108 protein-coding genes, 1 tRNA gene, 1 pseudogene and 1 riboswitch (2 of these 111 cut by a window edge) are annotated in these 110994 nt (G+C 64.3%); of the genes and pseudogenes, 39 read left to right on the top strand and 71 right to left on the bottom strand.

The genetic code is table 11. From position 1 onward, the window contains the following. Positions 1-319: the 3' portion of a zinc-dependent alcohol dehydrogenase family protein gene (locus ACX1DW_RS17610; RefSeq protein WP_458992005.1), read on the top strand. Its footprint begins 665 nt before the window's first position; 319 of the gene's 984 nt are visible here — the last part of the coding sequence; its start codon lies off the left edge, out of view; the stop codon is at positions 317-319. A 112-nt stretch (positions 320-431) separates the two neighbouring features. Continuing rightward, positions 432-605: a hypothetical protein gene (locus tag ACX1DW_RS17615; RefSeq protein WP_458992006.1), complete on the top strand. Its 174-nt coding sequence runs from the start codon at positions 432-434 to the stop codon at positions 603-605. A gap of 21 nt (positions 606-626) precedes the next feature. Here ACX1DW_RS17615 and pgm read toward each other — a convergent pair whose 3' ends face one another. Next, positions 627-2291: a phosphoglucomutase (alpha-D-glucose-1,6-bisphosphate-dependent) gene (gene pgm, locus ACX1DW_RS17620; RefSeq protein WP_458992007.1), complete on the bottom strand. Its 1665-nt coding sequence runs from the start codon at positions 2289-2291 to the stop codon at positions 627-629. A gap of 251 nt (positions 2292-2542) precedes the next feature. Between pgm and ACX1DW_RS17625 the strand changes: the two genes are divergently transcribed. Next, the gene (locus ACX1DW_RS17625) at positions 2543-2740 is read left to right on the top strand and encodes a DUF2934 domain-containing protein (RefSeq protein ID WP_011915152.1); all 198 of its coding nucleotides are present in this window, start codon (positions 2543-2545) and stop codon (positions 2738-2740) included. A 184-nt stretch (positions 2741-2924) separates the two neighbouring features. Further along, a complete protein-coding gene (locus tag ACX1DW_RS17630) occupies positions 2925-4406 on the top strand; it encodes a YdgA family protein (RefSeq protein WP_458992008.1) in 1482 nt (493 codons plus the stop codon). Between the two features lie 122 nt (positions 4407-4528). On the opposite strand, the gene ACX1DW_RS17635 is transcribed toward ACX1DW_RS17630, so the two are convergent. Both ACX1DW_RS17635 and ACX1DW_RS17640 read right to left on the bottom strand, forming a co-directional pair. Continuing rightward, entirely contained in the window at positions 4529-5431 is a 903-nt protein-coding gene (locus ACX1DW_RS17635; RefSeq protein WP_458992009.1) for a LysR substrate-binding domain-containing protein, read from the bottom strand. Between the two features lie 126 nt (positions 5432-5557). Then, positions 5558-6097, bottom strand: coding sequence for a DUF421 domain-containing protein (locus tag ACX1DW_RS17640; RefSeq protein WP_313473228.1), 540 nt, complete (start codon positions 6095-6097; stop codon positions 5558-5560). Between the two features lie 654 nt (positions 6098-6751). On the opposite strand from ACX1DW_RS17640, the gene ACX1DW_RS17645 reads away from it, so the two are divergent. From ACX1DW_RS17645 to ACX1DW_RS17665, 5 genes are all read left to right on the top strand, one after another. Continuing rightward, positions 6752-7066: a hypothetical protein gene (locus ACX1DW_RS17645; RefSeq protein WP_279641587.1), complete on the top strand. Its 315-nt coding sequence runs from the start codon at positions 6752-6754 to the stop codon at positions 7064-7066. Positions 7067-7183: 117 nt separating this feature from the next. Further along, the gene (locus tag ACX1DW_RS17650; protein ID WP_458992010.1) at positions 7184-7627 is read left to right on the top strand and encodes an ATP-binding protein; all 444 of its coding nucleotides are present in this window, start codon (positions 7184-7186) and stop codon (positions 7625-7627) included. A 22-nt stretch (positions 7628-7649) separates the two neighbouring features. Beyond that, on the top strand, positions 7650-8645 hold the full coding sequence (locus ACX1DW_RS17655) for an IS5-like element ISPsp6 family transposase (protein ID WP_003282265.1): 996 nt from the start codon (positions 7650-7652) through the stop codon (positions 8643-8645). A 130-nt stretch (positions 8646-8775) separates the two neighbouring features. After that, entirely contained in the window at positions 8776-10008 is a 1233-nt protein-coding gene (locus ACX1DW_RS17660) for an AAA family ATPase (RefSeq protein ID WP_458992011.1), read from the top strand. A gap of 150 nt (positions 10009-10158) precedes the next feature. Beyond that, complete coding sequence (locus ACX1DW_RS17665; RefSeq protein WP_279641585.1) at positions 10159-10725, top strand: DUF1993 domain-containing protein; 567 nt, start codon at positions 10159-10161, stop codon at positions 10723-10725. Positions 10726-10770: 45 nt separating this feature from the next. Here ACX1DW_RS17665 and ACX1DW_RS17670 read toward each other — a convergent pair whose 3' ends face one another. Next, positions 10771-11181, bottom strand: coding sequence for a hypothetical protein (locus tag ACX1DW_RS17670; protein ID WP_458992012.1), 411 nt, complete (start codon positions 11179-11181; stop codon positions 10771-10773). Between the two features lie 391 nt (positions 11182-11572). Between ACX1DW_RS17670 and ACX1DW_RS17675 the strand changes: the two genes are divergently transcribed. The 5 genes from ACX1DW_RS17675 (at position 11573) to ACX1DW_RS17695 (ending at position 15779) form a co-directional block, all read left to right on the top strand. Further along, entirely contained in the window at positions 11573-13408 is a 1836-nt protein-coding gene (locus ACX1DW_RS17675; protein ID WP_458992013.1) for an ABC transporter ATP-binding protein, read from the top strand. A gap of 149 nt (positions 13409-13557) precedes the next feature. Further along, the gene (locus ACX1DW_RS17680; RefSeq protein WP_458992014.1) at positions 13558-14178 is read left to right on the top strand and encodes a Type 1 glutamine amidotransferase-like domain-containing protein; all 621 of its coding nucleotides are present in this window, start codon (positions 13558-13560) and stop codon (positions 14176-14178) included. Positions 14179-14321: 143 nt separating this feature from the next. Continuing rightward, positions 14322-14615, top strand: coding sequence for a GNAT family N-acetyltransferase (locus tag ACX1DW_RS17685; RefSeq protein WP_013984482.1), 294 nt, complete (start codon positions 14322-14324; stop codon positions 14613-14615). Positions 14616-14710: 95 nt separating this feature from the next. After that, a complete protein-coding gene (locus ACX1DW_RS17690; RefSeq protein ID WP_458992015.1) occupies positions 14711-15115 on the top strand; it encodes a hypothetical protein in 405 nt (134 codons plus the stop codon). 160 nt (positions 15116-15275) lie between these two features. Continuing rightward, entirely contained in the window at positions 15276-15779 is a 504-nt protein-coding gene (locus ACX1DW_RS17695; protein WP_458992016.1) for a DUF4126 domain-containing protein, read from the top strand. A gap of 148 nt (positions 15780-15927) precedes the next feature. Here the strand turns inward: ACX1DW_RS17695 and ACX1DW_RS17700 are convergent, their stop codons facing one another. The 4 genes from ACX1DW_RS17700 to wrbA all read right to left on the bottom strand — a co-directional run bounded on the left by ACX1DW_RS17700 (position 15928) and on the right by wrbA (position 20075). Next, positions 15928-16704 carry a hypothetical protein gene (locus ACX1DW_RS17700; protein WP_458992017.1) on the bottom strand — a complete coding sequence of 259 codons (777 nt, stop codon included), beginning with the start codon at positions 16702-16704 and terminating at the stop codon, positions 15928-15930. A 228-nt stretch (positions 16705-16932) separates the two neighbouring features. After that, positions 16933-17775 carry a glutathione-dependent disulfide-bond oxidoreductase gene (yghU, locus tag ACX1DW_RS17705; protein ID WP_458992018.1) on the bottom strand — a complete coding sequence of 281 codons (843 nt, stop codon included), beginning with the start codon at positions 17773-17775 and terminating at the stop codon, positions 16933-16935. A 468-nt stretch (positions 17776-18243) separates the two neighbouring features. Then, positions 18244-19452: an MFS transporter gene (locus ACX1DW_RS17710; RefSeq protein WP_458992019.1), complete on the bottom strand. Its 1209-nt coding sequence runs from the start codon at positions 19450-19452 to the stop codon at positions 18244-18246. Then, the gene (gene wrbA / locus ACX1DW_RS17715; RefSeq protein ID WP_458992020.1) at positions 19449-20075 is read right to left on the bottom strand and encodes an NAD(P)H:quinone oxidoreductase; all 627 of its coding nucleotides are present in this window, start codon (positions 20073-20075) and stop codon (positions 19449-19451) included. Before wrbA ends, ACX1DW_RS17710 begins: the two co-directional genes overlap by 4 nt. 104 nt (positions 20076-20179) lie before the next feature. Between wrbA and ACX1DW_RS17720 the strand changes: the two genes are divergently transcribed. Further along, entirely contained in the window at positions 20180-21079 is a 900-nt protein-coding gene (locus ACX1DW_RS17720) for a LysR family transcriptional regulator (protein WP_458992021.1), read from the top strand. A 74-nt stretch (positions 21080-21153) separates the two neighbouring features. On the opposite strand, the gene trpA is transcribed toward ACX1DW_RS17720, so the two are convergent. Next, positions 21154-21972, bottom strand: a complete 819-nt coding sequence (gene trpA, locus ACX1DW_RS17725; protein ID WP_458992022.1) for a tryptophan synthase subunit alpha — start codon at positions 21970-21972, stop codon at positions 21154-21156. Next, a complete protein-coding gene (gene trpB, locus ACX1DW_RS17730) occupies positions 21969-23180 on the bottom strand; it encodes a tryptophan synthase subunit beta (RefSeq protein WP_102839059.1) in 1212 nt (403 codons plus the stop codon). Before trpB ends, trpA begins: the two co-directional genes overlap by 4 nt. 209 nt (positions 23181-23389) lie before the next feature. On the opposite strand from trpB, the gene ACX1DW_RS17735 reads away from it, so the two are divergent. Continuing rightward, positions 23390-24274, top strand: a complete 885-nt coding sequence (locus ACX1DW_RS17735; protein ID WP_458992023.1) for a LysR family transcriptional regulator — start codon at positions 23390-23392, stop codon at positions 24272-24274. A 290-nt stretch (positions 24275-24564) separates the two neighbouring features. Beyond that, complete coding sequence (locus ACX1DW_RS17740; protein WP_458992024.1) at positions 24565-25953, top strand: S8 family peptidase; 1389 nt, start codon at positions 24565-24567, stop codon at positions 25951-25953. Positions 25954-26014: 61 nt separating this feature from the next. Here the strand turns inward: ACX1DW_RS17740 and galE are convergent, their stop codons facing one another. Then, complete coding sequence (galE, locus tag ACX1DW_RS17745; protein ID WP_458992025.1) at positions 26015-27076, bottom strand: UDP-glucose 4-epimerase GalE; 1062 nt, start codon at positions 27074-27076, stop codon at positions 26015-26017. Positions 27077-27491: 415 nt separating this feature from the next. Between galE and ACX1DW_RS17750 the strand changes: the two genes are divergently transcribed. From ACX1DW_RS17750 to ACX1DW_RS17775, 6 genes are all read left to right on the top strand, one after another. Then, entirely contained in the window at positions 27492-28676 is a 1185-nt protein-coding gene (locus ACX1DW_RS17750; RefSeq protein WP_458992026.1) for a glycosyltransferase family 1 protein, read from the top strand. Then, complete coding sequence (gene glf, locus ACX1DW_RS17755; protein WP_267931545.1) at positions 28664-29884, top strand: UDP-galactopyranose mutase; 1221 nt, start codon at positions 28664-28666, stop codon at positions 29882-29884. Before ACX1DW_RS17750 ends, glf begins: the two co-directional genes overlap by 13 nt. 98 nt (positions 29885-29982) lie before the next feature. After that, entirely contained in the window at positions 29983-31137 is a 1155-nt protein-coding gene (locus ACX1DW_RS17760; protein WP_458992027.1) for a glycoside hydrolase family 1 protein, read from the top strand. Then, positions 31134-32939, top strand: coding sequence for an ABC transporter ATP-binding protein (locus ACX1DW_RS17765; RefSeq protein WP_458992028.1), 1806 nt, complete (start codon positions 31134-31136; stop codon positions 32937-32939). Before ACX1DW_RS17760 ends, ACX1DW_RS17765 begins: the two co-directional genes overlap by 4 nt. Beyond that, the gene (locus ACX1DW_RS17770) at positions 32936-33151 is read left to right on the top strand and encodes a KTSC domain-containing protein (RefSeq protein ID WP_458992029.1); all 216 of its coding nucleotides are present in this window, start codon (positions 32936-32938) and stop codon (positions 33149-33151) included. Before ACX1DW_RS17765 ends, ACX1DW_RS17770 begins: the two co-directional genes overlap by 4 nt. 179 nt (positions 33152-33330) lie before the next feature. After that, complete coding sequence (locus ACX1DW_RS17775) at positions 33331-33546, top strand: dodecin (RefSeq protein ID WP_458992030.1); 216 nt, start codon at positions 33331-33333, stop codon at positions 33544-33546. A 22-nt stretch (positions 33547-33568) separates the two neighbouring features. On the opposite strand, the gene ACX1DW_RS17780 is transcribed toward ACX1DW_RS17775, so the two are convergent. From ACX1DW_RS17780 to ACX1DW_RS17795, 4 genes are all read right to left on the bottom strand, one after another. After that, a complete protein-coding gene (locus ACX1DW_RS17780; protein WP_458992031.1) occupies positions 33569-34921 on the bottom strand; it encodes a cation:proton antiporter in 1353 nt (450 codons plus the stop codon). A 125-nt stretch (positions 34922-35046) separates the two neighbouring features. Then, positions 35047-36045 (bottom strand): LLM class flavin-dependent oxidoreductase, encoded by a 999-nt coding sequence (locus ACX1DW_RS17785; protein WP_458992032.1) that lies wholly within the window; start codon positions 36043-36045, stop codon positions 35047-35049. A gap of 40 nt (positions 36046-36085) precedes the next feature. Further along, positions 36086-36502 carry a PA0061/PA0062 family lipoprotein gene (locus ACX1DW_RS17790; RefSeq protein ID WP_458992033.1) on the bottom strand — a complete coding sequence of 139 codons (417 nt, stop codon included), beginning with the start codon at positions 36500-36502 and terminating at the stop codon, positions 36086-36088. Between the two features lie 92 nt (positions 36503-36594). After that, positions 36595-37020: a PA0061/PA0062 family lipoprotein gene (locus tag ACX1DW_RS17795; protein ID WP_019405990.1), complete on the bottom strand. Its 426-nt coding sequence runs from the start codon at positions 37018-37020 to the stop codon at positions 36595-36597. A 143-nt stretch (positions 37021-37163) separates the two neighbouring features. Between ACX1DW_RS17795 and ACX1DW_RS17800 the strand changes: the two genes are divergently transcribed. The 3 genes from ACX1DW_RS17800 (at position 37164) to ACX1DW_RS17810 (ending at position 40338) form a co-directional block, all read left to right on the top strand. After that, positions 37164-38222 carry an aminopeptidase gene (locus ACX1DW_RS17800; RefSeq protein WP_458992034.1) on the top strand — a complete coding sequence of 353 codons (1059 nt, stop codon included), beginning with the start codon at positions 37164-37166 and terminating at the stop codon, positions 38220-38222. Positions 38223-38435: 213 nt separating this feature from the next. Beyond that, a complete protein-coding gene (locus ACX1DW_RS17805; protein ID WP_267931541.1) occupies positions 38436-39605 on the top strand; it encodes a hypothetical protein in 1170 nt (389 codons plus the stop codon). 10 nt (positions 39606-39615) lie between these two features. Further along, the gene (locus tag ACX1DW_RS17810; RefSeq protein ID WP_267931540.1) at positions 39616-40338 is read left to right on the top strand and encodes a ferritin-like domain-containing protein; all 723 of its coding nucleotides are present in this window, start codon (positions 39616-39618) and stop codon (positions 40336-40338) included. Between the two features lie 947 nt (positions 40339-41285). On the opposite strand, the gene ACX1DW_RS17815 is transcribed toward ACX1DW_RS17810, so the two are convergent. The 3 genes from ACX1DW_RS17815 to ACX1DW_RS17825 form a co-directional block, all read right to left on the bottom strand. Then, a complete protein-coding gene (locus ACX1DW_RS17815) occupies positions 41286-41693 on the bottom strand; it encodes a DUF1850 domain-containing protein (RefSeq protein ID WP_267931539.1) in 408 nt (135 codons plus the stop codon). Then, positions 41690-43717 (bottom strand): TRAP transporter permease, encoded by a 2028-nt coding sequence (locus ACX1DW_RS17820; protein ID WP_267931538.1) that lies wholly within the window; start codon positions 43715-43717, stop codon positions 41690-41692. Before ACX1DW_RS17820 ends, ACX1DW_RS17815 begins: the two co-directional genes overlap by 4 nt. Positions 43718-43854: 137 nt before the next feature. After that, on the bottom strand, positions 43855-44808 hold the full coding sequence (locus ACX1DW_RS17825) for a TAXI family TRAP transporter solute-binding subunit (protein WP_011915125.1): 954 nt from the start codon (positions 44806-44808) through the stop codon (positions 43855-43857). A 371-nt stretch (positions 44809-45179) separates the two neighbouring features. Between ACX1DW_RS17825 and ACX1DW_RS17830 the strand changes: the two genes are divergently transcribed. Both ACX1DW_RS17830 and ACX1DW_RS17835 read left to right on the top strand, forming a co-directional pair. Then, complete coding sequence (locus ACX1DW_RS17830) at positions 45180-45608, top strand: DNA methylase (RefSeq protein ID WP_017244205.1); 429 nt, start codon at positions 45180-45182, stop codon at positions 45606-45608. Between the two features lie 71 nt (positions 45609-45679). Beyond that, the gene (locus tag ACX1DW_RS17835; protein WP_063540180.1) at positions 45680-45922 is read left to right on the top strand and encodes a hypothetical protein; all 243 of its coding nucleotides are present in this window, start codon (positions 45680-45682) and stop codon (positions 45920-45922) included. 286 nt (positions 45923-46208) lie between these two features. Here ACX1DW_RS17835 and phnP read toward each other — a convergent pair whose 3' ends face one another. From phnP to phnC, 13 genes are all read right to left on the bottom strand, one after another. Next, on the bottom strand, positions 46209-46958 hold the full coding sequence (phnP, locus tag ACX1DW_RS17840; RefSeq protein ID WP_458992035.1) for a phosphonate metabolism protein PhnP: 750 nt from the start codon (positions 46956-46958) through the stop codon (positions 46209-46211). Continuing rightward, positions 46949-47503 (bottom strand): phosphonate metabolism protein/1,5-bisphosphokinase (PRPP-forming) PhnN, encoded by a 555-nt coding sequence (gene phnN, locus ACX1DW_RS17845; protein WP_458992036.1) that lies wholly within the window; start codon positions 47501-47503, stop codon positions 46949-46951. Before phnN ends, phnP begins: the two co-directional genes overlap by 10 nt. Positions 47504-47601: 98 nt before the next feature. After that, on the bottom strand, positions 47602-48747 hold the full coding sequence (locus ACX1DW_RS17850; RefSeq protein ID WP_458992037.1) for an alpha-D-ribose 1-methylphosphonate 5-triphosphate diphosphatase: 1146 nt from the start codon (positions 48745-48747) through the stop codon (positions 47602-47604). After that, a complete protein-coding gene (gene phnL, locus ACX1DW_RS17855) occupies positions 48737-49441 on the bottom strand; it encodes a phosphonate C-P lyase system protein PhnL (RefSeq protein WP_458992038.1) in 705 nt (234 codons plus the stop codon). Before phnL ends, ACX1DW_RS17850 begins: the two co-directional genes overlap by 11 nt. 11 nt (positions 49442-49452) lie before the next feature. After that, positions 49453-50265 (bottom strand): phosphonate C-P lyase system protein PhnK, encoded by an 813-nt coding sequence (gene phnK, locus ACX1DW_RS17860; RefSeq protein ID WP_090520658.1) that lies wholly within the window; start codon positions 50263-50265, stop codon positions 49453-49455. Further along, positions 50262-51131 carry an alpha-D-ribose 1-methylphosphonate 5-phosphate C-P-lyase PhnJ gene (locus tag ACX1DW_RS17865; protein WP_458992039.1) on the bottom strand — a complete coding sequence of 290 codons (870 nt, stop codon included), beginning with the start codon at positions 51129-51131 and terminating at the stop codon, positions 50262-50264. Before ACX1DW_RS17865 ends, phnK begins: the two co-directional genes overlap by 4 nt. Then, on the bottom strand, positions 51128-52237 hold the full coding sequence (locus ACX1DW_RS17870; RefSeq protein WP_458992040.1) for a carbon-phosphorus lyase complex subunit: 1110 nt from the start codon (positions 52235-52237) through the stop codon (positions 51128-51130). Before ACX1DW_RS17870 ends, ACX1DW_RS17865 begins: the two co-directional genes overlap by 4 nt. Continuing rightward, the gene (gene phnH, locus ACX1DW_RS17875) at positions 52237-52845 is read right to left on the bottom strand and encodes a phosphonate C-P lyase system protein PhnH (protein WP_458992041.1); all 609 of its coding nucleotides are present in this window, start codon (positions 52843-52845) and stop codon (positions 52237-52239) included. The genes ACX1DW_RS17870 and phnH overlap by 1 nt, the downstream gene beginning before the upstream one ends. Next, positions 52845-53291, bottom strand: a complete 447-nt coding sequence (phnG, locus tag ACX1DW_RS17880) for a phosphonate C-P lyase system protein PhnG (RefSeq protein ID WP_458992042.1) — start codon at positions 53289-53291, stop codon at positions 52845-52847. The genes phnH and phnG overlap by 1 nt, the downstream gene beginning before the upstream one ends. Positions 53292-53302: 11 nt before the next feature. Then, positions 53303-54010 carry a phosphonate metabolism transcriptional regulator PhnF gene (gene phnF / locus ACX1DW_RS17885; protein WP_458992043.1) on the bottom strand — a complete coding sequence of 236 codons (708 nt, stop codon included), beginning with the start codon at positions 54008-54010 and terminating at the stop codon, positions 53303-53305. 34 nt (positions 54011-54044) lie between these two features. After that, entirely contained in the window at positions 54045-54839 is a 795-nt protein-coding gene (gene phnE, locus ACX1DW_RS17890; protein WP_458992044.1) for a phosphonate ABC transporter, permease protein PhnE, read from the bottom strand. A 62-nt stretch (positions 54840-54901) separates the two neighbouring features. Beyond that, positions 54902-55906 carry a phosphonate ABC transporter substrate-binding protein gene (gene phnD, locus ACX1DW_RS17895; protein WP_458992045.1) on the bottom strand — a complete coding sequence of 335 codons (1005 nt, stop codon included), beginning with the start codon at positions 55904-55906 and terminating at the stop codon, positions 54902-54904. 47 nt (positions 55907-55953) lie between these two features. Continuing rightward, the gene (gene phnC / locus ACX1DW_RS17900; RefSeq protein WP_125867426.1) at positions 55954-56784 is read right to left on the bottom strand and encodes a phosphonate ABC transporter ATP-binding protein; all 831 of its coding nucleotides are present in this window, start codon (positions 56782-56784) and stop codon (positions 55954-55956) included. 250 nt (positions 56785-57034) lie between these two features. On the opposite strand from phnC, the gene ACX1DW_RS17905 reads away from it, so the two are divergent. From ACX1DW_RS17905 to ACX1DW_RS17955, 11 genes are all read left to right on the top strand, one after another. Then, a complete protein-coding gene (locus ACX1DW_RS17905) occupies positions 57035-57799 on the top strand; it encodes an SDR family oxidoreductase (RefSeq protein WP_458992046.1) in 765 nt (254 codons plus the stop codon). 173 nt (positions 57800-57972) lie between these two features. After that, the gene (gene mdcA, locus ACX1DW_RS17910; protein ID WP_011915121.1) at positions 57973-59640 is read left to right on the top strand and encodes a malonate decarboxylase subunit alpha; all 1668 of its coding nucleotides are present in this window, start codon (positions 57973-57975) and stop codon (positions 59638-59640) included. After that, positions 59640-60512: a triphosphoribosyl-dephospho-CoA synthase gene (locus ACX1DW_RS17915; protein ID WP_458992047.1), complete on the top strand. Its 873-nt coding sequence runs from the start codon at positions 59640-59642 to the stop codon at positions 60510-60512. The genes mdcA and ACX1DW_RS17915 overlap by 1 nt, the downstream gene beginning before the upstream one ends. A gap of 2 nt (positions 60513-60514) precedes the next feature. Continuing rightward, a complete protein-coding gene (locus ACX1DW_RS17920; RefSeq protein ID WP_003281886.1) occupies positions 60515-60814 on the top strand; it encodes a malonate decarboxylase subunit delta in 300 nt (99 codons plus the stop codon). Further along, on the top strand, positions 60807-61673 hold the full coding sequence (locus ACX1DW_RS17925; RefSeq protein ID WP_458992048.1) for a biotin-independent malonate decarboxylase subunit beta: 867 nt from the start codon (positions 60807-60809) through the stop codon (positions 61671-61673). Before ACX1DW_RS17920 ends, ACX1DW_RS17925 begins: the two co-directional genes overlap by 8 nt. Beyond that, the gene (gene mdcE, locus ACX1DW_RS17930) at positions 61670-62455 is read left to right on the top strand and encodes a biotin-independent malonate decarboxylase subunit gamma (protein ID WP_458992049.1); all 786 of its coding nucleotides are present in this window, start codon (positions 61670-61672) and stop codon (positions 62453-62455) included. The genes ACX1DW_RS17925 and mdcE overlap by 4 nt, the downstream gene beginning before the upstream one ends. A gap of 72 nt (positions 62456-62527) precedes the next feature. Next, complete coding sequence (locus ACX1DW_RS17935; protein WP_458992050.1) at positions 62528-63145, top strand: malonate decarboxylase holo-ACP synthase; 618 nt, start codon at positions 62528-62530, stop codon at positions 63143-63145. Next, positions 63142-64068 carry a malonate decarboxylase subunit epsilon gene (gene mdcH / locus ACX1DW_RS17940; protein WP_458992051.1) on the top strand — a complete coding sequence of 309 codons (927 nt, stop codon included), beginning with the start codon at positions 63142-63144 and terminating at the stop codon, positions 64066-64068. Before ACX1DW_RS17935 ends, mdcH begins: the two co-directional genes overlap by 4 nt. A 120-nt stretch (positions 64069-64188) precedes the next feature. Then, positions 64189-64587, top strand: coding sequence for a malonate transporter subunit MadL (gene madL, locus ACX1DW_RS17945; protein ID WP_312915086.1), 399 nt, complete (start codon positions 64189-64191; stop codon positions 64585-64587). 3 nt (positions 64588-64590) lie between these two features. Beyond that, positions 64591-65355, top strand: coding sequence for a malonate transporter subunit MadM (gene madM / locus ACX1DW_RS17950; protein WP_014818590.1), 765 nt, complete (start codon positions 64591-64593; stop codon positions 65353-65355). 300 nt (positions 65356-65655) lie between these two features. Continuing rightward, a riboswitch (glycine riboswitch) is annotated at positions 65656-65743 on the top strand. 160 nt (positions 65744-65903) lie between these two features. Then, positions 65904-67163: a D-amino acid dehydrogenase gene (locus ACX1DW_RS17955; RefSeq protein ID WP_458992052.1), complete on the top strand. Its 1260-nt coding sequence runs from the start codon at positions 65904-65906 to the stop codon at positions 67161-67163. Between the two features lie 116 nt (positions 67164-67279). Here the strand turns inward: ACX1DW_RS17955 and ACX1DW_RS17960 are convergent, their stop codons facing one another. The 40 genes and pseudogenes from ACX1DW_RS17960 to ntrB form a co-directional block, all read right to left on the bottom strand. Beyond that, a complete protein-coding gene (locus ACX1DW_RS17960) occupies positions 67280-68227 on the bottom strand; it encodes a LysR family transcriptional regulator (protein ID WP_458992053.1) in 948 nt (315 codons plus the stop codon). Positions 68228-68307: 80 nt separating this feature from the next. Then, entirely contained in the window at positions 68308-68514 is a 207-nt protein-coding gene (locus tag ACX1DW_RS17965; RefSeq protein ID WP_013984451.1) for a hypothetical protein, read from the bottom strand. A 292-nt stretch (positions 68515-68806) separates the two neighbouring features. Further along, positions 68807-69151 (bottom strand): hypothetical protein, encoded by a 345-nt coding sequence (locus ACX1DW_RS17970; RefSeq protein ID WP_458992054.1) that lies wholly within the window; start codon positions 69149-69151, stop codon positions 68807-68809. Positions 69152-69658: 507 nt separating this feature from the next. Beyond that, the gene (locus ACX1DW_RS17975) at positions 69659-71800 is read right to left on the bottom strand and encodes a lipase family protein (RefSeq protein WP_458992055.1); all 2142 of its coding nucleotides are present in this window, start codon (positions 71798-71800) and stop codon (positions 69659-69661) included. 751 nt (positions 71801-72551) lie between these two features. Further along, positions 72552-73400 (bottom strand): DUF4123 domain-containing protein, encoded by an 849-nt coding sequence (locus tag ACX1DW_RS17980; protein WP_458992056.1) that lies wholly within the window; start codon positions 73398-73400, stop codon positions 72552-72554. Further along, entirely contained in the window at positions 73397-75475 is a 2079-nt protein-coding gene (locus ACX1DW_RS17985; RefSeq protein ID WP_458992057.1) for a type VI secretion system Vgr family protein, read from the bottom strand. Before ACX1DW_RS17985 ends, ACX1DW_RS17980 begins: the two co-directional genes overlap by 4 nt. A 15-nt stretch (positions 75476-75490) precedes the next feature. Then, positions 75491-76999 carry a sigma-54 interaction domain-containing protein gene (locus tag ACX1DW_RS17990; protein ID WP_270054273.1) on the bottom strand — a complete coding sequence of 503 codons (1509 nt, stop codon included), beginning with the start codon at positions 76997-76999 and terminating at the stop codon, positions 75491-75493. 10 nt (positions 77000-77009) lie between these two features. Next, positions 77010-79607, bottom strand: a complete 2598-nt coding sequence (gene tssH, locus ACX1DW_RS17995) for a type VI secretion system ATPase TssH (RefSeq protein ID WP_458992058.1) — start codon at positions 79605-79607, stop codon at positions 77010-77012. A 5-nt stretch (positions 79608-79612) separates the two neighbouring features. Next, positions 79613-80620, bottom strand: coding sequence for a type VI secretion system baseplate subunit TssG (gene tssG, locus ACX1DW_RS18000; protein WP_458992059.1), 1008 nt, complete (start codon positions 80618-80620; stop codon positions 79613-79615). Beyond that, positions 80584-82374 carry a type VI secretion system baseplate subunit TssF gene (gene tssF, locus ACX1DW_RS18005; protein WP_458992060.1) on the bottom strand — a complete coding sequence of 597 codons (1791 nt, stop codon included), beginning with the start codon at positions 82372-82374 and terminating at the stop codon, positions 80584-80586. The genes tssG and tssF overlap by 37 nt, the downstream gene beginning before the upstream one ends. A 55-nt stretch (positions 82375-82429) precedes the next feature. Next, on the bottom strand, positions 82430-82792 hold the full coding sequence (locus ACX1DW_RS18010) for a hypothetical protein (RefSeq protein ID WP_265661968.1): 363 nt from the start codon (positions 82790-82792) through the stop codon (positions 82430-82432). Further along, a complete protein-coding gene (locus ACX1DW_RS18015) occupies positions 82779-83417 on the bottom strand; it encodes a DUF2931 family protein (protein WP_458992061.1) in 639 nt (212 codons plus the stop codon). Before ACX1DW_RS18015 ends, ACX1DW_RS18010 begins: the two co-directional genes overlap by 14 nt. Beyond that, the gene (locus ACX1DW_RS18020) at positions 83414-85336 is read right to left on the bottom strand and encodes a PAAR domain-containing protein (protein ID WP_458992062.1); all 1923 of its coding nucleotides are present in this window, start codon (positions 85334-85336) and stop codon (positions 83414-83416) included. Before ACX1DW_RS18020 ends, ACX1DW_RS18015 begins: the two co-directional genes overlap by 4 nt. An 11-nt stretch (positions 85337-85347) precedes the next feature. Continuing rightward, positions 85348-85755 carry a type VI secretion system baseplate subunit TssE gene (tssE, locus tag ACX1DW_RS18025; RefSeq protein WP_003303358.1) on the bottom strand — a complete coding sequence of 136 codons (408 nt, stop codon included), beginning with the start codon at positions 85753-85755 and terminating at the stop codon, positions 85348-85350. Positions 85756-85759: 4 nt separating this feature from the next. Continuing rightward, positions 85760-87238 carry a type VI secretion system contractile sheath large subunit gene (gene tssC / locus ACX1DW_RS18030; RefSeq protein ID WP_003303357.1) on the bottom strand — a complete coding sequence of 493 codons (1479 nt, stop codon included), beginning with the start codon at positions 87236-87238 and terminating at the stop codon, positions 85760-85762. Between the two features lie 26 nt (positions 87239-87264). After that, positions 87265-87771 carry a type VI secretion system contractile sheath small subunit gene (gene tssB, locus ACX1DW_RS18035; RefSeq protein WP_008567243.1) on the bottom strand — a complete coding sequence of 169 codons (507 nt, stop codon included), beginning with the start codon at positions 87769-87771 and terminating at the stop codon, positions 87265-87267. Between the two features lie 17 nt (positions 87772-87788). Next, the gene (gene tssA / locus ACX1DW_RS18040) at positions 87789-89351 is read right to left on the bottom strand and encodes a type VI secretion system protein TssA (protein WP_458992063.1); all 1563 of its coding nucleotides are present in this window, start codon (positions 89349-89351) and stop codon (positions 87789-87791) included. Between the two features lie 380 nt (positions 89352-89731). After that, a complete protein-coding gene (locus tag ACX1DW_RS18045; RefSeq protein ID WP_458992064.1) occupies positions 89732-90634 on the bottom strand; it encodes a D-hexose-6-phosphate mutarotase in 903 nt (300 codons plus the stop codon). Positions 90635-90748: 114 nt separating this feature from the next. After that, the gene (locus tag ACX1DW_RS18050) at positions 90749-91438 is read right to left on the bottom strand and encodes an ABC transporter permease (RefSeq protein WP_063540141.1); all 690 of its coding nucleotides are present in this window, start codon (positions 91436-91438) and stop codon (positions 90749-90751) included. Beyond that, on the bottom strand, positions 91435-92130 hold the full coding sequence (locus ACX1DW_RS18055; RefSeq protein ID WP_458992065.1) for an ABC transporter permease: 696 nt from the start codon (positions 92128-92130) through the stop codon (positions 91435-91437). The genes ACX1DW_RS18050 and ACX1DW_RS18055 overlap by 4 nt, the downstream gene beginning before the upstream one ends. Before the next feature lie 63 nt (positions 92131-92193). Next, complete coding sequence (locus ACX1DW_RS18060) at positions 92194-92949, bottom strand: ABC transporter substrate-binding protein (protein ID WP_063540139.1); 756 nt, start codon at positions 92947-92949, stop codon at positions 92194-92196. A gap of 14 nt (positions 92950-92963) precedes the next feature. After that, positions 92964-93737, bottom strand: coding sequence for an ABC transporter ATP-binding protein (locus ACX1DW_RS18065; RefSeq protein ID WP_102839004.1), 774 nt, complete (start codon positions 93735-93737; stop codon positions 92964-92966). A gap of 290 nt (positions 93738-94027) precedes the next feature. Then, entirely contained in the window at positions 94028-96085 is a 2058-nt protein-coding gene (locus ACX1DW_RS18070; protein WP_458992066.1) for a BCCT family transporter, read from the bottom strand. 154 nt (positions 96086-96239) lie between these two features. Continuing rightward, positions 96240-97004 (bottom strand): substrate-binding periplasmic protein, encoded by a 765-nt coding sequence (locus ACX1DW_RS18075; RefSeq protein WP_458992067.1) that lies wholly within the window; start codon positions 97002-97004, stop codon positions 96240-96242. Between the two features lie 149 nt (positions 97005-97153). After that, positions 97154-97633, bottom strand: coding sequence for a thermonuclease family protein (locus ACX1DW_RS18080; RefSeq protein WP_230724152.1), 480 nt, complete (start codon positions 97631-97633; stop codon positions 97154-97156). Between the two features lie 159 nt (positions 97634-97792). Next, a pseudogene (locus ACX1DW_RS18085) lies at positions 97793-98599 on the bottom strand (substrate-binding periplasmic protein). 1417 nt (positions 98600-100016) lie between these two features. Beyond that, complete coding sequence (locus ACX1DW_RS18090) at positions 100017-100352, bottom strand: hypothetical protein (RefSeq protein ID WP_458992068.1); 336 nt, start codon at positions 100350-100352, stop codon at positions 100017-100019. Beyond that, positions 100352-101872: a DUF3631 domain-containing protein gene (locus ACX1DW_RS18095; protein ID WP_458992069.1), complete on the bottom strand. Its 1521-nt coding sequence runs from the start codon at positions 101870-101872 to the stop codon at positions 100352-100354. Before ACX1DW_RS18095 ends, ACX1DW_RS18090 begins: the two co-directional genes overlap by 1 nt. After that, positions 101869-102789: a toprim domain-containing protein gene (locus ACX1DW_RS18100; protein WP_458992070.1), complete on the bottom strand. Its 921-nt coding sequence runs from the start codon at positions 102787-102789 to the stop codon at positions 101869-101871. Before ACX1DW_RS18100 ends, ACX1DW_RS18095 begins: the two co-directional genes overlap by 4 nt. A gap of 227 nt (positions 102790-103016) precedes the next feature. Beyond that, positions 103017-103286: a helix-turn-helix domain-containing protein gene (locus ACX1DW_RS18105; protein WP_458992071.1), complete on the bottom strand. Its 270-nt coding sequence runs from the start codon at positions 103284-103286 to the stop codon at positions 103017-103019. Beyond that, complete coding sequence (locus ACX1DW_RS18110) at positions 103287-103511, bottom strand: helix-turn-helix transcriptional regulator (protein ID WP_458993416.1); 225 nt, start codon at positions 103509-103511, stop codon at positions 103287-103289. It abuts the gene before it with no gap. A gap of 32 nt (positions 103512-103543) precedes the next feature. Beyond that, on the bottom strand, positions 103544-103726 hold the full coding sequence (locus ACX1DW_RS18115) for a helix-turn-helix transcriptional regulator (RefSeq protein ID WP_125872242.1): 183 nt from the start codon (positions 103724-103726) through the stop codon (positions 103544-103546). 545 nt (positions 103727-104271) lie between these two features. Beyond that, positions 104272-105495: a tyrosine-type recombinase/integrase gene (locus tag ACX1DW_RS18120; RefSeq protein WP_458992072.1), complete on the bottom strand. Its 1224-nt coding sequence runs from the start codon at positions 105493-105495 to the stop codon at positions 104272-104274. A 173-nt stretch (positions 105496-105668) separates the two neighbouring features. After that, positions 105669-105744: transfer RNA gene (locus ACX1DW_RS18125), tRNA-Phe, on the bottom strand. A gap of 92 nt (positions 105745-105836) precedes the next feature. Next, complete coding sequence (locus ACX1DW_RS18130; protein ID WP_125920783.1) at positions 105837-106109, bottom strand: oxidative damage protection protein; 273 nt, start codon at positions 106107-106109, stop codon at positions 105837-105839. Beyond that, positions 106106-107173 carry an A/G-specific adenine glycosylase gene (gene mutY, locus ACX1DW_RS18135; RefSeq protein WP_458992073.1) on the bottom strand — a complete coding sequence of 356 codons (1068 nt, stop codon included), beginning with the start codon at positions 107171-107173 and terminating at the stop codon, positions 106106-106108. Before mutY ends, ACX1DW_RS18130 begins: the two co-directional genes overlap by 4 nt. Further along, positions 107170-109392, bottom strand: a complete 2223-nt coding sequence (locus tag ACX1DW_RS18140) for an AsmA family protein (RefSeq protein WP_458992074.1) — start codon at positions 109390-109392, stop codon at positions 107170-107172. The genes mutY and ACX1DW_RS18140 overlap by 4 nt, the downstream gene beginning before the upstream one ends. A gap of 182 nt (positions 109393-109574) precedes the next feature. Then, positions 109575-109973 (bottom strand): aspartate 1-decarboxylase autocleavage activator PanM, encoded by a 399-nt coding sequence (gene panM, locus ACX1DW_RS18145; RefSeq protein ID WP_458993417.1) that lies wholly within the window; start codon positions 109971-109973, stop codon positions 109575-109577. Positions 109974-110061: 88 nt separating this feature from the next. Further along, entirely contained in the window at positions 110062-110844 is a 783-nt protein-coding gene (locus ACX1DW_RS18150; RefSeq protein WP_458992075.1) for an ABC transporter ATP-binding protein, read from the bottom strand. Between the two features lie 11 nt (positions 110845-110855). Further along, positions 110856-110994 carry the 3' portion of a nitrate ABC transporter permease gene (gene ntrB / locus ACX1DW_RS18155; RefSeq protein ID WP_458992076.1) on the bottom strand. Its footprint extends 731 nt past the window's final position, so 139 of the gene's 870 nt are visible here — the last part of the coding sequence; the start codon falls outside the window, past its right edge — the gene reads right to left on this strand; the stop codon is at positions 110856-110858.

Below are 110994 nucleotides of genomic sequence, written 5' to 3' on the forward strand. Positions count from 1 at the left end.
GGATGCCGCGATCATCTATGCGCCGGCGGGCGAGCTGGTGCCGGCCGCCTTGCGCGCGCTGCGCAAGGGCGGCCGGGTGGTCTGCGCCGGCATTCACATGAGCGATATTCCGAGCTTCCCCTACGACATCCTCTGGCAGGAGCGCGAGATAGTTTCGGTGGCCAACCTGACCCGCCAGGACGGCCTGGATTTCTTCCCGGTCGCCGCCCAGGTCGGTATCCAAACCGAGACCCATGCCTACCCGCTGGAGCAGGCCAACCAGGCGCTGGATGACCTGCGCAACGGACGTTTCCAGGGTGCTGCGGTGCTGGTGCCCTAGCGAGACGCGCCGGGGCGCAAAGCCTTGGCGCGGTGCGGCGAACGGCAAGGATCGGATTGGCGCTGGCGCAGTCACACTCCAGACAGCCAATGCCAACTGAAGGAGCCCCGCCATGAGCGTGACCGTGAGCAAGCTCCAGGGCGACGCGATTCCCGAGCATCTGCGCGGGCCGGATATCTGGGTGCTCTACCGGGTGACCGATGCCGGCGGCCACAGCCGCTACCTCACCGACGAAGTCGAAGCTGCACAGCTGGCGGTCAGCATCAGCGACCGCCAGCAGCGATAGCCCGGCGTGGGGCCGTGAGCCTCAGCCGGCCAGCACCGAGTCCACCAGCGCCTTGGCCTCGGCCTGGATGCGTGCCAGGTGCGCTTCGCCCTCGAAGCTCTCGGCGTAGATCTTGTACACGTCCTCGGTGCCGGACGGCCGCGCGGCGAACCAGCCGTTCGCCGTTTCCACCTTCAGCCCGCCGATGGCTGCGCCGTTGCCCGGTGCTTCGGTGAGGATGCGCGTGATCGGCTGGCCGGCCAGCTCCTTCGCCGACACCTGCGATGCCGACAGCTTGCACAGGCGTGCCTTCTGCTCGCGATTGGCCGCAGCGTCGATGCGCTGGTACACCGGCGCGCCGAAGCGGTCGGTCAGCGCCTGGTAGCGTTCGCTCGGGTCCTTGCCGGTGACTGCGGTGATCTCCGCCGCCAGCAGGCCGAGGATCAGCCCGTCCTTGTCGGTGGACCAGGCGCCGCCCTGCTTGTCGAGGAACGAAGCGCCGGCCGACTCCTCGCCGCCGAAGCCCAGGCTGCCATCCATCAGGCCGTCGACGAACCACTTGAAGCCCACCGGTACCTCCACGAGACGGCGGTCGATGCCGGCGGCAACACGGTCGATCATCGAGGAGGACACCAGCGTCTTGCCGATGCCGGCCTCGGCGCTCCAGCCCGGGCGATGGGTGAACAGGTATTCGATGGCCACCGCCAGGTAATGGTTGGGGTTCATCAGCCCGCCGGAGCGGGTGACGATGCCGTGGCGGTCATGGTCGGTGTCGCAGGCGAAGGCCACGTCGAAGCGGTCCTTGTTCTCGATCAGCCCGGCCATGGCGTGCGGCGAGCTGCAGTCCATGCGGATCTTGCCGTCCCAGTCCAGGCGCATGAAGCGGAAGGTCGGGTCGACCACCGTGGACAGCACCTCCAGCGGCAGGCCGAAGCGCTCGGCGATGCGCGGCCAGTAGTGCACACCGGCGCCGCCCAGCGGGTCGACAGCGAACTTCAGGCCCGAGCCGCGGATGGCGTCGAGGTCGATCACCCGCTCGAGCCCGCCGACATAGGCGTCGATGAAATCGAAGCGCTGGGTGGTGGCGGCCTTGAGCGCCTGGCGGTAATCCATGCGCTTGACGCCATCGAGACCGGCGACCAGCAGCGCATTGGCGCGCTCCTGAATCCACTTGGTCACGCCGGTGTCGGCCGGGCCGCCATTGGTGGGGTTGTACTTGAAGCCGCCATCGCCCGGCGGGTTGTGCGACGGCGTGATGACGATGCCGTCGGCCAGCCCGCTCACGCGGCCGCGGTTGTAGCTGAGGATCGCGTTGGAGATCGCCGGGGTCGGGGTATAGCCCGGCTCGCCGCCGGTTTCCGGGCAACCGGCGTCGATGCACGTCTCGATGCCGTTGGCCGCCAGCACTTCCAGCGCCGAGACGAACGCCGGCTCGGACAGCGCATGGGTGTCCATGCCCATGAACAGCGGGCCGTCGATGCCTTCCTGGCGGCGGTAATCGCAGATCGCCTGGGTGGTGGCGAGGATGTGCCACTCGTTGAAGCTGCCCTTGAGCGAGGAACCGCGATGCCCGGAGGTGCCGAACGCCACCTGCTGCGCCGGGTCTGACGGGTCCGGCCGGTCGCTGTAGTAGCGCGCCACCAGGCGCGGCAGATGAGTCAGGGTGTGCGGGTCGGGCAGGCGTCCGGCGTTGGGGGCGATGCTCATGGGGCGGTCCTTTGTGAAGAAGGCGATGCGCCGGCCGATCCGGGCGCGGCGAAGAGCGAATGAAACGCCAGTCGGCGTCGTTTATCCAGAGCTAAGACCGCAGCGACGGTGGCGGTTCCCTGATCGGCAGGTCCCGCGCTGCTGCGTCCCGGCCAAGCGCGCTCGTCGCCCCGCCGGAACCTGTAGCGGGCCGGCCTTTCTTCTGCTTAACGGCCGGCAATTCGCCGGCCCGTTACCCGGAGATTTCAGCCATGAACGTCGACGAACGCATCCGCCAGCGCGCCTATGAAATATGGGAAGCCGAGGGCCGCCCCGAAGGCCAGGAAGCCGACCACTGGCAGCGCGCCCGGGACGAGATCGAACCCTTCTACAAGGAAGGCAACGCCGAAGCCGGCGGCATCGAAAGCAGCGTGGCCATTCCGATGCCGAAATCGGGTGGCGACCGATAGCGGCGCCGGCAGGGCGGCGAGGACGCGGCACGCGTCGTCCCGCCCGAATCTGCTGCCACGTTCTCACCCTTCCCATCCTCTGCCCCGACGCGCTGGAGCCTGCCGAAGCGCGCTGCTAGAGTGCCGCCGCTTGCCAACCATTGGCTGACAGGACGTCTGCCCAGCCACCGCACAGGATGCTTCCATGAAAAAGCTCGCACTCGCCGTAGCCGTACCCCTGGCCCTCTTCGGGGCCGCCACCTTCTACACCAGCACCCAGGTCGAATCGACCGCCCGCGATGCCGTCGACCAGGCCAACCTCAAGCTGCGCGAGATGGGCGTCGGCGCCGGTGCCGATGTCAGCCTCACCCTGCTCAGCTTCGAACGCGGCCTGCTGTCCAGCACCGCGCGCTACCAGATCGACATCGATGTAGCGGATGACGAAGGCAACACCGAGCACTACGCCCTGCTGCTGAACGATCGCCTCGAACACGGCCCCTTTCCCGTCTCGCGCCTGAGCCGCGGCCAGCTGATGCCGGTCGCCGCGCAGAGCCACTTCGAACTCGAACGCACGCCGCTGACGCAGAAGCTGTTCGACGCCGCCTCCGGCGAAGTGCCGCTGGTGGGCGAGGTGACCATCGGCTACGACGGCGGCCAGGCCGGCGATCTGCGCACGGCCGCGCTGAATATCGAAGACGAGGACGGCAGCGTGCGCATCGCCCCCGCCAACCTCAACTTCGAGGCGAACAGGGACGGCAGCGACGTACGCATGGACGGCGAGCTGGCGGAAATCGATATCGACCTGCAGCGCAGCGACAGTGGCCAGCCGGTACAGGTGAGCCTGCGCGGCATCGGCCTGAGCGCCGACAAGCAGGATTACGACGCCGGTTTCGGCTTCGGACCGTCCGCCATCACCCTGCAGCGCATGGAAATCAAGGCCGGCGACGAACCCGCCGTGGTCATCCAGCAGGCCTCCGTCGAGGAGGCACTGAGCCGCGGCAGCCGTGGCCTCGATCAGACCATCGGCTACCGCATCGGCGAGGTCAGCGCCAAAGGCCAGACCTTCCGCAACCTCGCCCTCGTCTTCAGCCTGCGCAACCTCGAGGAAAGCAGCCTCAAGGCCCTGGTGGCGAGCTACAAGGACATCCTCGACCAGAGCGCCACCCCGCAGGAATCCTTCGCCGGCATGACCAGCGCCCAGCAGCAGGAACTGCAGACCCGTGCCCTGCAACTGCTCGAGCACAAGCCGACCCTGGCCCTCGACGAGTTCGGCTTCGAAACCGTCCACGGCGCGGCCCGCCTGTCGGTCGTGCTCGACCTGCAATCGCCGAGCGCAGAAGCCTTCACCCCGGACGCGATGATCACCAGCATGCTCGCCTCGCTCAAGGCCGACGCCGGCATCGACAGGAACCTGGTGCGAGACATCGCCGGGCTGGTCGTGCAGAACAACGCCCGTGACGGCCAGCTCGACCAGGCGGCACTGCAGCAGGAAACCGAGGCCGCCACCGAGCTGTTCAGCGGCATGGCGCTGAACACCGGCTGGTCGCGTCTGGAAGGCGAGCGGCTGGTCAGTTCGCTGCACTACGCCAATGACAAGGTGACCTTCAACGGCCGCGAAATGAGCGTGCCGGAGTTCCTCGGCTTTGCCTTCGGCTCCGTACAGAACGCGGGCCTGCTGGGGCAATAGGCGGCGCTGCTGACGCACCTGGGAAACGGCCCTGCCATCGGTGACCCGATGGACAGGGCCGTTTCACTTTCTGGCGTTCGACCGGCGCCACCGCCGTGGATACCCGGACGCGCGACCCATGCTCAGTCGTGCGGGGCGCCGGCTCCCAGGCGCTCACTCAGATAATCCAGAAAACAGGTGATGCGCGAGGCCAGCGCGGTGTTGCGGTAGTACACCGCGTTGATCGGCTGGCGCACGTCGACGCGCTGCGCCGCCAGCACCTCCACCAGCTCACCGCGCTGGCGGTCCCGGCCAGTCATGAAGTCCGACAGGCTGGCGATCCCCTCACCGGCCAGCGCCAGTTCACGCGCCGTATCGCCGCTGGAGACACGCAGCGCCGGGGTGATCCGCCAGCTCTCCCCCAGCGCATGGCGCAGCGGCCAGTCGTTGAGGCGATCCGGCTCGGTAAAGCCGATCAGGCTGTGCTCCGCCAGGTCCTCGACCTGTTGCGGCGTGCCATGCCGCGCCAGATAGGCCGGGCTCGCCAGCACCCGGCGCGTGGTATGGCACAGCGGCCGTGCATGCAGGCTGGAATCGGGCAGCGGGCCGATGCGGATGGCCAGATCGATGCGCCGCTCCAGCAAATCGACGATGCGGTCGTCGCTGTGCAGCTCCAGCTCGATCAGCGGATAGCGCGCGCGAAAATCGCCGATCAGCGGGACGATCACATGCAGCATGAACGGCGACGCGGTATTGACCCGCAAGCGCCCGGCCGGCGCCTGCCGCCGCAGCGCCATCTGCTCCTCGGCTTCCTCGACGCTGGCCAGAATCCGCCGCGCCTGCGCCAGGAACGCCTCGCCTTCCTCGGTCAGCTCCAGGCGTCGCGTGGTGCGGCGCAACAGTGTCACCGCCAGCTTGTCCTCCAGCCGACTCAACGCCCGGCTGACGCCCGAGGCGGTCTGTTCCAGCTGCCCGGCCGCAGCACTGATCGAGCCACTGTCGACCACGCTGACAAAGGCGAGCATTTCGTCGAGGTTGGTTTTCATCGGTGGGAATCGCATCGAAGGGCGGGAACAACGAGTCTGGCGGCAGCGCCGCGCGGCGGCAACCGGGCCAGCGCAGGCCCCGGCGGCGGATCCGTCGATCAGTCGCCGATGAAGGGAGCCGTGGCCTCAAACGCCCTTTTCATTCGGCCCCGGCACATTCACCCCGTCCAGCGTGGAGCGGCTGTCGCCGGCGCCATCGGTGATCACGCTGAAACTGCCATCGGTCTCCAGCACCACCGCCTCGATGCCATCCAGCGCGGCCAGCCCCTGACTGCGCGCGGCAGCCCGCACCTCGTCCTCGGTCACCCGCGCCACGCGCATGGCATCGCCGAGAAAACGCCCGCGAAAGAACAGCAGCGCCGGCTCGCCCGTCACCGTCCGCCGCACCCATGCCACCCGCACGCTGGACCAGGTGACCACATACTGCAGCCCGATCAACAAGGCGAACGCCAGCACCCCCTCGGCCAGCGACACATTGCGATTGAGCAGAATCGTCGCGAACGTCGAACCCAGCGCTACCGTCACCACCAGATCGAACGCATTCATCTTCGACAACGTCCGCCGGCCCGACAGGCGCAACAGCAACACCAGGCTGATATAGGCCAGCACACCGACCACCAGCGTGCGTATCAATGTCGTTCCGCTACTGAAAAACATGCCTTCCACAATCACCTCCGCAACTGAGCCATGCAGGGTGGACAGGGTAGGTGGGCGGAAAGTGCATACGGCGCCAGTGACCGCGCGTCAGGCTGCAGTGTGAAAACTGGGGATTAATCCATCGTCTGCTTTACCCATACGGAAGCAGTGTCTAATGTGCCATCACGCGCAGGAATTGCGATTTTTTCGTGGTTCCGCTGTGACATTACGAGCTACTCCGGCCCTTTTGCACTCGCGGCTCTATCATCAGGGCAGCGCCCGAGCGAAAGCGGTGGTGCATAAAAAGCATACGAGCGCTGATATCGCTGTATTGCCCAAGCTAGAGCACATCTGTGCGAAACGAAGAGAATGTTATACACCACGCCCGTTCCGCGTGTTATGCACCAATTGGCGCCTAATTATAGTTAGCTGAATCAGAGAGAGTTCACCGTGAATAAAAATCCCTGCAAAGAATGCCAAGAAATAATTGATAACAAAACCAACCACAGACACGCCGATCTTAGAAGAGGCGGGTTATCTAAAAGTGTTGGCTTTCATGGCAGTACGGATAATGAATATTACTACACGTGCAGCAAATGTAGCTTTACATTTATTGGCGACAGCTGTGGTACTTGGCCTGCAAAAGACTAACGCAGAAGGGTTTCTTCATTTATGAAAAATGACATGAGATCAAAAGAACTAGAAGCGTTACTTCTATTAATTACCGCGTTAACCAAACCAAAGCCTTGGGTCATGGCTGCCGTTAGTTTTTATTTCCTAACCGTCTTCAAGTGGATATCGGAAGGCCAAGCTATCTATTTTGATAATTGGCAAATCATTCTAAGCGGCATGCTAAACTCTAACGTCCCAATTGAACAGAAATTTTTTCTCATCGGCTTTTTCTGCCTACTTACCGCTATTTCATTAACTTCAATTAACATAGTCAAGATCATCGCAATTCAACTTTTCCTACGCTTTGGAAAGAAACCTGAACTGTGAATCAGCTAACAACAGGTTCAAATCGCTCGCTCCGCTCGCTGGGACGGGCTAAAGCCCGCCTCTTAACCAAACGTTAGCGACCAGCACAACCACTACCTTTTAAAATAGGAAAGATCGATGAAAATAAGGAAATTGAGATTGAAAAATGGCTATAAGCGGTTCTTCGATCTCACAATAGATCTGGGAGAAGATCCTAAGCGTATAGTTGCGCTCGTGGGGCCTAACGGATGCGGGAAAAGTAGTGTTTTAGATGGGATGCTGTTTCATAACTCGGCTTGGAATCCCATCGGAAACAAAGGTAGCAAGAACCACGAATATCATTCAATGAACAGAGTCCCGGACTTCGATTACCAGAATGTAGACATTCAGTTTTCTGGAGGAAACTTTCAAGAAACAAGGCAAGAGAGGCAGAAAACAGGAACAGAGAACACGATATTTTCCTTTCGAAGCCCTTATCGATATAACAGCAATCTCAAGGTTACCGAATCGAGAGCAACCAGTGAGATACGGCTAAGGAGACACTGCATAAATAGCCAGCCGCCCCCACCCTTGGCACACTGAGCCCCCTCAACCAGCCCCCTCCATGAGCTTTGTTACGCGCGTGCAGAAGACCTTCTCCGAACTCGAATATACCGGCAAGAAAAAGCAGACTCGCCGAGATCGCTTCCTGGCTGACCTTGAACAGCTGGTGCCCTGGGCACAAGTGGAGGCGCAAGTGGCGCCGTTCTATAGCGACACCACAGGCAAGCGTGGACGCCCTGCGATTGGGTTGTCGCGCATGCTGCGCATGTATGTCGTGCAGCAGTGTTTCGGTCTCTCCGATGAAGGTACCGAAGATGCCGTCTACGACAGCCAGGCCATTCGTGGTTTCATCGGCATCGACCTGGGCCGTGAGTCGGCACCGGATGCCACTACCTTGTTGCGATTTCGCCGCTTGCTGGAAACCCATCAGCTAACGCGGGTGCTGTTTGAAACGATTAACCAGCATCTGGCCAGCCGGGGTCTGCTGCTCAAGGAAGGCACTATCGTCGACGCTACCCTGATCGCCGCGCCGCCCTCGGTCAAGAACCGAGAAGGTAAGCGTGATCCTGAGATGCATCAGGCCAAGAAAGGCAATCAATGGCACTTCGGGATGAAGGCCCACGTTGGTGTCGACGCCACATCGGGACTCGTGCACAGCGTGGTAGGGACTGCCGCCAACGTGGCGGATGTCACCCAGGTCGATCAGTTGCTGCACGGCGCCGAAACCTATGTTTCGGGTGACGCTGGATACACTGGTGCGGCCAAGCGACCGGAGCATGCTGAACGGGACGTTGTCTGGTCGATTGCAGCACGGCCAAGCAGTTACAAACATCACGGCAAAGACAGCGTGCTGTACCGAGTCAAGCGCAAAGTCGAATACGCCAAGGCGCAGCTGCGTGCCAAGGTCGAGCATCCCTTCCAGGTGATCAAGGTGCGCTTCAATCATCGTAAGGTTCGCTACCGTGGACTGGAAAAGAATACGGCGCAGTTGTTCAGTCTGTTTGGGTTGGCCAATCTGGTACTGGCCAAGCGGTATTTGCAACGGACGGCGGGATAAGTCCGTCCGAAAGGCGGGGCTGGCCCGCTAATCAGCAAAATCAGGGTAGAAATCGGCCCAAGAAACGCAGAATAAGGCCGGTAGGTTGAAAAAACCGGGTTGAAAAAGGGGGACGGTGAGAATTGGCTAATTGTTCAGCGTCTCCCTAAATAACTACGGCGCGTCGTCAGCATCTGACCTTGACGACAAAATGGAAGAAAATTACCGTCGTTTATACATCGCATTCAATAAGTATCTTCATCAAACTGATTGTAAGCCCAGCGAAGCTAAAGCGAAGATAATTGGTGACCTAAATTATTCCCTATCCAAGTGCCTTGACTTAGAGATATCCAGTATAGGGGATATTGAGGCTGCGGAAGGAAGTCTTTATTTCAAGAAAAAGGATCACCCCAATCAGTTCGAATTTAATGTTCTCTCATCGGGAGAAAAGGAGGTAGTTGATATTCTCTTGGATCTATATTTAAGAAAGGATGAATATCGTGAGACTATATTCCTCTTAGACGAACCAGAGCTCCACATTAATACGGCGATACAACGAAACCTTCTTATCGAGATAAATAAACTCATAGGTGAAAACTGCCAAATATGGATCACCACCCATAGCATTGGATTCTTGCGAACGTTACAGGAAGAACTTAAAGATGACTGCCAGATAATTCATTTCAAGAGTGAGTATGAGCTCGCCGCAAAGCCATACACTCTTACTCCCATGGAAAAATCTAAGTCCAATTGGAAAAATATTTTTTCTATCGCTCTTGACGACTTAGCTAACTTAGTGTGCCCCAGCAAAATCATCTATTGCGAGGGTCGAGACAAACCTGGCAAAAGCGGCGTCGAAAAAGGATTGGATGCAAATGTATTTAATAATATTTTTGCAGATCAGCATCATGACACTCTATTCGTATCAAGCGGCGGAAATACTGAGCTCGATCAAAGGAGCGATATCGCCATCGCTATTCTAAGCAAGGTGTTTTCCGGTTTGGAAATTTACGTGCTGAAAGATCGAGATATGGCGTCAGGTAATGATACTGACGAAAGCGATAGGCAGTTATACCTTCAAAACAACCCTGTAAACCACAGGGTATTGAACAGGTGGGAGATAGAAAACTATTTGTATGACAAGGAAGTTCTTGTTAGTTACTGTAATAAGAATACCTTGAACTTCAATGAGATTGCTTATGATGAATTTGTGACCGATATAATCAATCAGAACCTGAAAGACGAAACAGGAAAAATCAAGAGCATCTGTGGCATTACCTTCAACGTCAATCCGGAGAAATTCAAGTTAAATCTCTCGGAATGTATTAGTAAAAACATGAAGGTTTACGAAGAGCTTGAATCGTGCATATTCAATCGAAAGTAGAAAATGCGCTAACAAATCAAAGCACTCGGGCGCAGCAAAGTTGCGCCGGTGTTTGAAGCGCTATGCACAAAGGGCTAGCCATGAGCCCTGAAATCCTAGATTGGATTCCCTGTCATTTTCTTCGACGTAGCTCTCCGTAAGGCTAAACCCATGCAGCTAACAACCCTCCTCGTCCCAACCTACACCCAAATGCTCAATACCCTCTCCGGCTGGCTAAAGAAGGCGCAGGCCCAGCTGCCGGAAGCGGAGGCGCAGGCGTTGTTATCCGGGCGGCTGGCGCCGGATATGTTTCCGCTGTCGACTCAGGTGCGCTTTGCCTGTGTGCAGGCGCGGGAGGCCGTGTGCCGGCTGAGAGGCGAGGCCTTCCCGGCTGTGATCAACGAGCTGCTGGACGAGGGGCGGCGGGCTGGTGAGCGGCCGGGCACGCTGGCTGATGCCTATGCTCGGATCGATGAGACGGTGGCGTTGCTCGACGGCCTCGCCGCCGATGCGCTGGATATGGACGCGGACAAGCCAATCGCCCATGAGCTGGCGAACGGGATGATCTTCGACCTGACCGCGGACCAGTACGCCCGTGACTGGACGCTGGCGCAGTTCTATTTCCACGTGATGACCGCGTATTCGATCCTGCGTAAGGAAGGGATCGAGCTGGGCAAGGCGGACTATGTGGCGCACATGCTGCCCTATCTGCGGCCGGAATCGGTTCCGAAGGGGTAGCGGCGGCGCTTCCGTCTTTTACAGCCAGCGGATGTATTTTGTGGCTCAGCCGTTCGGTACGACCTCGTAGGGCGTATTGCTGAAGAAAATGTTGCGCCAATCCGGGCGCCACTGAGGGATGCTCAGGGTAAAGGCTTGGGTGTGCTTGTCGAAGGCTATCCAGGTCACGCCCAGGTTTTGGCTGTCCTCGCTCGCCCGCATATCCACCGACCGCGTGGTAAACAGCGGGCTGCGAAATACCTTCGACCCATCCGCACGGTCGACGATGCGTAAATAGGACAGTCCTCCACCAGGAGCTAGGAGGCCCCGTACCGGCACGCTCTCTATGAGATGACGACCTTGCGGGCTGACTTGTGACACCGACGGAGGCGCGTTCAGAACATCGTTCAGGCTCCAGCCGAAGACCAACGCGAACGCGGCGAGAAGGCCGCAGGCGGTGAGAGTGACTTTCTTCATATCAGCGTTTCGGCAGGGTGATGGCGGGCGTGCCGGGTGCAAAGGTTTGCGTAGGAGATCGGAGAATACTCGGAAGTCTCCGCTTCGTTATGTATCTGGCCCGGAGTCGGGGAAATGACTGTTCAGCACAAGCAATGCAGCGAGGTGGTCTGAACGTAACGCGTGGAAAAGGCTTCGCCGTTTTCCACCCTACGCGTGCGCGGTGTCGGCAGAGGAGTGCGGAGTGGCGTAGGGTGGACAACGCTCTGCTTGTCCACCGATACGAATCGACGGGCCGGGCAGGTGGTTGGCGAAACGCTCGCGGGCTCGGGGCGTCCAACCGGGATGCCGCGCCCGCGCGGCCGTATTTGCGAACGACGTTTGCCCACCTCGCCACAAAGCAGACCTCCCCATGTTGTTCCGCCGTTTCGAAAACCTGATCGATGTCTTCAAGCCCAGCCCGGACGTCGCGCCGCCGGCCGGGATGCTGCGCTTCTATGCCCATTACCTGAAGCAGGTCTGGCCGTTGATGACCGCCGTGCTGGTGGTCGGCTTTTTCGCGGCGGTGATCGAGGTGGCGCTGTTCAGCTTTCTCGGCCAGTTGATCGATATGGCCCAGGCAACCGATGACGCGCGGACCTTCTTTGCCGAGCACCGCAACGCGTTGCTGTGGATGGCGGCGGTGGCGCTGGTCATCCGGCCGCTGGTATTCGGCCTGCACAACCTGCTCACGCATCAGGCGATCAACCCGGGGTTGACCAATCTGATCCGCTGGCAGAACCACCGCTACGTGCTCAAGCAGAGCCTGAACTTCTTCCAGAACGACTTTGCCGGGCGCATCGCCCAGCGGGTGATGCAGACCGGGCCGTCGCTGCGCGATTCGGCCATGCAGGTGATCGATGCGCTCTGGCATGTGGTGGTTTATGCCGGCAGCGCGCTGTATCTGTTCGCCGCCGCCGACCTGCGCCTGATCGTGCCGCTGGCCTTGTGGATCGTCGGCTACAGCGCCGCGCTCTGGTACTTCGTGCCGCGTATTCGCGCGCGTTCGGCGGCCGCTTCCGCGGCGCGTTCGAAGATGATGGGGCGGGTGGTGGACGGCTACAGCAACGTCGCCACGCTCAAGCTGTTCGCCCATTCGCGGGAGGAGGAGAGCTACGCCCGCGAGGCGATGCAGGAGCTGCTCGGCAAGTTCCGCCTGCAGTCGCGGGTGATCACCAGCCTGGATTTCCTGATTACCTGCATGAACGGCCTGTTGATTGTCGGCACCGGCGCGCTGGCGCTGTGGCTGTGGAGCGAGGCGCTGATCACGACAGGCGCCATCGCCCTGGCGCTGGGCCTGGTGATCCGCATCAACAATATGGCCGAGTGGATCATGTGGGTGGTCAACGGCATCTTCGAGAATGTCGGCACCGTGCAGGACGGCATGAAGAGCATCGTCCGGCCGCGCGACGTGCTCGACCCCGAGGACGCCAGGCCGCTGCAGGTGGAGCAGGGCGGCGTGCGCTTCGAGGATGTGCATTTCCACTACGGCAAGCAGGGCGGGGTGATCAGCGGGCTGACCATCGACATTCGTCCGGGCGAGAAGATCGGCCTGGTCGGGCCGTCGGGTGCGGGCAAGTCGACGCTGGTCAACCTGCTGCTGCGCCTCTATGATCTGGAGAGCGGGCGCATCCTGATCGACGGGCAGAACGTCGCCGAGGTCAGCCAGGAGAGCCTGCGCGCCAATATCGGCGTGGTCACCCAGGACACCTCGCTGCTGCACCGTTCCATCCGCGACAACCTGCGCTACGGCAAGCCCGACGCCACGGAAGAGGAGCTCTGGGCCGCGGCGCGCAAGGCCCGTGCGGATGCGTTCATCAAGACCCTGGACGACAGCCAGGGCGGCAAGGGCTTCGAGGCGATGGTGGGCGAGCGCGGCGTGAAGCTCTCCGGCGGGCAACGGCAGCGCATCGCCATCGCCCGGGTGCTGCTCAAGGACGCGCCGATCCTGGTGCTCGACGAAGCCACCTCGGCGCTGGATTCGGAGGTCGAGGCGGCGATTCAGGAGAGCCTGGATACCCTGATGGAAGGCAAGACGGTGATCGCCATCGCCCACCGGCTGTCGACCATCGCGCGTATGGATCGGCTGGTGGTGATCGACAAGGGCCAGGTGATCGAGACCGGCACCCACGCCGAGCTGATCGCCCGCGGTGGCCTCTATGCGCGGCTGTGGCAGCACCAGACCGGTGGTTTTGTCGGGGTGGATTGATAGGAAACGGACAAGCCAAGGGCTTTTCGTCCACTCTGCTTGTCGGCCTGTTGGAAGGCGCGGCGCAGCAGCGCTGAGCTATCCCGCCGTGTTCTCAATAACCAGGGGCGGTTGGGCGAGCCTGAATCCAGTCGAGCGCAGAGGTGCATATGAACATTTTCCTGACATCCTCCTTTGCTGAAGTCGTGGACTTGTTTGTCAGCTTCACCAAGGGCGAGTGCAGCGGTAAGACGGTTACGTTGATTCCTACGGCAAGTCTTGTTGAGGAGGTCAATTCATACCTGCTCGCGGCCAAGGACGCACTCGTCAAGGTGGGCCTGGTTATTGATGAGCTGGACGTTTCCAGCGCAAGTCGGGACGAGATCGTCAGCAAGCTCGAACGCGGCGATTACATCTATGTGTCCGGCGGCAACACCTTCTTTCTGCTGCAGGAGCTCAAGCGCACAGGCGCGGACCTGCTGATCGCCGAACACGTCAGAGCCGGGAAGTGCTACATCGGCGAATCCGCCGGCTCCGCGATACTCGCCCCCAGCATCGAATACATAAAGGCGCTGGACGACGTTTCTGCCGCGCCTGAACTCGCGTCCTATGCCGCCTTGGGGTTGGTCGATTTCTACCCGCTGCCGCATTACCGAAACGAGCCGTTTGCCGAGGCTGTCGAGCAGGTGCTGAAAGAGCATGGGGATGCGCTGGATCTCCGACCATTCAGCAATAACCAGGCGATCGCCTTGTCGGGCGGCCATGCCGAGCTTCAAACCAGCGGTGATTGAGTTTCATACCCGGCCCGAGCCTACTTGCGGCCCACCTTGGGCGACTCGGCGCAGGGCGTTTCGTCGTCGATCCATCTGAACCCTCCCACACTGCGTCCACTCGTACCTCTAGCCACAGCCAAAGAACCGAGAGGGAATCTGCCATGACCGATAAACAAGCCAGCGTCCGCCACGATGCTGCGCAGCAGCGCTATGAACTGCTGGTGGAGGGGCAGCCACTCGGCTTCGCTGCGTACAGCGAGCAGGGCGAGCGGATGGTCTTCACCCATACCGAGGTCGACCCCAGCCTGTCCGGGCAGGGGCTGGGTAGCGTGCTGGCCAAGGGCGCGCTGGACGATGCACGGCGGCGCGGCAAGCGCGTGGTGCCGCAGTGCGAGTTCATCGCCAGGTACATCGAGCGCCACGAGGAATGGCAGGACCTGGTCGATCCGCTCTGAGGTCGATATGCAGCGGCGGGCTTCAGCCCGCCAACGGTCGCGACCGGGGTGATGGTCGTGGTGTGCCGCCGCCTGGCTTAGCAGAGGGCAATCGCGTGGATGGTCGAGAGTTTGTCTGGGCGCATTTCAAGCTCAATGCCGAGCAGCGCCTGCGGGGCTTCAACTTCTTCGTGGTGCTGGCGATCTTTGCCGATGGCGGTGTACTGGCGGCCCTGCAGCAGGGCTTCTCGCCGGGGCTGCTGATTCTGCTGGGCGCCTTCACCGTCTTGCTGGCGCAGGTGTTCTGGCTGGTGGACGCGCGCAGCCGGCAACTGCTGGAGCTGACCATCGTCGCACTCAAGGAGATGGAGGCCGACTATCCCGAGAGTTACCGGCTGTTCGCCGCCGATGCGCTGGGGCAGAGCCGGGTGATCAGCTACACCTTCGCCATCCGCGCACTGCTGCTGGCGCAGATGGGCTTTGGTCTGGGTGTGGTCGGCTACGGGCTTAACCAGTGGTGATGTGCGGTGCAGTTGTCTGGCGCGGTGGAAGCTGCGCATCGAAGTCTGACGCGCGGAGTCACCGAGGCGGCTGGCGTGCCATCCGTCGATGGCCACGGGACTGCGTCGACGCTCCTTGCGTCAGGCCGGTCGGTACTAGCAACTACCGGGAGAACTGACGATGTCGACATCGAGCAATCTGTTATGGGCCGCTCTGGCGATCGGCGCGGTGACGGGCATGCGTAGCATGCTGGCGCCGACGCTGGTCAGTCGCGCGTTGAGCGAGCGGGATGATCTGCACGGTGCGGGCGAGGCGGCGCGGCTGCTGACGTCCGATTCGGCGCAGGCCTTCCTGCCGGTACTGGCGGCCGGGGAGATCGCCGGCGACAAGATGCCCTTCGCCCCGGATCGCACCATCGTGCCGTCGATGATGTTTCGCGCGGTATCGGGTGGGGTCAGTGCTGCCGCGCTGGCGGGGGTGCGGCGCGAGCCGGTACTGCTGCCGGCACTACTGGGTGCGACGGCGGCGCTGCTCGCCTCGAAGATCGGCCTGAGCCTGCGCAAACCCTATCAGCCGCATTCGCTGCTCAACGCCGCACTTGGCACCGCCGAAGATTGCCTGGCGCTGAGTCTGGGCCGAAGCGGGCTGCGCCAGGCGCTGGGCGAGAACAAACGCCAGCGTTGAGGTGTGAACGCGTAGGGTGGGCTTCAGCCCACCAGAGAGGATGCGCATGTGGCGGTGGGCTGAAGCCCACCCTACGGGCGGATCGGGACGCGGCGTGGAAGGGTGACAACATGGTTCGCCCTGTTCTCACCCTTCCAGGCGAAAGCCGTCAGCTCGGCCGCTGGATCACGCAGATGCGGTCACGGCACAGTCCCGACTCGCGTGTACCGACACCGGGCGCTACCTCTGGGGTGCTGGCGCTGGCGCCGTGGCCGCTGCTGCCGGCCCCGGTCGGCGCCGTGGTCGCGGTGGTTGGCAGGTAGTCGGTACCGGCGCGTTTGCCGGCACTGCCAATGCCGTGGCTGCCCGTATCCGGCTCGGTGGTACGCGAAGTGCTGCTGCCCGCGCCCAGAGTTTCGCTTTCCCCGTGGCGACCTGCCATGGCGCCAGCATGGTGCGTCTGCTGGCCGGTAAAATGCTTGTCCAGATGGCTGTCACCGCCGGTTGCGCCGGCATAGGGGCTGGTGGGGCCGGGGTAACCGTCCGCTGTGCCAGTGGCGCCATGTTCGTCGATATCGATGGCGCCGTTGTACTCCAGCGCATCACGGGCCTTGGCCAGCTGATCCTCGTCGACCACGTCCACCGCGATCACCAGGGCACCGCGGCGCACCGCCTCCGGATAAGCCGTCGCATGATGGCGATGCTGCTCGTGCGGCTCATGGCCGAACAGCGATTTGAAGAAGTGCGCGACCTTCGATTCGTGCTCGGTGCGGTCCACCGGCGTATCGGGCGTGGTGCTATAGGGCCCGTCATAGGCGTGGATGTCGGCGCTCTCGGTGCCCACCGCATGGATCTGTTCACGCGGGATGCCGCGTGCCATCAGGTCGCCGCGGGTTCGATTGGCGTCGGTCAGCGTGGCGAACGCTGCTACCAGTGTGTGTTTCATGGCTCACCTCACGTTGTGCTGTACAACCGGGTTGGAGCGCTGCGCATGGCGAACACGAAGAGGGATCAGGACATGAGAGCCCCGGCTGATCGATGGCAGCGCTCATATCTGATTGGGTAGGCAGCTGCCGTGAGAGTTCAGCAGGCGGGATCGGCGGTCAGTGGGCTCGGCCGCCGGCGCAGGCGGGAAAGGCGCTGCCGTTCGCACCTGCGCAGGGTTGTCGACGGTTCAGTCGAGGTCGGCGGCGCTGTGGCGCTCGGGCGCCTGCTCGGACTCATCGCCCCAGCTGCGGTTGACCTTGCGCCCGCGGATGACCGCCGGTCGCGCTGCAACCTCCTTGGCCCAGCGCTGCACGTGCTGGTACTCGTGCACCGAAAGGAATTCGCCGGCGCCATACAGCTCGCCCAGCACCAGCCCGCCGTACCAGGGCCAGATCGCCATGTCGGCGATGCTGTAGTCGGCACCGGCCACGTAGCGATGCTCCGCCAGCTGGCGATCGAGCACGTCGAGCTGGCGCTTGACCTCCATGGCGTAGCGGTTGATCGGGTATTCGTACTTCTCCGGCGCGTAGGCGTAGAAGTGGCCGAAACCGCCGCCGAGGAAGGGCGCCGAACCCATCTGCCAGAACAGCCAGTTCAGCGTCTCGGTGCGCGCGCGGATCTCGGTCGGCAGGAAGGCGCCGAATTTCTCGGCGAGGTAGACCAGGATCGAGCCGGACTCGAACACCCGCAGCGGTTCGCCGTCGATGCTGCGGTCCACCAGCGCGGGTATCTTCGAGTTCGGGTTGATCTCGACGAAGCCGCTGCCGAACTGGTCGCCCTCGCCAATCTTGATCAGCCAGGCGTCGTACTCGGCGCCGCTGTGACCGAGGGCGAGCAGCTCCTCGAGCATGATGCCCACCTTCACCCCGTTGGGCGTGGCCAGCGAATACAGCTGCAGCGGGTGCTTGCCCACCGGCAGCGGCTTCTCCTCGCGCGCTCCGGCGGTTGGCGCATTGATATTGGCGAACTTGCCGCCGGAGGGGGCATCGTGGGTCCAGACCTTGGGCGGTACGTAGGCGGTATCGGGCATGTCGATCTCCTCGAGCGGGAACGGGGTGTGCAGGGCATGCTACGCGCTCAGGCGATGTGGTCGAAATCGAGCGGGTCGATAATGGTCATCGATGCCAGATAATCGGTTCGGGCCTGCACGGTGGATGGCGTGGCTTGCGGCGGCAACGCAGAGGGCGACGTCAGCGCCAGCGGGGCGCGGCATTTGGGGTCTCCGTTGTCGAGGCCAGGCCACTGCAACGTGACTAGGTCTCACCAGGCTAACTTCTTCCGGGGCGAGGACGGCACCCTCGTCGAGCATAGGGATGTGATCTAGGACGTGCCCGCCAAGGCGGCGAATGGCAACACGATTTTCTAAACGCCTGCATTACTCGTTATCCGCAAGCGTCCAGCACACAGCAGGCTGCGTGCTGGATCGTGACTGCCGGCGCGTGAGAGATCGATTCGGTGCCTTTACAGTGACTCGTCATGACGGGCGGTTGCAGATTCATCAGTTGCTCTCCGATCCGGCGGTGCGTTGCGCTGAGAAAGCGGGACGCAGAAGCTGGGCAACCGCCACGGCGAGCATCGCCGAGACCACTACCACCATACCGGCCGCACCCCAGCCAAACGCCGCCGTTGCGCTGCCCACGGCCACTGGGCCCAGCAACTGGCCGAGGTTGCTCCCTTGCATGATCAAGCCGACGGCAATCGGTACGAGTGTGGGACGAGGTGCAAACAGCGGCGCGGAAGCCAATAGGGTGGCGGGGATCAACCCGCCTACCGCAGAAAAAACGATGCATAAGAAGAACGTAGGCCACGCCGGTAAAAGGCCGAGAAAGATGCCGAGCCCGGATATCCCCATGACACTGCCTGCAATCACCAAGAGTGAGGAGCGACTGATACCACGCGCCATCAGATAGCCGGCTGCGAGATTCCCGCTGATATTGATGGCGCTTGCCAGCGCTGCCAACAGCCCGGCGTTGTGGTGGGAGACCCTCATGCGTTCCATCATCAGGACGGGCAGAAAGCTGAACAGCGCAAAGAACATAAGGCTATACAGCGCAAAACTGACCGCCAGCAAGGCCGTGCCTCGAGAGGCAAGCAATTGCCGAATGCTGCCAAGCATGCCCGTTGCGGTGCGGCGATCGGCCGGGTTGCTGTCGGGGACATACAAAACCACCATGGCGACCGAAGCGGCCGCAAGGCCCGCGCTTGACCACCAGAACGACTGCCAGGTGGCGAACAGCGGGCCGATCAGCATCGCAAGGGCCATCCCACATGGCATGAAACAACTCCACAGGGAGAATGCGAGGTCCTGATGCGAGCCTGTCGTGAGACGCTGCAGGATTGCTGGTCCGGCAACGATTATCAGCAAAAAGCCGAGTCCTTCTAAGAGTCGGGATCCCAGCAGTACGGGGAAGGAGGATGCGATAGCACCGACTGCGCCTGCGAAGGCCATCACACCCAGGCCCAGAAGCAGCATTCGCCTATCGCCAACGGCCGTTACCAGCGCACCGGCAGGCGCGCCGCCAAACAGCCCTAGCACCGCAAAAAGACCGGTCAGCCATCCGATTGCCCCAAGGCTCAGCTGCAGGTCGGCCTGCAGCATGGGCGTCGCGATTGCCGCTTTTCCCAAGTACAGGGCGGCCACGACACCGGTGGCCACGACCAGCCAGACGACCGCCCCTCGGCGCTTGCCGGACGCCACTGCATTCATTGGGGCGAACCCGTGGCGGATGCAACGAGCGCCGCTGCTACAGATGCGACATGTCTGCCTTGATACCGAGCCCCTTGCAGTTCGTTCTCGCTCGGCTGGCGGTCGCCGCCACTGCCATCATCGGCGAGGGTCGAAGCGCCGTACGGCGTGCCCCCAGTGATGGCGTCCATCCGCAGCTGTCCTTTGAAGCTGTAAGGCAGCCCTACCACGACCATACCAAGGTGAAGCAGCACCGTATGGGTTGCCAGTAACGTACTTTCCTGGCCCCCGTGCTGGCTCCCCGTCGAGGTGAACGCGCTGCCCACTTTGCCGACCAGTTTGTCTTCGAACCACAACCCGCCGCATTGGTCGAGGAAGTTTTTCATCTGCGATGCCATGTTGCCGAAGCGCGTCGGCGTGCCAATCACGATAGCGTCGTATTCGGGAAGCTCCGCCACATGGGCCACGCTCGCCGCCTGGTTCAGCTTGAAGCCTGCTTTCTTGGCAACAGGCTCCGGCACCAGCTCAGGCACCCGCTTGACGACTGCCAGCGCGCCCGCCTCGCGCGCGCCCTCGGCAACCGCTTGAGCGAGTGTTTCAACGTGACCGTAGGACGAGTAATAGAGCACCAGGACCTTTGCCATCGTCTTGTACCTCTTGAGGTTGTTGGCTCAAGGCAAAGGCTATCCATTTCGCAAGTTCTACAAGAGTGATAAAAAATTCAGCAAGACGATCTCAGGAGCAGATCATGTTAGATGGGATGACGCTGGATCAGATTCGCACCTTCGTCACCGTGGCCGACAGTGGCAGCTTCCGTTCCGGTGCGACGCGTCTGCTGCGGGTGCAATCGGCGGTGAGCCATGCCATTGCCAACCTCGAAGACGAGCTTGGTTTGCAGTTGTTCGACCGTACCGGTTATCGCCCCGTACTCACACCGGAGGGCCAGGCCTTGCTGGCCAACGCCCGCGACCTGCTTCTTAGAGCCGATGTCATGCGCGCTCGTGCTCGGGCGTTGGGTGAAGGCGTTGAGCTGGAGCTTTCGGTGGTGGTGGATACGCTGTTCCCGATCGCTGCGGTGGCGGCCGCAATGACTAACGTTCGGGCGCTCTATCCCCGCATAAGCTTCCGCCTGGAGTCACAACCGCTTGGAGGGCCACTGGCGGCGCTGGACGAAAAGCGCTGCATGCTCGCGATTGTCGTGGGGGAGGACTTCCGCAATTCAAGGATTGCGCTGGAAGCGATCGGCTCGGTTCAGCAGATTGCCGTGGTGCATGTCGATCACCCGCTCGCCCAGATGAGTGAAGCAGAGCCACTTGGCTTGCCTGATCTCGCCGATCATCTGCAAATCGTGTTGTCGGACCCCACGCCATTGTCGGAAGGTCGAACCTTCGGTGTGCTTTCGCCGAACACCTGCCGGGTCAACACGCAGGACGCGAAGTTCGCCCTCATCCATGCCGGCCTCGGCTGGGGTCGGCTGCCGGCATGGCAAGTGCAGGAAGACCTCGATTCGGGTCGATTGGTACGCCTGAGAACCCTAGGGCTTGGAAGAAACAGCCAGGTGCAATACGAGGCCTACCTGGCGCGCCGCGTTGATGAGCCGTTTGGCCCTGTTGCCCAGGCCTTCCGCCGCTGCTTGGCCGAGGTATGAAGAAGGGCGACAGTGAATGCAAAAAAGCCGCTGACGAGTGAATTGCCAGCGGCTTTTTGATCAGGTGTCGACGACTACCGGGCGCTGTGCACGCCAGCGCTGATCTCGCGGCACAGGCCGAGCACGCCTTCTACCGCAGCCTCCGGGCTCTTGGCCCCGGCGATCTGGTCGATCAGTGCCGAGCCGACCACCACACCCTCGGTGAGTCGGGCGATGGCGGCGGCCTGTTCCGGCGTGCGGATGCCGAAGCCGACGCATACCGGCAGATCGGTGTGGCGCTTGAGGCGCGCTACCGCTTCCTCGACGTGTTCCAGGGTGGCGGAACCTGCACCGGTCACGCCGGCCACCGAGACGTAGTAGACGAAGCCGGAGCTGCCGTTGAGCACGGTGGGCAGGCGCTGGTCGTCGGTGGTCGGGGTGGTCAGGCGGATGAAGTCGATGCCGGCGGCCTGGGCCGGGTCACAGAGTTCGTCGTTATGCTCCGGCGGCAGGTCGACGACGATCAGGCCATCGACTCCGGCCTCTTTCGCATCGCTGACGAAGCGCTCCACGCCATAGGCGAAGATCGGGTTGTAGTAGCCCATCAGCACCAGCGGCGTGCTCTGGTTGGTCTCGCGGAATTCGCGGACCATCTGCAGCGTCTTCGGCAGGTTCTGCTTGCCGGCCAGGGCGCGGATGTTGGCCAGCTGGATCGCCGGGCCGTCGGCCATCGGGTCGGTGAACGGCATGCCCAGCTCGATGACATCGGCGCCGGCTTCCGGCAGGCCCTTGAGGATGGCGAGGGAGGTGGAGTAGTCCGGATCGCCCGCCGTCACGAAGGTGACCAGCGCGGCGCGGTTTTCCTGCTTCAGCTGTGCGAAGCGGGCCTGCAAGCGGGAATTCACCGAGCTCATATGTGTTCTTCCTGTTCGTCGTAGTGGTGCATGACGGTTTGCATGTCCTTGTCGCCGCGGCCGGAGAGATTGACCACCATCAGGTGCTCCCTGGGCAGCTTGGCCGCGCGCTTGAAGGCTTCGGCCAGCGCGTGGGCCGATTCCAGCGCGGGGATGATGCCTTCCAGGCGGCAGCACAGATGGAACGCGGCCAGGGCTTCGTCATCGGTGCAGGGCACGTATTCGACGCGCTTGATCTCGTGCAACCAGGCGTGCTCCGGGCCGACGCCGGGGTAGTCGAGGCCGGCGGAAATCGAATGCGCGTCGGTGATCTGGCCGTCTTCGTCCTGCAGGAGGAAGGTGCGGTTGCCGTGCAGCACGCCCGGCGCCCCGCCGGCCATGCTGGCGGCGTGCTTGCCGGTGTCGATGCCGTGGCCGGCCGCTTCGACGCCGACGATCTGTACGCTCTCGTCATCGAGGAAAGGGTGGAACAGGCCGATGGCATTCGAGCCGCCGCCGATGCAGGCGACCAGCGAGTCGGGCAGGCGGCCCTCCTTCTGCATGATCTGTTCGCGAACCTCGTTGCCGATTACCGACTGGAAGTCGCGCACCATGGCCGGGTAGGGGTGCGGACCGGCGGCGGTGCCGATCAGGTAGAAGGTGTTGTGGACGTTGGTCACCCAGTCGCGCAGCGCCTCGTTCATCGCGTCCTTCAACGTGCCGGTGCCGGCGGTGACCGGAATCACTTCGGCGCCCAGGAGCTTCATGCGGAAGACGTTGGCCTGCTGGCGCTCGATGTCGGTGGTGCCCATGTAGACCACGCACTGCATGCCGAAGCGCGCGGCCACGGTGGCGGTGGCCACGCCGTGCATGCCGGCGCCGGTCTCGGCGATGATGCGCTGCTTGCCCATGCGCTTGGCCAGCAGGATCTGGCCGATGCAGTTGTTGATCTTGTGCGCGCCGGTGTGGTTCAGGTCTTCGCGCTTGAGGTAGATCTTCGCCCCGCCGAAGTGCTCGGTCAGCCGCTCGGCGTAGTAGAGCGGGCTGGCACGGCCGATGTAGTCGCGCTGGAAGTAGGCCAGCTCCTCGAGAAAGGCCGGGTCGCTCTTGGCCTTTTCGTATTCGGCGGCCAGCTCGTTGATCAGCGGCATCAGGGTTTCGGCGACGAACTGGCCGCCGAAGCGGCCGAACAGCCCGCGGTTGTCCGGGCCGGTGCGGTATGAGGTCATGCGAGGCTCCTTGGAGGGTGCCGACACGCAGTCGGGGTGAGCGTAGGGTGGACAACGGTGCAGCCTTGTCCACGCGATCGATACGCCAGCGTGGAAAATCGCTTCGCGGGTTTTCCACCCTACGGCAATCATTGAGGGTGAGCTTACGGCTGCCGGCGCCGGGTTAAAAGCGATAAGATCGTGCTGACCTGTCAGGAAAACTCACATATATGTCCCGCGATCTGCCACCGCTCAATGCCCTGCGTGCCTTCGAGGCGGCTGCCCGCCTGGGTAGCGTAAGCGAAGCCGCACGCGAGCTGCACGTCACCCACGGGGCCATCAGCCGGCAGCTTAAGCAGCTCGAAGAGGCCCTCGGTCTGGCTCTGTTCGCCAAGGAAGGGCGCGGCGTAAAACTCACCGATGCCGGCGTGCGTCTGCGTGACGCCGCCAGCGAGGCCTTTGAGCGCCTGCGCAGCACCTGCATCGAGCTGCAGCGACAGACCAGCGAGGCGCCGTTTGTGCTCGGTTGTCCCGGCAGCCTTTTGGCGCGCTGGTTCATTCCGCGGCTGGACCGGCTCAATCGCGACCTGCCCGAGCTGCGCCTGCAGCTGTCGGCCAGCGAGGGCGAGCTGGACCCACGCAAGCCGGGGCTGGATGCGACGCTGTGGTACGCCGAACCGCCATGGCCGGCGGACATGCAGGTGTTCGAACTCGCCGCCGAGCGCATCGGCCCGGTGCTCAGCCCCTACCACCCGCGTTGCGCCGAGTTGCGCGACGCGGCGCCGGCGGCCCTGCTCGAGGAGGCGCTGCTGCATACCGCTTCACGCCCGCAGGCCTGGCCAAACTGGGCGCGCCAGCAGGGGCTGGACCCTGCACGGCTGCGCCTGGGGCAAAGCTTCGAGCACCTGTATTTCCTCCTGGAGGCGGCGCTGGCCGGCCTTGGCGTGGCCATCGCGCCCCAGCAACTGGTCGCCGACGATCTGAAGTCCGGCCGGTTGCTGGCGCCCTGGGGCTTCGTCGAGACCGATGCCCGGCTGGCGCTCTGGGTACCGGCGCGGCGCGCCGACCGACGCGCTGGGCGACTGGCCGATTGGTTGCGCCAGCAGCTGATTTGACGGCGCCACACAGTAGGTGATGGGAAAACGGGACGTTCCACGACCGTATCAGTGTGACCGAGGCATCCTTGAAGGCCCCCTGCTTCGCGCTGCGAAGCAGGGGGCCTTTCTTCTGCCTGATGGCAAGAGCTGAAGGCGTACGGACACGCCTGCAGCGTTGCCGACGAACGGCTACGCCATCTATCCGGCGCCACTAAATCGACACCATTAATGCCGATACAGTTCGGGAGCACCCACCGAGCAGCATTCCATTCGCCGTGGGCTGTCAGTAGTCGTTCAGGAGAACAGTGATGGTCTACAAGAAGCGTGTCGGACTTTTCCTATTTGCGCTGCTCGCGATCGGGGCAGAACCGCTTTCAGCCAAGCCCAACCCGGTGGCTGCTTCGCTGAAGGCGGGGCGGCCGTTCGTCGAGGGTGAATTGCTGGTGCAATTCAAGCCCGGCGCCTCGGAGACGGCGAAAAGTGCGGCGCTGAGCAGGCAGGGTGCAAAGGCCATGCAGAAGCTGCTGGCCAAGGCTGCACGTAAGGACGCCAAGGGTGATCTGGTGCAGGCACAGCTGGGCAAGGGCAAGAAGCTGGATGCCGCGTTGCTGGCCCGCCTGGCTGCCGATCCGGCCGTGGAGTTTGCCGAGCCCAACTGGATCTACCGCACCCAACTGGCCAATCCCAACGACCCTGGGCTCACTAGCCTGTGGGGCATGCAAGGCGCGACCACATCGCCAGCCGCACCTTACGGCAGTGGTGCGCTGGCTGCCTGGAATGCAGGTGTGGCGTGCTCCAGCCGCATTCACGTAGGGATCATCGACGAGGGCGTGATGACCACCCATGGTGATCTGCGCAGCAACATCTGGATAAACCCGGGCGAGGGCAGCCGCGCCGATCGCAAGGACAACGACCGCAACGGCTTCGTCGACGACATCCACGGTTGGGATTTCAATGCCAATAACGCCAGCGTCTACGACGGCGCGGCAGACGACCATGGCACCCATGTCGCCGGTACGGTCGCTGCGGTTGCCAATAACGGCGCCGGGGTATTCGGCGTCTGCCCGAGCGCGAAGCTCATCACGGCGAAGTTTCTCGGCGCCAACGGTGGCACCACGGCCGGTGCGGTAAAGGCCATCAATTACCTGACGCAGCTGAAACTGGCGAAAAGGATCAATCTGGTTGCAACCAACAATTCCTGGGGTGGTGGTGGCTATTCGCAGGCCCTGTATGACGCCATTCGTGCTGCCGGTAACGCCAATATCCTGTTCATTGCCGCGGCGGGAAACAGCGGGCTGGACATCGACACGACGCCAAGCTATCCGGCGAGCTACCAATTGCCGAACGTCATTGCCGTGGCTGCGATCGGCCAGAACGGCCAGCGCGCCAGTTTCTCGAACTCCGGTGTGAAGAGCGTGCATATCGCCGCGCCGGGTGTGAACGTCGTCTCGACCGTACCCACTGCCAGGGGTGGCGCCGGTTATGCCTACATGAGTGGCACCTCGATGGCGGCTCCGCATGTAACGGGTGCGGCAGCGCTGTACGTCTCGCTCAACCCCTGTGCCACCGCGGCGCAGACCCGTGAGGCACTGCTGCGCCTGGCGGTGCAGGACCCGCAGCTGACCGGTGTGGTGCAGCTCAACCGCCGTCTGGATGCCTCGAAGATTCGCCGTGAGCTGGCGTGCACTACACCCTGACATGCACTCACGTGGCCCAAGCGCGTCGCCGGCCGCATGGGTTCGCTCGCGCAGCCAGCGCTCAGCTGGCCAGGGCGGTCTGCGAGGCGGCCTCTGCGGCGGCGACCTTTTCCTCGGCGTAGCCGCGCGGATTGCGGCTCTGCCAGCGCCAGGCGTCGGCAAGCATGCTGGTCAGGTCCTTCTCGGCGCGCCAGCCGAGTTCCAGTTCGGCCTTGCTCGGGTCCGACCAGCACTGGGCGATGTCGCCGCGGCGGCGCGGCTTGATCACGTGGGGCAGCGGTCGGCCGGTAACTGCCTCGAAGGCGGTGATCATCTCGCGCACCGAATGGCCCTTGCCGGTGCCGAGGTTCCACGTGGAAACACCATGAATCAGCTGCAGTCGCTCCAGCGCTTTCAGGTGCCCCTTGGCCAGATCGACCACGTGGATGTAGTCGCGCACGCCGGTGCCATCGGGCGTCGGGTAGTCGTTGCCGTAGACGCTGAGCTGCTTACGCCGGCCCACCGCCACCTGCAGCATGTACGGCAGCAGGTTGTTCGGCACGCCGTTGGGATCTTCGCCGATCAGCCCGGACTCGTGGGCGCCGATGGGGTTGAAGTAGCGCAGCAATCCGATGGACCAGCGCGGGTCGGAGTCGCCCAGGCCCTTGAGCACGTTCTCGGCCATCAGCTTGGACTGGCCGTAGGGGTTGGTCGGCACGCCGGTGGGGCGGTCCTCGGTGATCGGCATTACCGGCGATTCGCCGTAGACCGTCGCCGATGAGCTGAATACCAGTCTGAACACGCCGGCCTCGGCCATCGCCTGGCACAGCGCGATGCTGCCGCCGACGTTGGTTTCGTAGTAGCGCAGCGGCTCGCGCACGCTTTCGCCAACCGCCTTGAGGCCGGCGAAGTGCATCACTGCGGTGATCGGGTAGGCAGCGAACAGCGCCTTGAGCAGCGAGCGATTGCGCACGTCGCCCCTGACGAACTGCAGCGGTCGCCCGGCGAGCTGCTCGACGCGGTCCAGAGCGGCCTGCGAGCTGTTGCACAGATTGTCCAGCACCAGCACTTCATGCCCGGCCTGCAGCAGTTCGAGCACCGCGTGTGAGCCGATGTAGCCGGCCCCTCCTGTTACCAGAATCATCTGTCTACCTCCGCATTCGCTGTCTTTTCGACACGCTCGGGACACTGCGGCTGGCCATGGCTGGCGCTGCATGAGTCTCCGTAATCTGGGATCGGCGAAACGGAACGGGACGGCGACGAGCTGCGCGCGCGGGTTCCGGTGCCGGTGTTAAGGCGTCCTGTTGATACGGACGGGGCAAGGTTCTGGCGAGTTCCATCCAGCTGCCGGACGGCCGACGGGTTGCGCTATCGGATGATTGGCGGGAACCCGAACCGCCGATTGCCGTCCACTACCGGCGGACGACGCGGGTTGCAGGCCATCTGACGGCTCGTAGTTGTGGCGCGATGACACGCCTTACGCAGGGCAGCGCGGGCATCGACGTGGCATGGTGAGAGGGCAGGAACGCCCGGGCACGGCTACCGAAACGAGGTGCTACATGAGTTGGGCCGGCCCGTTCCAGTACGACATCGGTAAATCCCGCAACGCGCAGCAGGCGCCGGCCGAAGTGGTCTTCGACGATCAGATCCCGACGCTGCTGTGCCTGTCGCACCTGCGCTGGAGCTTCGTCTACCAGCGCCCGCAACACCTGATGTCGCGTTTTGCCCGCGACTACAACGTGCTCTTCCATGAAGAGCCGATTGCCACCGAGGATGCCCAGCCCTGGCTGGAAGTACGCCCCGAGGAGAACGGCGTGCAGGTGCTTATTCCGCGCCTGCCGGCCGGTTGCGAGGGCGAGGATGCGACCCGCGTGCAGCGCCAGCTGCTCGACGATTACCTGGAAAAGCTCGGCGTGGGCGAGCTGATGCTCTGGTACTACACGCCGATGAGTCTGGCCTTCTCCGATCATCTGGCGCCGAGCCTGATCGTCTATGACTGCATGGACGAGCTCTCGGCGTTTCGTGGCGCGCCGCCGCAGCTGATCGAGCGCGAAGTGGAGCTGATGTGCCGCGCCAACCTGGTCTTCACCGGCGGCTACAGCCTCTACGAGGCCAAGCGCCAGCGCCACGACAATGCCCACCCGTTCCCCAGCAGCGTGGATGTCGAGCATTTCGCCGCTGCGCGCCGACCGCAGCACGACCCGGACGATCAGGCGGAAATTCCTCATCCGCGTCTCGGGTTCTACGGGGTGATCGACGAGCGCCTTGATCTCGAGCTGATCGAGCAGGTCGCGCGCATGCGGCCAGACTGGCAGATCGTGCTGATCGGCCCGGTGGTGAAGATCGACCCGGCCGAGCTGCCGCAGCGCGACAACATCCACTACCTGGGCGGCAAGACCTACGACGAGCTGCCGCAATACCTGTCCGGCTGGGACGTGGCGATCATGCCGTTCGCACTGAACGAGTCGACCCGCTTCATCAGCCCGACCAAAACCCCCGAATACCTCGCCGGGGGTTTCCCGGTGGTGTCCACGCCGATCACCGATGTGGTGCGCACCTACGGTGACACCGGGATCGTGCGCATCGCCGACAGCGCCGAGGCGTTCGTCGCTGCCACCGAAGCCGCCCTGGCCGATGCCGAAGACCGCGACGGTCTCTTGGCCAAGGCCGACGAGATCCTGGGCGACATGTCCTGGGATCACACCTGGAGCCTGATGAAGGAGAAGATGCAATGCGCGATATGAGCCCGCAGGACAGCAACCCGGAACGTCTCGGCGCAGGCGCGGGCGACCAGCCACAGGCGCGCAGACGCGGCTTCGACTACCTGATCGTCGGCGCCGGCTTTGCCGGCAGCGTGCTCGCCGAGCGCCTTGCCACGGGGCTGAACAAGCGCGTGCTGGTGGTGGACCGGCGTCCGCATATCGCCGGTAACGCCTACGACTACCACGACGAGTCCGGCGTGCTGATTCACCGCTACGGCCCGCACATCTTCCACACCAACGCCCAGCGCATCGTCGATTACCTCTCGCAGTTCACCGAGTGGCGCCCCTACGAACATCGCGTGCTGGCGCAGGTGGATGGCCAGGAAGTGCCGATCCCGATCAACATGACCACGCTGAACAGGCTCTATGGCCTGAACATGACCACCGAACAGGAAGCGGCCGACTTTCTCGCCAGCCGCGCCGAGCCGGTGGAGAACATTCAGACCAGCGAGGACGTGGTGATCAACGGCATCGGCCGTGAGCTGTACCAGAAGTTCTTCCGCGGCTACACCCGCAAGCAGTGGGGGCTGGACCCGTCGCAGCTGGACAAGTCGGTGACCTCGCGCATCCCCACGCGCACCAACACCGACGACCGCTACTTCACCGACACCTTCCAGCAGATGCCCAAGCATGGCTACACGAAGATGTTCGAGAAGATGCTGGCGCACCCCAACATCAAGGTCATGCTCAACACCGACTACCGCGAGATCCGCGACGAGGTGCAGTACGACCACCTGATCTTCTGCGGCCCGATCGACGAATACTTCGACTACCGCTTCGGCAAGCTGCCGTACCGCTCGCTGAAGTTCGAGCACAAGCAACTCGACCAGGAACAGTTCCAGGCCGTGGGGACGGTCAACTACCCCAGCGAGGACGTGCCCTACACACGCATCAGCGAGTACAAGCACCTCACCGGGCAGGTCCACCCGAAGACCAGCATCACCTACGAGTACCCCTCCGCCGAGGGCGATCCCTACTACCCGATCCCGCGGCCGGAGAACGCCGAGCTGTACAAGCGCTATCAGCAGCTGGCGGACGAAACGCCGAACGTGACCTTTGTCGGCCGCCTCGGCACCTACAAGTACTACAACATGGATCAGGTGGTAGGGCAGGCGCTGGCGCTGTACAAGCGCATCGAGGAAGCCGAGCACGCCAGCCAGCCGCAGGCGGTCGCCGGGCAACCTGGTTGAAGCGCAACGGTCGTTATGCAAGAGCCCGAGGCGCGTGCGCTCGGGCACGGGCCGCGCGGTTAACGCTGCGGTCGCTGGCGTCATCCAAGAGGTAAACGATGCACCACCCCTCTGTATTCAAGAGTTTCTTTCTCGGTGGTTTCGAGTGCTCGAACCATCGCCGCAGCGACGGCCGCCGGCTCGACCTGCTCGCCGCGACTGGCCACGACCGCTGGGCCGCGCACGACTACGCCGAACTGCACCGCCATGGCCTGCATGCCGTGCGCGACGGCCTGCGCTGGCATCTGATCGAGCGCCAGCCGGGGCAGTACGACTGGTCGAGCTTCCTGCCCATGCTGCAGGCCGCCCAGCGCCAGGGTACCCAGGTGATCTGGGACCTGTGTCATTACGGCTGGCCGGATGACATCGACATCTGGCGGCCGCAGTTCGTCGACCGCTTCGCCCGTTATGCCGCGGCGGTGGCGCAACTGGTCAAGGACGAGACCCACGATGTGCCGTTCTATGCACCGCTCAACGAGATTTCCTTTTGGGCCTGGGCCGGCGGTGACGAGGCCTACTTCAACCCCATGGCGCGCGGTCGCGGCTTCGAACTCAAGCACCAGCTGGTGCGCGCCACCATCGCCGCGATGCAGGCGATCCGCGCGGTCGAACCGCGGGCGCGTTTCGTCCAGGTCGACCCGGCCATCCATGTGATCGCCGGCAACGACCGGCCCGGCCCGCAGCGCGACGCCGAGCGTTTCCGCCAGTCACAGTTCGAGGCCTGGGACATGCTCTGCGGCGAGCAATGGCCGGGGCTCGGCGGCGCGCCGGAGTTTCTCGACATCATTGGCGTCAACTACTACTCGGACAACCAGTGGTACCACGGCGACGGCCGCACCATCGATCGCGACAGCCCGGATTACCGGCCGTTCAAGGGCATCCTGCGCGAGATCCACCAGCGCTACCAGCGCCCACTGCTGATCGCCGAGACCGGCGCCGAGGGCGACCTGCGCGGAGACTGGCTGCGTTACGTCAGCGAGCAGGCCGGCCTGGCGATGCAGACAGGGGTGCCAGTGGAAGGCATCTGCCTGTATCCGGTGCTGGACTACCCCGGCTGGGCGGACGAGCGGCACTGCCCTGTCGGGCTACTCGGCTTTCCTGACGAGAACGGCAAGCGCTGCGTGCACGAGGGCCTGGCCGACGAGCTGCGGCTGCAGCAGATGCGGTTCAGCCAGTCCAGCCCGGCCCCGCAATTCGCCGAAGCCACGCCGTGAACCAGGCGGCCGCCGTGCCTCGGGCCAAGCCCGGCGAGCTGCCGCTACCCAGCCGCCCGGTCGCTTTCCTCTGGCACTACATCTGTGCGCGGCCCTGGCATTTCGGCGGGCTGCTGGCGCTGATCATCGGCGCGGCCAGCTGCGCGGTGGCGGTGCAGTACGGCATGAAGCTGCTGGTCGACGCCATGGCGCAGGGCACGGCGGATCGCGCGTCGGCCAACGTCTGGTGGCCGTTGGGGCTGTTCATCGGCCTGATCGTCACCGAGAACGTGTTCTGGCGCCTCGGCGGCTGGCTCGGTTGTCGCACCGTGGTGGCCAGCGTGGTGGACATCCGCGTCGACCTGTTCAAGCACCTGACCGGCCACCCGATGCGCTATTTCACCGAGCATTTCGCCGGCTCGCTGGGCAATCGCATCTCCGCCCTGGGGGCCGCGGCCGGTTCGATCTATGGCGGGCTGGCGTGGAAGATCGTGCCGCCGATCGTCGACTTTCTCGGCGCCGTGGTGGTGCTGTTCACCGTCGGCTGGCAGATGGCGGTGGCGCTGATCGTCTTCGTCGCCATCGTCGCCGCGCTGATCACCGGCTTCGGTATCCGCGGCCGCGCCAAGCATCAGCGTTTCGCCGCGCAATCGGCGCGGGTCGGCGGCGAGCTGGTGGACGCGGTCTCCAACGTCTGGACGATCAAGGCCTTTTCCGCCCGCGACCGCGAGGCCGAACGCCTGGCCCATGAGATCGGCTACGAGGCCCGTGCCCAGCGACGCAGCTGGATGTACCTGGAAAAGGCCCGTGTGATGCACGACATCTGCCTGTCGGTGATGGCCGGCGGCATGCTGATCTGGGCGATCCAGTTGTGGATCGGCGGTTCGGTCACCGCCGGTGACGTGGTGCTGGTCAGCGCGTTGACCTTTCGTATCCTGCACGGCTCACGTGACCTGGCCCTGGCGCTGGTGGACGCCACCCAGCAGCTCGGCGCCATCGACGACACCCTGCGCATCATCGTCCAGCCCCACGGTCTGGAGGACACCGATACCCAGCTGATGCTCGCCGAAGGCGACATCACCTTCGAGCGCATCCGCTTCGCCTATCCGGGCCGCGGCGTGGTGTTCGAGGATCTCGACCTGCACATTCCGGCAGGGCAGAAGGTCGGCGTGGTGGGCTCGTCCGGGGCCGGCAAGTCGACCCTGATCAACCTGCTGCAGCGCCTCGACGACGTGCAGAGTGGCCGCATTCTGGTCGACGGCCAGGATATTCGCAGCGTCAGCCAGGACAGCCTGCGCGAAAAGATCGCCGTGGTCCCGCAGGAGACCGCGCTGTTCAACCGCAGCATCCGCGAGAACATCCGCTACGGGCGCCCGGACGCCAGCGATGAAGAGGTGGTCGAGGCGGCGCGCAGCGCCTTCTGCGACGGTTTCATCCGTGAACTGCCGCAGGGCTACGACACCCTGGTCGGCGAGCGCGGCGTGATGCTCTCCGGCGGCCAGCGCCAGCGCCTGGGTATCGCCCGGGCGTTCCTCAAGGACGCGCCGATTCTGATCCTCGACGAGGCGACCTCGGCGCTGGATACGCAGTCCGAAGGCGAGATTCAGGCCGCACTCAACCTGCTGGTGCACAACCGCACCGTGGTCGCGGTGGCGCACCGTCTGTCCACGCTGTCGAGCTTCGACCGCATCATCGTGCTGCGCGACGGCCGCATCGTCGAGGACGGCCCGCCACAGGAGCTGCGCCGCCGCGGCGGTGAGTTCGACGCGCTGTGGCGCATGCAGGCCGAAGGCTTCACCCAGGAACCCGGGCCGGCGATATGAAGCGTGCGGCGGTGTCTTCGCGCAGCCTGCGCTCGCTCGGCTACGACCCCGAGCAGCAGGTGCTGGAAGTGGAATTCAGCAGCGGCGCGCTGTACCGCTACGAAGAGGTCCCGCCCGCAGCGGTGCAGGCCTTGCTCGAAGCCGACTCGCTGGGGCGGCATTTCAACCAGGTATTCAAGCCGCAGCATTACCGCTACCAACGCATCGGGTGATCGTGCCGGAAGCGCGCGGACAAGCTGCGCGTCATCCACCCATCCCACCGGGGGCGATTCGCCGCCCGCCATCGGCGGATCGACCGTTCCGCTGAACTTCCGGGGCGCTCTGCGGGCCTCAATCAACAGGACGCGTCATTACCGAGCGGAGGCTCTTCAGACCAGAAGGGGATTGTTCAATGTCGGATCATCACACGTACAAGAAGATTGAAATCGTCGGCTCCTCGCGCAACAGCGTCGATGAGGCGATCCAGAACGGTATCGCCGAGGCGTCCAAGTCTCTGCAGAACGTCGAGTGGTTCGAGGTCGGTGAAATCCGCGGTCATGTCGAGAACGGCAAGGTCGGGCATTTCCAGGTCACCATGAAGGTCGGCTTCCGCCTCAAGAACAGCTGATCGCCACGCGCGCGGCCGCCGTTCAGTCGGCGACTGCGCGGCTGCGTTCGTAGCGACGCAGCAGCGGCTGGGTGCTGAGTCCGTGCAGCACGATGCTCAGCGCCACCACCGATAGCACCAGGCCGATAATGGTCTGCGCTTCGTCCGGCAGCAGGCCGTGGGTCACTGCGTAGCTCAGGTAGTACAGGCTGCCGATGCCACGGATGCCAAACCAGCCGGCGGTTAGGCACTGGGCGCGGTCGAGGTAGCGCCGCGGCATCAGCAGCATCACGCTCAACGGCCGAATCAGCAGGAATAGCGCCAGGCCGAGCGGAACCGCACGCCAGTCCCAGTGCACCGAGACCAGCACCCCGAGCATGGTCACCAGCAACACTTCCAGGCTGCGTTCCAGCTGTCCGCCGAATGCCAGTACGTCACCCATCAGCACGCCGGCGGCGACCCGTGGTTGTCCCAGCTGTCGGTCATCCAGCGACAGCGCGCGAGGGGCCAGGCCGCCTTCGGCGAGGTGCGGGACGGCGTCGTTGATCAGCTCCTCGGATGGCGTCTCGGAGCGTCCGGCGGCGGCGATTTCCGCGTGACGCAGACCGAGACCGGCGGCGAACACCGCGAGAAAGCCCCAGGCACCAGCCAGTTCGGCGCCGACATAGGCCAGGGCAATCAGCGCCAGGGCCAGCGAGTCGTTGGGCGACATGGTGGTATCGGTGTGGCGTGCGCGCAGGTAGATGGCCACGCGGCCGACCAGCTTGCCCAGCAGAAAGCCGATCAGCAGCCCCGCCGGCACCGCCCACAGCAGCCGGTGCAGCGCCCACTCGCTGACCCAATCGGCCTCCAGTTGGCCCTGGGCGATGAGCATCAGGCCGAACACCACGAAGGGAAACGCGGTGCCATCGTTGAAGCCCGCCTCGCCGGACAGGCCGTAGCGCAGGCGGTCGCTGTCACGGGCATCGTTGACCTGCACCAGGCTCGCCAGCACCGGATCGGTGGGTGCCAGGATCGCCCCGATCAGCACCGCGACACCCCAGCTCAGACCGAACAGGTAGTGGCAGAGCAGGGTGACGCCGCCGATGCAGGCGAGCATCACCGGCCCGGCCAGTACATAGGCGCTCTTCCATGCCGGATGCCGTAGCGGCATGCGCAGTTTGAGTCCGCTGACGAACAGCGAGACCAGCACGGCGACCTCGGTGAGGTGTTCCATCCAGCCGGCTATATGCAGGAATTCCATCTCCCACAGGCCGATGCCGAGCTGGCCGATGAGCACGCCGAAACCGAGGTAGATCAGGGACGTGGTGATTGGCAGCCAGCGCAGGAAGGCCGAAGCGAGGGCGAGGATCAGCAGCAGGACGCCGAGTACGGCCATCCATTCGAGAAAATTCATGCGTGTTCCGATGGCGGGGCGCGGTGTTGCGCCCAGGGGTGTATGCCATTGGAACGGTGGCCGGCGGCAGGGTTCGCCGGCAGTGCCGCGTGAGGCCGCCGCCGGTCAGGGCAGCGGCCGGCTATCTACTGGCGCAGCTCGGCGACGATCTCGAAGGCGCGATGGCGGTCGGCGGTTTCGTAGAGGTCGCAGGTAAAGATCAGCTCGTCGGCCTGGGTCTGCTCCAGCAGCACGTCGAGACGCGCGCGAACCTTCTCCGGGCCGCCGATCAGTGCCAGGCCGAGGAAGTCGCCCACGGCCTGCTGCTCATGCGGCAGCCACAGGCCCTGCATGCTCTGCACCGGCGGGCGCAGCACCAGGCTCTGTCCGCGGATCAGCGAGAGAATGCGCTGGTAGACGCTGGTCACCAGATACTCGGCCTGCTCGTCGCTGTCGGCGGCGATCAGCGGCACGCCGAGCATCACGTAGGGCGTGTCGAGCACCGCCGAAGGCTTGAAGTTTTCTCGGTAGAGCTTGATCGCCTGATGCATGTAGCGCGGCGCGAAGTGCGAGGCGAAGGCGTAGGGCAGTCCCTTGGCCGCGGCCAGCTGGGCACTGAACAGGCTGGAGCCGAGCAGCCAGATCGGTATGTTGCTGTTCACTCCCGGCATGGCGATGACGCGCTGATTGGGCTGGCGCGGACCGAGCAGCAACTCCAGCTCCTCGACGTCCTGGGGGAAGTCGTCGGCGCTGCCCATGCGGTCGCGGCGCAGTGCATGGGCGGTGAACTGATCGGCGCCGGGGGCGCGACCGAGCCCGAGGTCGATGCGGCCCGGATAGAGCGCTTCCAGCGTGCCGAACTGTTCGGCGATCACCAGCGGCGCGTGGTTCGGCAGCATCACCCCGCCGGCGCCGAGGCGGATGCGCGTGGTGTTGGCGGCCAGGTAGCCGATCAGCACCGCGGTGGCGGCGCTGGCGATGCCGTCCATGTTGTGGTGTTCGGCCACCCAGAAGCGCTGGAAGCCGAGCCCCTCGACGTGACGCGCCAGGGCCAGGGCATTGTGCAGCGCCTGTGCCGGCGTGCCGTCATCGCGGATCGGCGCCAGGTCGAGAGCGGAGAAGCGGGTGTTTGCAATGCGGGACATTGTTTACCTCATGACGTAAGGCGGTCGGGTGCGAGCGGGCTCAGTGGCAATGCTCGGCCTTGGCCTCGACCAGCACGTTGCGCTGTTCGTCGCGCAACCAGCCTTGCGGGGTGAAACCCAGCGAGCGGGCCTGGAACAGGTAGCGCTGGCCGGGTTGGAAGTCGTTGTAGCGGATCACAAGGGTGCAGCGAATGGTGTGGGTTTCGCCGAACAGGCCGAAGTCGCCCCCTGTCACTTCGAATTCGTAGCGCGCCTCGAGTTCATGGGCGCCCGGCGGGACCTGGAAATAACGGCCGTCGGGGGTGCGTTTGCCGTCCAGCTGGTCGGACATGAAGATATCGCTGGGCTGCGCGGTCATGTCGACCCGGGCCATGTTCGGGTCGGGTTGCGGCAATGGCCCGGCGCAGCCGGCCAGGGCGAGAAGGGCGGGCAGGACGAGGGGGAGTGCGCGACGCATGGCTGGATCCTCGGCGAATGGCGGGGTGAGACGCGCTGCGCCTCACCGATGCTGCGAGGGTGCGCCAGATGACGGCGCATTTCAACGCGGACTCAGCGGCCGGCGAGGTCGCCGCAGCCCTTTTCCTCGGCGCGGGCCAGCACGTACTGGTGCTGGTCGTAGAGCTTGGCCCAGGGACGGAAGCCATAGCCGCCGGCCACCAGGCGATAACGCGCCCCGGCAGTGAACTTGTCGTATTCCAGAGTCAGCTTGCAGTCGCGAGGCAGCGGGTTGCTGCCGGGGCCGACGTTGGCGCCATTGACCTCGAAGCGGTAGCGCATCTCCAGCTTGCGGCTGCCGGGCGGGACCTGGAAATAGCGATCGTCCTCCAGCGTCTTGCCGTCCACGGCGACCGCCTGCAGCTGGGTCTCGCCGTTCGGGTTGAGCTCGACCCAGGCCTGCTCGGGATCGGGCTTGGGCATCCACATGGAGCAGCCGGCCAGGCTGGCGAGCAGGGTGACGAGAAGGAAACCGCGCATGTACAAGGCTCCAGCCGGTAATCAGAGGCCGGCAAGGGTTCGATTGAGGACGTGATGGCTGCCGCAGGTTGCAATCGGCAGCACGGCCTTTGTAGGGTGCGCTACGCACGCCGGCGCCAGTCCGACCACCGAGCGGTAACCCGATGCCCAAGCCCAACGCCGCCTCCATCGACAGCCTCAGCCTGCGCTGGGTTCCCCTGCTGCTTGCCGTCTGTCTGAATGGTTGCAGTTATTACGGCCAGCTCGCCGCCGGCCAGTTGGAGCTGCTGCACCAGCGCGAACCCATCGAGGCGCTGATCGCCGATGACTCGCGCGATGCGGCATTGCGCCAACGGCTGGGCGAGGTACTGCAGGCTCGCCGCTTCGGCAGTCAGGCGCTGGCTCTGCCGGACAACGACAGCTATCGGCTCTACGCGGAACTCGGCCGACCTTATGTGGTGTGGAATCTGTTCGCCACCGAGGAATTTTCGGTCAAGCCGCTGGAGCACTGTTTTCCCATCGCCGGCTGCGTCGCCTATCGCGGCTATTTCCGCCAGGGTGCCGCCCGCGGCGAGGCAGCGCGGCTACAGCTGAGGGGGCTGGATACCCATGTGGCGGGTGTCGAAGCCTATTCCACGCTGGGCTGGTTCGCCGATCCGCTGCTCAGCTCAATGCTGCGACGCAACGACGAGCAGCTGGCGGCGCTGATCTTCCACGAGCTGGCCCATCAGCAGCTCTATCTTCCCGGCGACACCGCCTTCAACGAGTCCTACGCCACCTTTGTCGAGCGCGAGGGCCTGCGCCAGTGGCGGGCGCATCGCGGCTTGCCGCAGCGGGATGAACAGGCGCGGGTACGCTATCGACAACTGGTTGAGCTGCTACTCGAGACGCGCCAGCGTCTCGACCGGCTGTATGCCTCGGGTCGCTCGCCAGGCGAGATGCGCGCGCTGAAGCAGGCCGAGTTCGCGACGCTGCGTCAGCGCTATCGACATCTGCGCGACAGCCAGTGGAGCGGCGATAGGCGCTTCGATCGCTGGTTCGCCCAGCCGCTGAATAACGCCACGCTCTTGCCGTTCGGCCTGTACGACCGCTGGGTGCCGGCATTTGCCGCGTTGTTCGAGCGGTGCGGGCGGGGCTGGGCGCGCTTTCACCAGGCGGTCGCAGCGCTAACGGAACTGCCTGCCGACGAGCGGGAAGCCAGACTTTCAAAACTGGCCAACTGAACAAGCGAAACGGCGCGGCCTGTTGCCGCGGGCGTTACGTGCTGTTATGGCTCTTGCGTCGAAAATCCCCGATCTGCCGTTCATCGGCTGCGATACACCTGTCCGCTGAACGGTGCGAATCGTTTTCCGAACCCTCCGGTCCTCTTTACTAGGTCGCCGATTCCATACGGCGGCGATCCCCTCATGCCTGATACCCACGACAACGGAGGCTCCATGGAGACCATTTCCGGAATTCTTGATAACAAAGGCACGCCACTGGAGAAGCAGAAGTTCACATGGAAGGAAATGGCCGGCAAGCCAATCAGCAAACTCGATGACGATGCGTTTACCCGTGTGCGCATCATCCTCATGAACGGCGTCGAGACCGACGCCCTGCGCCTCAAGCACGGCATTGCGCGCTTCAACAAGGAGCTGCGCCTGCCGCTGGCCGAGATCCGCCGCGTCGAGCAACACCAGGCAACCATGGTCAACTGGCTGATCGGCGCCGACCACTCGCCGCTGGAAACCACCGTCGCCTACGAACAGGTGGCCATCGAGGTGACCGCCGCCGTGGCGCAGAACGAGCCCGACCCTTACCAGGCGCAGACCTATCGCTTCGGCCTGCTGGAAGACTTCGATCACCTGTACCGCTACTCGGCGATGCTCGATCGCCTCGAGGGCAAGGATGCCAACAACATCCTGCAGGGCTATACCGACATCGTGCCCGGGCGGAAAACATCGGAGCACCATCGTCATCCGGAAAACGACATCCGCGACAACTACGAGAAGAACTCCGCCGCGCTCATCACCAAGATCCACGCGGCGCTGATCACCGGCGCGGAATACCAGACCCACGACTACTACATGAACATCGGCCCGCTGTTCGCCGACCCGCTGGCGCGCCAGCTGTATGCCGAGATCGCCTCGGTGGAAGAGCAGCACGTGACCCAGTACGGCGCGCTCTCCGACCCCAGCGAAAGCCATATGGAGAAGTGGCTGGTGCACGAGGCGATGGAAGTCTACATGTACGCCAGCTGCGCCGAGCAGGAGACCAATCCGCGCATCAAGGCCATGTGGGAGCGCTTCCTCGACTATGAGCTGGGCCACCTCAATGTCGCCTGCGAATGGTTCAAGAAGCTCGAAGGCCGCGACCCGGCCGAGGTCCTCGCCGGCCCGCTGCCGAAGATGGTCGAGTTCAAGAGCCAGCGCGATTTCGTGCGCCAGGTGCTGGCCGCCGAGGTCAACCTGCGTACCGCCGGCCCCGCCTACGTGGACAAGGGCAAGGAGCCGCAGTCCTCGCTCGATTACCGCAACCACCTCGCCTCGGAAGGGCTCGCCTCGGACATCGTCTCGGCGGGTTACCAGTGGGCGCCGGGTGGCGAACTGATGCGCAAGGCTTCCTGAGGAGACGAACATGGCTACTGCAGCGAAAGTAGGTACCAATTACACCGGCGTGCAGATGTCCCCGAAGGACACCAAGCGCCTGCTCGACGCTGTCAACGACATCCACCCGGACGTGCCGGGCGATGAGCGCGGCATGCTGGTCGAGCGCACCGAACGGGCCGCCGAGGCCGACCGCATCGGCTCCGTGCCGGTGCCGGGTTCGGCCAAGGGCATGCTCAAGACCGGCTTCGACATGATGCGTGGCAAGAGCCCCGAGGTGTTTCTCGACAAGCTGGGCGAACGCCTGGCCTACGAGCGCAACGGGGTACGCCTCTACGAGGCGATGATCGCCAAGGTCAAGGCGCTCGACACGCCGGACACCGCCTTGGTCGACACGCTCACGCATATCCGCAACGAGGAGCACGAGCACATGATGCTGGTGCACCAGGCGATCGAAACCCTCGGCGCCGACCCGACCGCGCAGACCCCTTGTGCCGATGTCGTCGGGGCCATGGCCCTGGGTATCGTCAACGTGCTGACCGACCCGCGGACCAACGTCGACCAGTGCCTGAATGCGCTTCTGACCGTGGAGCTGGCCGACAATGCGGCCTGGGAACTGCTGATCGAGCTGGCGCAGGCGGCGGGCCATCCGAACATTGCCGATAGCTTTACGAAGGCCAAGACCCAGGAAGACGACCATCTGGTGAAGATCAAGACGCTGATGCGGCGGGATCTGATCATGCAGACCAAGTAATAGCGTGCGAGTGGGACGCTTTGGCGCACACCATCGAAAGGGTGTGCGTCTTTTTTTGGGCGCGGAAAGGTTGATGCGGAGTTAGGGGCATTATCGGCTTTTTGTAGTGGCCGATTTCCGAGCTGCTTGGGAGCTTGGTTTCGCCCTGCTGGGCGACTCACTTTTTTCAGTCGCGAAAAAAGTAAGCAAAAACGCTTTGCCCCTGCCATCCGGGTCTCGCTGCGCTCGACTTCCCTCGTTCCATCGTCGCTCCGGGGGCCGGCGTACAAGGGCCATCCATGGCCCTTTACGCCTCTCGCGGCATCCATGCCGCTCGCTCCCCTCCGCAACGATTCCACTCGGCCTCCTGAAAGGGGCGAATGGCATCGCCTGATAGCGTGTGCACAGGAAACCAAGTAAAGCGGACGATGGTGGCCACGCTCCTGCCTGAGCATGCCGTAGAGATGTTCGCGCCCTTGATGCAAGTACGAGGGATGAGCCCGCGCTTATGAACGTGGAGCTTTGGAGCCAAGTGAACATCTGAACGCCGGGTAAATCGGTCTATCTGTTCATCTTGCACAGCCTACCAGGCGACTCCAAACGCCCCTTCAGGAGGGTGAACGGAGCCGTCGCGCAGAGGGGCGAGCCGCAGGGATGCGGCGAGAGCCGTAAAGGGCCATGGATGGCCCTTGTACGGCGACCCTCGGAGCGGCGGCGTAGTGAGCGAACCCGGAGCGAAGCGCAGGGCCGGATGCAGGGGCAAAGCGTTTTTGGTTACTTTTTCGGCGTTTGGAAAAAGTGACTCGCCCAGCAGGGCGAAACCAAGCCTTCAGGCAACTCGCCAACAGCCATGAAGCAAAGACGTTCATCCAACGCACCCAGCCTGCTAGCCCGAAGACAACAGATAACAAAGAAAAAGGGGTGCCGCCTGCGCGAACACCCCTCCTCAACGATCACCGGCCAGCCGGTCAATCGTTCCCGACACTCGCCGCTTGCACGGTACAGCCCCAGACTTCCAGCGCCGGCTGGTCCGCTTGTGGCGGGCCGAGCCATTCGCTCATCGCGTGGCAACGCTGGTCAAAACACAGTTGGTAATCCCCTGCCTCGGGGGTTCGCCCCAGGCGCAGGAGTGGCAACGCTGGCATCTGGCGCTGGTAGTGCCAGGCCCCGTCACGCAGTTCGGCGTCATCCGGAATTTCCATCCCGGCACCAGAACCCTTGACCCGCGCTTCGCCGAGCAGCAGCCCGTCCGGCGTCACGCGGTAATCCTCTTCCCAGCGGATCTTCTCGATCGTGTGGTTCCACGCCAGGGTGAAGGCGGGGGTGGGCACTTCGGCCCACACCACGCCTGCCAGCCCCAGGCACAGACCGATCATGCGGCCGCCAGACGCTCGGCGCGGCGGGCGCGCCAGATGTGCTGCGCGAGGAAGATCGCGCCGAGGGCGAAGCCGATCTCGTCACTCATCGGTGTGGCGAGGATCATCGCCGCACCGGCGACGAAGCCCAGCAACTTCTCCCACAGTGCCATGGGTCGCTGCAGGTAGCCGGTGAACACCGCGCCCCACAGGCCGATGGCGAAGGCCGCCTTGAACAGCATGTACAGCGTGGCCGCCCAGTCACCGCCCTGCATCATCAGCGCCGGGTTGTACACCGCCATGAACGGCACGATGAAACCGGCGATGGCGATGCGAATGGCCCACATGCTGATCTTCAGGCCCTTCTCCTTGGCGATCGGCGCGGCGGCGAAGCAGGCCAGCGCCACCGGCGGGGTGAGGTCGGCCATGATGCCGAAGTAGAAGACGAACATGTGCGAGACGATCAGCGGCACGCCGAGGTCGAGCAGCGCGGGCGCGGCGATCGAGCTGGTGATGATGTAGTTGGGAATGGTCGGGATGCCCATGCCCAGCACCAGGCAGGTCAGCATGGTCAGCAGCAGCGAGAGGAACAGGTTGTTCTCGCCGACGGCCAGGATGTAGCCGGCGAAGGTCGAGGCCACGCCAGTCAGCGAAACGATGCCGATGATCACTCCGACCAGGGCGCAGGCGATACCCACCGGCACCGCATGGCGCGCGCCTTCGACCAGCGCGTGCAGGCAGATCACCAGGGTGTCGCGGCCGCCCTTGATGAACCAGCAGACCACCACCAGCGCGGCGATGACCGCGAAGATCACCCCGATGCCGAGCTGGAAGAAGCCGGCGCAGAGCAGGCCGAGGGCGATCCAGAAGGCGATGCGCAGGCCGAACGACGACACCTTGAGGATAATCGCCGAACCGAGGATGACGATCGCCGTCAGCGCCAGGCCGATGGTGCCGGCGAACATCGGCGTGCGTCCGGAGAACAGCAGCCAGACCAGCACCAGCAGCGGAATCAGCAGGTACCAGCGTTCCTTGACCGCAGCCCAGGCACTCGGGCACTCGTCTTTCGGCAGGCCCTTGAGGCCGGCGCGCTTGGCTTCCAGATGGACCATCCAGAACACCGAGCCGAAGTACAGCAGCGCGGGGATCAGCGCGGCCTTAGCGATCTCGACGAAGGGCACGTTGATGGTCTCGGCCATGATGAATGCCACCGCGCCCATCACCGGCGGCATGATCTGGCTGCCCATCGAGGAAGTGGCCTCGACGCCGCCGGCGAAGGCCGGGCGATAGCCGAAGCGCTTCATCAGCGGAATGGTGAACTGGCCGGTGGTGACCACGTTGGCCACGCCGGAACCGGTGATGGTGCCCATCAATGCCGAGGACACCACCGACACCTTGGCCGGGCCGCCCAGCTTGTGGCCGAACAGGCCCATGGCGAAGTCGGTGAACAGCTTGATCATGCCCGCCTGCTCGAGGAACGAGCCGAACAGGATGAACAGGAAGATGTAGGTCGCCGAAACGTAGGTTGGCGTGCCGTACAGGCCTTCGGTGCCGAACGACAGCTGGTTGACGATCTGGTCCAGGTAATAGCCGCGGTGCGCGAGATCACCGGGCAGGTATTCGCCGAGCAGGCCGTAGGCGAGGAACAGCCCGCAGATGATCGGCAGGGCGATGCCCATCACCCGGCGGGCGGCCTCGAAGACCAGCACAATCAGCGTCAGGCCGACCACCATGTCGGTGGTGGTCATGTCGCCGGAGCGCTGGATCAGGTCCGCCTCGAAATACCACTGGTAGATGAAGGTGGCGAAACCGGCCAGGCCAAGTACCCAGGCCACGGGCTGGAACGGCTTGCCGTTGCCGCGGGCCGGGTAGCAGAGGAACACCAGCAGCAACAGGAAGCCGACGTGACCGGCGCGCAGCACCTGGCTGGACACCGGGTGAAAGGCGGCGGTGACGATCTGATAGATGGAGAACAGCAGGGCGACGTAGAACAGCGCCCTCGGCCATTCGCTGGGGCTGGCGTGCAGCCCTTGGCTTTCGCTCATGGAATCACTCTCTCACTGCAAGGTGGGGGCCTGTAGAAGCAGGCTTGCCAACGAGGCAACGCGGGCAAGCCTGCTGCTACAAGGATGCGGGCTGGAGCAGGCCGCAGGGCCCGCTCCGCCCGTCTGTCAGCGCTGGGTTACTTGAGAACCCCGGCTTCCTTGTAGAAGCGCTCGGCGCCCGGGTGCAGCGGGATCGGCAGGTTCTTGGTGGCGTTTTCCAGCTTGATGTCCTTGGCGGCGGAGTGGGCGTTGCCCAGGGCCGACAGGTTGTCGAACATCAGCTTGGTCATCTGGTAGGCCACTTCGTCGGAGACCTTCTCATGGCTGACCAGGATGTTGGTGATGGCCACGGTCGGCACATCGGCATCCTGACCGTCGTAGGTGCCGGCCGGAATCACGCCGGCCTGATAGGCGTCGCTCTCGATCTTCTCGACCACGGCGGCCGGAATCTCGACGAAGGTCACCGGCATGGTGCTGGCCAGGTCGCGGATGGCGGCCATGCCCAGGCCCGAGGACTGCAGGGTGGCGTCCAGCTGGCGGTTCTTGATCAGCTCGACCGACTCGGCGTAGGGCAGGAACTCGACGCGGCCCATGTCCTCGTAGCTCAGGCCGGCGGCCTTGAAGATCGCGCGGGCGTTCAGCTCGGTGCCGGACTTCGGCGCGCCGACGGAGATGCGCTTGCCCTTGAGGTCTTCCAGAGTCTTGATGCCGGACTCTTCGCTGGCAACGATCTGGATGTAGTTGTTGTAGGTACCGGCGATGGCGCGCAGGCGCTTGAGCGGAGCCTTGAAGCCGGCGTCCTCGACACCGTTCCAGGCGTCGGCCACCGAGTCACCCAGGGAGAAGGCCAGTTCGCCACGGCCGGCCTGCAGCAGGTTGAGGTTTTCCACCGAAGCCTTGGTGGCCTGCACGGAAGTCTTGGCGCCATCGATCTTGTTGTACTGCTGCGACAGGGCCACGCCGATCGGGTAGTACACACCGCTGGTGCCGCCGGTGAGGATGTTGATGAAGGTCGGCGCAGCGACGGCCGCGGTGCTGGCGGTGAAGGCCGCAGCGGCAGCGAGCAGGCCCAGGCGTTTGGTCAGTCTCATGGTGGATCTCCGTTTCGTTTTTATTGGTTGACGCAGCATGTTGACGATAGACGATGCCGCGTTCGAGAACGCGCCAGACGAGCAAGCAGAGGGGCGATGACACCGGGGAGTCCGGAGGGATGGATATCGCTGGCAGCTCTTCTTGTCGTTGGAATCGCATCGAGCAGATTGCTAGTAGCAGAAGCCGTGCCAGGCACGCATAGCCCCTGCTACAAGGGCTGCTGCCTGCATGGACAGGGGTGATAGGCAAAAATCCGCCTATGCGATGAGAGGTCTCGGCAAGAAACCGCTTATCGGGGCGGAAGTGAGCGCGAAACTTGCCTGGCGCGTGGGCTTCGAATGCAGACGAATCGTTCGATGGAGGGCTCGCCATGAGTGCGGAAATCAGCGCCAAGGATCTGGGCATCGACATGAGTGACGGTGAGCACGCGCTGTTCAAGTGGTTTCTCGCCAGCTTTCTGTTCGGCAAGCGCATCCAGCAGGACATCGCCGCCGAGGCGTATCGCGTGATCGTCGACAAGCACAAGCGCGATACGCCGCGCAAACTGGGCAACTGCAGCTGGCAGCAACTGGTGGACATGCTCGGTGAAGGACACTACGTACGCTACGACGAGTCCACCGCCGAGCGGCTGCTCAAGCTCTGCGAGAAGCTCAACCAGGAATATGGCGGCAAGCTCGGGCGCATCCATGAACTCAGCGAGAACCGCAAGGACCTGGAACGGCGGCTGGCGGAATTCGAGGGGATCGGGCCGAAGACCGTGGAAATCTTCATGCGCGAGGCCGCCAGGGTCTGGTACTGAGCGCGCCGGACGGCACTTGCGTAGCGCGGGCGAAGGGTTAGAGTGGCGCCATCGCAACGCCGAAGTCCGCCATGCGCATCGTTCTGCTCGTCCTTAGTCTGTTCCTGCCCATCGCCGCCAGCGCCGCGCCGGCGCCCTATTACCAATGGCAGAGCAAAGTCGACGGCACCATCATTTGCCGCCAGACCTCACCGGGCGAGGGTTGGCAGAAACTCGACGGCCGCCCGTTCCGTGACCTCAACTGCAGCATGCCGGCCGCGCGGGTCGAACGCCCGAGCAGCGTGCCGGGTTTCCGCCCGCAGCCGGGGCGCTAGCCGGCGTCAGCCCGGAATCCGCTCCATGCTTCATGGCCGTAGGGTGGAAAACCGCAAAGCGTTTTCCACGCGTCGGAGGCCCTGCCCGAGGTTTCGCCATGCAACGGACCCATGGTGGATAAGCTTCGCGTTATCCACCCTACGCTCCCATCGCCATCGCCATCGCCATCGCCATCGCCATCGCCATCGCCATCGGTAGGGTGGAAAACCGCGCAGCGTTTTCCACGCGTTGCCAGAGGCTGCTCGGTATTTCGTCGCTCCTCGCCGGTGGTGGTGGCAAGCTGCGCTAGAGCGTCATCCCGTCGTACGCCAGGCACACGTTGTCCGGCAGTTCCCGCGACGCCTGCATGAACCAGGCATCCAGCTCATGGCCGATATGGGTCAGCACGGCTTGCGCCGGCTGCAGGTCGTCGATGCTCTGCAGCGCACGGGTCAGGTCGTTGTGGTTGCGCGGTGGCGCGTCGCGCGGCGGTGTTGAGCAGTCCAGCACCAGCACATCCAGCGCGGTGTCCTGCAGCAGTTCGCGCGTGCTGTCCGGCAGGCCGACGGTGTCGGTGAGGTAGGCGATACGGCGCCCGTGACCTTCCAGCAGGTAGCCGAAGGTGGGTCTCGAGTGCACCAGTGGCAGCGCCGTGACCCGCAGCGTGCCGAGCATGCGTTGTTCGAAGGCGGCGAACGGCTCGCTGAAATCGAGGATGCCGGGATGCTTGTAGAGGTCGGCGAGGCCTTCGGGATCGTCCGGGCCGTGCACCGGGATGCGCAGTCCCACGCCCCAGCGCAGTTGCAGCAGGCCCTGGGCATGGTCGGCGTGGTAATGGGTCTGCAGGATGCCGTTGAAGCTGCCCGGTGCGAAGCGCTCACAGAGGTCCGGCAGGCCGCTGTCGAGCAACCAACGCTGGTCGCCGCAGTCCACCAGTGCCGAACAGGCACGGCGGCGGCGACTCGGGTCGAGCTGCGCGGCGCGGCAGGCCGGACAGGCGCAGTTGTACACCGGCACCTGCGCGGCGCCGCCGGTGCCCAGCAGGGTCAGCCGCATTGGCGGTGCTCGTCGAGCAGCTGCAGCAGGCGCTCGACGCTGCGCTCCAGCGAGGCGGAATTGTCCAGGCGGATGTAGTCGTCCAGTTCGCCACTGAACAGCGCATTGCGTGCCAGGCGCGCCTCGATCTGCTCGGGCGTTTCCCGGCCACGGGTCAGCAGGCGCTCGCGCAGCACGTCCTGCTCGACGCTCAGCAGCACCGCCAGCAGGTTCGGATAGCGCCGCCGCGCCTCGGGCAGATAGCCGCGCGAGCCGTTGACCAGCACATCCTCGCCGGCCGTCAGCCAGTCGTCGATCTCGGCAGGGATGCCGTAGGCCAGCCCGTTGGCGCGCCAGCTGAGGGCGAAGGCCTGCTCGGCCTCCAGGCACTCGAACTGCTCTGGACTCACCGCCTGCGCGGCCTCGCCGATGGCTTCTGCCGAGCGGGTGATGACCCGCCGGGCGATGCGCACGCCACGCTCGGCGAGCGCTGCGCGTGCGGCGTCGAGCAGACTGTCCTTGCCGGCCCCGGAGGGGCCGATCAGGTAAATCAAGCGGCCTTTCATGGGGTTACTCCCGATCATCGAAGCCAGCGCAGTGGCAGGCAGTATAGAGCCAGCCGCGCTACCTGCTGGCGCCTTGTCAGCTTTATCGGAGTGCGCCATCAGAACACCCGCCGGCCCTGGCGCCAGACCTGGCCGATCACCGGCTGGCCCTTGTGCACCTGCGCCTGGACCAGGTCGGCGCGCAGCCCGACGGCGATCTCGCCGCGATCATCCAGCCCGGCCGCGCGTGCCGGCGCCAGGCTGACGGTGGCGATGGCGCGCGGCAGGTCGTAGCCGTTGTCCTGCTCTGCCAGGCCCAGCGCGGCCTGCAGCAGGCTGGCCGGGTAGTAGTCGCTGGAGAGGATGTCCAGCACGCCACGCCGGGCCAGATCGGCAGCGGCGATATTGCCCGAGTGCGAGCCGCCACGGACGATGTTCGGCGCGCCCATCAGCACCTTCAGCCCGCGCGCGTGGCTGGCCTCGGCGGCTTCGAAGGTGGTCGGGAATTCGGCGATGGCCATGCCGTAGCCGGCCGATTCCTCGACATGATCGAGCGTCGCATCGTCGTGGCTGGCCAGCGCCAGGTCGCGGCTGCGGCAGATGTCGACGATGGCGGCGCGCTGCTGGTCGCTGTGCCGCGCCGAGTTGGCCAGCTGCTCGCTGACGAAGGCATCCATCTCCGCGGGACTCAGGTGGTACTTGCCCATGTAGTACTCGCGGTACTTCTCCATGCGCGCGAACTGGCGCTGGCCCGGCGCGTGGTCCATCACCGAGACCAGCTGCACCAGCGGCTGCTCGACCAGCTCGCGGAACAGCTCCAGGCATTGCGGATGGCTGACTTCGCAGCGCAGGTGCAGGCGGTGTTCGGCGCGGGTCTGCCCGGCCGCCTCGGCCTCGGCGATGGCCTCGAGCATTACGCCGAGCTGCTGCATGCGCTTGCCCTTGGGATTGATGTCGCCGATCGACAGCGCATCGAACACCGTGGTGATGCCGGCGGCGACGATCTGCGCGTCATGGGTCAGCACCGCCGAGGCGGACGGCCAGTCCACGCCGGGACGCGGGCTCATGTGCTTTTCCAGGTTGTCGGTGTGCAGTTCCACCAGCCCCGGCAGCAGCAGGTCGCCGCCCAGGTCCTGGGCCTGTTGCAGGTTGCTGGCGCCTTCGCTGATGTCGGCGATCAGGCCGTCGCGGATCAGCAGGCTGCCATGGATCACCTGATCGGCCAGCACCAGGCGGGCGTTGCTGAGTATCTGTTCAGCTGGCATGGGCCAGGTCCTCCTGCGTCATGTCCAGATAGCGGTCGGCGACTGCCTCGCGGATCGCGCGGTCATGGAAGATGCCGATCAGCGCGCTGCCGGCGGTCTTGGCTTCGTCGATCAGTTCCAGCACCACGCGGGCGTTGGCTTCGTCCAGCGAGGCGGTGGGTTCGTCGAGCAGCATCACCGGCCAGCCCACCATGAAGCCGCGCGCCAGGTTGACCCGCTGCTGCTCGCCGCCGGAAAAGGTCCCGGGGGCCAGCTGCCAGAGCCGTTCGGGAATGTTCAGCCGGGTCAGCAGCGCCTTGGCCCGCGCCTCGGCATCGACACGCGTCCAGCCGCGCGCCAGCGCCGGTTCCATCACCACCTCGAGCGCCGGCACCCGCGGGATCACCCGCAGGAACTGGCTGACGTAGCCCAGCGTCTGCCGGCGCACCGCGAGTACCTGGCGCGGTTCGGCGCCGACCAGCTCCAGCCAGTCGCCGGCGTGGCGGATACGGATGCTGCCGCCGGCCGGCAGGTAGTTGCCGTACAGCGTGCGCAGCAGGGTCGACTTGCCGGCACCCGACTGGCCGTGCAGCACCAGGCATTCGCCGGCGGCGACGGTGAAGTTCAGCCCGCGCAGCACCTGCAGGCGGACGCCGTGCTGCTGGTGCAGGGTGAAGGTCTTGGCGAGGTCACGGACCTCGATCAGGTTCGTCATGACGGATTCCTTCATGGCTGCAGCACCGAGGACACCAGGAGCTGCGTGTAGGGGTGCTGCGGGTCGTCGAGGATCTGGTCGGTCAGACCCGACTCCACCACCCGCGAGCGGCGCATCACCATCAGCCGGTCGGCCAGCAGGCGTGCCACGGCGAGGTCGTGGGTGACGATCACCACCGCCAGGTCCAGCTCGCGCACCAGCCCGCGCAGGAGGTCGAGCAGGCGTGCCTGCACCGACACGTCGAGGCCGCCGGTGGGTTCGTCCATGAACACCAGCTTCGGGCTGGAAACCAGGTTGCGGGCGATCTGCAGGCGCTGCTGCATGCCGCCGGAGAAGGTCCGCGGTAGGTCGTCGATGCGCGCCGGGTCGATCTCCACCTGTTGCAGCCAGTCCAGCCCGGCGGCGCGCAGCTGGCCGTAATGGCGTACGCCCTGGGCCATCAGCCGTTCGCCGATGTTGGCGCCGGCGGAAACGCCCATGCGCAGGCCGTCGCGCGGGTTCTGTTCGACGAAGCCCCATTCGGTGCGCAGCAGCGTGCGCCGCTCGGCCTCGCTGGCGGCGTAGAGGTCGAGCCAGTCGCCGGCAGCATCGCGGTACTGCACGCTGCCGCGATCCGGCGGACAGCGGCCGCAGAGCAGCGAGAGCAGGGTGGACTTGCCGGAGCCGGACTCGCCGACGATGCCCAGCACTTCGCCGGGGTAGAGCTCGAAGGACACACCCTGGCAGCCCTTGTCCGGGCCGTACAGGCGGGTCAGGTCGCGCACCGCGAACAGCGGCTCGGTGCCGACGCTCGTGGCGGGCAGCAGTTGTTCGGCGGCGCTCATGGGCGGCTCTCCTGTTGCTGGGCGCGCTGCGCGCAATAGTCTGTATCCGAGCAGACGAACTGCTTGGTCCCGGCGTCGTCGACGATCAGCTCGTCGAGGTAGGAATCGCCGCTGCCACAGATGGCGCAGCACTGCTCCCACTGCTGGATCTGGAACGGGTGATCCTCGAAATCCAGGCTGACCACGCGGGTGTACGGCGGCACGGCGTAGAGGCGCTTCTCGCGGCCGGCGCCGAACAGCATCAGCGCCGGGCTCAGGTGAAGCTTGGGGTTGTCGAATTTGGGAATCGGCGAGGGGTCCATCACGTAGCGCCCGTCCACCGTCACCGGGTAGGCGTAGCTGGTGGCGATGTGGCCGAAGGTGGCGATGTCCTCGTAGAGCTTCACGTGCATCACGCCGTAGTCGCCCAGCGCGTGCATGGTGCGCGTCTCGGTTTCCGATGGCTCGATGAAGCGCAGCGGCTCGGGGATCGGCACCTGATAGACCATGATCTGCCCGGCGGCGAGCGGGGTTTCCGGGATGCGGTGGCGGGTCTGGATCACCGTCGCCGCGGGGGTGCGTTCGGTGGTGGCGACCCCGGCGGTGCGGGCGAAGAAGCGGCGGATCGACACCGCGTTGGTGGTGTCGTCGGCGCCCTGGTCGATCACCTTGAGCACGTCGTCGGCGCCGAGAATGGCCGCGGTCAGCTGCATGCCGCCGGTGCCCCAGCCGTAGGGCAGCGGCATCTCGCGGCCGCCGAAGGGCACCTGATAGCCAGGTATGGCGACCGCCTTGAGCAGTGCGCGGCGGATCATGCGCTTGGTCTGCTCGTCGAGGTAGGCGAAGTTGTAGCCCGCCTCGCTGGTGGGAATGGCGTGAGCGTTCATGCGCGTTTCTCCTTCGCTGGCGTCGCGGCGTCGGCTGCGGTCTGCTCGGCCTGCGGCTGGCGCAGCTTGCGGATCAGCTCCAGCTCGGACTGGAAGTCGACGTAGTGCGGCAACTTCAGGTGCGAGACGAAACCGGCGGCCTCGACGTTGTCGCAGTGCATCAGCACGAATTCCTCCTGCTGCGCCGGGCCCTGCACTTCCTCGCCGTACTCGCCGGCACGCAGCGCGCGGTCGACCAGCGCCATGCCCATCGCCTTGCGCTCGGCGTAGCCGAAGGCCAGGCCGTAGCCGCGGGTGAACTGCGCCTGCGCGGCGCTCTCGCCGACGAACTGGTTGACCATCTCGCACTCGGTCAGCTCGATCTCGCCGAGGCAGACCGGGAAGCCCAGCTCCTGTGGCTCGATCCAGACCTCGGCGGTGCCGATGCGAATCTCGCCGGCGAACGGGTGGTTGCGGCCGTAGCCGCGCTGGGTCGAGTAGCCCAGCGCCAGGAGAAAGCCCTCGTCGCCGCGCGCCAGTGCCTGCAGGCGTTCGGCGCGGCTCGCCGGCAGCTCTAACGGCTCGCGGGTGAGGTCCGGCACCGGCTCGCCGCGGTCGATTTCCGGGGTCATCAGGCCCTCCTCGCCGAGCAGGCCGAGTACCCGCGGGCAGTTGCCCAGCGTGGCGCCTTCATCCACCGGCGGGCCGGGGCGTTCGCCTTCGGCGAGCAGGGCGAAATCGAGCAGGCGGTGGGTGTAGTCGAAGGTCGGGCCGAGCAGCTGGCCGCCGGGCACGTCCTTGAAGGTCGCCGAGATGCGCCGGCTGAGCTGCATGGCGCCGGTGTCCAGCGGCAGGCTTTCGGCGAAGCGCGGCAGCGTGGTGCGGTAGGCGCGCAAGAGGAAGATCGCCTCGACCAGATCGCCGGCGGCCTGCTTGATCGCCAGCGCGGCGAGTTCCTCGTCGTACAGCGAGCCTTCGCTCATCACCCGCGCCACGGCGAGCGGCAGCTGCTGGCGAATCTGCTCGACGCCGAGTTCGGCGATGCCGGTATCGCCGCGGCGCTTCTTCGCCAGCAGCGCGTGGGCGTTGTCGATGGCCTGTTCGCCACCCTTGACCGCGACGTACATCAGGCCACCTCCTGCAGCGAATCGCCGATGCGCGTGCTGCGCGGCAGGCCGAGCACTTCGCCGTCAGCGCAGAACAGTGCGTCGAGCCCGCGCGGAAAGTCGTTGCGCGCGGCGCGCTGCTGCCAGAACGCCGGTTTCAGAGGCAGGCCGACCAGCCGGCTGCCGTCGATGCCCGGACCCTGCCAGCTCAGCGCCGGGCCGCGGTCGAGGTGTTCCAGCTGGATCAGCAATGTGCAGGACTGGTCCGGGTAGCGCTCGCTGCCGGCGTAGAAGCCGGAGAGGTCGTCCAGTGCCGCGGCGTCGAGCAGGGCGAACATCGCCTCCTCGCGCGCCTCGACGATCGGGCAGCCACAGTGGAAGGCCAGGTTGGAGCGGATCGCCGGAGTGTCGAAGGCCGGCGCCAGCCACAGCGGCGTGTCGTTATCCAGCAGGCTCAGGCACAGCGCGTAGCTGGCCGCCTGCAGCGGCTCGATGGCGGCGACGCTGACCAGCGGCTGGCGCGTGCCCGGCTCGGCCAGGGCCTTGAGCGCGGCGCGAAAGCACTTCTGCGCGTCCAGCACCGGGTCGGTGAAGGCGGCCTGCAACAGGTCGGATAGAGCGCGATTCATCAGTCTTCTCCTCGCAGCAGCGTGAAGAACTCCACGCGGGTAGTGGCGGTTTCGGCAGCCTTTTGCGCGGCACGTCGGGCCTGCGCGGCGGCCAGCGGTTCGATCAGCTCGGCGAGCCAGCGGCTCTGTTGCGGGCCCTGCAGGTGGGCGTCGGCGAGGGCGGCGAGCTCGGCCTGGCGCTTGTCGCGGCCGGCGCGGTAGCTGTAGCCGGTGCTGCCGTCGACCAGGCGCACCACGCAGCGGGTGACGCTCATCTCGCCGAGGTTGAACGGCGCACCGGTGCCGCCCATGCGGCCGCGCACCAGGGTCATGCCGATTTCCGCGGGACGGATCAGCTGGTAGGCGCAGTCGCGCAGGTCACTCTCGAAAGGCGCTAGATCGGCGGCGCTGGCGCGGGCCAGCACGGCCATCCAGCGCTGGCGCGGGGATTGTTCGCGGGTGTGCATGGGGTTCTCCATCAGGTGGCGACCTGGTACTGGAAGCGGTCGGAACGGCTGGCCGAAAGGGCGATCTCCACCGGTCGCCCGGCGGCATCGCAGGACAGGGTGAACACCGACAGCAGCGGCATGCGCAGGGGCATCAGCAGCTGTGCGGCCTCGTCGCGATCGGCCAGGCGTGCGCCGATCAGGCTGAAACGGCGCGTCAGCGGCAGGCCGCGCTCGCCGAGGTAGCGGCGCAGCGAGCCGCCCTGGTAGTCGGCGAGCAGCTCGGCGTGGCTGGCGCAGTAGCGGTGACGGATCAGGCTGACCGGCTCGCCGTCGAGCAGGCGCAGGGTGCTCAGCTCTATCAGCGCGGCGCCTTCGGCCAGTTGCAGGTGGCGCGCTTCCTCGGCGCTGGCGCTCAGCTGACGGCGCTCGAGCAGGCGCGCCTCGGTGCGCAAGCCGAGGGCGGCCAGCGATTCGCTGTAGGCGCTGTCGGCCTGCAGCGGATACACCAGCGGGCGTTGCAGCACCTGGGTGCCCTTGCCCTGGCGGCGCAGCAGGCGGCCTTCCTGTACCAGCTCGTCGACGGCACGGCGCAGGGTGTGGCGGTTGACCGCGAAGCGGCGCGCCAGCTGCATCTCGCCGGGGAGGAAGTCGCCGATGCGATAGTGGCGCAACTCGCCGCGCAGCACCTGTGCCAGTTCGAGGTAGAGCGGTTCGCTGGGTTGTCTAGACAACTGCATGGTTTTTTCGAAGGCCGCGCAGGCCCTCACTCCGTCAGATGAAGAGCTTGCGCAGGCGCTGGGAGAGCAGGTCGATCAGGCTCACCACGGCGATGATGATCAGCAGCAGGGCGGCGGTCTGGCCGAACTGGAAACCGCGGATGGCTTCCCAGAGGATCACGCCGATGCCGCCGGCGCCGACCATGCCGACCACCGTGGCCGAGCGCACGTTGGATTCGAAGCGGTATAGCGAGTAGGAAATCCACAGTGGCAGCACCTGCGGAATCACCCCGAAGATGACTTCCTGCAGCGCACTGGCACCGGTGGCACGCACGCCTTCCACCGGGCCCGGCTCGATGGCTTCCACCGCTTCGGCGAACAGCTTGGCGAGCACGCCGGTGGTGCTGATCCACAGCGCCAGCACGCCGGCGAAGGGGCCGAGGCCGACGGCGACGACGAAGAGCATGGCGAAGACCATCTCGTTGATCGACCGGCAGGCGTCCATCAGCCGGCGCACCGGCTGGTAGACCCACCAGGGCACGATGTTCTCGGAGCTGAGAATGCCCAGCGGGATGGCGCAGACGATCGCCAGCAGGGTGCCCCAGAGGGCGATGTGCACCGTGGTGATCATCTCCTTGAGGTACAGCTGCCAGTTGCTGAAGTCCGGCGGGAAGAAGTCGGCGGCAAAGGTCGCCATGTTGGCGCTGTCGCGGATCAACAGCAGCGGATTCATCTCCGCGCCCTGCCAGGACCAGGCCAGCACGGCCAGGCACAGGCCCCAGCCGAGCAGGCGCAGCCAGCTGCGCTTGCCGTTGCCCGCCAGCGGCGGTGTGGTGCTCAGAGTGGTCATGTTCGGTTCTCACAAACGGCGCGGACGGGAGCGTGGCGCCAGCGCGCCACGCCCGGCGTTGGTCAGCTGGCCTTGGCGGCGGCAGTCTTCTGCTCGCGCTCGGCCATGCGCTGTTCCAGCTTGGCCAGCTCGTCGTCGATGCCCTGCAGCTTGGCCTGGCGATCGCTGTCGGAGAGCTTGCTGTCGGCGGCGACTTCGCTGCGCTTCTTGAACAGCTCCAGCTGGCGGATCGGCAACAGCTGGTCGTTGTCGGAGGCGCGGAACGGTGCCCACTGCAGCGCGGCGAGGATTTCCTTCTCGGCCGGCTTGGCGCCGTAGCTCATGAAGAATTCGCGCAGCTTGTTCTTCTGCTCGTCGCTCAGGCTCTTGCGCCAGACCAGCGGGTCGGCCGGGATCAGCGGAGAAGTCCAGACGATCTTCAGTTGCGCCGCCTTGTCCGGTGCGGTGATCTGCAGGCGCTCCATGCTTTCGCTGTTGAAGGTGCCGACATCGACCTGCTTGTTGGCCACCGACAGCGCGTTCACTTCGTGGCTGCCGTTGAGGCTGCGCTTGAAGGCCTGGCCGGCGTCGACCTTGTTCTTGGCGAACACGTAGTAGCCGGGCACCAGGTAGCCAGAGGTGGAGTTCGGGTCGCCATTGGCGAAGGTCAGGCTCTTGGCGTTCTTCAGCACGTCCTCGACCGAGTTCAGGACGCTGTCCTTGTGCACGATGAGGTGGCTGTAGTAGCCCGGGCTGCCGTTGGCGGCGACGGTCTGGGCGAAGATTTCGCCGCCGGCGCGATCCACCGCTTCCATCGCCGACTTGTTGCCGTACCAGGCCAGGTCGACCTTGTCGAAGCGCATGCCCTGGATCACCCCGGCGTAGTCGGGGGCGAAGAAGGCTTTCACCTCGTAGCCGGTCTGCTTGCTCATGTCGGCGAGGAAGGGGGCCCAGACGCTGCGCAGGTTCTGCGAGGACTCGGTGGAAATGATGCCGAAGGTGAGGGTCTCGGCGGCCTGGGCCGTGCCGGCGAGGGCACCGGCCAGCAGCGTGGAGGCGGCGAGGGCGCGACTGAAGCGTTTCAACATGGAGGTCACTCCTGAGGTGTGGCGTTGGTTGTCGGGTCGGCGTTCGGTCAGCCGTTGACCAGCTGCAGCTGCCGCGGCTCGGCGGCGCGGGCGCGGTCGGAGAACAGCAGGCTGGCGTCCAGATCGGCGCCGTAGAGATCGTTGAGCAGGTGGTCGCTGAGTGCCGCCGAGGGGCCGTCGTAATGGATGCGGCCGCCCTTGAGCGCCACGGCGCGGGAGCAGTAGCGCAGGGCGTAGTCGACCTGATGCAGGGTCACCACCACGGTCTTGCCGTCCTGGCGGTTGATGTCGGCGAGGATTTCCATGACCTTGCGCGCCGACTCCGGATCGAGCGAGGCGATCGGCTCGTCGGCGAGGATCACCTCGGCCTGCTGGGTCAGCGCACGGGCGATCGCCACCCGCTGCTGCTGCCCGCCGGAGAGCGTCGAGGCGCGCTGCGCGGCGCGCTCGGCCAGGCCGACGCGCTCCAGTGCGGCCATGGCCTGGCGCTTCTGCTCGTCGCTGAACATGCCCAGCGATCCGCGCCAGCGCGGCATGCGGCCGAGAAAGCCGAGCAGGACGTTGTCCAGCACGCTGAGGCGGGTTACCAGGTTGAACTGCTGGAAGATGTAGCCGATGTCGGCGCGCAGGCGGCGCACCTCGCCGTGCAGACGGCCGGTGGCCTGAACCTCGCGGCCGAGCACCTCGATGCGTCCGCCGGCGGAGCGGTCGCAGCAGGCCAGGCCGGCCAGGTGGCGCAACAGCGTGGACTTGCCGGAACCGGAGGCGCCGATCAGCGCCACCATCTCGCCCGGCTGTATCGCCAGGCCCAGGTCGAACAGCGCCTGCTTGCCGGCGAAGGTCTTGTTCAGTCGCTCGACTCGAATAGCCGCATTCATGTCTTGCCCTCTCGTCTGCGCGGCCGGGGAGGTCGGCCAACTTGTCTAGACGAGAAGGTAGTCAGGCTCTGTTGCAGTCCCGCTAAGCGTCCGTGAACCTGCGATGACCATTCGGTGAAGCTTCGACAATGAGCGCGGCGGTCAGTCGGCGCACGCAAGGCTTTGCCTTCGCGGCGCGCGCCCCTAAGCTGGTCAGCGAGCTGCCGCGTCGCCTACACGACGGTCGGGCCTGTCAGAAAAGAGGAAGAGCATGAAACAGAAGATCGTATTCATCACCGGCGCCACCTCCGGCTTCGGCCGCGCCACTGCCCGCCGCTTCGCCGAGGCCGGCTGGGCGCTGGTCCTCACCGGGCGGCGCAGCGAGCGCCTGGAAGCGCTGCAGAGCGAGCTGTCGGCGAAGGTGCCGGTGCATGTCGCCACCCTCGACGTGCGCCATGCCGGCGCGGTGAAGGAGGTGGTCGAGCAGCTGCCCAGCGAGTTCAGCCAGATCGATTGCCTGGTCAACAACGCCGGCCTGGCGCTGGCGCCGCAGCCGGCGCAGCAGGTCGACCTCGCTGACTGGCACACCATGATCGACACCAACATCACCGGCCTGGTCAACGTCACCCACGCGCTGCTGCCGACGCTGATCGCCACCGGCAAGGGCGCCAGCATCGTCAACATCGGCTCGGTGGCCGGCCACTGGCCGTATCCGGGCGGCCACGTCTACGGTGCGACCAAGGCCTTCGTCGAGCAGTTCGGCTACAACCTTCGCTGCGACCTGCTCGGCACCGGCGTGCGCGTCACCGACATCGCGCCGGGCATGGCCGAAACCGAATTCACCCTGGTGCGCACCAAGGGCGATCAGGCCGCCAGCGACCGGCTGTACCGCGGCACCACGCCGCTGACCGCCGAGGACATCGCCGAGCAGATCTTCTACGTTGCCACCCTGCCGGATCACATCAACATCAACCGCCTGGAAGTGATGCCCACCCGCCAGGCCTGGTCGCCGTTCAATATCGATCGCGACAAGTAATCGCTCCAAGAGGCGTGGCGTGCAATGCGCCGCGCCTGCTGCATGCCTCGCGAACCGGCCGTTCAGACATATCGTTAACCCAAGCGTAACGGTCGCGCCTGCTGCTTGATTGATGACCCCTCGGTCACCTCCCTACTGTGCGCTCCACAAAGCGGAAAACCTGTGGAGTCGCCATGACAACAACAATCTCCCCACCGCCGCAGTGGTCGCGCCGTCGAGCCGAAAAGGCCCGTCGTCTCGATCAGGTGCAGAGCCTCGCCGATGGCGTGGTACTGCCCAGCGAGCGGATCGTCGAGGCCCTGGAACTCTTGATCGCCCCTGGCGACCGGGTGGTGCTCGAGGGCAACAACCAGAAGCAGGCGGACTTCCTCTCCCGCTCACTGGCCAAGGCCGACCCCGGCAAGCTGCACGACCTGCACATGATCATGCCGAGCGTCAGCCGCGCCGAGCACCTGGATCTGTTCGAGCGGCAGATCGCGCGCAAGCTCGACTTCTCCTTCGCCGGCCCGCAGAGCCTGCGCATCAGCCAGCTGCTCGAAGACGGCCTGCTGGAAGTCGGCGCCATCCACACCTACATCGAACTCTACTCGCGCCTCTTGGTGGACCTGATCCCCAATGTCGCGCTGGTGGCCGGCTTCCAGGCCGACCGCCACGGCAACATCTACACCGGCCCCAGCACCGAAGACACCCCGGCGCTGGTCGAGCCGACCGCCTTCAGCGACGGCATCGTCATCGTCCAGGTCAACGAGATCGTCGACGAGCTGCCGCGCGTGGACATCCCGGCGAGCTGGGTCGATTTCGTCGTGGTGGCGGACAAGCCGTTCTACATCGAGCCGCTGTTCACCCGCGACCCGCGCCATATCAAGCCGGTGCACGTGCTGATGGCGATGATGGCGATCCGCGGCATCTACGAAAAACACAACGTGCAGTCGCTCAATCACGGCATCGGTTTCAACACCGCGGCCATCGAGCTGATCCTGCCGACCTACGGCGAATCCCTCGGCCTGAAAGGCAAGATCTGCCGCAACTGGACGCTCAACCCGCACCCGACGCTGATCCCGGCGATCGAGACTGGCTGGGTCGAGAGCGTGCATTGCTTCGGCACCGAGCTGGGCATGGAGAACTACATCGCCCAGCGCCCGGACGTCTTCTTCACCGGCCGCGACGGCTCGATGCGCTCGAACCGCATGATGTGCCAGCTGGCCGGGCAGTACGCCGTGGACCTGTTCATCGGCGCCACCCTGCAGGTCGATGGTGATGGGCATTCCTCCACCGTCACCCGCGGGCGCCTGGCCGGCTTCGGCGGCGCGCCGAACATGGGCCACGACCCGCGCGGTCGCCGCCATCCGACCCCGGCCTGGCTGGACATGGCCATGCCCGGCGGCGAGGCCCCGGTGACCATGCTCGAGCGCGGCAAGAAGCTCGTGGTGCAGATGGTCGAGACCTTCCAGGAAGGCGGCAAACCCACCTTCGTCGAGCAGCTCGACGCGGTGGAGGTGGCGAAGAAGAGCGGCATGCCGCTGGCGCCGATCATGATCTACGGCGACGACGTCACCCATCTGCTCACCGAGGAAGGCATCGCCTACCTGTACAAGGCCCGCTCGCTGGAGGAACGCCAGGCGATGATCGCCGCGGTGGCCGGCGTCACCAGCATCGGCCTGCGGCACAACCCGAAGGACACCGAGCGCATGCGCCGCGAAGGGCTGATCGCCCTGCCGGAAGACCTCGGCATCCGCCGCAACGACGCCACCCGCGAACTGCTCGCCGCCAAGAGCATCGCCGAGCTGGTCGAGTGGTCCGGCGGCCTCTACAACCCGCCTGCCAAGTTCAGGAGCTGGTGATGAGCGCACTCATTGCACGACAGGCGCCGTCCGCGGCCGAGCGCCTGGCCGATCTGGCGGTGCAGGCGCTGGTCGACGAGGCCGACCTGTCGCCCAAGCCGGGGCTGGTCGACCGGCGCGGCAGTGGCGCGCACAGCGATCTGCACCTGGGGCTGATGCACGCCTCGGCGCAGTCGCTGTGGCCGGCGTTCGCCGCCATGGCCGATGCCGCGCGGAGCGAAGGTCGGGTCAGCCAGGCGCTGCGTGAAACCCTCGGCCAGCTGGGCCGCGACGGCGAAGCGGAGATGCTGCGCGTCACCGCCGGGGTCAACACCCATCGCGGCGCGATCTGGGCGCTGGGGCTGCTCAGCGCGGCGGCCATGCTGGAAAGCGGCGCTTCGGCCGGCGGGATCGCCGCCAGCGCGGCCGCCCTGGCGCGGCTGGACGACCCGGCCGCGCCGCACAACCCGGACAGCCACGGCGCGCGGGTCTGCCGTCGCTACGGCGTGCTCGGCGCCCGCGAACAGGCGCAGCACGGCTTTCCCGCGGTCATCGAACACGGCTTGCCGCAACTCCTGGCCAGTCGCCGCGCCGGCGCCGGCGAGCAGAACGCCAGGCTCGATGCACTGCTGGCGATCATGAGCAGCCTGACCGACACCTGCGTGCTGCATCGCGCCGGTCTTGAAGGGCTGACCCGCATGCAGGCCGGTGCCCGCGCCGTGCTCGAAGCCGGCGGTGCCGCCAGCCTCGCCGGTCGTCGCCAGCTGCGCCTGCTCGATCGCGACATGCTCGCCCTCAACGCCTCGCCGGGGGGCTCCGCCGACCTCCTGGCCGCCACCCTTTTCCTCGACCGCCTGGCGCCGCATGCGCCGGCGCCGACTGGGAGCAACTGAACATGGAAACCCTGTCTTTCGAATTCGCCGCCGGGCAACCCGCCCGCGGCAAGGCCCTGGTCGGCGTGGTCGGCTCGGGCGATCTGGAAGTGCTGCTGGAACCCGGCCAGGCCGGCAAGCTGGCGATCCAGGTAGTCACCTCGGTCAATGGTGCCGAGCAACGCTGGAAGAGCCTGTTCGAGCGGATGTTCCGCGAGCAGACGCCACCGGCATTGAACATCGATATTCACGATTTTGGGGCCACACCCGGCGTAGTGCGTCTGCGCCTGGAGCAGGGACTGGAGGAGGTCGGCCATGACTGATGTGTCCGCTAACACCGTGGCCCGTTTACTCGAGTCGCGCAGCTTCGTCGAACTCGGTGCCCGCCAGCGTGCCCGCGCGCTGCTGGACGAAGGCAGCTTCCGCGAACTGCTCGATCCGTTCGATCGCGTCACCTCGCCCTGGCTGCCGAAGCAGGGCATCGTCACCCAGGCCGACGACGGCGTGGTGGTCGCCAAGGGCACCATTGACGGCCAGCCGGCGGTGATCGCCGCCATCGAAGGCGCCTTCCAGGGCGGCAGCATGGGGGAAGTCGGCGGCGCGAAGATCGCCGGCGCGCTGGAGCTGGCTGCCGAAGACAACCGCAACGGCATCCCGACCCGCGCCGTGCTCCTGCTGGAAACCGGCGGCGTGCGTTTGCAGGAGGCCAACCTGGGCCTGGCTGCCATCGCCGAAATCCAGGCGGCCATCGTCGAACTGCGCGACTACCAGCCGGTGATCGGCGTGGTCGCCGGCTCCGTCGGCTGCTTCGGCGGCATGTCCATCGCCGCCGGGTTGTGCAGCTACCTGATCGTTACCCGTGAGGCCCGCGTCGGTCTCAACGGCCCGCAGGTGATCGAGCAGGAAGCCGGTCTCGACGAGTACGACTCCCGCGACCGCCCCTTCATCTGGAGCCTGACCGGTGGCGAGCAGCGCTATGCCTCGGGGCTGGTGGACGCCTACGTCGCCGACGACACCGACGCCATCCGCGCGCAACTGCACGAACTGTTCGCCCTCGGCAAGCCACTGCAGCCGCGCAGCCGCCGCCACGCCTGGTACCTCCAGCGCCTGGCCGATGTCGACACCCGCACGCAGCTCGATGCCGCCGCCGTGCGTGCCCTCTACGAAGGAGATGCCCAATGAGCCGTGGACTGAACTGGTTGCAAGCCCTGGCCGGCGGCCAGGCACTGGCGGGCTATCCGGCCTCGGTAAAGGTGGTCGACGGCACGCTCGGTGAGCGCGCCGCGCGCTATATCGCCGTGGTGCCGGACGCCGAGAATCCCTTCCCGCGCGCGCGCAATGGCGAGGTCGGCCTGCTCGAAGGCTGGGCCCTGGGCCAGGCGCTGGACGAGGCGATCGCCGCCGATCGCGACAAGGCGGACAAGCGTGTGGTGGTCGCCGTGGTCGACGTGCCGAGCCAGGCCTATGGCCGCCGCGAAGAAGCCCTCGGCATTCATCAGGCCCTTGCCGGCGCGGTGGATGGCTATGCCCGCGCACGGCTGGCCGGGCACCCGGTGATCGCGCTGCTGGTGGGCAAGGCCATGTCCGGCGCCTTTCTCGCCCACGGCTATCAGGCCCAGCGGATCATCGCCCTGCGCGATCCGGGCGTGATGGTGCATGCCATGGGCAAGGCCGCCGCGGCGCGCATCACCCTGCGCAGCGTCGAGGAGCTGGAAGCCCTGGCCGAATCGGTGCCGCCGATGGCATACGACATCGACAACTACGCGACCCTCGGCCTGCTCTGGGAAACCCTCTCGGTGGACAGCATCGAGCAGCCCTCGGCGGATGATCTGGCGCGTGTGCGCGACTGCCTGAGCAAGGCTGTGGCGGACATCGGCGACAGCAACGACCTGCGCGGTCGCCTCGGTGCGCCGAATCGCGAGGCGTCGTCGCGGGTGCGCGAGCTGTTGCGCGCGCAGTGGTAGCGAACACCTGACGCGGCCCTATTCGCCACAGCGATCAGCGACTCGACAACAACAATCACGAGGAGGCTGTAGATGCACGACATTCCACGCCCCCACGACCTGCTCTGGGGCATGACTCCAGCACAGCTGCCGGCCGATGCGCCGGCCTGGGCGGTGGCCGTGCTCACCGCCGGCCAGCCGGTGGTGGTGCGGCGTGCGCGTGTGGCCGCCGGCCTGGTTGCGGTCGGGTTGCGCGGGGCGACGCGTGATCAACGCCTGGCCGCGCTGATGCCGGTCGAGGCGATTGCTCATCGGTTGGCGCCGGAAGAACTGCTCGCTCGTCGGGCCACTGAGGATCTGCTGGTGTTTCGCGTGCTGGCCGAGCTACGCCCCTTGCTCGATGCGCTGGGCCACGCCTGGGGAGTTACCGGCTCGGCGGGTTTTCAACTCGCCACTGGGCTGCCGACGGCGCACCCGGACAGCGATCTCGATCTGCTGCTCAGGGCCGAGAGGCCGCTGCCGCGCAGCGAGGCGCGCCCACTGTTGCAGCTGCTGGAAGGTCGCGCCTGCCGCGTCGACCTGCAACTGGAAACCCCGCTGGGTGGCGTGGCGCTCGGCGAATGGGCTGGTGGCGCCGCACGGGTGTTGGTCAAGACCGCCGAAGGACCGCGTCTGGTGAGCGATCCATGGGCCACGGAGCGTGCGGCATGAGCAGCCTGTTCGCCTTTCCCGGCCAGGGCGCGCAGAAGCCCGGCATGCTCCAGCGTCTGCCGCAGGAGCCTGAAGTCCTCGAATGTCTGGCCCAAGCCAGTGCGGTGCTGGGCGAGGATGTGCGGCTGCTCGATTCGGCCGAAGCGTTGCAATCGACCCGTGCCGTGCAGCTCTGCCTGCTGATCGCCGGGGTCGCCGTGGCGCGGCTGCTGATGCGCGATGGCCAGCGACCGGATTACGTCGCCGGGCTGTCCATCGGTGCCTATGCCGCGGCGGTGGTCGCCGGTGCGCTGGACTATCGCGACGCGGTGCGCCTGGTCTCGCTGCGTGGCGAGCTGATGCAGCAGGCCTACCCGCAGGGCTACGGCATGACCGCCATCCTCGGCCTGTCGCTGGACACGGTCGAGTCGCTGCTGGCCGAAGCCGAGGGCCCGGTTTACCTGGGCAACATCAACGCCGACAACCAGCTCGTCATCGCCGGCAGCGACGCCGCCATGGCCGCGGTCGCCGCCCGCGCCAAGGCCCTCGGTGCCTCCTGTGCGCGGCGCCTGGCGATGAGCGTGCCGTCGCACTGCGCGCTGCTCGAGCAGCCGGCACGGCGGCTGGCGGATGCCTTCGCCAAGGTCGAGGTGCGCGCACCGCGGATTCGCTACCTCAGCGGCTCCTCGGCGCGCCCGCTGTTCGACGCCGAGCGCCTGCGCGACGACCTGGCCTTCAACATGTGCCGCGTCGTCGACTGGCACGGCACCCTGCGCACCGCCTACGAGCGCGGGGTGCGGCTTCACATCGAACTGCCGCCAGGCCAGGTGCTGACCGGGCTGGCACGACGGGTTTTCGAACAGGGTACGCTGGCTGCCTTCGACGGCGCCCGGCTCGACACACTGGACGCCTTGCTGCGTCAGGAGGGCAGCCAGAGCCGATAGACCGCGTGCACATTCAGCGCGAGCAAGCCTTACTCGCGGCTGATCGATGGATAAAAACAACTACCTCGACAACACGCGCCAAGCCCTCTGCAGGCGGCGCAACCAAAAAGGACAAGAACAATGATCATCTTTGGTGTGGCCTTCCTGGCCTTGTGTACCCTCACCGGCATTTTCGCCGGCGAGCTGCTGGGCAAGCTGCTGGGCGTACCGGCAAACGTCGGTGGCGTGGGTATCGCCATGGTCCTGCTGATCCTGCTCGGCAGCTACCTGAAGCAGCGCGGCCTGTTCAACATGGAGACCGAACAGGGGGTGAAATTCTGGAGTGCCGTGTACATCCCGATCGTGGTCGCGATGGCCGCGCAACAGAACGTCTACGGCGCCCTCAGCGGCGGCCCGATGGCCATTCTCGCCGGTGTGGCGGCTGTCGCCGTGGCCTTCGCGCTGGTGCCGGTGCTCGACCGGATCGGCCGAAAAAAGCATGAAGCCGATGAAGCCAAGCCACTGACCACGGAGGGTTGAACCATGTACGAATCTCTGATGAAAGTGATCTCCGGCTACGGCCTGATCAGCGGCTTCGCCATCATCGGCGCGACCATGTGGATCTCCTACTGGCTGTCCGACAAGCTCACCAAGGGCCGCCTGCACGGCTCGGCGGTCGCCATCCTCATCGGCCTGTTGCTGTCGTACATCGGCGGCGTGGTGACCGGCGGGCAGAAGGGCCTGGTGGATATCGCGCTGTTCTCCGGCATCGGCCTGCTCGGCGGCGCCATGCTGCGTGACTTCGCCATCGTCGCCACCGGTTTCGGCGTCAGTGTGGAAGAGCTCAAGCGCGCCGGCATGGTCGGCGTGCTGGCGCTGTTCGTCGGTGTGTTCTCCTCCTTCATCGCCGGCGTCGCGGTGGCCATGGCGTTCGGCTACACCGACGCGGTCAGCCTGACCACCATCGGCACGGGCGCTGTGACCTACATCGTCGGCCCGGTCACTGGCGCGGCGATCGGCGCCAGCTCCGAAGTCATGGCGCTGTCGATCGCCGCAGGCCTGGTCAAGGCGATTCTGGTGATGATCGCGACGCCGTTCGTGGCGCCGATGATCGGCCTGAACAACCCCCGTGCCGCGGTGATCTTCGGCGGCCTGATCGGCACCTCCAGCGGTGTGGCCGGCGGCCTGGCGGCCACCGATGCCCGCCTGGTGCCTTACGGCTGCCTGACTGCGGCGTTCTACACCGCGCTGGGCTGCCTGCTCGGGCCATCGCTGCTGTTCTTCGTCATGCGCGGGCTGTTGGGCTGAGGTCGTAAAGGTGGAAAAGGCTGCGCGAGTTTTCCACCCTACGAATGCGTAGGGTGGAAAACTCGCAAAGCGATTTTCCACGCGGAACCCGGAACGAGCCTGAGGCACTGCGTATCCTCTCCACCACCTCACCGCGTGGATGGCTGCGGCCATCCACGCTACGACGGCTACACGCCCTGGCACAGGCCCGCCAGACCGCCGCGTGGCCCCGGGCTAAAGCCGGGGGGTTACAGCGGCAGTTTTTTCTGGCAGGGTAACCCTTGATTCGCGACCGATTGCCGCAGGCGGCCGGTGCGGATCGATGTGATTGCGGGAGAGACTGCCACATGGCAGCGCCGAAGGAGCAACCGCCCCGGAAACTCTCAGGCAAAAGGACCGCTATCACCGCTGAAACTCTGAAGAGCCGCCCGGTTTTCGTCGCTGGGCGCACCGAAGGAGCAAGCGAGCCGCGTCACGCGCTCGTGAATCTCTCAGGTCCAGAACAGAGGGGGCGCCCGCCGCGCGTTGGGCGCACGGGCTATGACCCCTCGACGTTCTGGAGCGCAACAATGAAAACAATCGCAGTCATCGGTGGCGGCATCACCGGCGTCACCACCGCCTATGCCCTGGCCAAGCGCGGCTTCTCGGTCACCCTGCTGGAAAAGCACCGCTACGCGGCGATGGAAACCTCGTTCGCCAACGGCGGCCAGCTGTCGGCCTCCAATGCCGAGGTCTGGAACCACTGGTCGACCATCGTCAAGGGCCTCAAGTGGATGCTCAAGAGCGATGCGCCGCTGCTGGTCAATCCCAAGCCCAGCTGGCACAAGCTCTCCTGGTTCGCCGAGTTCATCGGCTCGATCCCCAACTACCGCAAGAACACCGTCGAGACTGCTCGGCTGGCCATCGCCGCGCGCGAGCATCTGTTCGCCTGGGCCGAAGCCGAAGGCATCGACTTCGACCTGAAGAAGAAGGGCATCCTGCACATCTACCGCGACAAGGCCGGCTTCGATCATGCCGCTGAGGTTTCACGCCTGCTCGCCGAAGGCGGCCTGCCGCGGCGCAGCGTGACGCCGGAAGAGATGCGTGCCATCGAGCCGACCCTGGCCGGCACCTATTACGGCGGCTACTACACCGAATGCGATTCCACCGGTGATATCCACAAGTTCACCCACGGCCTGGCCACCGCCATCGAGCGGCTCGGCGTGCGCTGCCGCTACGGTGCCGATGTGAAGTCGGTGGCCAGCGACGGCAAGCGTGCCAGCGTGATCCTCGCTGGCGTTGGCGGTGACGAGCGGCTGGAGTTCGACGGCCTGGTGGTTTGCGCCGGCACCGCCAGCCGTGCATTGGCAGCCCAGCTCGGCGACCGGGTGAACATCTACCCGGTCAAGGGCTACTCGATCACCGTCAACCTGACCGACGAGGTCAGCCGCGCCTCGGCTCCGACCGTCAGCCTGCTGGACGACGAAACCAAGCTGGTCAGCAGCCGCCTGGGCGACGACCGCTTCCGCGTCGCCGGCACCGCAGAGTTCAACGGCTACAACCGTGACATCCGTGCCGATCGCATCCGCCCGCTGGTGGACTGGGTCAACCAGTGCTTCCCCGGCGTCAACACCCGCAGCGTGGTGCCCTGGGCCGGCCTGCGCCCGATGATGCCGAACATGATGCCCAAGGTCGGCCGCGGCAGCTCGCCGTGCGTGTTCTACAACACTGGCCATGGGCACTTGGGCTGGACGTTGAGCGCGATCACCGCGGATATGGTCGGTGACGTGGTGGCGCAAAGTCTGGGGCGGCCGGCTCCGGTGGCATCCGGGCAGACAGCCGTCGCCTAATGTGGCGGTCGCAGGGGTGGAAGGCGGTGAATCGTCTTCCGCCGTTGCGCGCTGATCATGCCGATCCGGCTGGCCATATGCCAACGCGTGGAAAACCGCTGCGCGGGTTTTCCACCCTACGTCGTTTCAGGCTTGGCATCCTCGTTCTGCTCCAGCGCGCGCCGGGCATACATCCGGCATTCGGCGAGCAGCGCCAGCAGGTTCGGGTCGCGCTCCTTGGCCTTTAGAAACACCACGCCGATGTGCTGCTGCAGGTGATAGCGCGCCTGCAGCGGTATCAATCGCACCCGCGATTCGTAGACCATGCCCACCCGCCCCGGCAGCAGCGCGTAACCGACCCCGGAATTGACCATGCTGAGCAGCGTGAAGATGTCGTTCACCTGCATCGCCACCTTCGGCTCGAAACCCGCTAGCTGGAACACCCGGTTGCCGTCCTGATGGGTGGCGAAGCCTTGGGACAGTGTGATGAAAGTGGCGTCACGCAGATCGCTGAGATCCACTTCGCTCTGGTTGGCGAAGGGCGAGTCGGCTGGCGCGGCGAGGAAAATGTCGTCGGAAAACAGCTGCACCTGGGCACAGTCCGGGTCGGCGACGCTCTCGTTGAGCGACACCAGAATGGCGTCGAGCTCCATGTTCTTCAGCTTGTAGAGCAGGTCGACGTTGGAGCCGAGGATCAGGTCGATGTTGAGCTCGCTGCGGCGCAGCTTCAGGCCCATGATCAGCTGCGGCACGGTCTTCACCGTCAGCGAATACAGCGCGCCGAGCTTGAAGCGCTCGGCCGAGAAGCCGGCGGCCTCGCGGGTCTGGCGCACCGTCTCGAGCACGTCCTTGATCAGCTGCTGGGCGCGCTCTTCCAGCACATAGGCGCTTTCCAGCGGGATCAGGTTGCGCCCCTCGTGCTTGAACAGCGGGCAGCGCAGCGCGCTTTCCAGGGAGTGAATGGCGCGGTGCACGCTGACGTTGCTGGTGTTCAGCTCCACCGCGGCCTTGCCCAGATTGCCGCTGCGCATGAAGGCCAGAAACACTTCCAGCTTCTTCAGGGTCAGCTCTTCGTCGATCTGCATGGCCGTTGCTCCGCGGTCGGGCAGACGATTATGCCGAACTCGTACTCAGGCGGGGCGCGAAAGCGGAGCAGTGCAGGCGATCAGGGCAGGGCGAGTTCTTCGTCTTCCGGAATCTCGTCCGTGACGTACACGCGTGCGTGTTCGCTCTGGGCGTCCTCGATACGCAAGCCGAAATAGGTTTCGTCATTGGCATCCCAGAACGCCTCGACCTGCTCAAGCGAGGCCTGCTCCAGCAGGACCTGCCCGGAGTGTTCGAGAATGATGGAATAGCGGCGATTGGCGGGCATGTGAGTGACTCTGATCATCGAAAGGCTGCAGGCGCAGCTGTGATGTCATTTTGTCACTTCGGCGGGCTTAATCCTCGTCCGTTCATCGGCCGCCAGCGTTTGGCTGCCGAACGGTACTCGTCTCGTCGAAGGTTCTCCTGCATGAGCTCTAGCTTATGGAGACGCGAATTAGAGCTGTTGAAAGCATATATCCGCCATTAACGCCCAAGCTACGAATAGCATTTTTTAAATGCTGAGCTATGAGACTGGGCCAATGAACGATCCTGTATCGTCGGCTGCGTTTGATAAAGGTCTACTTTAGTGGGTTGAATCCGAATTGCAGATTAAGCTGACCAATTGCCATGCTAAGCCACAGAAATATAAGACTAATGCAAGTGTAAATTAGCCAGACTTTTAGAGGCAGGCTGATCACAGGGCGATTGATTCCGAATACATATTGGAAAGAATAGCGGTGCATCCGGCAAAAACGATCAAAAGGGCTGTAAGATTCTTTTTTAAAGTCATTTAGCCTTGAAAAATGGCGATCAAAACGACCTATTCCATGGAAGCAGATGTACATGCCATTGAAGCCTCCTGTGACGGCCAAGAAAGCCCAAGATAAGACAATAATCTGTTCTAATAGCGATGCTTCACTCATTGGTTTATCCAGTGGTAAAAATGTTGCTCAATGTTTCACCTGTCGTTCCACCGGCAGATCCACCGAAATATGCTCCGCCTGCCGCCCCTGCAATCGCAATAACAATAATTGCGGGTGCGCCAACTGTGACGCCGAACGCAAGTGCAATTCCACCCGCTACTGCAGTGGCTACTTTCGCACCAGCAACCCCTCCAACCGCGCCACCAGCAGCGCTCCATACAAAGCCGCCCACTTGCTGATAACTTGTCTGGCTACAGGTTTGACTGCTCCCACGGAACAAGCGTCATCGATTCTGCTCAACCGAACGCCGCCGTCGATGGCGATGCCCAAGTAGCCTAAGCGGCCGGCGCCTTTCGCCCAATTTGAAACCGTATTGATCCGTTGCCCAAGCTGTGGAACCTCGCCTCTTTCGGTAATCGCAGAAGCGTTATGCAGGATCGATTTAGTAGATTGGCCGAGCGTGGCCTTGATACTGTCGTAATTACGGATAAGGCGACCCAGGGCGTGCTAGGCACTGGCACTGGCGCTTCGTGGCGTGCTGGCTGCTAGCCGTTCTGCTCTCTGGTGGTCCCCGATGGCACGCCATTGTGCGACCAGCTCTGGCAGGTCCGGTCGCTGCGCGTGCTCCCCAAAGACGCTGCGCAGTGACACCACCCGCTCCGCCTGGGCAAGCAGGCGCTGCTGTGCGCGAGACAATGCGGGGCTTTGCTCGGCTCGAACGCGTTCGCCCTGCTCCACCGCATCGGCGTAGATGGCGCGCAGTTCGAGGTCCGTCTTGCCGTAGAAGCGCATGACATTCCTACGCCTGATTTCCCAGCGGAATTCATTGAAGGAGCGCGCTTGCCAGCTTTCCAGCAGCTGCGCGGTACTCAGGACTTGGGCGTAAATGTCACGAACCTCGGTATCGGTGAACAGCCTGCCATTGCGCTGCTCCACGCTGGCAGTCCATCGCAGCAGGTTAGCCAGCGCCGCACGAGCATAGCCGCTGTCGCTCGAGTGTTGGGATCCTGCGAGCGCAACGCGCTTCGGCATATCGCCATCTAGTCCGATTTCGCCGATGGTACGAGCGCAGGTCTGCTCGGCAATCATGGCGCAGCCTGGCTGCCACAAGATCGCCGTCTCGCTGCCCGCGCCGGGCTTGCGCGGCATGAAATGCCATTGCTCGCCATGATGCTGGTAAGGATCGCCTTGAAGGTTGACGATCCCTGCGAGCAGCAGCGCAATGCCGAGAGCCGGTGAGCTATACACCAGAGCTGCCCCGGGAAGCGCCAGCTTCCATTCAGCATCCATCCATGGCAGCGGAAGCGCAGGTATGGGGTCGTTGTGATTGACGATACGGTGATGTGTAAGAGGGCGGCTGGCCTTGACGAAGGCTGCGTCACCCGCGCGTGGGGCGCCGAAGGTGTAGAGGATTACCTTAGGTTTGGTGGGTTTGCGCCGTAGCCATTCGGCTAGCAGCAGTGCGATGGCCCCGCCTAAGCTGTGGCCACATATGATCAGCGTCTGCTCGCCGGTATAAAAGACATTTAGGTAGCGCTCTACGAATGGCTTTGCAGCCTGAAATCCTTTGTAGAAGCCGCGGTGTGCTTGGCCTTCACCTTCTTCGTATGGCACCTGGCGGGCATCTGCATCTCGACTGGCGTCGGCCAGAAACTCCTGCGTACCGCGGACGGAAATCAATACGATCTTGTCGTTATGGGTGATGAACGCTTGGGTGTTGGTATCTGTTTCGTTATCGGTGTCGTGCAAGAAGTGCACATCTTCGGGATTTCGCCAGCCCTCCTGTGATTCGTTTTCGTAGCGCGCCGGATCGTAGGGCATGATTTCGAGGCGTTTCGAATACGGCACTTCTTCGCAGAGCAGGTGATAGGGCGACGCGGTGTTGAATTGTGTTGGCTGAATCCGGCGGCCTAGCTGGTTCTGAAGTACATGTCCGATGCTGCCAATCGCTGAATACGGTGGCGGTGCTGAGGAGTAAGGATTTGTAGCGGTGCTGAATGGGGCGTAGGCGAAGGCGCTCATGACCGCGAGGTGATAGGCATTCAGCGCGCAGAAATCAGCGCCGCGGGAAAGCAACGGACTATAGGCACGTAACGCCTTTATCTCGATGACATGACGTCTATTACAACCAAGAGCAACGCCTGGCTGGTCTGCTGCTGAGCCTGCGTTCTGTTTTAATGCCGATGGTGCCGTCCAATGTTCATCCGGTGTCGGAAGATGCCCTTTGCTCGCTACGAAATCGCTGACTTCGGCTCGTATGAAGTAAGCGTCTTCTTTTACTGCGCGTTCTTGCGCCAGATAGGTTTTTCCGTCAGTGCGCCGAGGGCCTGCGGGCGATTGTTCAGCTGCCATTTGTACAGCTGTTAGCGGTAGCTTGAAAGCCTTTCTAATCGCAAGTTCTTCATACCAAGGATCAGTGAACGCCGTTGCGGGTTGCGATAGATCGAGAACTATTGCGCCAGGATGTACATCTCTAATCAGAGCGTAGCCATCATTGTCCAAAAAGCCCTCGATAGCTTGGCCTTGACCATCATGTAATCTGTAAGGTAGCCCAGCGTACGGTGCACCTTTCCCGTGCTCATCCACGAGACGAAAACTAACCCAAGCGTTTTTCAATGGGCAGCTTAGTTGCTCTGTTGTTCCGTTCATCCTTGGTTATTCCGTGCAATTTGGATAAATAGTGCACTCTTTGTTGTTATTTTTGTATGTCTTAAACACTGGCGGGTCCTGGCACTGCTGCCAGCCCTCCTTAGGTAGACACGGCCTCCACCCTTCGGGAAATTCTATCCAAGTATTATCCCGATATGGTTCTTCTCTAGGGTTTACCGTAAAAGACAATATGATGGTCTGCAGGGGTAACTGTTTTCTGTTTAGTCGAGCTCCCGCTCCCTTGCAACTAAGTATTTTTGATATTCCTAGGTTTAGCCTGCTCTCTTGGAATAACCATGAGCACTCAGAGTGTATCGGTGCAGGGTGGCCATGTAGATTGTTGCCATCCTCGGCAGTCGCTTTCGCAACTACCAGCAATTCGCCGTTATCATAAGTTTCTTGCCAATCATTTTCTCCATAACGGCCGTAGATAAACAGTCCTACCCTAACCAGCTGCAGATCACAAATACCATCCCGATAACCAACCGGAACTTCGAACCGGTACCCATGCGGTGCCTTTTCATAGTCGTCCTTGAAGGTCTCCACATGACCGCGGCCACTACAACTCTCGGACCCGCCGTAATGTGCCTGGGCCTTCAATGCGAAATCGGCAGGTAGCTCGCCTTGCAATGTGAAGGTGTCGGCGCCGACCGAGCCAAGCGTGCTGCAACCGCTGAGCAGTAGGCCCAACATCGCAGGCCATAGGTGAGCGCGTCGGTAGCGGTTACGGAAGATGGTGTGGGACGTCATCTCAACAGTCCTGTGCAGAAAAGCTTGAAGCCAGCGCTGAGCTGACTCGTGAATAATGGGCTTCCGGTGTTTCCCGTTCGGCTGGTAGCCAGACCGGGTGATCGGCCAGTTCGGGGTCGAGCTGGTAGCGGAGCAGAAAGTGCAGTTGCGGCTCGCTGTGCCAATGCCATTCCTTCGCTTTGTCGAGTTGATGGTCCAGCCAGTCACTCACCACTTGAGTTTCGGCGAGCCGATTGGTCGCCTGCGTGTGGGTCTGCCATAGCCACAACTCGAGGTTGTGGTGTGCCACAGCACGTTGTACCTGCTCTGGCTCTGGGATGGACAACCAAGGTTTTTTGAAGGGCTCGCGGTACTCCCCTGGCAGCTCGTTATCGAACCCCTGCCAGTCCTGACCATCCCAGCAGAGCACGCTGGCCAGTGGGCCAAGCAGCAGAGGGCGTTGGGACGCATCCAGTTCGCCGAGGTGACGCGCGACGATGCGGTTGTCCTGGAATCGATACAGCGAACGTTGCCCTTGTTCATCGTCAAAGATGCGGGCTTGCCAGTGTTGTGTGAGCACAGCCATGTCAGCTTGGTCGACGCTGGCGAGCCAGCCCCAGTTCTGCTCCGGTGCATCGGTCAGCGAACCTAGCTGCATGAGATTCGGCTCGTTCAGCATTACCAGCCAAGGGCCGACGTCGGCCATTTCGGCGACCTCGGTCCCCTGATAGAGGCTGGCGTAGCTGTGCACCAGGTCCGCTGAGAACAGACGGGGCAGCGGCGGGGGCTCTGCCAGGCTGTCGATAACGAGCAGCAGCTGCCGGCGCTGGGTTTGTTGCTCGCTGAGCCAGTGTTCGACCCTGTCGTTCATCGGCCGCCTCCAACTTCACACATCCCCGCCCGGCACGCTTCGCAGATCGGGCAACGGCTGGCGGCAATTTGCCGGGCCTTGCGCGCCAGCTGCAGTTGGGTATTGGCCAGCGCGAGCTTGGGCTTAGCGCCGGCCTTGTCCTGGTCGGCTGCCCAAGGAATCCGAGGAGAGATGACGTTCACGCCTGAACCGGTGCCAGCCGAGCCGCCAGAGTTCATCTTGATGGTCGCACCGCTCAGCGTCACCCCGCTGGGGTCGAGCTTGAGGAAACTGCCGCCGCCTGAGGCGGTGAGTTCCATTCCAGCGTCGATGACGACCTTGCTGCCGGCGTAGTAGTGAATTTCATTGCCCACCTCGACGAACTGGCCGGTGCCGATCTTCAGATGCTGGCTGTTGCCCACGGTGAGGTGGTCGTTGGCGCGGATTTCTGTCTTGCGGTCGGCGTGGGTGGTGCGGTGTTCTTCGGCGCGGAATTCGCTGTAGCTGTTGGCCTCCACCGTGTCGTGGCGTTCGTGGCCGACGCGGATCTTCTGGTCGTGCTCGATGTTCTCGTCCCAGTCGCGCTGGGCGTGGATATATATCTGTTCGGCGCCCTTGCGGTCTTCGATGCGCAGTTCGTTGTAGCCGCCCCCACCGGGGGAACTCAGGGTCTTGAACACCGTGCGGGTCTTGTTCGCCGGCAGGTCGTAGGGGACCTGATGCTCCTTGTGGTACAGGCAGCCGGTCACCAGCGGTTGATCGGGATCGCCTTCGAGGAAGGTCACCAGCACTTCCATGCCGACCCGCGGAATGGCGATGCCGCCATAGCGGTCACCCGCCCAGCTGGAGGAGACGCGTAGCCAGCAGCTGGTCTTGTCGTCGGCCTGGCCTTCTCGATCCCAGTGGAACTGGACTTTTACGCGGCCGTACTCGTCGCAGTGGATTTCTTCGCCGGCGGGGCCGGTGACCACGGCGGTCTGGCTGCCGAGGATCTTCGGCTTCGGATGGTTTAATAGCGGGCGGAAGGGGATGTCCCAGGGCGTGGCGCTGAAGTGGTTGCGGTAGCCCTGGACGAAGCCGTCACCGCTATCGACATGACTGGTGACGGACTCCTCCAACACCTGCGGCTGCTTGCCTTCGTGCAGCACTTCGGTAAGTAGCCAGAGCTGGTTCCAGTCGCTGCGCGGGTGTTCGGTGAGCGGGAGGAAATGTCCGCTCGCAAGTCTCGGCTGGTCGCTCTCGCCTTCGGCCAGCTCGTAGTCGTGGCGGTGGCGTTCCAGGGCGCGTTGCGACAGGTGCTTGCCGCGGGTGCGCTCGGTGAAGCGACCGGGGTAGTCGTAGTCTTCGAGATCCGGCTGGAAATCGCTGTGGAACGCGGCCTCCATGCTCAGACGTGGCTTCTCGAAATCGTAATCGCGGCGCGTGACCCGGCTGGTACGGGTTTCCAGGCGCAGGCCGAAACGCTTGATCACCGGCTGGTCGGCAACCAGGCCGCTGTCCTGCTGATAGGCGGTGGCAGTGAGCTTCGGGAAGACCGTCTGGTCATCGCCGAAGACCAGCACATGACCGTTTCCGTCGTGCTGGAAGTGATAGTGGATGCCCTCTTCCTCGCACAGGCGCTGGATGAAGTGCAGGTCGGTCTCGTCGTACTGCACGCAATATTCGCGCGGCGGGTAGATCATCGGGCCAAGCCCGAAGCGGTAGGCATCGGCCTGGATACCGTGTTCCTCAAGCACTTGGGCGACGATCTGCGGCACCGTCAGGTGCTGGAAGATGCGCTGGTTGGTGCGATGGGCGAGGTAGGCCAGCTGCGGCACGAGCGTGAGGCGATAGCGGGTCAGACGCTTGCCGGATTCACCCTGGGCCGCCTGATGCACCAGCCCATGAACACCACTGCCATCCGGCGCGAAGGCGAGGAAGGCCGGGCGATGCAGCAGGCTTTCCAGATCCAGATCGGGGCGCTCGCTGACCAGTTCCAGGTCGAAGCGATAGGGCTGGCTGATGGCCTCGCGGCCCCGGAATTCGAGGACCTTGAAGTCGTGCTCGACGCCTTCGAGGGAAAGCGTGAAGTGGGCCTGGTTAGCTGGGTTGAACATGGCGTCTTTCCTTCCTTAGAGATCGGCCGGGCTGATATTCAGCCGTTCCATGCGATACAGCAGCGTGCGCCGCGGCAGGCCGAGTTCGCGGGCGGCCTGGCTCTGGTTGCCGCCGTTCTTGCGCAGGCAATCCATGAGCAGGCTGCGTTCGACCCGCTCCATGCGTTCGCGCAGGTTCAGGCTGCTGTCCAGGCTTGCTTCCACATGCAGATTGAAGTGTTCCGGCAGCAGCTCACCGCCCTCGCAGAGCAGCACGGCGCGCTCCACCAGACCCTTCAACTCCCGCACGTTGCCGGGGAAGGCATAGCCTGCCAGACGCTCGAGCGCGGCGTCGGACCAGCGACACAGATCGCGTTGGAGAAACGCGCAGGCCTTGTCGGCGAAATGCCGGGCCAGGCGCAGGATGTCCTCTTCACGCTCGCGCAGCGGCGGCAGTTCGATGGGGAAGTGCGAGAGGCGGTAGAACAGATCCTCGCGAAACAGGCCGTTCTCCACCTGGCTGCGCAGGTCACGGTGGGTGGCGGCGACGATGCGCACGTCGACCTTGTGAGTTTCGGTGGAGCCCAGCGGGCGCACTTCGCCTTCCTGCAGCACGCGCAGCAGCTTGGCCTGCAGCAGCAATGGCATGTCACCGATTTCGTCGAGAAACAGCGTGCCGCCGTTCGCCGCATCGAGCAGGCCGCTGCGGTCGCGGTCGGCGCCGGTGAAGGCGCCCTTGCGGTAGCCGAACAGCTCACTTTCCAAAAGCTGCTCAGGCAGCGAAGCGCAGTTCTGCACGATGAAGGGCTTGCTGCGGCGAAACCCGCAATCGTGAATGGCGCGCGCCACCAGTTCCTTGCCGGTGCCGGTTTCTCCCGTGAGCAGCACGTTGACCGGGCTGTGCAGCACCTTGCCGATCAATTGGTAGACCGCACGCATGCGCGAGCTGTCGCCGATGAGGCCGTAACCGCTGGCGCAGGGGCTGACCGGTGCGGCGGGCGGCGCGGTGCTCCCGGGTGTACGCAGGCGCTGGAGCAGATGCAGCTGGGCGAGGCCGAAGGCGCCGAGCTGGGCCAGCGAACCGCTGAAGCCGTGCAGCTCGCGCGATTCGGTACTGGCCGTCAGCAGCAGGCCGGCGACGCGCTGCTGCTCGTCCTGCAGTGGCAGGCAGAGCAGGCTGCGCCAGGGGGCCGGGCTGTCCGGCAGGAAGCTCGAAGCGTGCAGATTGCTGTCCAGTTCGCTGAGGCAAAGGGTCTGGTTCTGGCACAGGCAGTACTGCAACAGCTGTTCACCGTTGTAATCACTCGGCAGGCTGGTGGCTTCGCGTGGTTGCAATAGGCCGTTGTGCCACTCGGCCGAGAGCGTCAGGCGGGTATGGGTGGCGTCCAGCAGATAGAGCTGGCTGAGTTGGCAATCGCTCAGCTGCGCCGCGGTTTCCACCAGCCCTCCGAGCAGGCTGTCGGCATTCGCCGCGCGCGCCAGCCCGGCGAAACGGCCCAGCAGGGCCTCGGCATAGCGCAGCGGCTGTGGCACCTGATTGAACATCGCAGACATTTCAGGCGAACTCACAGACCAGCGCACCGTTGCCATCCAGCGTGGCATGCACCTGCTGCAGCGGCTCGTCATTGGCCATGGCAGCGAGCAGGCGGTCTACGACCAGCGGTTGCAGGTGCTGCTCGATCAGGTGGTCGATCAGGCGCGCACCGCTATCACTGTCGCCGCAGCGCTCGGAGAGGTGCGTGACCAGCGCCGGGCAATGGCTGAACTGCAGCTGGCGACGCTGCAACCGCTCACCGAAGCGTGCCAGCTTGAGCGCGACCAGCTCGTCGAGCACTTCGCCGATGATCGGGTAGTAGGGCACCACACGCATGCGCCCGAGCAGGGCCGGCTTGAAGTGCTGCGACAACTGCGGACGGATGGCCAGTTCCAGATCCTCGGTCGCCGGTCGCTGTCCCGCGGTGCAGAAACTGGCGATGCGCTCGCTGGCGAGATTGCTGGTCATCAGGATCAGGGTGTTGCGGAAGTTGATCTCGCGGCCTTCGCCGTCATTTGCCACGCCCTTGTCGAAGATTTGATAGAAGACATTCATCACATCCGGATCGGCCTTCTCCACCTCGTCGAGCAGGATCACCGAGTAGGGTTTCTGCCGCACCGCTTCGGTGAGCATGCCGCCTTCGCCGTAGCCGACATAGCCTGGAGGCGCGCCGATCAGGCGGGAAACGCTGTGTTTCTCCTGGAACTCGGACATGTTGATCACGGTGAGGAAGCGCTCGCCGCCATACAGCAGGTCGGCCAGGGCAAGGGCGGTCTCGGTCTTGCCGACGCCGCTGGGGCCGACCAGCAGGAACACGCCCACCGGAGCGTCGGGCTTGTTCAACCCGGCCGCTGCCGCGCGCATGGCACGATCCAGCGCTTCCACGGCCTGTTCCTGACCGCGCACCCGGGCGCGCAGATCAGCGGCGAAGTTGGCGACCTGGGCGTTGTGCTCCCGGGCCAGCTGCGTCAGCGGCACACCGGTCCAGTGGCTGATTACCTCGGCCACCAGGCGCGGGCAGACCTCATGGCTGACCAGTCGCTGCTCGGCCTGGGCTACGGCGAGTTCGGCCTGTACGGCGCGTAGCTCGGACTCGAGCTCATCGAGCGATGGGGTCTCGCCGTCCTCGTTTGCATCGCTGCGGGCTTCGGCGGTGCGTTTGCGCAGCTCGAGCAGGCGCTCGGCGAGCTGGCGCTGCCTGGTCCAGCGGGATTCGAGCTGCTCGATTTCGTCTCCCGCCGTGAGCAGACGTTGCTCCAGTCGCTCGAGGACAGACGCGTCGACCGGCAGGCCGGCGGCCAGATCGCGGCGCATGGCTTCACGCTGGCGCTCGCCTTCGGCGACCTCACCACGCAGGCGTTCCAGCGCCTCGGGCGCAGCGGCGAGGCTGATGCGCACCCGCGCGCAGGCGGTATCCAGCACGTCGACGGCCTTGTCCGGCAGCTGCCGGCCGGCCAGGTAGCGCGCCGACAGCTCGGCGGCGGCCGTGACCGCATCATCGCGCAGGTAGATGCCATGACTCTTTTCGTAGACCGGCGCCAGCCCGCGCAGGATGGTGACGGCTTCCGGAACGCTCGGCTCGTGCAGCTGCACCGGCTGGAAGCGCCGGGCCAGTGCCGGGTCCTTCTCGAAGTATTTCTTGTACTCGCTCCAGGTCGTTGCAGCGATGGTGCGCAGCTCGCCGCGTGCCAGTGCCGGCTTGAGCAGGTTGGCCGCATCGCCGCTACCGGCCTGGCCGCCGGCGCCAATCAGCGTGTGCGCCTCGTCGATAAACAGGATGATCGGCTTGGCTGAGCCCTTCACCTCGTCGATCACGCCCTGCAAGCGGCGTTCGAATTCGCCCTTCACGCTGGCACCGGCTTGCAGCAGGCCGAGGTCCAGGCAGAGCAGCTCGACGCCCTTCAGCGCCGCAGGCACTTCCCCGCTGACGATGCGCAGCGCCAGGCCTTCGACGATGGCGGTCTTGCCGACCCCAGCTTCGCCGACCACGATTGGATTGTTCTTTCGCCGCCGGGCGAGGATGTCGATCATCTGGCGGATCGCCGAGTCGCGGCAGAGCACCGGATCGAGCTTGCCGTCACGGGCCTGTTGGGTGAAGTTGTGGGTAAAGCGCGCCAGGTTCGACTCGCCACCGGCAGCAGGTTTGCCAGTGCTGCCTTGAGGCTGCTGGCTTAGGGCGAAGTCGCGCAGGCGCTCGGCATCAAGCCGGGCCAGCAATGGCTGGTAATGACTGCCTGCATAGCGCAGCGGATTGCGCAGCAGCGCGAGAATCAGTGCGGCCTGGTCAATCTGGCTCTGGCCGAGTTCCAGACTGGCCACCAGCAGGGCATCCTGTAGCCATTGCACCAGTTCGGTGGAAAACACCGGGTTGCGCGATTCGCTGCGCTCGCCTCGCGGTTGCAGCGCCTGCGCCAGTGCGCCGGTATCGACTTCGGCATCCAGCAAGGCTCGCTTGAGCAGTCCATCGGGACGCTCGAGCAGGCCGAGCAGCAGGTCCTCGACGAGAACCTTGCTGCCGCCACGTATCACGCAGCGTTCGGCTGCGCCTTCCAGATCCTGTTTACTGGGGGCATCCAGGGCTTGCACCAGTTGCTGTAAGTCGACGTTGATCATTTTCATCTTCCTTAATGAGTCTTGCTGCCCAGGGTGACCAGACCGTCGGCGCGGTCGCGTCCGAGCCAGCTGGTCCAGCCGAGGCGGCAGTTGTTGTCGGCGCCGATGCGTAGCTCACGGATCTCGTCCGGGCGAAGCTCCAGGCGCAGGTCGTAATCCAGCGGATCGCGCAGCGTGAAGCGCACCAGCGCACAGAGCGGCTGGTAGCCGCTGCCGATGGGCAGGAATTCGTGGAAGCGATTCCAGTCCAGCTGGCGGATATGGATGCGGAACTTGCCGCCGCGGTCGCGGACCCGCTCGCCGAGCACCAGGCTTTCGCCCAGCTGACTGTTGGCCAGCCCGAGCCGGTTGCGTTGCTCGCCGAGGATTTCCACCCGGCGCTCCAGGCATTGCTCGATGTTCAACTCGGCGTGCTTGAAGTAGTAGCGCAGCACCGATTCGATCAATGCTGCCGAGTGCGCGCGCAGGCTGAGCAGGCCGAGATAGGGCAGCAGGCGCTTCCAGTTCAGCTCCGGCGCGCTGCGGATGGCCTCGCCGCTGAGTCCGACCAGGGCGAACAGCTGCTCCGAGAAGGGGTCATGGGCGCCACTGGTGAAGCTGGCGCGGTATCGGTACTTCTGCCAGATCGGCAGCAGCAGGCGCTGCAGGCGGTTGTTGAACAGGTCGAGGAAGTCGCGGGTCGGGTTGCCGTCTTCGCTGTCGCCAAGCGCTTGTTCGCCGTAGAAGGCCGGCAGCGGCGAGCCGGCGCCGAACAGGCTGACCAGGTTGATGCGCAGGCGGGCGCGCCACTCGCCGTGCTCCTGGAAGAACTGCACCTGCTCGATATCACTGCCGGGAAAGCCCAGGCTCGGGTTGGCCTGGAATTCCAGGCGCTCGTAGAGCGCCTCGTCATCCAGCCCGGGATTGAGCTGGCGCAGGCGATCGAGCACCAGCAGCACGCCCTGGAACAGGCTGTACTCGCGGATGCCGCGGTTGAGCGGTCTCAGAGCAGCGGTTGCTGACCCATGCGCGGCGTCCATTGGTACACCTCTCCCTGTGTGCTCTGTACGCGCAGCTCGTGATACGAGTTGAGGCTGGCGTAGAGGGCGAAGAATTCGTTGAGCACCGAGGCGAAGAGGAACAGATCGCCCTCACCGATGAAGCCGTCCTGGTTCATGGTCAGTTCGGTACGTACGCCGCGCACCGGCAGCCCGCGATGCAGGCGATCGACGTGCTGGTGGGCGATGTGAGTCAGGCCGCCGAGGCGCCGCCGGCTGACGTTCTCGGCGTGCTTGTCGTAATAGCGTGGTAGGTCGTAGGTCTCGAGGATCACCTTGAGCGCCTCGACGTTGGCCAGCGACAGGTAGTTCAGCGACATGTTGCTGATCAGCTTCCACAGATAGTCGCGCTGCAGCGGCGGCGCGTAGCTCGGGGTGACCGCCGAGATATTGCGGAAGCTGAGAAATTCCGGGGTGTCTTCGCAGGGCTTGCAGATGTCGCCGAGCTTCAGCTGGCGCGGCAGGTTCTGGTTGGTGCAGGTCAGCTCGATGGACAGCGTCTCGTGCTGGTCGAGGTTGCGCAGGCCGAAGCTGAGCCAGGTTTCCTGGCCTTCGCCCAGCAGCGAAGGTTGCTGGCGCACGCTGTAGTGCGGGCGCGCCACCGGCACATCGAAGCTGGGGTCATGCTCGAAGGATTCGAACGGCACGTACTCTTCGTAGCCCATGCCGCCGGGTTTCCAGCCGGTGACCCGATCCACCGAAAACACCCCGCATTGCTGTGCATCGTACTCGGCCGGCAGCAACAGGTACTGGTCCTGCTTGCCGTCCAGGCGGATCGGGATGGCATCGTGCTGGAACAGGTTTACCACCGGCGTACAGTACAGGCGCACGTTGTCCAGCGTCGGGCGGATGCGTTGCACGCCGGCCTTGTGAATGTCGAAGCGTAGCTCCAGGCCGCGGGCCTGCTTGAGCAGGTCGTCCGGAATGCGCTGAATGATCTCCAGGCCCTTGATGTCGACGAAGAGAAACTTGTCCGGGAAGGCGAAATATTCCTGCAGGTAGCGATAACCGCGGAAGGTATTGAGCGGGTAGGGGATCAGCGCCTCATCCTCGGCGAATCCCACCGGCTCGACCTGCTTGGCGTTGAGCTGCAAGGGCGTCAGCGGTCGGCCATCGGGACCTGTCAGCGGTTTGCCCTGCGCGTCCAGCGGCACCAGCTCGATGCCGCCCAGATGCCGCAACAGGCTCAGGTAGAGCAGCTGGCTGATATAGGGCTCGCCTGCCAGGTGCAGGCGCAGATGGTTGAGGCCGATCTCGCCGAGATGGCCATCGGCGCTCATCTGCAGGCGCAGGCTGAGCAGCGCACCGGTGCCCTTGACCGAATACTCCAGCGTCTGCAACGCCAGAGGCAGCACCTCGGTGGCGTAGGCGGTACGAAAGCAGCAGCTGACGCCCTGCACAGGATTGGATTCCACTGGCGTATTGCGCGGCACCGTCAATGCCGGGCCGGGGCGCTTCAGCGGATCGAACTGCAGCATGCTGAAGGCTGGCAGCGGACGCATGTAGTTCGGCCACAGCAGATGCATCAGCGAGTGGGTCAGTTCCGGCAGCTCGTCATCGAGCTTCTGCCGCAGCCGCCCGGTGAGAAAGGCGAAACCTTCGAGCAGACGCTCGACATCCGGATCGCGCCCGGCCTGCCCGAGGAACGGCGCCAGCGCCGGGCTGCGCTCGGCGAAACGCTTGCCCAGCTGGCGCAGGGCGGTGAGCTCGCTCTGGTAGTAATGGTTGAAAGACATGTCTAACGATTCATCCTTGTCGTTTCGTGTCCGGCGCGCTTGCGCGGCGGGGCTCCTAGCGTCGGCGGTAGCATCCCGTGGAGGTGTCCATGTTCACGAGCAGGCAGTTGCCGTGTGGCTTCAGCCTCATCTTGTCGAAGAAGGCCCTCGGCCCGCGTTCGCGCAACTCGATCTGCCCGTCCACCATTGCCCAGTGCCCTCGACCCTGGATGTCGAGGCTGCCGTAGTAGAGCACCGCCTCGAACGTGCCCTGTTCCTGGAGCAGCAGCTGTGAGCCCATTTCCATCACGCCGACCAGTTCGTAGCGCCCGGCCAGTTCGCGCGGCGGCGGGGAAGTGTTGGTGCAGGCGGCCAATGTCAGCGCGAGGGCGGCGAGAGCCAGGCGGGCGCAGCGTGAGGAGGGTTTACCACGAGCCATAGGGCACCCCGTGTTGCTCGATATAGGCCTTGGCTTTTTCCGAGAGGGGATAGGCGTAGCGTCCCTCGTTCTGTCCAAGGCTCGGCCCTAGCTTGCTAACTGCAGCCTCGAAGCGGCCAATCTCAATGGACTGCAGGCAGGGTCCGCCTACCCAGGCCTTGGCGATGCCACCCGGGGCCAAGCCGATGGTTATGTCTTTGCGAAATTGTCCATCCAACCACTTGCCCTGAAAGTGGCAATAGCCACGCTGAGGTTTAAGCATCTCCTTGCGCACCCATTCGGGAATATTGATGCGTACGTTGTAGGTCTGCGGCTCAACGAACGACTGCCAGCGCACAAATACGATTTCCGGCAGGTCGATGCCTGGCAGGTCCTTGCCTGCGCCTCCCGCTGGGTGCTTGGGCCAGCCGTCGACCTTGCCTGTATAGGACGGGACCCCGCCACTGACGCGCTCGTAGGCCAGCCCCCGGCGGTCGATCACATCCACGCTTTCCACCCAGACTTCCATATGTTCAGGTGCGAATACACCGACATACCAGGCGTTATAGGGGAGTTTCGGTTGAGCCTGGCTGCTGGTGCAGCCGCTGAGCAAAAGGATTGCGCAAGCGAGAACAAGAGTTTTCATTCGGGATAGCCCTGCTGTGGCTTGTTGTTGTAGACCAAGCGCACATTGGGCGCTGGCTTGCTGATAAGCAGGCCGCTGGTGGGCTTCCAGTGCGCGGATAGGTGGATATACCGCGATCGGAGCAAATGCTCTTCGTGTTCGTTTAGGTCATATCGGCTGCCGTTGGCATAGGCCATCATTTTTTTGGCAATGTCTTGGAGCTCAAACGGAATCGCCAAACTCGGCGTGTCGGGAACGGCTTTGACCGGAACCCCATGTTCGGCCGCCAGTTCCCGCATCACACGTAAATACACCAGTGAAAGCTCGCCGCGTATCTGACGGTCAATAGTTACCAGGCCTAACACCCAATCCTCCGGCGGATGGTTGACACCGCGGGGTTGGAGTTTGCGGATGCGGCGAACCTCTTTTTTAAGCTGATCCTCCGGCAGTCCGAGAGCCTTCCATTTTTCATACTGGCGCTCGGTTTCGCGCCACGCGTGAGTACGCTCAGTGGGTATACCCGCGGGTACCGTGGAACTGACCGGACGACTGAGGATCACCTTTTCCTGAACGACTGGAAGATAGCCGCCACCGATATCCGAGTGCGCGCCGGGAAGGGTTATCTCTTGATGATGTGGGGTCACGCTATTGAGCGCGAAGTTCCAGCGCATCTCATCACGGGCCTTCAGCTGAAGCACTTTGCGCGCGCAATCTGGCGGGAGGTACAGGTTGACACCTGGATTGTGGTGGTCCGCAGGGCTGAAGTCCCAACTCAACGGGTCGGCCACAGCCGCCACCGTATCGAACAGACCGATGAAGTTAATCTGAACGTTGGTGGCCCAGTCGAATTCCGCGCTAAACCCAGGTGCCTGCGCATTGAATAAATTCGCCAGCATGCCGCTTTCCGATTTGAGTATTTCGTTGGCGAAGTGACGAGCCGCGGCAGCCCCGCGACTGAATCCAAAGATGTCGAGTTCCAACCCTTCGATTTCCAGATTGGGGTTATTACCCAGCAGGCGATCCAGCGACTCTTGGATCTTCTGCGGACTTTGCATCACCCGGGCCACTACGCCGGTATCGCCCATGCCCGTAGCCAGCCCGTATGCCGAGTCCTCTTCTCCGCTACTGGTGCCGATGCCTTCGAGATACGCCTTGATGCTGGCGCTACGTTCGTCCTTAGCCAGGCTCCGGGTCGCATCGTCCTGGTACAGGTCGAATAACCGCGCTACGTTGCTCGGCGCGTTGCCGTAGCTGTTGTCCGGTGTCTGGGTAAAGAAGCCGTTGCCTTCGCTACCGCCGAAACCATGCGCCCTACAATACTCGACGACCTCCCCGAGGGTGCGCTCGTCCAGCAGAGTCAGGTCGTCCTGGCGACACTTTTCGGTCACGGCGGCATTGGCCAGGTTATTGCCGGTGCCGTCGAAGAACACGCCGATTCGCAGGGTGATGCCCTGACGCGCCTGTTGCTGCGGCTGCTCGACCAGCTCCTCTTCTTCGTCTTCGTCTTCCTCTTCAACGCCCAATGGCGCGAGGTCACCCGGCTCTTCCTGCCAGGCGCGGGCTATCGGTTCAGATGAGCGAAAGGCCTCGGCAGCAGCGGCCGCCGCAGTAGCTGCCTTGGCAATTCCAAGGGCGGCAGGCGCGAGGAAGGGCGCCGCGTTGTGGCTGCTGCCGATGACCACCGTCCCCGAGCCCGCGGTGACGACGTTGCCGTGGTTCCCCACACTGCCCACCACCGCCGCCGGCTTGCCATCGATCAGCACGTTGGGGATCACGGCGCTGGCCATCGCACCGCCGCAGGCGGAGGCGTCGCCCATGCGCGCGGCCGGCAGGCCGTCGAACAGCACGTCGGGTGAGCCGGCGGCGATGGGGTTGGTGCCGTGGCCGGTCTTCGGGCAGGCGGTAGGATCGCCGAGGCGGGCTGCAGGTTTGCCGGACATCCGTTGTCTCCTTACTGGACCTTGACCTGTCCGCTGCCATCCAGGCTGGCGGAAAAGCTGACCTGGCGCTTGAGGCCATCCACTTCCAGCAGGCCTTCGATGGTGAAGGCGAGGGTCAGCGGGTCGTGGGTTCGCGGCAGCGACAGCACGCGCACCTGGGTCAACCTGGGTTCGTACGCTTCGATGAAGCGCTCGATGGCGATACGCGCCTGCTGCAGCGAGTCGTGCAGCGACAGGCGCATATCGTTGAGATCGGGCAACCCGTAGTCGGGCAGCGTCTGCACGCTGCCCGCTCGGGTGCTGAGCATCTTGGCCAGATGGGCAGCCACCGAGGCCATCGCCGCGACTTCGCGGCTCCAGCCGGAACGTCGCGCGGCGTCACCGCCGAGGCGTTCGAAGAGGCTGCCGTATCCGTTCAAGTGCTTATTCCTTGTCCAGCTTGCCGACCAGCGACAGGGTGAAATCAGCGCCCATGTACTTGAAGTGCGGACGCACGCTGAGGCTGACGCGGTACCAGCCTGGTTCGCCCTCTACGTCGCTGACGTTGACCTGGGCGGCGCGCAGCGGGCGACGGCTGCGGACTTCGGCGCTGGGGTTCTCCTGGTCGGCGACGAACTGGCGGATCCACTTGTTGAGTTCCAGCTCGAGGTCGGTGCGCTCCTTCCAGGCACCGATCTGCTCGCGCTGCAGCACCTTCAGGTAGTGCGCCAGGCGGTTGACGATGAACAGGTAGGGCAGCTGGGTGCCGAGCTTGTAGTTCAGCTCGGCGGTCTTGCCTTCCTCGCTGTTGCCGAAGAACTTCGGCTTCTGCGCCGAGTTGGCAGAGAAGAACGCGGCGTTGTCGCTGCCCTTGCGCATGGTCAGGGCGATAAAGCCTTCTTCGGCCAGCTCGTACTCGCGACGGTCGGAAACCAGCACTTCGGTCGGGATCTTGGTCTCGATCTCGCCCATGCTCTCGAAGTGGTGCAGCGGCAGATCCTCGACCGCGCCACCGCTCTGCGGGCCGATGATGTTCGGGCACCAGCGGAACTTGGCGAAGCTGTCGGTCAGGCGGCTGGCGAAGGCGTAGGCGGTGTTGCCCCACAGGTAGTGCTCGTGGCTGCCGGCGACGTTTTCCTTGTAGACGAAGCTTTTAACCGGGTTATCTTCCGGGTCGTAGGGGTTGCGCAGCAGGAAGCGCGGAACGGTCAGGCCGACGTAGCGGGCATCTTCCTGCTCGCGGAAGCTCTGCCACTTGGTGAACTGCGGGCCCTCGAAGTGGTCCTTGAGATCCTTCAGGTCCGGCAGGCCGGTGAAGCTTTCCAGGCCGAAGAATTTCGGGCCGGCGGCGGCGATGAAGGGCGCGTGGGACATGCTGGCGACGCTGGCGACATACTGCATGGTCTTCACGTCGGGCGCGCTGGGGTCGAAGAAATAGTTGGCGATCAGCGCACCGACCGGCTGGCCGCCGAACTGGCCGTACTCGGCGGTGTAGATGTGCTTGTACAGGCCGGACTGGACGATCTCCGGGCTGTCCTCGAAGTCGTCCAGCAGGTCCTGCTTGGAGGCGTTGAGCAGCTCGAGCTTGATGTTCTCGCGGAAGTTGGTGCGATCCACCAGCAGCTTCAGGCCGCGCCAGGACGACTCCAGGGCCTGGAACTGCGGGTGGTGAAGGATTTCGTCCATCTGCTGGCTGAGCTTGGCGTCGATCTCCGCGATCATGCGGTCGACCATGGCCTTCTTCACCGGCTCGTTTTCGTTCTGCGGCTTGAGTAGTTCTTCGATGAAGGCCGAGACGCCGCGCTTGGCGATGTCGTAGGCCTCGTCGTCCGGGGTCAGGCGGGTTTCGGCGATGATGCGGTCGAGGATGCCGCCTTCGGCGAGGTGGTTGCCGTGCTCGACGGCGGCTGCGCTAGTGGTCATGTAGATGTGCTTCCTTGTCGGTGATATCAGGCGTCCAGCTTCTCTTTGGCCGCCAGGCCCAGTTCGCCGAGTACGCGGTCACGCGAATCGTCGTCGGCGAGTACGCTTTCGATGGCTTTACGGAAGGCAGGGGCGTTGCCCAGCGGGCCTTTCAGGGCGACCAGGGCGTCGCGCAGTTCCATCAGTTTCTTCAGCTCCGGAACCTGCTCGACCAGATTGGCCGGGTTGAAGTCCTTCATCGAATTGATGCGCAGCTGCACGGCCAGTTCGTCGTCGGTCTGCTCGTCCTGCAGACGGTTCGGCACGCCGAAGGTCAGGTTCAGCTCCTGCTTGGCCAGGACCTCGTCGAAGCTGTTCTTGTCGATGGCGATGGGCTTGCGGTCCTCGATCTTGCGGTCGTCGGCGCGCTGGGTGAAGTCGCCCAGCACCATCAGCTTGAGGGGCAGCTCGACCTCTTCCTGAGCATTGCCGGTGGCCGGCTTGAACGTGACGTTGATGCGTTCCTTGGGTGCAACCGAGCCTTCTTTGGCCATGGTGTTCTCCTTTGCGGTTAGTCCAGCACCACTTCGAGATCGAGGTGGCACAGCCTGCGGTAAATCTCATCCTTGCTTTCACGCACGGCGTGGTTCTGCGGCAGCAGCTCGCAACAGCTGTGCAGCAGGCGCAGTACCTCGAGGGCGAGATCGGGTTCCCAGCTGCCCAGGCCACTGGCCTCGAGCTGCTGGTCGAGTGCTTCGAGCTGGGTTTTGGCCAGCTCGTATTTCTTGGCCTGGTAGCACAGGCGGGCGAGGCTCAGCTGCCAGAAGAAGCGCTCGCGGTCGCCGCGGGCGCGAGCCAGGCCCTGCTTGAGCTGTTGCACGGCAGGCTTGAGGCCTTCTTTGCGCAACAGCGGAACGGCTTCTTGCAGCGCGAGCTCCCAGCTCGGTTGTGCGGTGCCGGTGACAGGCGGTTCTTCCTGTCTGGCGGCCGTGGCCGGCTGTACATGGGGCATGACCTGGCCGCTGATCCAGGCGCGGGTTTCGGCGTCGGCGAACGGGGTGCCGTCGTGAAAGCACAGCTCTTCCAGACGCGGTACGCGTTGCAGGAACAGCGCGAGCTGAATCTCCACTTCGCGCATGGCCTGCGCGGCGTCTAGCTCCTGCAGGCACTCCCAGGCCAGGCGCTGACCGTCCAGCCAGAACGGCGCGCGCGCGGTGCTGTTTTCCAGGTCCACCAGCAGGTCGGCGTACTGCCCCTGAGCGAAGCGTTCGCGGTAGCTGGCCAGCTTGTCGGCGGGTACGCCACGTAGCGCGGTGATCTGCTCGCTGTTGTGCTCGGGCAGGCTGTCGATGCTCAGCCAGAGCAGGGTTCGCGCCAGGCGCAGGGGGCGCAGATCGCTGGTGCGCTGCTTGAGCCACCAGGCGGTCAGCGGGCGGGCCTGTTCCTGCAGGTTGCGCAGAGCCTTGAGCGCTTCCTTGTCGTTCTCGATCGGCGAGCCGGGGGCGAAGACCTGGCTGGCGACCTGCTTCACCTGGGCGATGGCTGCGCCCACTGTCCCGGGCTGCGGTTGCCCCGAGCTGGCGCGCTTGACCATGCCGTCGAGCTGGCGGCAAAGCGGCAGCAGCAGCGGTGCGTCTTCGCCGAGATGGTCGGACAGGCATTGCTCCAGCGCATGCAGTTGCTCGGCGAGGCTGCGGAACAGCGGCAGCTGTTCGCCGACCGGCACGTCTTCGGAAAAGGTCTGTTCAAGGCGCGGCAGCAGCCAGTTGATCGCGGCGGCGCGCGTGCGCGGCTTGCGCGGATGCAGCTCGGCCCAGTGATGGCTGCACAGGTAGTGCAGAACGCTCAGGCCGGCCTGCAACCCGGCAAAGGACTCACGCTGGAACAGGCTCCAGGTCAGCCAGGCAGCGGCGCGCAGATCCTTGGACAGCGAGGCGAGCAGCATCTCGCTGCCCTCGCGGACCTTCTGCCAGTCGATACCGGTGGTCTGGTGCAATGCTCCGGCCTTGGCCAGTTCAGCCTCGAGCAATTCGAATTCGCTGCTGTAGCGAATATCGTCGCCAGCGAAATTGCTGTCATTGACCGGCTTTCTGGCAAGTTCCAGATAATGCTTGCTGAGTGCGCTGGCGTGCATTGGGTCTTCCGTGACGCTCAAGTTCGATCCGTGAACTTTGAAACTGCCGAATATTTAAGAGCGGCATGTTTCCGAGAAAGGAGGTGCGCAACTTCTTGCGCACTTTCCCTGCGCAACAAATTGCACAGGGCCTTATGGGGTGGGCATCCTAGACGGGGGGTATGCCTCATTCAAGGCGAGAAGTGTGATCTCTGTTGCAGTGGGAAATATTAGCCGGCGGCCGACGGAACTAATTCAAAACTGTCGGGAAATTTGCTTCTGCGATCTATTTGAACTTGTGCGAATTAGTCCAGTTGCATGTAAGTCATCACTTACATGCAACTATCTACTCGATCACAGAAAGATGATTGGCGCTGTTATAGCCGATCGTATTCGGCAATTCAGAGCGCGGGGATTGCGGTGACTGACACGCCCAACAGGTGCTGCTGGCCGGGCTGCAATACCACCACGTCGTCCAGCACGTTGGCTGTCTCGATGCAGGCCATGCGCTGCCAGGCGTCGTCGGCGAAGCTGGACAGGCGCTTGGCCTTGTCGATCCAGGGGTTCCACAGCACGGCGGAGCGCGAGCCGCGAGTGGTCAGCCGGATACTGCGTTTCCATGCCGGGTCGATGAGCACCAGAGTTGTCGGCAGCTGCAAGTAGATGCGGTCGGTTTCGCCGTTGAACGCCAGGTCGCCGTCCTGCTGCTGGCGCTGCTGCCAATCCAGCAGCGTATCGATGTAAGGGCAGCCGGCCAGGCCTTCGATGCGGACCTGATGGATGTCGCTGACAGCGAAGTAGCTGTGCAGGGCCTGGCTGATGGTGACTGCCTGCGTGCCGACGTTGCGGCTGCTGAGGCTGAGCTCCAGCTCGTCGGCCAGGCGGATCTGCAGTGTCAGTTCGACCCGGTGCGGCCAGCCCGGCAGTGCGCCGAGCGCCTGCGGGCAGTGGAACTCGAGAATCGCCGTATCGCCTTCGCTGCGCTGTTCGCGCAGTTGCCAGGGCAGGGTGCGCACCAGGCCATGGAACGGGGCGGGTTGCTCGCCGTGGTAGCTCGCCTGGACCCCTTGCGGGTTGCGCGCCAGGTCGCCGAACCATGGCCAGCACACGGGTACGCCACCGCGAACCGACTGCCCTTGCTGATAGGCGGCCTCCTCGCTGAGCCAGATGATCGGCGGCGCATCGCCCTGGCGATAGCTGAGGATCTGCGCGCCCTGTTCGGCGATCAGCAGTTCGTCCTCACCGCGGCGGACTCGCCAGCAGGCGAGCTGGTCCATTTCGATGCGTTGAATATCGACAGGCATGGGCAATCTCGTGATGGGATCGGGTTTGCGTCTGACAGCGGAGCGGAGGCGGGATTCAGCCAAAGTGGCCAGGCAGAGCATGCCTCCTCGCTGAGCCGAGGAGGCAGCCAGGGCTTAGCGGCCCTGGCAGGCGTCGACCCGCAGCCAGCGTTCCAGCAGCTTGAAGCCCTGCATCAGGATGAAGGCGATCAGCAGGTAGATAAGGCCTGCGGTGAGGAACATTTCCTCGTGCAGGTAGGTGCGTGCGGCGATCTTGCGTGCCATTCCGGTCAGTTCCAGCAGGGTGATGGTGCTGGCCAGGGCGCTGGCCTTGAGCATCAGGATCACTTCGTTGCTGTAGGCCGGCAGGCCGATGCGTGTCGCACGCGGCAGGATGATGTGCAGCAGCGCCTGCGCGCGTGACATGCCCAGCGCGCGGGCGGCTTCGACTTCACCGTGAGGCACGTTCTGGATCGCGCCGCGGATGATCTCGGCGATATAGGCGGCGGTGTGCAGGGTCATGGTGATGATGGCGCACCAGTACGGGTCACGCAGATACGGCCAGAGCGCACTCTGGCGCACCACCTCGAACTGCGCCATGCCGTAGTAGACCAGGAACAGTTGCACCAGCAGCGGTGTGCCACGGAAGAAGAAGATGTAGCCATAAGGCAGCGCGCGGACCGCCAGATGCCGGGAGGAGCGGGCGATGCCCAGCGGTACGGCGAGGATCAGTCCGGCGACGACCGAAACGCCGACCAGCTGAAGGGTCAGCCAGGCGCCCTCGATGAAGCTCGGCAGCCACTTGATGAAGATTTCCCAGGTCATGCTGCGCTCCGCACGAAGCCGCGGCCGGCACGTTTTTCGAGGAAGTGCATACCGATCATGGCGACGATGGTTAGGCACAGGTAGATGAAGGCGGCCACGAGGAAGAAGGTGAAAGGCTCCTTGCTGGCGGTCACCGCGATTTGCGAGCGGCGCATGATTTCCTCCAGCCCGATCACCGAAACCAGCGCGGTGTCCTTCATCAGGATCATGAACAGGTTGCCCAGACCCGGCAGGGCCAGGCGCCACATCTGCGGCAGGATCAGCCGCAGGAAGATGCGCCGCTTGCCCAGGCCCAGGGCCAGGCCAGCCTCGCGGTGACCCTTGGGAATGGCCAGCAGCGCGCCGCGGAAGACCTCGGTCGCATAGGCGCCAAAGCACAGGCCGAGGGCGATGGTGCCGGCGGCGAACGGGCTGAGCACCAGGTTCTCGATGCCGAACAACTCGCCGATACCGCGAATCAGGCTGATGGTGCCGAAGTAGATCAGCAGCACCCAGAGCAGTTCAGGGACACCGCGCACGATGGTCGAGTAGGTGCCGCCGAGCCAGCGCAGCGCGCTGTAGGGCGAGGTTTTGGCGAGTGCGCCGAGCAGGCCGAGCACCAGCCCCAGCGCCAGGGAGGCGAGGGCCAGTTGGATGGTCATCCAGGTGCCGGCAATGAGCGCCGGCCCGAATCCGTGAAGGTCAGGAATCATAGAAGCTCAAACACCAAAGCCCGGTCGGCCAGTTTCAGGCGACCGGGCTTCGGCTCGGTTGGATCAGTAAATGCTGAACGGGAAATACTTGTCGTTGATCTGCTTGTAGGTGCCGTCAGCGATGATTTCGGCCAGCGCCTTGTTCAGCTTCTCACGCAGCTCGTCGTTGCCCTTGCGCACGGCGATGGCGATCTTGTCGTCATCGAATACCGGTTCGCCCTTGAACTCGAAGTCCTTGCCGGCATCGCTCTTGAGCCATTCCCACTGCACGAAGGTGTCGGCCAGGATGCCGTCGACGCGGCCGGAGGCCAGGTCCAGGTAGGCGTTCTCCTGGGTGTCATAGAGCTTTATATCGACCACGCCGTCCAGGTTGTCTTCCAGCCAGGTGCCAGCGATGGTTGCGCGCTGCGCGCCGATGACCTTGCCGTCCAGATAGTCCTTGTCGGTCTTGAACTCGACGCCCTTCGGCGCCACGAACTGCAGCTTGTTGGTGTAGTAGTGATCGGTGAAATCGACGGCGTTCTTGCGCTCTTCGGTCACCGACATCGAGGCGGCGAGGAAATCGAACTTGCCGGCATTCAGGGCCGGGATGATGCCGTCCCAGTCGGAGGTGACCACTTCGCACTCGGTTTGCATCTTGGCGCAAAGGGCGTGGGCGATGTCGAGGTCGAAGCCAACCACCTTGCCGCTGGCATCGATCAGGTTGAAGGGCGGGTAGGCGCCTTCGGTACCAATCCGTAGTTTTTCCGCGGCGAATGCCTGGGTGCCGATGATCAGCGAGGCAGCAGCGGTCAGCAGGATCTTTTTATAGCTCTTCATGCGGTGTTGCTCCATTAGCGATGGCTGGACATGAATTGTTTACAGCGCGCCGATTGAGGGTTGTCAAATACCTGCTCGGGCGTCCCCTGCTCCTCGACCAGACCCTGGTGGAGGAACACCACTTCGCTGGAAACCTGCTTGGCGAAATTCATTTCGTGGGTGACGAGCAGCATAGTCCGGCCTTCCTCGGCGAGCGACCGGATCACTGCAAGCACTTCTTGTACCATTTCCGGATCGAGCGCCGAGGTGGGTTCGTCGAACAGGATTACCTTGGGCTGCATCGCCAGCGTGCGAGCGATCGCCGCGCGCTGCTGCTGACCGCCGGAAAGCTGGTTGGGGTAGACGTGGCGTTTGTCGGCGATGCCGACCTTGGCCAGCAGCGCCTCGGCCACCTCGGTGGCTTCGGCCTTGCTCTGGCCGAGCACGCGGCGCGGTGCCTCGATGATGTTGTCGAGGATGGTCATGTGCGGCCAGAGGTTGAAGTTCTGGAACACGAAGCCCAGCTCGCTGCGAACCCGGTTGAGCTGCTTGCCGTCAGCGGCAATCAGATCACCCTGCTTGTCGCGCTTGAGCTTGAGCTGCTCGCCGGCCACCAAGATTTCACCCTCATTGGGGTTTTCCAGGAGGTTGATGCAGCGCAGGAAGGTGGACTTGCCGGAGCCTGAAGAGCCGAGGATGGAAATCACGTCGCCGTCACGGGCGGTCAGCGAAATGCCTTTGAGAACTTCCAGGTCGCCGTAGCGCTTGTGCAGGTTGCGGATTTCCAGTGCAGGGATGGCCTCGGCCATGAGGGGTCCTCTTTCGGACCGGCGATGGCCGCCAGGGTCCGGATATTCTGTTGGTGCGCTCCAGGCGAACTGCTCGCCTTCCTGGCGAGGCGCAAACCTAGCATGCACCGCGGCATGCGCCAAGCGCGATGCGGCGTTGAGCGATGTGACCGTTCGGTCACGTTTCGCCGGCCAACAATGCGCTCCTGGCTATATAGATGAAGTCGATGCCGCGTGCGCAGGTGCGCTCCGCTGCCCGGCGCAAGCGGCAGCTCGGTCCGCTTGGCTGCGGCCTGAAGCTGCCACCGCTCTCAGCCCGCTTCCGGCTTCGGTGCGTCTTGATCGTCGGAGAGCATTTCGTCGTGCTCGGCCATTTTCCACGGCAAGCTTCCCGGCGAGATGTGCAGGAAGTGCAGGTACTTCTCGAACTGGTCGAGTATGTCGCTGATGATGTCCGCCTGGTCGTATCCGTAAACGTCGTAATGTTGGCCGCCGCGGCGCAGGAACACCTCGGCACGGTAGTACTGCTCGTCGGCCTCCGGACCCTCGGTCAGCGCGAACGCCGGCATGGCGTAACCGACCGCACGGATCTCGTAGATGAAGTCCACCTGGTCGTCCTTGATGACCTCCAGGTAAAGCCGCGAGTGGGCTTCATCGGTGTGCACTTCGGCAGCCCATTCCTGGCCACTGAGTTCGCGCTGCACCCGGCGCATGGCCTTGAGCACCGTGGTGTTCATGAAGCCGTCGACCTCTTCCCGGCTGGGAAAACTGACCATCCCCGCCAGGCGCTTCTTCCACAGGCCGGGACCGGCGTTGCTCGCCAGCCGGCTGCCCTGCATATGGCTTTGCAGACTGGTTTCGTGGTGGCCTTCGATCACCAGAGCGCGCCACATGCCCAGCGCGGCGATCATCATGATGATCGCGAAGGGCAGCGCGCTGGCGATGGTCATGGTCTGCAGCGCGCTGAGGCCGCCGGCCAGGAGCAGGGCGGACGCGACTACGCCCTCGATGCTGGCCCAGAACACCCGCTGCCACACCGGCGTGTGCAGCGCGCCGCCGGCGGCCAGCGAGTCGATGACCAGCGAGCCGGAGTCCGACGAGGTGACGAAGAAGGTGATGATCAGCACCACCGCCAGGAACGAGGCGATGGACGTCATCGGCAGCAGTTCGAACAGCTTGAACAGGGCGATGGCGTTGTCCGCCTGCACGTCGCCGATCAGCGAGGTATAGCCTTCGACCATGATCATGTGCAGTGCGGTATCGCCGAACACCGAGAACCAGAGGAAGGTGAACATGGTCGGCACGAACATCACGCCGAAGACGAATTGACGGATGGTTCGGCCACGGCTGATCTTGGCGATGAACAGCCCGACGAACGGCGACCAGGCGATGGTCCAACCGAAGATGAACAGGGTCCAGTTGCCGATCCAGTCGCTGCGGCTGTAGGCCTGCAGGTTGAAGGTGCGCTCGATGATGTTGTTCAGGTAGCTGCCGGTGTTCTGCAGGAAGGTTTCGAGAATGAAGATGCTCGGCCCGGCCAGAAACACGAAGAGCATCAGGCCGATCGCCAGGATCATGTTCAGCAGCGACAGGTTCTTCACACCCTTGTCCAGCCCGGCAACCACCGAACAGATCGCCATTGCGGTAATGATCGCGATGGCGATGATCTGCACGTTGATGCTGATCGGTATCGACGGCCAGAGGTAGTTGATGCCCGCGTTGATCTGGGTGACGGACAGACCCAGCGTGGTGGCGATGCCGAACAGCGTGCCGAGAATCGCGAAGACATCCACCACATGGCCGATCGGCCCGTGGATGCGCTCGCCGATGATCGGGTACAGCGCCGAGCGCATCGACAGCGGCAGGCCGTGGCGGAACGAGAAGTACGCCAGTACCAGGCCGGTCAGGCCGTAGATGGCCCAGATATGAAAGCCCCAGTGGAAGAAGGCGATCTGCATGGCCTGCTTGGCCGCGTCGACGGTTTCCCCCGCACCGGCGGGCGGCGAAGCATAGTGCAATACGGGTTCGGCCACGCCGAAGAACAACAGGGCGATGCCGTAGCCGGCGGAAAAGAGCATGGCGAACCAGGCCGGGAAGCTGTACTGCGGCTCGGCGTGATCCGGACCCAGCTTGATGTTGCCCCAGGGCGTCATGGCAATGCCGACGATGAACACCAGGAAAAAGGCCACCGAGAGCATGTAGAACCAGCCGAAATTGGCAGTGATGAAGGCCAGCGTCGAGCTGAACACCTCACCGGCCAGGTCCGGGTTGCTGATCGTGCCGATCACCAGCAGGAGCGTGACGATCACGGCTGGGATGAACACGGGGAAGAGAATGATGGCCTTGGGCAATTTCCTGGCGGCATCCATGGGCGGTCAGCCTCCGTTATGAGCGGGTGATGAGCGGGATGTTCGCGGCGAGACCTTCGGATTTGCCCGAACGCTGCCTTCTGGTAGACGGCTCGAAGCGCCGAATGATTCAGCGAAATGTGAGGAAGGATTCCGCTCCGGTGTAGCGAAGCGTCTAGAAAGCCGGCTCCAGCCCGTGATGGCGCAGAATCGTGGCGATGCTCCCCTCGCCGATCAGCACCTCCAGCGCATCGTTAAAGCGGGCGAACTCGGCTTCGCTGACCGCCGCTCGAGACAGCCCGATAGCGTAGGAGACAGCCTGCAGCTCGCCGGCTTCGTGGATGTCGAGCAGCCTTTCCTGGTCGATCAGGTGCCAGGCGACGTCCTGATTGACCACTGCGACGCCCTGTTCGCCGAACCTGCCGGCTTCCAGCATGCGCAGCAGCCGCCGATTGTCGGCCTTCAGGATCAGTGTCACGTCGCTGACCTCGGCCAGGTGCTGGCCGAGCACGAACGAGGTACCTGACGGCCCGTAGACGGCGACGCTGCGCCCGGCCAGGTCCTGCGGGCGGTGGAAAACGAAGCGGCTGCTCGAGCGGGCATAGACGCCATAGCGTGAGGTGACCAGCATGCGGGTGAGGTGAAAGGCGCGCTCGCGCTCCGGCGAGCGAATCACGGTGAATATACCGTCCACCTCGCCCATTTCGGCCAGCGCCAGTGCACGGCGCCACGGCAGCAGCTGCACCGGGCAGTCGACTCCCATCCGCGCACAGACGGCTTCGACGATCTCGACGAAAGGCCCGGCCGCACGGTCTGCGGTCGCTGTGGCTGATGCATAGGTGAACGGCGGAAAATCCTCGGTAACGAAGCGCAGCTCATCGGCCTGGCAATTGCCCATGAGTGTCAGGCCGGCGACTATCGCAATCCATCGAGTGGGCATGCTGCAAGCTCCAGGCGATCGGCAGAGCGGCAATACGCTCCACGCCCTTGCAGCCTAGCGTGTCGCCGTTCTCGGCGCGACCCTGAATCAGGGCAGTCAGCTCAGGTCTGGCGCCCGGCTAGTGACGTCGACCGATGAGCGTGCCCCAGCTAGCGGCTCTTGCGCATCTGCTCGCGCCATTCCCATGGTGGTTGCTGTTCGGTCTTGTGCAACGACCACAGGCCACGCCGGAACTCTCGGGCGACAGCCTCCAGGTCGAGCAGCCTGCGGTCGTCCAGGCGAGCGCGATACGCCCAGGCGGCGCCCGCCCTGACCATTTCCGAATTGACGTCGATATTGCCAACGCCGACTCGCGCCAGGGTCCGCCCAAGGCCATCGCGGCCCTTGACCTCGAGCGTCACGTTCTTGCCGAAGATATGGTCGGAGAGCGCTTGCCGGGCCTGGCTGCCGTAGGGTTGCTTGAGTTCCGGGGCGTCGATCTCCGCCAGCCGAACCCGGAGCCGTTCGCCCGCGTTGGTCCGGCAGCTGAAGGTGTTGCCGTCGGCGATGCCGATCACCCGGCAATCGAGCGACTCGGCAGAGGCAGGCATGGCAGTGATGAGCAGGGCGGCAAGCAGGTAGCGCAGCATGAGGGCGTCCATGCGGTTCGGGCGGGCGAGGGTAACAGGCTGGTCGCTGCCCTGATCGGCGCCAGGTCTCAGATGGTCCGTCTGCGTTGGCGAAATGGCGGCCGGTCACGCATGGCGAGAAATGCGCCGAACCGTCGCTTGCCAGCGCGTGCGCAACGCTCAGAAGGCGGCTTCGAGTTGGTGCCGGCGCAGGATATTCGGCACCGTGCCATCGGCTATCGCCGCGTCCAGCGCCTGCTCGAACGCCTCGAACTGTGCCTCGCTCACCGTCTTGCGCGAGAGGCCGATGCCATAGCGGATCGGACCCATCTCGCCGGCCTCACGCACTCCGGCGAGGCGCTCTTGTTCGATCAGATGCCAGGCGACATCCTGATTGAGCACTGCCAGGCCGTCCACGCCGAAGCGTCCGGACTGCAGCATGCGTAAGAGTCGTCGATTGTCGGTAGTCAGGTGCAAGCGTACGTCAGGCACCGACTTGAGGCGCTCGGACAGCACATAGGAGGTACCGGACGGACCATAGACGCCAACCAGTCGCCCCGCCATATCGCTTGGTTGGTTCTAGACGAAGCTGCTCTCGGTCTGGGCGAAAACACTGTAGCGAGAAGTGACCAGCATCCGGCTGATGTGGAACATCTGCTCGCGTTGCGGTGAAGGTGTGAGCGTGAATATTCCGTCCACCTGCCCCTGCTCGGCCAGGCGGAATGCGCGCTGCCAGGGGTACAGGGTGATCGTGCACTGGTGCTGCAGGCGTGCGCAGATCGCATGTACCACCTCCACGAACGGGCCGGCCGCGCCAACGCCTGCGGTTTCGCTGGCCGGGGCGTCAGCCGGGTAGGTGAACGGCGGGAAGTCCTCGGTCACGAAACGCCACTGCGCCGCGCCGGCCGGGCCGGCGTTCGACAACAGCCATATCAGCAGAATCGAGAGAATCCTGTGCACCGTTCGGCTCCTTGCGCTGTGCAGCATTCCTTGGCAGTTCGACGCGGCCAGGCAACATCCCGCTCAGGCCCGCCCAGTTAACACCAGCCTAGCGCAGCATGAAGTCGGAGCAATGAAGGGAATGAAGGACTGCTGGCCCTGCGCAGCTTGCCTGCGGCTATGTCCTCGTGCTGCGGCGTAGGTGCCGTTCGGTATCCGAGCTTCAGTCAGCGGGTGGCTTGGGGGATCACAGAACGCCGGCGATGCTGGGCGGGTGCTTCCGTGTGAATACCGTCAAGGCTGTTCCGGCGAGCGTCGCGCGCCGCCGGCAAAAATCACAGGCAATAAAAAACCCCAAGGAAATTAATTTCGCTTGGGGTTTCTCGGTATTAGTGGTGCCAGGGACGGAACCGAACCAATCGCTACAGGTGGCGTGTTTGCTGGGTTTGTCTGGTTCGCTAGTTTGTCGATGCCCCCAAAAATGCCCCCAAAACGAAAAGTGCCCCCCGTTCCGGCGCCAATGGCTCGTTTCGCCTTAGCGTTTTATTAGCGTGCTGCCGCCTGCTGTCAGGTGATCGGAATCTAAACCGATCTACTTTGGAAACTGTGCCGGGGTGCTTGATATCCGTTGATTGTTTTTCAGCCTCACCCCTTTGGGCAACCTTGGGGTTCCTCCCCGTAATCGCCCCGTTACCCTTACCGTGACCTTACCGTATCGCCTTGCGGTGATCTTGGGGTGCGTCGCCCTAATGTCGCCCCGTCCTGCCGCTGCGACTGGTCACCTCGAATGGTCACTGACTGGTCACCCTTGCACTAACCTTGCCCTAATCTTGCCGTCCGCCTAACCCTGATATCACCCTTCTGGCCTCGCGCGCGTACTGGTCACTAAACCGGCTTTCATGGGGTGTTTCCCCGAAGCGGGGTAGTGCGTGAAAAGTGTGCGTGAAAAGTGCGTAATTTCCATGCGTACCAGCTTGCGTACCAGTGCTTTGCGTACCTGCTCCGACCTGCTGTCAGGGTGCGAACCAATTGCGCGAACCAGCTGCGAACCGGGCCACCCCCATTAGGTTCTCCCGGTGGGATGGCAGGGGTGCGGGTGATTCGCGCCGTGACCGTTCGCTATATACGGCGCTGGCTGGTGGGTTGGTTGTTGTTTCGTTGTCTCGCTCCGGGCTTCGCATTTCGGGCGCTGGTGCTGGGCAATAGGCCAACTGGTGCCGGTCGTTTCCGCGTTGCTGGTGGCCGTCGCTGGCGTGCTGGCGGGGCGTTCTGCGGAAGGCGGAACCGGAAGCGGGGGCGGTCTGAAAAAATCCGTATGAAGCGAAAAAGCGGGGCGCGAATCACCCGCGACGGCGCCGGGGTGGGGGAGAACCTAACGGGGGTGGGGGCAGCGCCGTCCATGGCGCCAGCGATCAAACCACGCGCAGCACGGGAGGCAGCTTGAGCGTTCGAGCTTGGCTAGCCTTCATGGGTTCGGCTCCTTTGGTGCGCCGTCTAGTTCGGCATCAGCCCAGCGCCAGCAAGCGGCGGCCAGGGCTTCGGAATAGGTCATTGGCTGACCGACCATGTAGCCAATCGGCTGGCCTGCTCGGGTGATCCTCCAGGCGGTGCCCTTCGGTTCGCTGGTGGGCAAGTGCGTCGAGTCGTTGGCCGCGTTCAGTTCGGCCAGCAGCTCGGCAAGGTGCTCGCGTATGAAGTGGCGAATCGGGTCGGTGATGCGCTCGGCCGGCGAGACGCGCAGCCGGTCGGCCACGCTCTCGACAGTCAGACCAGCCCGGCGCAGGTAGTCCAGGGCGGCCATTATCCGAAGTACTCCGCGTTGTCTTCGGTCTGTACCCCCTTTGGATCGGTAACATGGTTACAACCCGCGCCGTTGCTGGCTTTCAGCCCTTTTTGATCGGTAACGACAGCGCTCCGTGTTACGGTTTCAAAATCGCTGCGAGCCGCATGGTTGCTGACTTGTAACCGTGTTACCGATTTTCCAGGGGTGTCGGCGGGCAGATACCGCTTAAAGGCTTCCTCGAACTGCTCCCGTTTGTACCCTTTGGCAGTCTTGAAGCCGATGCGATGGGCGCCGGGCTTGATCCCGAACTCTGAGAGCCGCTTGGAAAGCTGGTGCGGTGTCATAGGCTTGCCCCGGTTCCACGCTGCCCACGGCGCTTCCTCGTCTTCGGCCAGGGCGTCCAACAGCTCAGCGGTCGGCAGCCGATCGGTTCGCCGGTTATCGAAGGCATCACGGATCGAAGCCAGCAGCTCAGCGCCAATGCTCGGCGTGTCTTCCTCCAGGCCGTGCAGTGTCGCGGCGGCGTTGCGGGCAATGCGCGGCCAGTTGCCTCCGGCCACTTCGGCAACCGCTAGCAGCGGCTCCCAGCAGTCGTTGGCGCGGTCGTTCAAGCCATCCACCTCGGCGGGCCTGGCCGTTCGGATGGCCTCCCGATTGTCGATGGCGAAGCGCGCCAGCTTGCTTACCAGCTCGGCGAAGGCTGCGGGGTCGGCGTGGCGAATCTTTACGGTACGCTCCCCCGGCAGCTTGCGGCGCAGGCGCAGCGGAATGCTCCGGTCGGACAGGGTGTCGGCAATCTTCCCGATACCGCACAGCGCCTTTGCGCCCCATACGTTGAACCGGGTAGGCATGTGGTCATCGCCGACGCAGCGAATCACGAAAGCGGAGTCGCGGGTAAAACCCGCATTGAGAATGCCCCGCGCTTCCTCATGCTCGGCCAGGAAGGCGTCCACCTCGTCAATCAGCAGTGTCGGCGTCCACAGCTCCAGGGCGCGGAACAACGCAGCCGGTGCGATATTGGAAACGGCCAGGGGACGGCAGGCGAGACGCGACAGCACGCCAAGCATTACCGTTTTCCCGCAACGCTTCTCCGGGGCGGTGATGTTGGCAATCGGCGCGACGTTCACCACGTCCACAAACCAAGTGAAGGCGGCCCAAAGCGCGGCGGCGTGGACCGTGGCCGGGTCGGCTATCACATGGCGCCGAATGATCGTGGTCAGCGCTTCCAGCAGCTCGGCACCGTCTACCAGCTCAGGCCATAGCGTCACTTCGGGGAACAGCTCGTCGGTGCCCGCCGTAGCTTCGTTGGCGGCGCTGGTCAGCTTGTCCAGGTCCGCCATGCTTACCGTCTTGGCTTCCTTTACCGCGTGGCGAATGCGTGCCCAGCGCGCCGGGTCGGCGTCTCTCACCTGGCGCAGCAGGGCCAGCACCTCGGGTTCGAAGATGGCGCCGGGATCTTGTTTGCTCCTGGCGAGCGCGTCTGCGATGGGATCGGGTGCTGGTATGGGTTCGGGGATCAGTTCGGCCAGATTGCTCATTGGTTCGCCTCCCGCCACTGGCGTAGGTCGTTGAAGTCGGAAAGGCTCAGCGGCTCGGCTCCGCTCCAGGGCGGCAGCACCAGCCCACAGCCAAGCACGGCGGCGGCTTGGGTGGCTGCGGTGCGTCCGGGGTTGCCTTCGGTCTGGCGGTCGTCGTCACCCGCGATAATCAGCGGACTGTCGGGGTAGTGCCGTTGGAGCTGGCGCCCGACTTCCAGCAGGTTGCCCGCATTCATGGCGCAGGCCACGGCGGCGCCGTTGTGCTCGTGAATGGTTGCGCCGGTTGCCCAGCCTTCGCAGACGTACAGCGGCTGGCCTGGCTCCAGCGTGCCGATGGGTGAATAGCAGCCCTTCACCCGGCCCCCGGACAGAAACCGCTTGCCGCCGTCCGCTGCGATGCGTTGCAGGTTGACCAGTACGCGCCCCAGGTAGAGCGGCACCAATAGAACGTCGCCACGTTGGCGCAGGCCGTGCGGCCGGCAGCCCTTGGCGATCAGGTAAGGGTGGTGCGGGTCAGCCGTGGCGCTGGTGCTCCACAGCCGTTGCGCCTCGATGGCTGCCGTCTGCTGGCGCTGGTGTTGCTCCGCTTCGCGCTGGTGCCGTGCCTGCTCAACCCGCTGGCGGATCAATTCGGCCTCCATCGGGTCGGCGGGCTTGCGGCTGCTCCAAGTGCTAGAGCCTCCCGCCTTCCAGCTACCGAACGCACCCGATGCGATGCCGTCCAGGTGTAGGACGTACCAGCCGTTAAGCGTGCCGGGCTTGTCGTCTGGCACGCGGAAACGGTGAATGGTGCCGTCTGCTACTGGCAGCCAATCCAGCGGCCCGAACGTGGCTTGCAGCGCGTCGCGGAAGGCCAATTCAGCTTTCTCCAGGCAAGCCGATCCCCTCGGCGCACAGGCGCCGTTTTGAATGGTCATGGTTTAGCCCTCTGCGGTCGGGTTCGGTGCTGCGGCCTTGCGCCACGCTAGTTTGGAAACATCGCCGTTAGCTGTGTCAGCGTGCCGGCCGGACTTGAGTCCAAGCGAGCGGGCACGGGCCATCGCTTCGTTGTAACGGCGCAGGCGGACCGATAGAGATGAGTCAGCACGAAGCGCGGCGAGCGCGCGTGCCCTCCAGGCAGCGGCATGAATGGATTGAAGGCCGTTCATTCGGCTACCTCCGCGCTGGTGCTGCTCAGAAAGTAAAGGGCAACGCCGCTGTGCGTGATGCCGTCCTCATCCGTCAGCGTGACCCGCTCGGTGCGGATGGGGTGGCCAGCGGCGCGCAGCTCCTTGATGCGCCCTCCAGGGTGCATGACGTGAAGTTCACGGCGGGCGGTGAACGTGTCCAAGGCGCCAATCCGTAGCCGCGCCAGCAGACGGGCACGCTGTGCTTCGACACTAGTGCTATGGCGTTGCATTGTTTTGTCAGCCATTTATGCAGCCTCCCCTCGCTGTGCGGCCATTTCGTCGCACCAAGCCAGGATTTCCGCCTCGATGAAGGCTACCGACTTCGGTCCCAACCTGACCTGCTTCGGAAAGGTTCCGGCTGCAATACGCCGGTAGATTTCAGACGTGGAAAGGCTGGTGTAGTCCTTCACCTTGGCCAGCTTGATAAAGCGGCGGGGCTGTGTGGCTTTTTCCAGGCAAGCCGATCCCATAACCCCGTCACGGGGCTTCGAAGTCGTCATTGTTAGGCCTCCTGCTTGGTCAGGAAGGCGTCAACGAACTCGGGGTTCCAGCGCACCGAGCGCCCAAGGCGCACCGGGGAAGGAAAGCCTGGCGTCTTGCTCCAGCGCCAGAAAGTCGTGCGGGAAACCTGATAGCGTTCGCACAGCTTGGCTACAGGCTGATAAACAGGGTTCTTGGTCTGCATGGATTGCTCCTGTTGTGCAGTTGGTCAAAAACCCGAGGGGGACAGTATGCCTCCGGTCCCCTAGGCGGGGTTATGCATTGACGCATCAATGCCGGTGGCAATACAGTCTGCGGCACACGCATACAACTGCGTGTTATAGAAGCCCATCTCAAAAGCTTCGTCCCTCGGGGGTTGTTAACTGGCTTGCCGGTTAAAGACGTTGGTAGCGTCTATCCCCATCGAAGGCCCAGCGTTGGTAGCGCTGGGCTTTTCTTTGTCTGCGATCCTACAGCTGCCGTGCTGTACCGTGGTGTTACCGCGACCACCACACGGTTGCTGTATGTCTAGCCAGTGGCCCCGATGTTACTTGTGCCTCTGGAAGTTTCAAAATGCATTTTTTCCGGTTTTCTAAAACCCCGCGCGACTATTGCCGAAAGGGATAGCGCCTACGCACACCCGGACGTACCCAGATGTACCCAGGCACACCCAAAACCATTACTGGAAGGTAGCGCCTGGCTTGTATCAAATTGTTTCGGTCGTGATGCTCACCGCAACCAATGCGGTTTCTATGCCTTGCGCTTGATGCTCACCACGTTGGTGCCAGCGCATAGCGCATCTATCGAATCGGCCCAGGCTTGCATCATTTCCCGGCGCTGCTCCAGGTAGGTGGCGTGGTTGTAGGTGTCGCGGATTTCATCGTTGTCGCCGTGGGCTAGCTGGCGCTCGATCCAGTCGCGGTTATAGCCGCGCCCGTTGAGTTCGGTGCTCAGCAGATGGCGGAAACCGTGGCCGGTCTGGCGGCCTTCGTAGCCCATCAGGCGCAGTGCCTTGTTAATCGTGTTTTCAGACATTGGCCGGTCGGGGTTCTGCTGGCCTGCAAACACTAGCGGGTAATCGCCCGTGATTTCCTTGAGCTGGCGCAGGATGGCAACGGCTTGGCGGGGCAGGGGCACGACATGCGGGCGGCGGGCTTTCATGCGCGCTTTCGGAATGGTCCAGGTCGCGCCGTCCAGATCGAACTCCGACCACGGCGCCTGGCGCAGCTCTCCAGGGCGAACGGCCGTCAGCATCAGCAAGCGGATCGCGCAGCGGGTCAGCGGGTTTAGGTTGGTGACTTCCAGGATTTCCAGCAGCCCCGGCAGCTCATCGAAAGCAACGTGCGGATGGTGCCGGGTGGCTTTCGGCGGTGCGGCTACCACGTCCAGATCGGTTGCGGGGTTGGCTTCGACTACGCCACTCGCCAGCCCGAAGCGGAATATCTGGTGTAGCCATTGGCGAATCTTGCCGGCGGCGTTCAGCGTGCCCCGCGCTTCGACCTTGCGCACCAGCTCGACCAGCTCCGGGCGGGTGATGGCTTTGACCGGGCGGGCACCGATGCCGGGTATCAGGTCGTTTTCCATGTACAGCTTCGCCTTGTAGGCAGTGCTTTCGGCCCAGCGTGGCGCGTTGTAGGCGTACCACTCCCGCGCCAGCGTCTCGAATGTCACGCCATCGGCCCGTTGCGCTTGTTTGGCGGCTTTTTTCTCGGCGCTAGGGTCTGCCCCTTGGGCAAGCAGCTCGCGTGCGTCTGTGCGGCGCTGGCGGGCTTGCTGTAGAGACACGGCAGGGTAAGCGCCCAAGGCCAGCCGCTTTTCTTTTCCATCGAAACGGTACTTGAGGCGCCACAGCTTCGAGCCGTTGGGCGTCACCTCCAGATATAGCCCTTGGCCGTCCGTCAGCTTGTAGGGGCTGTCCTTGGGCTTGGCTACCTTGATCGCGCTGTCCGTCAGCGGCGTGGCTTTCCGTGGCATGGGGCGCACCTCGTAGGGGCATAAATTCGACCGAACTCGAATGCCCCCAAGAATGCCCCTAAAAATTCGGGCTTACAAGGGAAGGGTAGGGAAGTGCAGACAACAAAAAACCCGCACGGGGCGGGCTTCTTGTGGGCTTTCGGGTGATGCTGACACCACCTGAAAACGAAAGGTGGTGCCCAGGGACGGAATCGAACCGCCGACACGGGGATTTTCAATCCCCTGCTCTACCGACTGAGCTACCTGGGCAACGGGGCGCTATTAGACGGATTTGGCTTTTGCCTGTCAAGCGTGGTCCGGAAAAATATTTAATCCGGACGGGCGCTTAGCGCAGCCGACGGTCATTCGCTCGGCGGAACGTAGCCTTCAGCCTTGGCGTAATCTTCGCCGGAGAAGAACTTGTCCATCTCGCCCTGAAGGAACTTGCGATCTTCGGCGTTCATCATGTTCAGCCGGCGTTCGTTGATCAGCATGGTCTGGTGCTTCTGCCAGTCGTCCCAGGCCTGCTTGGAAATGTTGTTGTAGATGTCCTCGCCTTTCTGGCCTGGAAACGGCGGGCGCTCGAGGCCGGGGAGTTCCTGGTTGTACTTGCGGCAGTTCACGGTGCGGGTCATGAGGTCTCTCCTGCATTCAATTCAGCGGCGGCGCGCTTGAGCAGTGTCTTTACCGGCGCGGCAAGGCCGAGGCGCGGCGGGGTGGCGAGGTTATACCAGAGCCAGTCCGCCTCGGCCACGGCGTCGGGCGCGGTCTTGACCCTGATCAGCCAGGGTTCGATGGCCAGCTGGAAATGGCTGAAGGTGTGGGTCAACCCTGGCAGTTCGCGACGGTCTCCCAGCTGCAGCGCATGCCGTTCGGCCAGAGGATCGAGGGCAGCGAGGTCGTCCAGTTCCGGCAGGCTCCAGAGCCCGCCCCAGAGCCCGCTCGACGGGCGACGGTAGAGCAGGATGGCGCCGTCGCGATTGGCCAGCAGCGGCATCAGCGTGCGCTTTTGCGGCAGCGCCTTGCGTGGCTTGGGCACCGGGAAGTCGGTTTCGCGCCCGAGCAGATGGGCTCGGCAGCCGTCCCTGAGCGGACAGAGCAGGCAGCTCGGGCGGCTGCGGGTGCACAGCGTGGCGCCTAGATCCATCATCGCCTGGGTGTAATGGTTGACGCGCTGCTGCGGGGTGAAACGCTCGGCCACCTCCCACAGCTGGCGGGCCACCTTCGGCTCGCCGGGATAGCCGTACTGCGCGACGTAGCGGGCCAGCACGCGCTTGACGTTGCCGTCGAGAATCGGCGCGCGCAGGCCCATGCTGATACTGGCGATGGCGCCGGCGGTGGATCGGCCTATCCCGGGAAGCTCGGCGAGCTTGTCGACATCCGCCGGAAACACGCCGCCATATTCGGTCACGACGTACTTGGCGGTCTTGTGCAGGTTGCGCGCGCGACTGTAGTAGCCGAGGCCGGTCCACAGGTGCAGCACTTCATCTTCCTCGGCCGCGGCGAGCGCCTCGACTGTGGGCAGTGCATCCATGAAACGGTCGAAGTAGCCGAGCACGGTGCTGACCTGGGTCTGCTGCAGCATGATCTCCGACACCCACACCCGGTACGGCGTGATGTTCTGCTGCCAGGGCAGACCCTTGCGGCCGTGGCGGTCGAACCAGTCGAGGACCGCCGCGCCGAACTGCTCCGGACTCATCGGTTGAACAGGCCTTTGAGGGCGTCCTTGAGTTCCGGGCTGACCTTGTCGCCGAGCTTCTCTTCGATCTTTTCGTTGAGCTTCTCGCCGGCCAGTCGCGCAGCCACCTTGCCCAGCGCGTCCTTGTCGAAGCGGCAGGCCTTGGCGCCCAGCTCCAGCGGGCCGCGGCAGCGCAGCGGCCATTCGATGCCGACGTAGCGCTCGTTGACCTGGCAGGCCGGGTCCGGCATTGCGCCCTTGTCGCCCTCGATGACGATACCGACGCGATAGTCCATGCCCAGCACGCGCAGGTCGACATCGCCGTTGCCATTGACGGTGAGCCCGGGGATGCTGGCCTTGAGGTCGGGGTTGCTGGCTACGCCATTGCGCAGCGTCAGGTTGCCCTTGAGTTCACGGAACGGCGTGTCCTTGCTGCGTGGCTCGCTGGTCAGCGGCTTGCGGTTGAGCGTGGCGATGGCGCGGCAGAGCTGCTGCTCGAGGTTGGCATCGACCAGCACGCCGTTGTCGATGATGAAACCGACCTTGCCATTGAGATTGTCGATCCAGGCCTTCTGGCTGTTGCCCTGGGTGCGCAGGTCGGCATCCAGGTTCAGCAGGCCCTTGACCACCACCTCTTCGCCCTGGCTTTCCAGCAGGCGCTCGACCGGCACACCATTGAGGCGGTTTTGCAGCGTCAGCAATGGCAGGGCCGGGCGCACGTCGAGGCTGGCCGAGCCGTCCAGGCGGCCGCCATACAGTCCGCCGCGCAGCTCCTGCAGGGTCAGCTGGCCATTGCGGGCGCGGGCCTTGAGGTTGAAGCCCTCGAGCGGCAGCTGCATGACGGTGAGGCTGCCGATGGCCAGATTGATCTCGCTGTCGAGCTTGCGCAGCTGATCCAGCGGCAGCACCGAGGCCTCGCTCCAGGCCTGTTGGGTCGGCGCGTTGGGCAGCGGCGTGCTGCCACTGCCGACCGCGGCGGCCTGGGTGCTCTTCACTTCGCTCTTGCGTGCGGCGCCGGCCGGCTCGTCCTTGCTTGGCGGCGGCAGATAGCGGTCGAGATCCAGCCGATCACCCTTGAGATCGACGCGCAGCGCCTGGCGAGCGAAGTCGCTGATGGCGATGCGACCGGTGAAGGTGCTGTCGTCGAGCTTGAGGGTCAGCTCTTCCAGCGCGAGGCTGTTTGCCGTGCCGCTCAGCCGGCTGACCAGCTCGGCCTTGCTCAGCGCATTGCCATCGGTCATGGCCGGCAGCTGCTGGCCGGTGCCCTGTAGAAATTCGCGCAGATTGAACTGCGCCACGGTCATCGCTCCGCTGACCTTCGGTTCCTTGTCCAGGTCGCGCGCCTTCAGTTCGCCCAGTCCGCGCAGCTGGTTGGCGGTGAACTTGAGACCGTTCAACTCAGCGATTTGCGCGGCGAGATCGACCAGCAGCTGGCCCTGGGCGCTGAAGGTCAGAGTCTGGCCCTGCAGCGGTTCGCCGGAGGCCTCGCCGGACAGGCGCATGTCTTCGAACTGGTAGCGCCTGAGCTGGTTGTCGAAGCGCAGTGAGCCCTGCAGTTCGGTGCGTGCGCGCATCACCGGCTTGTTGCTGCCGAAAAAGGCGTTGAGCTTCACCGGGACCGGGCTGCCTTCACGGATTGCGCCGGTCGTGAGCTCGATGCTTTCGGCGCTGTACTGCTGGCCGGTCTTGGCGTCGTGGTAGGTCACGCGGGCATCGCTGACGGTCAGGCTGTCGATATCCAGGGTGAGCGGCTTGCGCGCAGGCGGTGCGTCTTCGCGCTGTTCGGCTTGTGGCTCGGCCGCTTTCGGGGTCTCGCCAGCCGGTTCGCTGCGAGCGGCCGGCTGGCCGACGCCCTCCCAGTTGCCGCGGCCCTGTTCGTCACGGCTCAGGGTCAGGTTGAGGCCGTTGACGGTGATATCGCTCATCTGCACTTCGCGGCTCAGCAGCGGCATTACCCGCACCGACAGGCCGAGCATGCGCAGGTCGGCGAACGGCTGCTCGGGGGTCTGCGCGCTGGCCAGGGTGGTTTCGTGCAGCTCCAGGCCGAGCCAGGGAAACAGGCTCCAGCCGATATCGCCTTTGATGTCCAGTTCGAGGCCGGCCTTGCTGCGCGCCAGGTCGCGAATCTCGTCCTTGTAGTCGTTGGGATCGAATAGGTGGGTCAGGGCGAAGCCCGCCGCCACGACGATCAGCAACAGCCCGAGAAAGACCAAACCCAGGATTTTGCCGAGCGATTTCATGGACGAGTCCTTGTAGATGAACGATCTGAAAAGTGCCGAGTATAGCCCCGTGCCTGCACTTGTCGGGAACGCGGTCGGCGTTGGAGTGCCGTCGGGGGTGCGGGTTCCACAGCTGGCCGCAGCGGGCGGCCGGCGCGTCCTGCTAACGGATCAGAGGGCGCAGCGGCGTTCCCGTGGGCGACTTAGAGCGAATCCAGCGGCAGATGCGTTCGCGCGGCCAGGGCGCTGGCCTCCAGATGCCCCTCGGGCGCGGCCAGGCGCAACGGCTTGCCGGCTTCGCTGGCCTGGCGCTGGGTCTCTTCCAGCAGGCGGCGGCCGACGCCGCGTTTGCGGGTGACTTTGCGTACGCATAGATGCGACAGACGCCAGGCCTGGTCGCCGCGCTGCAGCAGGGCGGCGCCGAGCAGACGGTCATTGAATCGACCGGCGATCAGACTGCCATCGGCCAGCGCGGCCGCGATCAGCGCGTCGGCGCTGGCATAGGGCGTCAGCAGCCATTCGGGTGCATCGGCGTAGATTTTCGCCAGATCGGTTAGATCCTGCGGGCTGGGCCGGGTGACGGATTCGACGTAGACGGGCATGGCGACCTTGCGACGGCTGAGCGGAATGCCGGCAAGCATACGCCGAACCGCCGCCGGCACACGAGACGCCGGCGGTGGGCGCACCCGGTCAATGCAGGCGATGGCGGTCGTGCAGGAAGCTCAGCACCGCGCGGCGGTAGTGGTTGTACTCGGGGTCGTCGGCGAGGGCGATGCGGTCGCGCGGGCGCGGCAGTTTCACTTCGAGAATCTCGCCGATGGTCGCCGAGGGGCCGTTGGTCATCATCACGATGCGGTCGGAGAGCAGCACGGCTTCGTCGACGTCGTGGGTGATCATCATCATGGTGTTGCCCAGGTCCTTCTGGATCTTCATCACCTCGTCCTGCAGATGCGCGCGGGTCAGCGCATCCAGCGCGCCGAACGGTTCGTCGAGCAGCAGCACCTTGGGCTTCATCGCCAGCGCGCGGGCGATGCCGACGCGCTGTTTCATGCCGCCGGAGATTTCCTGCGGATACTTGTTCAGCGCATGGCCCATGTTCACCAGAGCCAGGTTGTGCTCGATCCAGTCGCGCCGTTCGCGCTTGCCCATGCTGCGCTTGAACAGCTTATTCACCGCCACTTCGACGTTCTCGTAGACGGTCAGCCAGGGCAGCAGCGAGTGGTTCTGGAACACCATGCTGCGGTCCGGGCCGGGACCGCGGACTTCCTTGCCGTCGAGGATCACGCCGCCGAGGCTGGGGTCGAGCAGCCCGGCGACGATGTTCAGCACTGTCGACTTGCCGCAGCCGGAATGGCCGATGATGGAGATGAACTCGCCCTTGGCGATGTTCAGGTTGATGTCCTTGAGCACCTGCGAGGCGAGGTTGCCGCGCACGAAACTCTTGTCCAGGTGTTCGATGGAGAGATAGCTCATGGCGTTGTTCCTCAGTTGGCCGGAATGCCGCGGGTGATGCGCTGGCCGACAAAGGCCACCAGGCGATCGAGCACGAAGCCGACGACGCCGATGTAGACGAGCGCGAGGATGATGTCGCTGATGCGCGAGGCGTTCCACGCATCCCAGATG

This window comes from Stutzerimonas sp. KH-1 (genome assembly GCF_054483855.1).

Excerpts from the sequence above, each read along its gene's own strand:
- ACX1DW_RS17615 (WP_458992006.1), top strand. The coding sequence starts at position 432 with ATGAGCGTGACCGTGAGCAAGCTCCAGGGCGACGCGATTCCCGAGCAT.
- pgm (WP_458992007.1), bottom strand. The coding sequence starts at position 2,291 with ATGAGCATCGCCCCCAACGCCGGACGCCTGCCCGACCCGCACACCCTG.
- ACX1DW_RS17625 (WP_011915152.1), top strand. The coding sequence starts at position 2,543 with ATGAACGTCGACGAACGCATCCGCCAGCGCGCCTATGAAATATGGGAA.
- ACX1DW_RS17630 (WP_458992008.1), top strand. The coding sequence starts at position 2,925 with ATGAAAAAGCTCGCACTCGCCGTAGCCGTACCCCTGGCCCTCTTCGGG.
- ACX1DW_RS17635 (WP_458992009.1), bottom strand. The coding sequence starts at position 5,431 with ATGAAAACCAACCTCGACGAAATGCTCGCCTTTGTCAGCGTGGTCGAC.
- ACX1DW_RS17645 (WP_279641587.1), top strand. The coding sequence starts at position 6,752 with ATGAGATCAAAAGAACTAGAAGCGTTACTTCTATTAATTACCGCGTTA.
- ACX1DW_RS17650 (WP_458992010.1), top strand. The coding sequence starts at position 7,184 with ATGAAAATAAGGAAATTGAGATTGAAAAATGGCTATAAGCGGTTCTTC.
- ACX1DW_RS17655 (WP_003282265.1), top strand. The coding sequence starts at position 7,650 with ATGAGCTTTGTTACGCGCGTGCAGAAGACCTTCTCCGAACTCGAATAT.
- ACX1DW_RS17665 (WP_279641585.1), top strand. The coding sequence starts at position 10,159 with ATGCAGCTAACAACCCTCCTCGTCCCAACCTACACCCAAATGCTCAAT.
- ACX1DW_RS17670 (WP_458992012.1), bottom strand. The coding sequence starts at position 11,181 with ATGAAGAAAGTCACTCTCACCGCCTGCGGCCTTCTCGCCGCGTTCGCG.
- ACX1DW_RS17675 (WP_458992013.1), top strand. The coding sequence starts at position 11,573 with ATGTTGTTCCGCCGTTTCGAAAACCTGATCGATGTCTTCAAGCCCAGC.
- ACX1DW_RS17680 (WP_458992014.1), top strand. The coding sequence starts at position 13,558 with ATGAACATTTTCCTGACATCCTCCTTTGCTGAAGTCGTGGACTTGTTT.
- ACX1DW_RS17685 (WP_013984482.1), top strand. The coding sequence starts at position 14,322 with ATGACCGATAAACAAGCCAGCGTCCGCCACGATGCTGCGCAGCAGCGC.
- ACX1DW_RS17695 (WP_458992016.1), top strand. The coding sequence starts at position 15,276 with ATGTCGACATCGAGCAATCTGTTATGGGCCGCTCTGGCGATCGGCGCG.
- ACX1DW_RS17700 (WP_458992017.1), bottom strand. The coding sequence starts at position 16,704 with ATGAAACACACACTGGTAGCAGCGTTCGCCACGCTGACCGACGCCAAT.
- yghU (WP_458992018.1), bottom strand. The coding sequence starts at position 17,775 with ATGCCCGATACCGCCTACGTACCGCCCAAGGTCTGGACCCACGATGCC.
- ACX1DW_RS17710 (WP_458992019.1), bottom strand. The coding sequence starts at position 19,452 with ATGAATGCAGTGGCGTCCGGCAAGCGCCGAGGGGCGGTCGTCTGGCTG.
- wrbA (WP_458992020.1), bottom strand. The coding sequence starts at position 20,075 with ATGGCAAAGGTCCTGGTGCTCTATTACTCGTCCTACGGTCACGTTGAA.
- ACX1DW_RS17720 (WP_458992021.1), top strand. The coding sequence starts at position 20,180 with ATGTTAGATGGGATGACGCTGGATCAGATTCGCACCTTCGTCACCGTG.
- trpA (WP_458992022.1), bottom strand. The coding sequence starts at position 21,972 with ATGAGCTCGGTGAATTCCCGCTTGCAGGCCCGCTTCGCACAGCTGAAG.
- trpB (WP_102839059.1), bottom strand. The coding sequence starts at position 23,180 with ATGACCTCATACCGCACCGGCCCGGACAACCGCGGGCTGTTCGGCCGC.
- ACX1DW_RS17735 (WP_458992023.1), top strand. The coding sequence starts at position 23,390 with ATGTCCCGCGATCTGCCACCGCTCAATGCCCTGCGTGCCTTCGAGGCG.
- ACX1DW_RS17740 (WP_458992024.1), top strand. The coding sequence starts at position 24,565 with ATGGTCTACAAGAAGCGTGTCGGACTTTTCCTATTTGCGCTGCTCGCG.
- galE (WP_458992025.1), bottom strand. The coding sequence starts at position 27,076 with ATGATTCTGGTAACAGGAGGGGCCGGCTACATCGGCTCACACGCGGTG.
- ACX1DW_RS17750 (WP_458992026.1), top strand. The coding sequence starts at position 27,492 with ATGAGTTGGGCCGGCCCGTTCCAGTACGACATCGGTAAATCCCGCAAC.
- glf (WP_267931545.1), top strand. The coding sequence starts at position 28,664 with ATGCGCGATATGAGCCCGCAGGACAGCAACCCGGAACGTCTCGGCGCA.
- ACX1DW_RS17760 (WP_458992027.1), top strand. The coding sequence starts at position 29,983 with ATGCACCACCCCTCTGTATTCAAGAGTTTCTTTCTCGGTGGTTTCGAG.
- ACX1DW_RS17770 (WP_458992029.1), top strand. The coding sequence starts at position 32,936 with ATGAAGCGTGCGGCGGTGTCTTCGCGCAGCCTGCGCTCGCTCGGCTAC.
- ACX1DW_RS17775 (WP_458992030.1), top strand. The coding sequence starts at position 33,331 with ATGTCGGATCATCACACGTACAAGAAGATTGAAATCGTCGGCTCCTCG.
- ACX1DW_RS17780 (WP_458992031.1), bottom strand. The coding sequence starts at position 34,921 with ATGAATTTTCTCGAATGGATGGCCGTACTCGGCGTCCTGCTGCTGATC.
- ACX1DW_RS17785 (WP_458992032.1), bottom strand. The coding sequence starts at position 36,045 with ATGTCCCGCATTGCAAACACCCGCTTCTCCGCTCTCGACCTGGCGCCG.
- ACX1DW_RS17790 (WP_458992033.1), bottom strand. The coding sequence starts at position 36,502 with ATGCGTCGCGCACTCCCCCTCGTCCTGCCCGCCCTTCTCGCCCTGGCC.
- ACX1DW_RS17795 (WP_019405990.1), bottom strand. The coding sequence starts at position 37,020 with ATGCGCGGTTTCCTTCTCGTCACCCTGCTCGCCAGCCTGGCCGGCTGC.
- ACX1DW_RS17800 (WP_458992034.1), top strand. The coding sequence starts at position 37,164 with ATGCCCAAGCCCAACGCCGCCTCCATCGACAGCCTCAGCCTGCGCTGG.
- ACX1DW_RS17805 (WP_267931541.1), top strand. The coding sequence starts at position 38,436 with ATGGAGACCATTTCCGGAATTCTTGATAACAAAGGCACGCCACTGGAG.
- ACX1DW_RS17810 (WP_267931540.1), top strand. The coding sequence starts at position 39,616 with ATGGCTACTGCAGCGAAAGTAGGTACCAATTACACCGGCGTGCAGATG.
- ACX1DW_RS17815 (WP_267931539.1), bottom strand. The coding sequence starts at position 41,693 with ATGATCGGTCTGTGCCTGGGGCTGGCAGGCGTGGTGTGGGCCGAAGTG.
- ACX1DW_RS17820 (WP_267931538.1), bottom strand. The coding sequence starts at position 43,717 with ATGAGCGAAAGCCAAGGGCTGCACGCCAGCCCCAGCGAATGGCCGAGG.
- ACX1DW_RS17825 (WP_011915125.1), bottom strand. The coding sequence starts at position 44,808 with ATGAGACTGACCAAACGCCTGGGCCTGCTCGCTGCCGCTGCGGCCTTC.
- ACX1DW_RS17830 (WP_017244205.1), top strand. The coding sequence starts at position 45,180 with ATGAGTGCGGAAATCAGCGCCAAGGATCTGGGCATCGACATGAGTGAC.
- ACX1DW_RS17835 (WP_063540180.1), top strand. The coding sequence starts at position 45,680 with ATGCGCATCGTTCTGCTCGTCCTTAGTCTGTTCCTGCCCATCGCCGCC.
- phnP (WP_458992035.1), bottom strand. The coding sequence starts at position 46,958 with ATGCGGCTGACCCTGCTGGGCACCGGCGGCGCCGCGCAGGTGCCGGTG.
- phnN (WP_458992036.1), bottom strand. The coding sequence starts at position 47,503 with ATGAAAGGCCGCTTGATTTACCTGATCGGCCCCTCCGGGGCCGGCAAG.
- ACX1DW_RS17850 (WP_458992037.1), bottom strand. The coding sequence starts at position 48,747 with ATGCCAGCTGAACAGATACTCAGCAACGCCCGCCTGGTGCTGGCCGAT.
- phnL (WP_458992038.1), bottom strand. The coding sequence starts at position 49,441 with ATGACGAACCTGATCGAGGTCCGTGACCTCGCCAAGACCTTCACCCTG.
- phnK (WP_090520658.1), bottom strand. The coding sequence starts at position 50,265 with ATGAGCGCCGCCGAACAACTGCTGCCCGCCACGAGCGTCGGCACCGAG.
- ACX1DW_RS17865 (WP_458992039.1), bottom strand. The coding sequence starts at position 51,131 with ATGAACGCTCACGCCATTCCCACCAGCGAGGCGGGCTACAACTTCGCC.
- ACX1DW_RS17870 (WP_458992040.1), bottom strand. The coding sequence starts at position 52,237 with ATGTACGTCGCGGTCAAGGGTGGCGAACAGGCCATCGACAACGCCCAC.
- phnH (WP_458992041.1), bottom strand. The coding sequence starts at position 52,845 with ATGAATCGCGCTCTATCCGACCTGTTGCAGGCCGCCTTCACCGACCCG.
- phnG (WP_458992042.1), bottom strand. The coding sequence starts at position 53,291 with ATGCACACCCGCGAACAATCCCCGCGCCAGCGCTGGATGGCCGTGCTG.
- phnF (WP_458992043.1), bottom strand. The coding sequence starts at position 54,010 with ATGCAGTTGTCTAGACAACCCAGCGAACCGCTCTACCTCGAACTGGCA.
- phnE (WP_458992044.1), bottom strand. The coding sequence starts at position 54,839 with ATGACCACTCTGAGCACCACACCGCCGCTGGCGGGCAACGGCAAGCGC.
- phnD (WP_458992045.1), bottom strand. The coding sequence starts at position 55,906 with ATGTTGAAACGCTTCAGTCGCGCCCTCGCCGCCTCCACGCTGCTGGCC.
- phnC (WP_125867426.1), bottom strand. The coding sequence starts at position 56,784 with ATGAATGCGGCTATTCGAGTCGAGCGACTGAACAAGACCTTCGCCGGC.
- ACX1DW_RS17905 (WP_458992046.1), top strand. The coding sequence starts at position 57,035 with ATGAAACAGAAGATCGTATTCATCACCGGCGCCACCTCCGGCTTCGGC.
- mdcA (WP_011915121.1), top strand. The coding sequence starts at position 57,973 with ATGACAACAACAATCTCCCCACCGCCGCAGTGGTCGCGCCGTCGAGCC.
- ACX1DW_RS17915 (WP_458992047.1), top strand. The coding sequence starts at position 59,640 with ATGAGCGCACTCATTGCACGACAGGCGCCGTCCGCGGCCGAGCGCCTG.
- ACX1DW_RS17920 (WP_003281886.1), top strand. The coding sequence starts at position 60,515 with ATGGAAACCCTGTCTTTCGAATTCGCCGCCGGGCAACCCGCCCGCGGC.
- ACX1DW_RS17925 (WP_458992048.1), top strand. The coding sequence starts at position 60,807 with ATGACTGATGTGTCCGCTAACACCGTGGCCCGTTTACTCGAGTCGCGC.
- mdcE (WP_458992049.1), top strand. The coding sequence starts at position 61,670 with ATGAGCCGTGGACTGAACTGGTTGCAAGCCCTGGCCGGCGGCCAGGCA.
- ACX1DW_RS17935 (WP_458992050.1), top strand. The coding sequence starts at position 62,528 with ATGCACGACATTCCACGCCCCCACGACCTGCTCTGGGGCATGACTCCA.
- mdcH (WP_458992051.1), top strand. The coding sequence starts at position 63,142 with ATGAGCAGCCTGTTCGCCTTTCCCGGCCAGGGCGCGCAGAAGCCCGGC.
- madL (WP_312915086.1), top strand. The coding sequence starts at position 64,189 with ATGATCATCTTTGGTGTGGCCTTCCTGGCCTTGTGTACCCTCACCGGC.
- madM (WP_014818590.1), top strand. The coding sequence starts at position 64,591 with ATGTACGAATCTCTGATGAAAGTGATCTCCGGCTACGGCCTGATCAGC.
- ACX1DW_RS17955 (WP_458992052.1), top strand. The coding sequence starts at position 65,904 with ATGAAAACAATCGCAGTCATCGGTGGCGGCATCACCGGCGTCACCACC.
- ACX1DW_RS17960 (WP_458992053.1), bottom strand. The coding sequence starts at position 68,227 with ATGCAGATCGACGAAGAGCTGACCCTGAAGAAGCTGGAAGTGTTTCTG.
- ACX1DW_RS17965 (WP_013984451.1), bottom strand. The coding sequence starts at position 68,514 with ATGCCCGCCAATCGCCGCTATTCCATCATTCTCGAACACTCCGGGCAG.
- ACX1DW_RS17970 (WP_458992054.1), bottom strand. The coding sequence starts at position 69,151 with ATGAGTGAAGCATCGCTATTAGAACAGATTATTGTCTTATCTTGGGCT.
- ACX1DW_RS17975 (WP_458992055.1), bottom strand. The coding sequence starts at position 71,800 with ATGAACGGAACAACAGAGCAACTAAGCTGCCCATTGAAAAACGCTTGG.
- ACX1DW_RS17980 (WP_458992056.1), bottom strand. The coding sequence starts at position 73,400 with ATGAACGACAGGGTCGAACACTGGCTCAGCGAGCAACAAACCCAGCGC.
- ACX1DW_RS17985 (WP_458992057.1), bottom strand. The coding sequence starts at position 75,475 with ATGTTCAACCCAGCTAACCAGGCCCACTTCACGCTTTCCCTCGAAGGC.
- ACX1DW_RS17990 (WP_270054273.1), bottom strand. The coding sequence starts at position 76,999 with ATGTTCAATCAGGTGCCACAGCCGCTGCGCTATGCCGAGGCCCTGCTG.
- tssH (WP_458992058.1), bottom strand. The coding sequence starts at position 79,607 with ATGAAAATGATCAACGTCGACTTACAGCAACTGGTGCAAGCCCTGGAT.
- tssG (WP_458992059.1), bottom strand. The coding sequence starts at position 80,620 with ATGGACGCCGCGCATGGGTCAGCAACCGCTGCTCTGAGACCGCTCAAC.
- tssF (WP_458992060.1), bottom strand. The coding sequence starts at position 82,374 with ATGTCTTTCAACCATTACTACCAGAGCGAGCTCACCGCCCTGCGCCAG.
- ACX1DW_RS18010 (WP_265661968.1), bottom strand. The coding sequence starts at position 82,792 with ATGGCTCGTGGTAAACCCTCCTCACGCTGCGCCCGCCTGGCTCTCGCC.
- ACX1DW_RS18015 (WP_458992061.1), bottom strand. The coding sequence starts at position 83,417 with ATGAAAACTCTTGTTCTCGCTTGCGCAATCCTTTTGCTCAGCGGCTGC.
- ACX1DW_RS18020 (WP_458992062.1), bottom strand. The coding sequence starts at position 85,336 with ATGTCCGGCAAACCTGCAGCCCGCCTCGGCGATCCTACCGCCTGCCCG.
- tssC (WP_003303357.1), bottom strand. The coding sequence starts at position 87,238 with ATGACCACTAGCGCAGCCGCCGTCGAGCACGGCAACCACCTCGCCGAA.
- tssB (WP_008567243.1), bottom strand. The coding sequence starts at position 87,771 with ATGGCCAAAGAAGGCTCGGTTGCACCCAAGGAACGCATCAACGTCACG.
- tssA (WP_458992063.1), bottom strand. The coding sequence starts at position 89,351 with ATGCACGCCAGCGCACTCAGCAAGCATTATCTGGAACTTGCCAGAAAG.
- ACX1DW_RS18045 (WP_458992064.1), bottom strand. The coding sequence starts at position 90,634 with ATGCCTGTCGATATTCAACGCATCGAAATGGACCAGCTCGCCTGCTGG.
- ACX1DW_RS18050 (WP_063540141.1), bottom strand. The coding sequence starts at position 91,438 with ATGACCTGGGAAATCTTCATCAAGTGGCTGCCGAGCTTCATCGAGGGC.
- ACX1DW_RS18055 (WP_458992065.1), bottom strand. The coding sequence starts at position 92,130 with ATGATTCCTGACCTTCACGGATTCGGGCCGGCGCTCATTGCCGGCACC.
- ACX1DW_RS18060 (WP_063540139.1), bottom strand. The coding sequence starts at position 92,949 with ATGAAGAGCTATAAAAAGATCCTGCTGACCGCTGCTGCCTCGCTGATC.
- ACX1DW_RS18065 (WP_102839004.1), bottom strand. The coding sequence starts at position 93,737 with ATGGCCGAGGCCATCCCTGCACTGGAAATCCGCAACCTGCACAAGCGC.
- ACX1DW_RS18070 (WP_458992066.1), bottom strand. The coding sequence starts at position 96,085 with ATGGATGCCGCCAGGAAATTGCCCAAGGCCATCATTCTCTTCCCCGTG.
- ACX1DW_RS18075 (WP_458992067.1), bottom strand. The coding sequence starts at position 97,004 with ATGCCCACTCGATGGATTGCGATAGTCGCCGGCCTGACACTCATGGGC.
- ACX1DW_RS18080 (WP_230724152.1), bottom strand. The coding sequence starts at position 97,633 with ATGCTGCGCTACCTGCTTGCCGCCCTGCTCATCACTGCCATGCCTGCC.
- ACX1DW_RS18090 (WP_458992068.1), bottom strand. The coding sequence starts at position 100,352 with ATGGCCGCCCTGGACTACCTGCGCCGGGCTGGTCTGACTGTCGAGAGC.
- ACX1DW_RS18095 (WP_458992069.1), bottom strand. The coding sequence starts at position 101,872 with ATGAGCAATCTGGCCGAACTGATCCCCGAACCCATACCAGCACCCGAT.
- ACX1DW_RS18100 (WP_458992070.1), bottom strand. The coding sequence starts at position 102,789 with ATGACCATTCAAAACGGCGCCTGTGCGCCGAGGGGATCGGCTTGCCTG.
- ACX1DW_RS18105 (WP_458992071.1), bottom strand. The coding sequence starts at position 103,286 with ATGGCTGACAAAACAATGCAACGCCATAGCACTAGTGTCGAAGCACAG.
- ACX1DW_RS18110 (WP_458993416.1), bottom strand. The coding sequence starts at position 103,511 with ATGGGATCGGCTTGCCTGGAAAAAGCCACACAGCCCCGCCGCTTTATC.
- ACX1DW_RS18115 (WP_125872242.1), bottom strand. The coding sequence starts at position 103,726 with ATGCAGACCAAGAACCCTGTTTATCAGCCTGTAGCCAAGCTGTGCGAA.
- ACX1DW_RS18120 (WP_458992072.1), bottom strand. The coding sequence starts at position 105,495 with ATGCCACGGAAAGCCACGCCGCTGACGGACAGCGCGATCAAGGTAGCC.
- ACX1DW_RS18130 (WP_125920783.1), bottom strand. The coding sequence starts at position 106,109 with ATGACCCGCACCGTGAACTGCCGCAAGTACAACCAGGAACTCCCCGGC.
- mutY (WP_458992073.1), bottom strand. The coding sequence starts at position 107,173 with ATGAGTCCGGAGCAGTTCGGCGCGGCGGTCCTCGACTGGTTCGACCGC.
- ACX1DW_RS18140 (WP_458992074.1), bottom strand. The coding sequence starts at position 109,392 with ATGAAATCGCTCGGCAAAATCCTGGGTTTGGTCTTTCTCGGGCTGTTG.
- panM (WP_458993417.1), bottom strand. The coding sequence starts at position 109,973 with ATGCCCGTCTACGTCGAATCCGTCACCCGGCCCAGCCCGCAGGATCTA.
- ACX1DW_RS18150 (WP_458992075.1), bottom strand. The coding sequence starts at position 110,844 with ATGAGCTATCTCTCCATCGAACACCTGGACAAGAGTTTCGTGCGCGGC.